This is a genomic window from Allobosea sp. Tri-44, from assembly GCF_004123845.1.
Lineage (GTDB): Bacteria > Pseudomonadota > Alphaproteobacteria > Rhizobiales > Beijerinckiaceae > Allobosea.
In genome coordinates, this window is sequence record NZ_NBDP01000015.1 from 111,076 (window position 1) to 222,700 (window position 111,625).

108 protein-coding genes, 2 tRNA genes and 1 pseudogene (2 of these 111 running past the window's edge) are annotated in these 111,625 nt (G+C 65.7%); 54 read left to right on the forward strand and 57 right to left on the reverse strand.

All coding sequences use genetic code 11. The features are described from left to right. Positions 1-141: the 5' end (the start) of an Lrp/AsnC family transcriptional regulator gene (locus B6S44_RS09990; RefSeq protein WP_057191519.1), read on the reverse strand. It extends 342 nt beyond the left edge of the window; only the first 141 of its 483 coding nucleotides appear in the window; the start codon lies at positions 139-141; the stop codon falls past the left edge of the window. A 174-nt stretch (positions 142-315) separates the two neighbouring features. On the opposite strand from B6S44_RS09990, the gene B6S44_RS09995 reads away from it, so the two are divergent. Continuing rightward, positions 316-918 carry a hypothetical protein gene (locus B6S44_RS09995; RefSeq protein WP_129156756.1) on the forward strand — a complete coding sequence of 201 codons (603 nt, stop codon included), beginning with the start codon at positions 316-318 and terminating at the stop codon, positions 916-918. A 109-nt stretch (positions 919-1,027) separates the two neighbouring features. Continuing rightward, the gene (locus B6S44_RS10000) at positions 1,028-3,421 is read left to right on the forward strand and encodes a transketolase-like TK C-terminal-containing protein (protein ID WP_129156757.1); all 2,394 of its coding nucleotides are present in this window, start codon (positions 1,028-1,030) and stop codon (positions 3,419-3,421) included. A 106-nt stretch (positions 3,422-3,527) separates the two neighbouring features. Here the strand turns inward: B6S44_RS10000 and B6S44_RS10005 are convergent, their stop codons facing one another. The 6 genes from B6S44_RS10005 to B6S44_RS10030 form a co-directional block, all read right to left on the reverse strand. Next, positions 3,528-3,989, reverse strand: a complete 462-nt coding sequence (locus B6S44_RS10005) for a hypothetical protein (protein WP_129156758.1) — start codon at positions 3,987-3,989, stop codon at positions 3,528-3,530. A 121-nt stretch (positions 3,990-4,110) separates the two neighbouring features. Continuing rightward, positions 4,111-5,508 (reverse strand): MFS transporter, encoded by a 1,398-nt coding sequence (locus tag B6S44_RS10010; RefSeq protein ID WP_129156759.1) that lies wholly within the window; start codon positions 5,506-5,508, stop codon positions 4,111-4,113. Further along, positions 5,505-6,176, reverse strand: coding sequence for an LON peptidase substrate-binding domain-containing protein (locus B6S44_RS10015; protein WP_129156760.1), 672 nt, complete (start codon positions 6,174-6,176; stop codon positions 5,505-5,507). Before B6S44_RS10015 ends, B6S44_RS10010 begins: the two co-directional genes overlap by 4 nt. A 20-nt stretch (positions 6,177-6,196) precedes the next feature. Then, the gene (gene trxA, locus B6S44_RS10020; protein ID WP_129156761.1) at positions 6,197-7,096 is read right to left on the reverse strand and encodes a thioredoxin; all 900 of its coding nucleotides are present in this window, start codon (positions 7,094-7,096) and stop codon (positions 6,197-6,199) included. 80 nt (positions 7,097-7,176) lie between these two features. Next, the gene (locus tag B6S44_RS10025; RefSeq protein WP_129156762.1) at positions 7,177-7,728 is read right to left on the reverse strand and encodes a prolyl-tRNA synthetase associated domain-containing protein; all 552 of its coding nucleotides are present in this window, start codon (positions 7,726-7,728) and stop codon (positions 7,177-7,179) included. Between the two features lie 22 nt (positions 7,729-7,750). After that, the gene (locus B6S44_RS10030; protein ID WP_129156763.1) at positions 7,751-8,470 is read right to left on the reverse strand and encodes a TIGR02117 family protein; all 720 of its coding nucleotides are present in this window, start codon (positions 8,468-8,470) and stop codon (positions 7,751-7,753) included. Between the two features lie 185 nt (positions 8,471-8,655). Between B6S44_RS10030 and B6S44_RS10035 the strand changes: the two genes are divergently transcribed. Further along, a tRNA-Gly gene (locus B6S44_RS10035) sits at positions 8,656-8,730 on the forward strand. Between the two features lie 174 nt (positions 8,731-8,904). Here the strand turns inward: B6S44_RS10035 and B6S44_RS10040 are convergent. From B6S44_RS10040 to B6S44_RS10065, 6 genes are all read right to left on the reverse strand, one after another. Then, positions 8,905-9,804, reverse strand: coding sequence for an HNH endonuclease (locus B6S44_RS10040; RefSeq protein WP_129156764.1), 900 nt, complete (start codon positions 9,802-9,804; stop codon positions 8,905-8,907). Positions 9,805-10,039: 235 nt separating this feature from the next. After that, complete coding sequence (locus tag B6S44_RS10045) at positions 10,040-11,911, reverse strand: DUF2264 domain-containing protein (protein ID WP_248309530.1); 1,872 nt, start codon at positions 11,909-11,911, stop codon at positions 10,040-10,042. Positions 11,912-11,995: 84 nt separating this feature from the next. Then, complete coding sequence (locus tag B6S44_RS10050) at positions 11,996-13,279, reverse strand: ABC transporter substrate-binding protein (RefSeq protein WP_129156765.1); 1,284 nt, start codon at positions 13,277-13,279, stop codon at positions 11,996-11,998. Between the two features lie 44 nt (positions 13,280-13,323). After that, positions 13,324-14,406 (reverse strand): ABC transporter ATP-binding protein, encoded by a 1,083-nt coding sequence (locus tag B6S44_RS10055; RefSeq protein ID WP_129156766.1) that lies wholly within the window; start codon positions 14,404-14,406, stop codon positions 13,324-13,326. A 34-nt stretch (positions 14,407-14,440) separates the two neighbouring features. Next, complete coding sequence (locus B6S44_RS10060) at positions 14,441-15,193, reverse strand: carbohydrate ABC transporter permease (RefSeq protein WP_248309543.1); 753 nt, start codon at positions 15,191-15,193, stop codon at positions 14,441-14,443. 133 nt (positions 15,194-15,326) lie between these two features. Beyond that, the gene (locus tag B6S44_RS10065; RefSeq protein ID WP_129156768.1) at positions 15,327-16,238 is read right to left on the reverse strand and encodes a carbohydrate ABC transporter permease; all 912 of its coding nucleotides are present in this window, start codon (positions 16,236-16,238) and stop codon (positions 15,327-15,329) included. A gap of 131 nt (positions 16,239-16,369) precedes the next feature. Between B6S44_RS10065 and B6S44_RS10070 the strand changes: the two genes are divergently transcribed. Then, positions 16,370-17,569 carry a YyaL domain-containing protein gene (locus tag B6S44_RS10070; protein ID WP_164985778.1) on the forward strand — a complete coding sequence of 400 codons (1,200 nt, stop codon included), beginning with the start codon at positions 16,370-16,372 and terminating at the stop codon, positions 17,567-17,569. Between the two features lie 58 nt (positions 17,570-17,627). Then, positions 17,628-18,680, forward strand: coding sequence for a LacI family DNA-binding transcriptional regulator (locus B6S44_RS10075; RefSeq protein ID WP_164985779.1), 1,053 nt, complete (start codon positions 17,628-17,630; stop codon positions 18,678-18,680). Here the strand turns inward: B6S44_RS10075 and B6S44_RS30045 are convergent. After that, positions 18,677-19,003 (reverse strand): helix-turn-helix domain-containing protein, encoded by a 327-nt coding sequence (locus tag B6S44_RS30045; RefSeq protein WP_206735123.1) that lies wholly within the window; start codon positions 19,001-19,003, stop codon positions 18,677-18,679. The two genes, B6S44_RS10075 and B6S44_RS30045, sit on opposite strands and share 4 nt — an antisense overlap. A gap of 255 nt (positions 19,004-19,258) precedes the next feature. On the opposite strand from B6S44_RS30045, the gene B6S44_RS10085 reads away from it, so the two are divergent. Further along, on the forward strand, positions 19,259-19,510 hold the full coding sequence (locus tag B6S44_RS10085; RefSeq protein ID WP_129156771.1) for a hypothetical protein: 252 nt from the start codon (positions 19,259-19,261) through the stop codon (positions 19,508-19,510). 193 nt (positions 19,511-19,703) lie between these two features. On the opposite strand, the gene B6S44_RS10090 is transcribed toward B6S44_RS10085, so the two are convergent. The 3 genes from B6S44_RS10090 to B6S44_RS10100 all read right to left on the reverse strand — a co-directional run bounded on the left by B6S44_RS10090 (position 19,704) and on the right by B6S44_RS10100 (position 23,334). Then, entirely contained in the window at positions 19,704-20,138 is a 435-nt protein-coding gene (locus tag B6S44_RS10090) for a Ros/MucR family transcriptional regulator (protein WP_129156772.1), read from the reverse strand. A 149-nt stretch (positions 20,139-20,287) separates the two neighbouring features. After that, a complete protein-coding gene (locus B6S44_RS10095; protein WP_129156773.1) occupies positions 20,288-21,607 on the reverse strand; it encodes an HlyD family type I secretion periplasmic adaptor subunit in 1,320 nt (439 codons plus the stop codon). Then, complete coding sequence (locus B6S44_RS10100) at positions 21,604-23,334, reverse strand: type I secretion system permease/ATPase (protein WP_206735124.1); 1,731 nt, start codon at positions 23,332-23,334, stop codon at positions 21,604-21,606. The genes B6S44_RS10095 and B6S44_RS10100 overlap by 4 nt, the downstream gene beginning before the upstream one ends. A gap of 107 nt (positions 23,335-23,441) precedes the next feature. On the opposite strand from B6S44_RS10100, the pseudogene B6S44_RS10105 reads away from it, so the two are divergent. Continuing rightward, positions 23,442-23,748: pseudogene (locus B6S44_RS10105) on the forward strand (transposase); the annotation flags it as partial. 64 nt (positions 23,749-23,812) lie between these two features. On the opposite strand, the gene B6S44_RS10110 reads toward B6S44_RS10105, so the two are convergent. From B6S44_RS10110 to B6S44_RS10130, 5 genes are all read right to left on the reverse strand, one after another. Next, on the reverse strand, positions 23,813-25,444 hold the full coding sequence (locus B6S44_RS10110; RefSeq protein ID WP_129156774.1) for an ABC transporter ATP-binding protein: 1,632 nt from the start codon (positions 25,442-25,444) through the stop codon (positions 23,813-23,815). Beyond that, positions 25,441-26,271: an ABC transporter permease gene (locus tag B6S44_RS10115; RefSeq protein ID WP_129156775.1), complete on the reverse strand. Its 831-nt coding sequence runs from the start codon at positions 26,269-26,271 to the stop codon at positions 25,441-25,443. The genes B6S44_RS10110 and B6S44_RS10115 overlap by 4 nt, the downstream gene beginning before the upstream one ends. Before the next feature lie 3 nt (positions 26,272-26,274). Next, positions 26,275-27,252 carry an ABC transporter permease gene (locus B6S44_RS10120; RefSeq protein WP_129156776.1) on the reverse strand — a complete coding sequence of 326 codons (978 nt, stop codon included), beginning with the start codon at positions 27,250-27,252 and terminating at the stop codon, positions 26,275-26,277. A gap of 40 nt (positions 27,253-27,292) precedes the next feature. Continuing rightward, complete coding sequence (locus tag B6S44_RS10125) at positions 27,293-28,897, reverse strand: ABC transporter substrate-binding protein (RefSeq protein ID WP_129156777.1); 1,605 nt, start codon at positions 28,895-28,897, stop codon at positions 27,293-27,295. A 98-nt stretch (positions 28,898-28,995) separates the two neighbouring features. Continuing rightward, positions 28,996-29,847, reverse strand: a complete 852-nt coding sequence (locus tag B6S44_RS10130) for a VOC family protein (protein ID WP_129156778.1) — start codon at positions 29,845-29,847, stop codon at positions 28,996-28,998. A 327-nt stretch (positions 29,848-30,174) separates the two neighbouring features. Between B6S44_RS10130 and B6S44_RS10135 the strand changes: the two genes are divergently transcribed. Then, on the forward strand, positions 30,175-31,503 hold the full coding sequence (locus tag B6S44_RS10135; protein ID WP_129156779.1) for an NAD(P)/FAD-dependent oxidoreductase: 1,329 nt from the start codon (positions 30,175-30,177) through the stop codon (positions 31,501-31,503). Positions 31,504-31,564: 61 nt separating this feature from the next. Here B6S44_RS10135 and B6S44_RS10140 read toward each other — a convergent pair whose 3' ends face one another. Both B6S44_RS10140 and B6S44_RS29315 read right to left on the reverse strand, forming a co-directional pair. After that, positions 31,565-32,407, reverse strand: coding sequence for an endonuclease/exonuclease/phosphatase family protein (locus tag B6S44_RS10140; RefSeq protein ID WP_129156780.1), 843 nt, complete (start codon positions 32,405-32,407; stop codon positions 31,565-31,567). A gap of 63 nt (positions 32,408-32,470) precedes the next feature. Further along, complete coding sequence (locus B6S44_RS29315) at positions 32,471-32,620, reverse strand: hypothetical protein (RefSeq protein ID WP_164985780.1); 150 nt, start codon at positions 32,618-32,620, stop codon at positions 32,471-32,473. Between the two features lie 214 nt (positions 32,621-32,834). Here B6S44_RS29315 and B6S44_RS10145 point away from each other — a divergent pair, with 214 nt between their 5' ends. Together B6S44_RS10145 and B6S44_RS10150 are read left to right on the forward strand one after the other, a co-directional pair. Then, positions 32,835-33,284 (forward strand): VOC family protein, encoded by a 450-nt coding sequence (locus B6S44_RS10145; protein WP_129156781.1) that lies wholly within the window; start codon positions 32,835-32,837, stop codon positions 33,282-33,284. A gap of 129 nt (positions 33,285-33,413) precedes the next feature. Continuing rightward, a complete protein-coding gene (locus tag B6S44_RS10150; RefSeq protein ID WP_129156782.1) occupies positions 33,414-34,625 on the forward strand; it encodes an MFS transporter in 1,212 nt (403 codons plus the stop codon). A gap of 18 nt (positions 34,626-34,643) precedes the next feature. Here B6S44_RS10150 and B6S44_RS10155 read toward each other — a convergent pair whose 3' ends face one another. The 4 genes from B6S44_RS10155 to mdlC all read right to left on the reverse strand — a co-directional run bounded on the left by B6S44_RS10155 (position 34,644) and on the right by mdlC (position 40,301). Next, positions 34,644-35,879 carry an MFS transporter gene (locus B6S44_RS10155; protein WP_129156783.1) on the reverse strand — a complete coding sequence of 412 codons (1,236 nt, stop codon included), beginning with the start codon at positions 35,877-35,879 and terminating at the stop codon, positions 34,644-34,646. A 235-nt stretch (positions 35,880-36,114) separates the two neighbouring features. Further along, complete coding sequence (locus B6S44_RS10160) at positions 36,115-37,158, reverse strand: tripartite tricarboxylate transporter substrate binding protein (protein ID WP_129156784.1); 1,044 nt, start codon at positions 37,156-37,158, stop codon at positions 36,115-36,117. 41 nt (positions 37,159-37,199) lie between these two features. Next, a complete protein-coding gene (locus tag B6S44_RS10165) occupies positions 37,200-38,672 on the reverse strand; it encodes an aldehyde dehydrogenase (protein WP_129156785.1) in 1,473 nt (490 codons plus the stop codon). A gap of 15 nt (positions 38,673-38,687) precedes the next feature. After that, on the reverse strand, positions 38,688-40,301 hold the full coding sequence (mdlC, locus tag B6S44_RS10170) for a benzoylformate decarboxylase (protein ID WP_129156786.1): 1,614 nt from the start codon (positions 40,299-40,301) through the stop codon (positions 38,688-38,690). A gap of 79 nt (positions 40,302-40,380) precedes the next feature. Between mdlC and B6S44_RS10175 the strand changes: the two genes are divergently transcribed. Next, on the forward strand, positions 40,381-41,319 hold the full coding sequence (locus B6S44_RS10175; RefSeq protein ID WP_206735125.1) for a LysR family transcriptional regulator: 939 nt from the start codon (positions 40,381-40,383) through the stop codon (positions 41,317-41,319). A gap of 30 nt (positions 41,320-41,349) precedes the next feature. On the opposite strand, the gene B6S44_RS10180 is transcribed toward B6S44_RS10175, so the two are convergent. The 3 genes from B6S44_RS10180 to B6S44_RS10190 form a co-directional block, all read right to left on the reverse strand. Next, positions 41,350-41,841, reverse strand: a complete 492-nt coding sequence (locus B6S44_RS10180; protein WP_129156787.1) for a DUF411 domain-containing protein — start codon at positions 41,839-41,841, stop codon at positions 41,350-41,352. 8 nt (positions 41,842-41,849) lie between these two features. After that, on the reverse strand, positions 41,850-42,134 hold the full coding sequence (locus B6S44_RS10185) for a heavy-metal-associated domain-containing protein (RefSeq protein WP_248309531.1): 285 nt from the start codon (positions 42,132-42,134) through the stop codon (positions 41,850-41,852). A 75-nt stretch (positions 42,135-42,209) separates the two neighbouring features. After that, positions 42,210-42,728 carry a thioredoxin family protein gene (locus tag B6S44_RS10190; protein WP_129156788.1) on the reverse strand — a complete coding sequence of 173 codons (519 nt, stop codon included), beginning with the start codon at positions 42,726-42,728 and terminating at the stop codon, positions 42,210-42,212. Positions 42,729-42,829: 101 nt separating this feature from the next. Between B6S44_RS10190 and B6S44_RS10195 the strand changes: the two genes are divergently transcribed. The 3 genes from B6S44_RS10195 to B6S44_RS10205 are packed head-to-tail and all read left to right on the forward strand — an operon-like array spanning position 42,830 to position 44,680. Then, positions 42,830-43,201: a thioredoxin family protein gene (locus tag B6S44_RS10195; protein WP_248309532.1), complete on the forward strand. Its 372-nt coding sequence runs from the start codon at positions 42,830-42,832 to the stop codon at positions 43,199-43,201. Next, positions 43,198-43,578 (forward strand): ArsR/SmtB family transcription factor, encoded by a 381-nt coding sequence (locus B6S44_RS10200; RefSeq protein ID WP_129156790.1) that lies wholly within the window; start codon positions 43,198-43,200, stop codon positions 43,576-43,578. The genes B6S44_RS10195 and B6S44_RS10200 overlap by 4 nt, the downstream gene beginning before the upstream one ends. 28 nt (positions 43,579-43,606) lie before the next feature. Then, positions 43,607-44,680: a YeeE/YedE family protein gene (locus tag B6S44_RS10205; RefSeq protein ID WP_129156791.1), complete on the forward strand. Its 1,074-nt coding sequence runs from the start codon at positions 43,607-43,609 to the stop codon at positions 44,678-44,680. 24 nt (positions 44,681-44,704) lie between these two features. Here the strand turns inward: B6S44_RS10205 and B6S44_RS10210 are convergent, their stop codons facing one another. The 3 genes from B6S44_RS10210 to soxA form a co-directional block, all read right to left on the reverse strand. Beyond that, positions 44,705-45,595, reverse strand: a complete 891-nt coding sequence (locus B6S44_RS10210) for an MBL fold metallo-hydrolase (RefSeq protein WP_129156792.1) — start codon at positions 45,593-45,595, stop codon at positions 44,705-44,707. Between the two features lie 213 nt (positions 45,596-45,808). After that, positions 45,809-46,417, reverse strand: a complete 609-nt coding sequence (soxX, locus tag B6S44_RS10215) for a sulfur oxidation c-type cytochrome SoxX (RefSeq protein WP_129156793.1) — start codon at positions 46,415-46,417, stop codon at positions 45,809-45,811. A gap of 11 nt (positions 46,418-46,428) precedes the next feature. Beyond that, positions 46,429-47,250 (reverse strand): sulfur oxidation c-type cytochrome SoxA, encoded by an 822-nt coding sequence (soxA, locus tag B6S44_RS10220; RefSeq protein ID WP_129156906.1) that lies wholly within the window; start codon positions 47,248-47,250, stop codon positions 46,429-46,431. Between the two features lie 243 nt (positions 47,251-47,493). On the opposite strand from soxA, the gene soxY reads away from it, so the two are divergent. The 11 genes from soxY to B6S44_RS10275 all read left to right on the forward strand — a co-directional run bounded on the left by soxY (position 47,494) and on the right by B6S44_RS10275 (position 56,644). After that, positions 47,494-47,958: a thiosulfate oxidation carrier protein SoxY gene (gene soxY / locus B6S44_RS10225; RefSeq protein ID WP_129156794.1), complete on the forward strand. Its 465-nt coding sequence runs from the start codon at positions 47,494-47,496 to the stop codon at positions 47,956-47,958. Between the two features lie 42 nt (positions 47,959-48,000). Beyond that, complete coding sequence (soxZ, locus tag B6S44_RS10230; protein ID WP_129156795.1) at positions 48,001-48,330, forward strand: thiosulfate oxidation carrier complex protein SoxZ; 330 nt, start codon at positions 48,001-48,003, stop codon at positions 48,328-48,330. 154 nt (positions 48,331-48,484) lie between these two features. Continuing rightward, positions 48,485-50,182, forward strand: a complete 1,698-nt coding sequence (soxB, locus tag B6S44_RS10235; protein ID WP_129156796.1) for a thiosulfohydrolase SoxB — start codon at positions 48,485-48,487, stop codon at positions 50,180-50,182. A gap of 44 nt (positions 50,183-50,226) precedes the next feature. After that, positions 50,227-51,501, forward strand: a complete 1,275-nt coding sequence (gene soxC / locus B6S44_RS10240; RefSeq protein ID WP_129156797.1) for a sulfite dehydrogenase — start codon at positions 50,227-50,229, stop codon at positions 51,499-51,501. Then, complete coding sequence (locus B6S44_RS10245) at positions 51,485-52,225, forward strand: c-type cytochrome (protein WP_129156798.1); 741 nt, start codon at positions 51,485-51,487, stop codon at positions 52,223-52,225. Before soxC ends, B6S44_RS10245 begins: the two co-directional genes overlap by 17 nt. After that, a complete protein-coding gene (locus B6S44_RS10250) occupies positions 52,225-52,542 on the forward strand; it encodes a c-type cytochrome (protein WP_129156799.1) in 318 nt (105 codons plus the stop codon). Before B6S44_RS10245 ends, B6S44_RS10250 begins: the two co-directional genes overlap by 1 nt. A 35-nt stretch (positions 52,543-52,577) precedes the next feature. Further along, a complete protein-coding gene (locus B6S44_RS10255) occupies positions 52,578-53,105 on the forward strand; it encodes a DsrE family protein (protein WP_129156800.1) in 528 nt (175 codons plus the stop codon). A gap of 46 nt (positions 53,106-53,151) precedes the next feature. Further along, positions 53,152-54,426 carry an NAD(P)/FAD-dependent oxidoreductase gene (locus B6S44_RS10260; protein ID WP_129156801.1) on the forward strand — a complete coding sequence of 425 codons (1,275 nt, stop codon included), beginning with the start codon at positions 53,152-53,154 and terminating at the stop codon, positions 54,424-54,426. 67 nt (positions 54,427-54,493) lie between these two features. Beyond that, a complete protein-coding gene (locus tag B6S44_RS10265; protein WP_129156802.1) occupies positions 54,494-54,883 on the forward strand; it encodes a c-type cytochrome in 390 nt (129 codons plus the stop codon). Between the two features lie 104 nt (positions 54,884-54,987). Further along, positions 54,988-55,371 carry a CopM family metallochaperone gene (gene copM / locus B6S44_RS10270; protein WP_129156803.1) on the forward strand — a complete coding sequence of 128 codons (384 nt, stop codon included), beginning with the start codon at positions 54,988-54,990 and terminating at the stop codon, positions 55,369-55,371. Positions 55,372-55,549: 178 nt separating this feature from the next. After that, the gene (locus tag B6S44_RS10275; protein ID WP_129156804.1) at positions 55,550-56,644 is read left to right on the forward strand and encodes a lysylphosphatidylglycerol synthase transmembrane domain-containing protein; all 1,095 of its coding nucleotides are present in this window, start codon (positions 55,550-55,552) and stop codon (positions 56,642-56,644) included. Positions 56,645-56,648: 4 nt separating this feature from the next. On the opposite strand, the gene B6S44_RS10280 is transcribed toward B6S44_RS10275, so the two are convergent. After that, positions 56,649-57,536, reverse strand: coding sequence for a DMT family transporter (locus B6S44_RS10280; protein WP_129156805.1), 888 nt, complete (start codon positions 57,534-57,536; stop codon positions 56,649-56,651). 138 nt (positions 57,537-57,674) lie between these two features. On the opposite strand from B6S44_RS10280, the gene B6S44_RS10285 reads away from it, so the two are divergent. Then, complete coding sequence (locus B6S44_RS10285) at positions 57,675-58,229, forward strand: helix-turn-helix domain-containing protein (RefSeq protein WP_206735130.1); 555 nt, start codon at positions 57,675-57,677, stop codon at positions 58,227-58,229. Between the two features lie 6 nt (positions 58,230-58,235). Here B6S44_RS10285 and flhA read toward each other — a convergent pair whose 3' ends face one another. Beyond that, entirely contained in the window at positions 58,236-60,359 is a 2,124-nt protein-coding gene (gene flhA / locus B6S44_RS10290; protein WP_129156806.1) for a flagellar biosynthesis protein FlhA, read from the reverse strand. Between the two features lie 246 nt (positions 60,360-60,605). Here flhA and B6S44_RS10295 point away from each other — a divergent pair, with 246 nt between their 5' ends. The 3 genes from B6S44_RS10295 (at position 60,606) to B6S44_RS10305 (ending at position 62,890) form a co-directional block, all read left to right on the forward strand. Continuing rightward, positions 60,606-60,905, forward strand: a complete 300-nt coding sequence (locus B6S44_RS10295; protein ID WP_129156807.1) for a hypothetical protein — start codon at positions 60,606-60,608, stop codon at positions 60,903-60,905. An 83-nt stretch (positions 60,906-60,988) separates the two neighbouring features. After that, positions 60,989-62,419 carry an MFS transporter gene (locus tag B6S44_RS10300; protein WP_129156808.1) on the forward strand — a complete coding sequence of 477 codons (1,431 nt, stop codon included), beginning with the start codon at positions 60,989-60,991 and terminating at the stop codon, positions 62,417-62,419. Positions 62,420-62,605: 186 nt separating this feature from the next. Next, the gene (locus tag B6S44_RS10305; RefSeq protein ID WP_129156809.1) at positions 62,606-62,890 is read left to right on the forward strand and encodes a hypothetical protein; all 285 of its coding nucleotides are present in this window, start codon (positions 62,606-62,608) and stop codon (positions 62,888-62,890) included. A 54-nt stretch (positions 62,891-62,944) separates the two neighbouring features. Here B6S44_RS10305 and flbD read toward each other — a convergent pair whose 3' ends face one another. The 8 genes from flbD to B6S44_RS10345 all read right to left on the reverse strand — a co-directional run bounded on the left by flbD (position 62,945) and on the right by B6S44_RS10345 (position 70,982). Continuing rightward, positions 62,945-64,309, reverse strand: coding sequence for a sigma-54-dependent transcriptional regulator FlbD (gene flbD, locus B6S44_RS10310; RefSeq protein ID WP_129156810.1), 1,365 nt, complete (start codon positions 64,307-64,309; stop codon positions 62,945-62,947). Positions 64,310-64,353: 44 nt separating this feature from the next. Further along, the gene (gene fliN / locus B6S44_RS10315) at positions 64,354-64,710 is read right to left on the reverse strand and encodes a flagellar motor switch protein FliN (RefSeq protein ID WP_126115402.1); all 357 of its coding nucleotides are present in this window, start codon (positions 64,708-64,710) and stop codon (positions 64,354-64,356) included. Between the two features lie 5 nt (positions 64,711-64,715). Next, on the reverse strand, positions 64,716-65,279 hold the full coding sequence (locus B6S44_RS10320) for a FliH/SctL family protein (RefSeq protein ID WP_164985781.1): 564 nt from the start codon (positions 65,277-65,279) through the stop codon (positions 64,716-64,718). A gap of 22 nt (positions 65,280-65,301) precedes the next feature. Next, positions 65,302-66,387 (reverse strand): flagellar motor switch protein FliG, encoded by a 1,086-nt coding sequence (gene fliG / locus B6S44_RS10325; protein WP_129156812.1) that lies wholly within the window; start codon positions 66,385-66,387, stop codon positions 65,302-65,304. Between the two features lie 14 nt (positions 66,388-66,401). Continuing rightward, positions 66,402-68,090, reverse strand: a complete 1,689-nt coding sequence (gene fliF / locus B6S44_RS10330; RefSeq protein WP_129156813.1) for a flagellar basal-body MS-ring/collar protein FliF — start codon at positions 68,088-68,090, stop codon at positions 66,402-66,404. 200 nt (positions 68,091-68,290) lie between these two features. Beyond that, a complete protein-coding gene (gene sciP / locus B6S44_RS10335; RefSeq protein WP_038359348.1) occupies positions 68,291-68,566 on the reverse strand; it encodes a CtrA inhibitor SciP in 276 nt (91 codons plus the stop codon). A 113-nt stretch (positions 68,567-68,679) separates the two neighbouring features. Further along, positions 68,680-69,357, reverse strand: a complete 678-nt coding sequence (locus tag B6S44_RS10340; protein ID WP_129156814.1) for a flagellar hook assembly protein FlgD — start codon at positions 69,355-69,357, stop codon at positions 68,680-68,682. 14 nt (positions 69,358-69,371) lie between these two features. Next, positions 69,372-70,982, reverse strand: a complete 1,611-nt coding sequence (locus tag B6S44_RS10345; protein ID WP_129156815.1) for a flagellar hook-length control protein FliK — start codon at positions 70,980-70,982, stop codon at positions 69,372-69,374. A 251-nt stretch (positions 70,983-71,233) separates the two neighbouring features. On the opposite strand from B6S44_RS10345, the gene mnmA reads away from it, so the two are divergent. The 5 genes from mnmA to eutC all read left to right on the forward strand — a co-directional run bounded on the left by mnmA (position 71,234) and on the right by eutC (position 75,536). Then, positions 71,234-72,418 (forward strand): tRNA 2-thiouridine(34) synthase MnmA, encoded by a 1,185-nt coding sequence (gene mnmA, locus B6S44_RS10350; protein ID WP_129156816.1) that lies wholly within the window; start codon positions 71,234-71,236, stop codon positions 72,416-72,418. Further along, positions 72,415-73,044, forward strand: coding sequence for a class I SAM-dependent methyltransferase (locus B6S44_RS10355; RefSeq protein WP_129156817.1), 630 nt, complete (start codon positions 72,415-72,417; stop codon positions 73,042-73,044). The genes mnmA and B6S44_RS10355 overlap by 4 nt, the downstream gene beginning before the upstream one ends. Positions 73,045-73,136: 92 nt before the next feature. Continuing rightward, positions 73,137-73,213: transfer RNA gene (locus B6S44_RS10360), tRNA-Met, on the forward strand. 140 nt (positions 73,214-73,353) lie between these two features. Next, positions 73,354-74,745, forward strand: coding sequence for an ethanolamine ammonia-lyase subunit EutB (locus tag B6S44_RS10365; protein WP_129156818.1), 1,392 nt, complete (start codon positions 73,354-73,356; stop codon positions 74,743-74,745). Continuing rightward, entirely contained in the window at positions 74,742-75,536 is a 795-nt protein-coding gene (eutC, locus tag B6S44_RS10370; RefSeq protein WP_129156819.1) for an ethanolamine ammonia-lyase subunit EutC, read from the forward strand. Before B6S44_RS10365 ends, eutC begins: the two co-directional genes overlap by 4 nt. A 145-nt stretch (positions 75,537-75,681) precedes the next feature. On the opposite strand, the gene B6S44_RS10375 is transcribed toward eutC, so the two are convergent. Beyond that, on the reverse strand, positions 75,682-75,894 hold the full coding sequence (locus B6S44_RS10375; protein WP_129156820.1) for a hypothetical protein: 213 nt from the start codon (positions 75,892-75,894) through the stop codon (positions 75,682-75,684). 231 nt (positions 75,895-76,125) lie between these two features. Here B6S44_RS10375 and B6S44_RS10380 point away from each other — a divergent pair, with 231 nt between their 5' ends. Continuing rightward, the gene (locus tag B6S44_RS10380; protein ID WP_129156821.1) at positions 76,126-77,163 is read left to right on the forward strand and encodes an LLM class flavin-dependent oxidoreductase; all 1,038 of its coding nucleotides are present in this window, start codon (positions 76,126-76,128) and stop codon (positions 77,161-77,163) included. A 1-nt stretch (position 77,164) separates the two neighbouring features. Here the strand turns inward: B6S44_RS10380 and B6S44_RS10385 are convergent, their stop codons facing one another. From B6S44_RS10385 to B6S44_RS10395, 3 genes are all read right to left on the reverse strand, one after another. Next, positions 77,165-78,256 (reverse strand): SMP-30/gluconolactonase/LRE family protein, encoded by a 1,092-nt coding sequence (locus B6S44_RS10385; RefSeq protein WP_129156822.1) that lies wholly within the window; start codon positions 78,254-78,256, stop codon positions 77,165-77,167. Positions 78,257-78,376: 120 nt separating this feature from the next. Then, positions 78,377-79,096, reverse strand: coding sequence for a ribonuclease activity regulator RraA (locus B6S44_RS10390; protein WP_129156823.1), 720 nt, complete (start codon positions 79,094-79,096; stop codon positions 78,377-78,379). A gap of 180 nt (positions 79,097-79,276) precedes the next feature. After that, a complete protein-coding gene (locus tag B6S44_RS10395; RefSeq protein ID WP_129156824.1) occupies positions 79,277-80,263 on the reverse strand; it encodes a Bug family tripartite tricarboxylate transporter substrate binding protein in 987 nt (328 codons plus the stop codon). 205 nt (positions 80,264-80,468) lie between these two features. Between B6S44_RS10395 and B6S44_RS10400 the strand changes: the two genes are divergently transcribed. The 12 genes from B6S44_RS10400 (at position 80,469) to B6S44_RS10455 (ending at position 95,409) form a co-directional block, all read left to right on the forward strand. Further along, positions 80,469-81,173, forward strand: coding sequence for a GntR family transcriptional regulator (locus tag B6S44_RS10400; protein WP_248309533.1), 705 nt, complete (start codon positions 80,469-80,471; stop codon positions 81,171-81,173). Beyond that, the gene (locus tag B6S44_RS10405; RefSeq protein ID WP_129156825.1) at positions 81,166-82,080 is read left to right on the forward strand and encodes a dihydrodipicolinate synthase family protein; all 915 of its coding nucleotides are present in this window, start codon (positions 81,166-81,168) and stop codon (positions 82,078-82,080) included. Before B6S44_RS10400 ends, B6S44_RS10405 begins: the two co-directional genes overlap by 8 nt. A 157-nt stretch (positions 82,081-82,237) precedes the next feature. Next, positions 82,238-83,968, forward strand: coding sequence for an L-arabinonate dehydratase (araD, locus tag B6S44_RS10410; protein ID WP_129156826.1), 1,731 nt, complete (start codon positions 82,238-82,240; stop codon positions 83,966-83,968). Between the two features lie 60 nt (positions 83,969-84,028). Next, entirely contained in the window at positions 84,029-85,579 is a 1,551-nt protein-coding gene (locus tag B6S44_RS10415; protein ID WP_129156827.1) for an ABC transporter substrate-binding protein, read from the forward strand. Further along, positions 85,576-86,427 carry a metallophosphoesterase family protein gene (locus tag B6S44_RS10420; protein ID WP_129156828.1) on the forward strand — a complete coding sequence of 284 codons (852 nt, stop codon included), beginning with the start codon at positions 85,576-85,578 and terminating at the stop codon, positions 86,425-86,427. The genes B6S44_RS10415 and B6S44_RS10420 overlap by 4 nt, the downstream gene beginning before the upstream one ends. 66 nt (positions 86,428-86,493) lie before the next feature. Beyond that, positions 86,494-87,246, forward strand: a complete 753-nt coding sequence (locus B6S44_RS10425) for an FkbM family methyltransferase (protein ID WP_129156829.1) — start codon at positions 86,494-86,496, stop codon at positions 87,244-87,246. Positions 87,247-87,402: 156 nt separating this feature from the next. Beyond that, on the forward strand, positions 87,403-88,743 hold the full coding sequence (locus B6S44_RS10430; protein WP_164985782.1) for a nucleotide sugar dehydrogenase: 1,341 nt from the start codon (positions 87,403-87,405) through the stop codon (positions 88,741-88,743). 188 nt (positions 88,744-88,931) lie between these two features. After that, positions 88,932-90,140, forward strand: coding sequence for a glycosyltransferase (locus B6S44_RS10435; protein ID WP_164985783.1), 1,209 nt, complete (start codon positions 88,932-88,934; stop codon positions 90,138-90,140). Then, positions 90,088-91,542, forward strand: a complete 1,455-nt coding sequence (locus B6S44_RS10440; protein WP_164985784.1) for a glycosyltransferase — start codon at positions 90,088-90,090, stop codon at positions 91,540-91,542. The genes B6S44_RS10435 and B6S44_RS10440 overlap by 53 nt, the downstream gene beginning before the upstream one ends. Before the next feature lie 101 nt (positions 91,543-91,643). Further along, positions 91,644-92,762 carry a glycosyltransferase gene (locus B6S44_RS10445; protein WP_248309534.1) on the forward strand — a complete coding sequence of 373 codons (1,119 nt, stop codon included), beginning with the start codon at positions 91,644-91,646 and terminating at the stop codon, positions 92,760-92,762. Further along, the gene (locus B6S44_RS10450; RefSeq protein ID WP_129156833.1) at positions 92,759-94,030 is read left to right on the forward strand and encodes a glycosyltransferase family protein; all 1,272 of its coding nucleotides are present in this window, start codon (positions 92,759-92,761) and stop codon (positions 94,028-94,030) included. Before B6S44_RS10445 ends, B6S44_RS10450 begins: the two co-directional genes overlap by 4 nt. Positions 94,031-94,317: 287 nt before the next feature. Continuing rightward, entirely contained in the window at positions 94,318-95,409 is a 1,092-nt protein-coding gene (locus tag B6S44_RS10455; protein WP_248309545.1) for a class I SAM-dependent methyltransferase, read from the forward strand. 127 nt (positions 95,410-95,536) lie between these two features. Here the strand turns inward: B6S44_RS10455 and B6S44_RS10460 are convergent, their stop codons facing one another. The 3 genes from B6S44_RS10460 to B6S44_RS10470 all read right to left on the reverse strand — a co-directional run bounded on the left by B6S44_RS10460 (position 95,537) and on the right by B6S44_RS10470 (position 99,310). After that, positions 95,537-96,643, reverse strand: a complete 1,107-nt coding sequence (locus B6S44_RS10460; protein ID WP_248309535.1) for a TylF/MycF family methyltransferase — start codon at positions 96,641-96,643, stop codon at positions 95,537-95,539. A 239-nt stretch (positions 96,644-96,882) separates the two neighbouring features. Further along, positions 96,883-98,331 (reverse strand): ABC transporter ATP-binding protein, encoded by a 1,449-nt coding sequence (locus B6S44_RS10465; RefSeq protein WP_129156835.1) that lies wholly within the window; start codon positions 98,329-98,331, stop codon positions 96,883-96,885. Then, entirely contained in the window at positions 98,321-99,310 is a 990-nt protein-coding gene (locus tag B6S44_RS10470) for an ABC transporter permease (RefSeq protein ID WP_129156836.1), read from the reverse strand. Before B6S44_RS10470 ends, B6S44_RS10465 begins: the two co-directional genes overlap by 11 nt. Positions 99,311-99,334: 24 nt before the next feature. Here B6S44_RS10470 and B6S44_RS10475 point away from each other — a divergent pair, with 24 nt between their 5' ends. Genes B6S44_RS10475 through B6S44_RS10505 form a run of 7 tightly spaced genes read left to right on the forward strand, consistent with a single transcriptional unit; the run spans position 99,335 to position 106,045 of the window. Further along, positions 99,335-100,192, forward strand: coding sequence for a dTDP-4-dehydrorhamnose reductase family protein (locus tag B6S44_RS10475; RefSeq protein ID WP_465246102.1), 858 nt, complete (start codon positions 99,335-99,337; stop codon positions 100,190-100,192). 27 nt (positions 100,193-100,219) lie between these two features. Beyond that, positions 100,220-101,233, forward strand: a complete 1,014-nt coding sequence (locus tag B6S44_RS10480) for a polysaccharide biosynthesis protein (protein WP_129156911.1) — start codon at positions 100,220-100,222, stop codon at positions 101,231-101,233. Positions 101,234-101,247: 14 nt separating this feature from the next. Further along, positions 101,248-102,360 (forward strand): non-hydrolyzing UDP-N-acetylglucosamine 2-epimerase, encoded by a 1,113-nt coding sequence (gene wecB / locus B6S44_RS10485; RefSeq protein ID WP_248309536.1) that lies wholly within the window; start codon positions 101,248-101,250, stop codon positions 102,358-102,360. Positions 102,361-102,376: 16 nt separating this feature from the next. After that, a complete protein-coding gene (locus B6S44_RS10490) occupies positions 102,377-103,510 on the forward strand; it encodes a glycosyltransferase (protein WP_129156839.1) in 1,134 nt (377 codons plus the stop codon). Continuing rightward, a complete protein-coding gene (locus B6S44_RS10495; RefSeq protein WP_129156840.1) occupies positions 103,507-104,523 on the forward strand; it encodes a glycosyltransferase in 1,017 nt (338 codons plus the stop codon). The genes B6S44_RS10490 and B6S44_RS10495 overlap by 4 nt, the downstream gene beginning before the upstream one ends. A 23-nt stretch (positions 104,524-104,546) precedes the next feature. After that, a complete protein-coding gene (locus tag B6S44_RS10500; RefSeq protein ID WP_282568178.1) occupies positions 104,547-105,428 on the forward strand; it encodes a glycosyltransferase family 2 protein in 882 nt (293 codons plus the stop codon). Further along, positions 105,428-106,045, forward strand: a complete 618-nt coding sequence (locus tag B6S44_RS10505; RefSeq protein WP_129156842.1) for a glutathione S-transferase — start codon at positions 105,428-105,430, stop codon at positions 106,043-106,045. Before B6S44_RS10500 ends, B6S44_RS10505 begins: the two co-directional genes overlap by 1 nt. Positions 106,046-106,165: 120 nt before the next feature. Here B6S44_RS10505 and B6S44_RS10510 read toward each other — a convergent pair whose 3' ends face one another. The 6 genes from B6S44_RS10510 to B6S44_RS10530 form a co-directional block, all read right to left on the reverse strand. Next, positions 106,166-106,993 carry a glycosyltransferase family 2 protein gene (locus tag B6S44_RS10510; RefSeq protein ID WP_248309537.1) on the reverse strand — a complete coding sequence of 276 codons (828 nt, stop codon included), beginning with the start codon at positions 106,991-106,993 and terminating at the stop codon, positions 106,166-106,168. A gap of 173 nt (positions 106,994-107,166) precedes the next feature. Beyond that, positions 107,167-108,570: a DUF2793 domain-containing protein gene (locus tag B6S44_RS10515; RefSeq protein WP_129156843.1), complete on the reverse strand. Its 1,404-nt coding sequence runs from the start codon at positions 108,568-108,570 to the stop codon at positions 107,167-107,169. 164 nt (positions 108,571-108,734) lie between these two features. Continuing rightward, complete coding sequence (locus B6S44_RS10520) at positions 108,735-110,567, reverse strand: carbamoyltransferase family protein (protein WP_129156844.1); 1,833 nt, start codon at positions 110,565-110,567, stop codon at positions 108,735-108,737. A gap of 14 nt (positions 110,568-110,581) precedes the next feature. After that, positions 110,582-110,731, reverse strand: a complete 150-nt coding sequence (locus B6S44_RS29325; RefSeq protein WP_164470445.1) for a DUF5989 family protein — start codon at positions 110,729-110,731, stop codon at positions 110,582-110,584. A 13-nt stretch (positions 110,732-110,744) separates the two neighbouring features. After that, positions 110,745-111,182, reverse strand: a complete 438-nt coding sequence (locus tag B6S44_RS10525; RefSeq protein WP_129156845.1) for an SxtJ family membrane protein — start codon at positions 111,180-111,182, stop codon at positions 110,745-110,747. Positions 111,183-111,384: 202 nt separating this feature from the next. Beyond that, positions 111,385-111,625 carry the final stretch of an SDR family oxidoreductase gene (locus B6S44_RS10530; protein ID WP_129156846.1) on the reverse strand. The gene runs 536 nt beyond the window's last position, so the window shows 241 of its 777 coding nt (coding positions 537-777); its start codon lies off the right edge, out of view — the gene reads right to left on this strand; it ends in the stop codon at positions 111,385-111,387.

Sequence of the window (111,625 nt, forward strand, 5' to 3'; positions counted from 1 at the left end):
TTCCAGCAGGCGCACCCGCCTGGCGCAGGGGCTCGGCGACAGCCCGACCTTGCCGGCAAGCTCCTGCACGCTGATCCGCCCATCCGCCTGCAAGGCCTGGACGATGCGGCGATCAATATCGTCGAGCTTGAACTCTGGCATTTTCCCTCGCAGGCCACCGCGAACTTAGCGGAAACCACCAAGAGCGGAAGTAGCCGGGCAATAATTGTGACATTCCCGTCACGGTTGTAATTTTGCTGCGTTTTCAGCGTTGGCGAGCGCTGGCTTGGGAGGCCGACTCAGGTCTAGTCGGGCTCCCTCCTCTCGGATCCCGACATGCTCAACCGCCTGTTTTCGCTCTGCCTTCTCGCGGCAGCTCTCGCCGGCTGCGCCACCGTCCCGAACCCGCTCACACCGCAACAGGTCGAGACACTCCGCCTGACGACGGTGACGGTCGAGATCGCCCCGGCGACGACCCTGTGGTGGGGCGATGGCGACCGCGCCTATGCCCGCAGCAAGGGCCTGCCGGAACAGGACGCGGAGGAGCTGTCGAAGACGCCGGAAGCGCGCACTTTCATCGCCAAAGCCGCGTCGGACAAGATTTCCTCCGCTCTCGAACACGAACTCAGGCCAGTGCTCGCCGGCCAGCGACCGGTCAAGGTCGTCGTGGCGCTGCGCGAGCTCCGCCTAACCTCGATCATCCAGCGCATCCTCGTCGGGGGCCCGCATGAGATGACTGCGGGTGTGATGATCATCGACGCCAAGACCGGCACGCCGATCCTGTCTCACCCTGGGCAGCGGTCGATCGCGCGCGCCGGCGAAGGCATAGGCGGCACGCTCGTCGATGCAGCCTTCCTTGCGCCCCCGATCGATCGGTTGACGGGCAATTTTGCCGAGGACTTCAGGAATTGGCTCCTGCCGCAGCAGCCGCCTCAATAGGAATTGCCGGCGATCTTGGTGGTTTCCGCCAAATCCGGCGGCGCGGGAGCTGATCTTTAGCTGCCTTCACCACGCGAACCATGCATGATGGCCTGCGCTGGAGGCCATCATGTCCGATCCCCGTCTGCCCATCCTTGCTGAGCTCGAGAAGAAGATTCTCTGGCTCGCGTCGTGGACGATCCACAACGCCAACCATCTGCGCGACAATGGCGATGGCATGAAAGTCGGCGGCCACCAGGCCTCCTCGGCCTCGCTGGCGACGATCATGACGGCGCTCTACATGGCCGCGCTGAAGCCGCAGGACCGGGTGGCGGTGAAGCCGCACGCCTCGCCGATCTTCCACGCCATCAACTATCTGATGGGTCTGCAGACGCAGGAGAAGCTCGAGAACTTCCGCGGCTACAAGGGCGCGCAGAGCTATCCCTCGCGCACCAAGGACATAGACGACGTCGATTTCTCGACCGGCTCCGTCGGTCTCGGCGTGGCGCAGACGCTCTTCTCCTCGCTGGTCCAGGACTATGTGAAGGCGCATGGCTGGGCCAAGGACGCGCCCGAAGGTCGCATGGTCGCGCTGATCGGCGATGCCGAGCTCGACGAGGGCAACATCTTCGAAGCCCTGATGGAGGGCTGGAAGCATGGCCTGCGCAACACCTGGTGGGTGATCGACTATAATCGCCAGTCGCTCGACGCGGTCATCCGCGAGGGCCTCTACGACCGTTTCGAGCAGATGTTCAAGAACTTCGGCTGGGATGTCGTCACGCTGAAATACGGCTCGCTGCAGCAGGCCGCCTTCAAGGAAAAGGGCGGCGAGCGGCTGAAAGCGTGGATCGATTCCTGCCCGAACCAGCTCTACTCGGCCCTGACCTTCCAGGGCGGCGCGGCCTGGCGCAAGCGCCTGATGGACGATCTCGGCGATCAGGGCCCGGTCACCAAGCTGATCGAGAAGCGTTCCGACGCCGACCTGTCGAAGCTGATGTGCAATCTCGGCGGCCACGATCTGCCCTCGCTGCTCGAAGCCTTCGAGGCTGTCGACCACGACCGGCCGGTCTGTTTCCTGGCCTATACGGTCAAGGGCTTCGGTCTGCCGTTGGCCGGGCACAAGGACAACCATTCCGGGCTGATGACCAAGGAGCAGATGGAAGGCTTCAAGGCCGCCAACAGGGTCCGGCCCGGCCATGAATGGGACCTGTTCGAGGGGCTGACGCTACCGGAGAAGGACGTCCGCGCCTTCCTCGACAAGGTGCCGTTCTTCGCGAGGGGACGCCGGCGCCATTCGGCCCCGACTCTGCCGGTTCCGGCCAAGCTCGAAGCCGGCGTCCAGGCGACGATGTCGACGCAGATGGGCTTCGGCAAGGTGCTCGACGAACTCGCCAAGCTCGGCGGCCCGCTCGCCGACCGCATCGTCACCACCGCGCCGGACGTTACCGTCTCGACCAATCTCGGCCCCTGGGTCAACCGGCGCGGCCTGTTCGCGCGGGCCTCGATGGCGGACACCTTCAAGGACGAGCGCATCCCCTCGATGCAGAAATGGGAGTTCTCGCCGAAGGGCCAGCATATCGAGCTGGGGATCGCCGAGATGAACCTGTTCATCAATCTCTCGGCACTCGGCCTGTCGCATTCGATCTTCGGCGAGCGGTTGATCCCGATCGGCACGCTCTACGATCCCTTCATCTCGCGCGGCCTCGATGCGCTGAACTATGCCTGTTACCAGGACGCCCGCTTCATGGTCGTCGCGACGCCGGCCGGTGTCACGCTGGCGCCCGAGGGCGGCGCGCACCAGTCGATCGCGACGCCGCTGATCGGCATGAGCCAGGACGGGCTCTGCGCCTTCGAGCCGGCCTTCGTCGACGAGCTCGCCGTGATGATGCGCTGGTCGTTCGAGTACCTGCAGAAGGATGGCGAAGGCGATCCGGACGAGCGCACCTGGCTGCGCGACGAGACCGGCGGCTCGGTCTATCTGCGCCTCTCCACCCGCCAGGTCGAGCAGCCCAAACGGGCGATGACGCCGGAGCTGGAGCGCGACATCATAGATGGCGCCTACTGGCTGCGTAAGCCCGGCCCGAACGCCTCCGTCGTGATCGCCTATACCGGCGCCGTCGCGCCCGAGGCGATCGAGGCCGTCGGCCTGCTCGGCGAGGACCGCCGCGATGTCGGACTGCTCGCCATCACCTCGGCCGACCGGCTCAACGCCGGCTGGCAGGCAGCGGAGCGGGCGCGCCAGCGCGGCAACCATGCCGCCACCAGCCATGTCGAGCGCCTGCTCGGCGAGCTCTCGCGCGATTGCGGCATCGTCTCGGTGCTGGACGGCCATCCGGCGACGCTGGCCTGGCTCGGCAGCGTCCACGGCCACAGGCAGAAGGCGCTCGGCGTCGAGCATTTCGGCCAGACCGGCACGGTCGCCGACCTCTACCGCCATTTCGGCATCGACGCGAACGCGATCGTGCACGCGGCGAACGCAGCCGCGCCGGGCCGGCCGGTCAGGTATCTGAAGGCGCTGCCTTGATACAGGTCATCATGCTCGGGCTTGACCCGAGCATCCCGGAAACCAGTTCTCTCTGGTCACGAGATTCTCGGGTCTGCGCTTCGCTCCGCCCGAGAATGACGCTCTTTCACGCCTCGCCGGTGTAGCGGCTGGTCAGATAAGCCTCGAGATCGGCCTCGCTGCGCGGCGACAGCAGGAACCTCCGCCAGGCCGCGGTCTCGTGCGAGACCGCCGTCATCTCCCAGATGCAGAACGTCCCGCGATGGGCATGCGGCGCATCGAACGGCGCGAACGCCGTCATGCCTTCGTCGATGAACTGCACGGTTTCCCAGAGCTCATTGGTGCCGCGCCAGGTACAGAGCAGCAGGAAATGGAAATGCTCGCCGCAGCGATGCAGGATGGCGAAGCCGACCTCGCCGTGCCGGCGAGCCGCAAAACCTTCGGCCGCTTCTCGTGCCAGCGCGATAGTCGCAGCCTTGATGCCTGCTTCTGCGATCTCATACCATTTCAGCACGGCCTGCGGCGCGACCAGATTGTCGCCGGTCGCCACCTGCTTCAGCTGGGCGCCCCGCCCCGCGGGCGCGTCCATTTCCACGATCCGCACTGCCATCCTCCCGCGCAGTCAGGCTTCGAAGCCGCCTGCGGGCCACGATAGCGCGCTTGCTGCCAGCTGGAGTCTGTAGCGATGCCGGGCTGCCCCGGGCGAAAGGCTAGGACCGCCTGACCTTCACCCCGGCTAGCAGCCAGCCGCCCAGCAGGAAAAAACCGATCAGCACGGCCAGGCCCGCACGCTGGCTTGCGAAGATCGTCGTCGCCAGCGCGACCAAAGTCGGCCCCAGGAACGAGGTCACCTTGCCGGCCAGCGCGAACAGGCCGAAGAACTCGCCGATCCGCGCCGGCGGCGCGATCCGGGCGAGCAGGCTGCGCGACGATGCCTGCAGGGGCCCGGCAACGAGGCCGATCAACAGGCCCAAGCCCAGATAGACCTTCTCAGGCAGCGAGGCGAAGAGGCCGTCGCCGGGTGTCGCCGGCGCCGCCTCGATCACGAAGGCGACCTGCCCCGGCCCGAGCGAGAGGATGCCGATGCAGGCAAAGAGCAGGCAGGCGACGGCGCCGAGGATCACCAGCTTGCCCCCGACGGCATCATCGAGCTTGCCGCCGAGGAAGGCGCCGAGCGTGCCGGTGACGGTCAGGAGGATACCGAACACGCCGAGCTCGATCGTCTGCCAGCCGAAGACGCCGGCACCGTAGATGCCGCCGAAGGCGAACAGCGCGACCAGCCCATCCTGATAGATCATGTTGGCCAGCAGGAAGCGACCGAGCCCCGGTAGCGACGGCAGTTCCGCCACCGTCGCCTTGAGCCGCGCCAAGCCGCCGGCGGCGGCCTCTTTCAGCGGGACACCGCTACGCGGCGTATCAGGCGTCAGCAGGAACATCGGCGTAACGAAGATCACGAACCAGAGCGCGGTGAGCGGGCCCGAGAAGCGATCGCCCTCGCGGGCGGCGGCATCGAGCCCGAACAAGGGTGACAGGCCCGCCAGGGTCTTGCCGGTCTGCGGATCGGCGGCGAGAAGCCCGAGTGTCAGCGCCAGCGAGACCAGCCCGCCGAGATAGCCGACCGCCCAGCCGGTGCCGGAGAGCCGCCCCAGCCGCTCCGGCGGCACCAGCCGCGTCATCATCGCATTGTTGAAGGTCGTCGCGAATTCGGCACCGATTGTACCGATGATAAAACCGGCAAGCGCGATCGGCACCGCCCAGGGCGAACCCGGCTTCGCATACCAGAGCATCGCGGAACCGATGACCAGCATGGCGCCGAACACGGCGATCCAGGGCTTGCGTGGCCCTGTCTTGTCGGCGATGCCGCCGAGCAGCGGCGAGAGCAGCGCGATGGTGAGCCCGGCCAGACCCGTCGCATAGCCCCACAGCGCCTGCCCTTGCGCCGGATCGCTCGCCAGCGCCGAGGCGAAGAAGGGCGCGAAGACGAAGGTGGTGACCAGCGTGAAGAAGGGCTGCGCCGCCCAGTCGAAGAAGATCCAGGCGACGATCGAGCGCCGCGGCGGATAGGTGGCCGGCTGTTCGCCGAAAATAGGCTGGGCAGCGACGCTCACTGCAGCGTCGTCTCCGGGTCGGAGCCGCCCCGCGCCAGCTCGATCTCGGTGATCGCGACCAGCACCTCGGCCCGACTCTTCAAGCTCGACGCCTCCAGCAGCGCCTGCTTCTCGCGCGGGCCGAACGGGCACATCATCGAGAGGGCGTTGACCAGCGCCTCGTTCGGCGCCTCGTTGACGCCTTTCCAGTCGATCTTCAGCTCGTTGGCTTTGGCGAAGCTGCGCAGCGCCTTGAGCAGAGCGGCGCGATCGACCTCATCCTCGCCGGCGCGCGCCTGGAAATCGATCGTGAAGCCATCATAGGCGATTCGGGCCTGGCGGTAAGGCGTGGTGACGGAGAGCTCCTCCTCCAGCCGGAAGCGCGCGACGCCAGTGAGCGTGATGACGTAGCGATCATCCCCGGTCTCGGCGAACTGGGTGATACGTCCGAGGCAGCCGACCTGGAGCAGCGCCGGCACCTGCGACTGGCGCCCGTTCTCCGGTTCGGGCTGGATCATGCCGATGACGCGGTGCGTGCGCAGCGCATCGTCGATCATGGTGAGATAGCGCGGCTCGAAGATGTTGAGCGGCATCTGGCCCCGCGGCAGCAGCAGCGCACCCGCCAGCGGAAACAACGGGATCACCGCCGGGCAGTCCTCCGGCCCGGAATAGACCGCGTTCATGCCCATCGGCTCGCGCTCCTCTCTCCTCACGAAAACAGCAGGCCCGACAGCTTGCGCCGCCCAGTGACGCTGTGCTCGTCCATCGGGCCCCAGGCCTCGAAGAACTGCAGCAGCTGCTTGCGGGCGCCATCATCGTTCCATTTGCGATCGGCCTTGATGATCGCGATCAGATGATCGACCGCCTCCTCGCGCTTGTCACGGGCGTTCAGCGCCAGCGCCAGGTCGAAACGGGCTTGATGGTCTTTCGGATTCGCCGCGAGCCTGGCCTCGAGCTCGGCCGTGTCGCCGAGCGAGGCGGCCTGCTCGGCGAGCTCGACCGCGGCCCTGACCGCCGCGACGGCCGGGTCCTGGGCCTTCGCTTCCAGGATCATGGCGAGAAAGCCTTTGGCGCCCTCGATGTCACCGCCGTCGAGATGCAGGCGGGCCAGGCCGGCGATCGCCACGACGTTCTCCGGCTCGGCTGCGAGAACCTCGGCATAGAGTTCGCTCGCACCGGCGGCGTCGCCTGCCTCCAGAGCCTCCGCCGCAGCTGCCAGCACCTCCTCGATCGGCCCGGGACCCATCGGCCCAACGAGCTTCTCGATGAAGGCCTTCACCTGGCTCTCGGGCTGCGCGCCCATGAAGCCGTCGACCGGCTGGCCGCGCTGGAAGGCGATCACCGCGGGAATCGACTGGATGCCGAGCTGGCCGGGAATCGCCGGATGCTCGTCGATGTTCATCTTGACCAGCTTGACCTTGCCGCCGGCCTCGCCCACCACCTTCTCGATCACCGGGGTGAGCTGCTTGCACGGGCCGCACCACGGCGCCCAGAAATCGACCAGCACCGGCTGGTTCATCGATTCGGCGATGACATCCTGGCGGAAGCCCTGCGTCGTCGTGTCCTTGATCATCCCCTTGGCCGGGGCCGCATCGCCATTGACCAGCATGGCTCGTCCTTCGCTTAGCAATCTGTCGACTTGAAAAACCGGAGGCCCGCCATAGCGGGTCGCCCCATAGATGGGTGGCTTCAGCCGTTCTGTCCATCGTCAGGCGGCACCGGAAGTTCAACGATCATCGGCTCGTGCCCGACGGCCCGCAGGAAGGCCAGCATATCATCGCGTTCGATGCCGAGCGTCGCCGTGTTGACCAGCGGGTGGAAGTTCATGCGCTCGCCGTCCATCAGGGCGGCATCGAGCACCATGGTGACGCGCCCGCTGCGATCGTTGATCACGGCAAAGGCGGTGACCGAGCCCGGCGTCACGCCCAGCGTCTCCATCAGGAGCTCGGCCGAGCCAAAGGAAAGCCGCCCGCTGGCGCCGAGTGTCTCGTGCAGCCGCTTCAGGTCGATCCGCGTGCTTTCCAGCGCCGAGACCAGGAAGAGCTTCCCCTTCTTGTCCTTGAGGAACAGGTTCTTGGTGTGGTGGCCGGGAACCTTGCCGCGCAATTCCTTCGATTCGGCGACGGTGAAGACCGCGACATGGTCGATACGCGTGGTCGCGAGGCCGAGCGCGTCGAGCGTGGCGATCAGGTCGGCGGGCGCCGCCGGCTTTGGGACATCGATCGGCAGGGCGAAATTCATCCGGGCGGCTCGGGCTTTCTGGTCAGCGCTCCTCGGCATCGCCGGGGCCGAGCGACCACATGAGCGATTGCGCCAGCGGCGTCCAGAGCCCGATCGGCAGGCCTGCCTTGCGCAGGCCCTCCCCGACCCAGACATTGCAGCTGCGCAACAGCCAGAAACGATGGCGCCCGCGCAGGAAGGCGTCGCCGGCGCCATGGCTGACCCCGGGCAGGATCACCGGCCCGCCCGCCTCGTCCAATTGAAGGCTGGCCTCGACATGGCCGACCAGCGCGCGATAGCCCGCCTCGCTTATCGTGAAGCTGCGCAGATCCGTCCCCGTCCGGACCGCCGCCACCGGCTGGACATGCACGACCGAGCGGTCGAAGGCGGTGGATTTCAGGATCAAGCCCAACGACAGATCGGCCAGGGTGCCGAGCTCGGTATAGGCCGTCTCGGCGCCCCAGCCGAAGGCGACAAAGGGCGCGTCGCGATAGGGCTCGGTCAGCGGCGAGACCGCCAGCAGCGGCCGCCAATCCTTATCTGCGCCCACCGTCGGCAGCACGATGTCCGTGTGGAAGCCATTGCTCGCGACATAGATCGTGACGTTTCGCTCGCCGGGCTGGGCTGATTCTGAACCGAACGGCAGGGCACCGGCAACGATCGCCAGCACGCAGACAAGGGCGAGCGCCGCCAGGCTCAATGCGACATGGCGCAAGCCGCGCCCGAATCGCCTGGCCGTGCCTCTCACCGCCGCCTTCGCCATCTCGATCCTGCTTTCCCACTTGAGCCAGAGGATCGGAAAGAGAAGCTGGGAAGTCCAGATTCCAATGGGCGGAATTGGCCCCCGGACAGCTCTGTGTGAAATTCCTGCAACAAGGCGCTTGCGCTTCCCGCCGCTTTGGGGCAATAACCCGGCCGCGCCGCCAACACGGCGCGACTGTCTCGGATGCGGGTGTAGCTCAGGGGTAGAGCACAACCTTGCCAAGGTTGGGGTCGAGGGTTCGAATCCCTTCGCCCGCTCCAGACAATCTTAAGGCTTGAGAGGCACGTAAGCGTCGGGTTTCCCGGCGCTTTTTGCTTTTCGGGCTTGGGCGGTTCGGGGCAAATTCTGAATGGCTCCGAAAGCCCGTGGTTACATCGCGGTTACAAGCACGCTTCGGGGGCACACAGCTCGCTTAGGCGCACTCCCGCTAACCCTCACTGTTTGAAGCATTTTTCTCGATGCCACTGCAGGAAATGCGGATGCGGGCGGTCGTGGGCTCGCAGCGGCAGTAGTGCTCGACCCGTCCTGTTGATGAAGCTGCGTATCCCATCCGTATCGTTGGCCTGCCGGGAGATGAGGATATCGAGATCGTCCGACAGGCTGATCAAACCCCGGTCGAACATCCAGTGAACGGTGCCTGATAAGGCGATGCCATTGTTGACGATGTCCGGCCCATTCGCCTCGACGGGGCGAATGTGAGCCGCGGCAACTTCGGCTCGGCCACCGCCGTTGATCAGCTTTAGACCTGTGATCGCGCAGCGCTCATCATAGGCGCGCAGAACGACACGGCGGAACACCCGGTCGCGCACTATACGGGACGTAAGGAACCTCGCTCGCTCGCGATCCTGCTCGAACACAAACGGCGCCTGCTCCTCCGCAAAGCCATCAGACGCCGTATTCTCACCGACACGTGGCAAGAGCGGAACTTCGTCGTCCAAGCCGAGGCTAGTGATTCGATCGAAGTCGGCAGGTGAAAGCGGGCGGACCGCCGCCTGAGCGCGACCAGAGATGCGCCCCTCCTCATTCAGAACGCCGCGCTCAATCACGCCTTGAGCATCCGCGAAAGGAACTGGGTTGGCAAAGTCGAGATAGCTGCCCGGCTCGATAACGGCGATGTACATATCCGGCGCGGCCGGATCAGCGATCACTTGCTGGACCCTGGCCATCGCAAAGTAGCCACGTGTTCCGGCAACCTTCCGCGGCTCATAGTAGATGATCCAGTCGCCGAGGCAGGCCTGTACGCGACCGAGATATTGACGTGGGAACTGATACCGCTCGGCGGGGCTATCGTCATAGATTGAATCCTGACGATGGATGAAGACGCCGAAGGCCATAATCGTTCAAACCGCTCTGCCCAACGGAGCTGAGCAAGGCCAGACGCCCAGGTCAATCCTCGGTGCGCCATTTGCAGGCGTTGGCATATCGCCGTGAGGCAGACGTTCCTGATTGGCGCACCAGAGTTTCCTTCCCAACGCGACATCGCCTGCTGAGCTGCCGCAGGCGAAGGTCGCGTCGTCGTGCCCCTCAACCTTCGATCCGCGGGCGCGCAGAGCCTGCCTCCAGGCTCGCTCAGCCCGGGCGCCGCATCAGGCTGGTCGGCCGGCCGAGCCGAGCGATCCTCTCTTCGAGCATGGCGAGGTCCGGCGGTGTCCACCGGCCTGCCTCGACGCAAGCGTCGAGCGCCGTCGAGCGCGGGCCGGCGATCACGGCGCAGGCCAGGACGGAGCTCCCCACCGGAACCTCCCCGACCAATTGCGGGAGCAGCGTCTTCGCTGCGACCAGATTGGTGTTGGGCGGGGCGATCTGGGCTTTTCCGTCGCGCCGGAAGCTCGGCGAAAGATCGAACAGTGCCGACAGGTCGGTGGGGGTCCGGATGATCGCTTCGCCGGGAGCAGCGCGGTGCCCCTCAACAGGCCCAGGCGGGCGCGGGATTGCGAAGCCGCCTTCGACCGTGATGAGCCGGCGCGGCGTCGTGACGCGATGCACCCGGACATGGTGGTCGTCCTGCCAGTACATCCAGGTCTCGACCGCGACATCGGCATAGGGGCGCCAGCGCGCGAACAGAAGGTCGCCGGCGAGCAGTGCCTCCTCATTGTACTCGCGGAAACGGTAATGCTGGCCGTCGCTGCTGAAGCCGATCATGTTGTCGAGCACGGCTTCCGACAGGCGTAAGGGATCGCTCTCGACGCTGAAGCCGTAGCGCGCCGAATAGGCGAACTTCGCGTATTTCTGCGCGCCGAGCCGGGCCCAGCGATTGGTCGGCTCGGTCTGCTGGCCGCAGCTCAGCGCGACGGCATCGCCAGGGGGATTGGCCACGACCATGCCGGCATGGGGCAGCACTGCGGGAGCGGGCCGCGGCGGGCAGGCTTCTTCCTCCGCCGCCCAGAACGGATGCTCCTCCGGCAAGGCGAGCGGCAGGAAGGCCTTGAAGGCCCAGTAGGGTGATTGCGGCGAGTTATAGCTCTCGCACATGTGCAGGTCGGGATAGCCATAGCCGACGGGCAGGATGCCGTCGCGCTCGGCCATGGGGCGCTGCCCCCACCAGCGCAGATTGCGCAGGTAGAAGCCCTTGATCTGGCCCCAGGGCAGAGCCTCCTCGCCGATCAAGGCGAGTGCCCCCCAGAAGCCGGCGATGGCGAAGCGGTAGGTCATCGAGCGCCCGAAGGCGAGCGCCGGACCTTCATCGGCGAACCAGCGCGCGATGTCAGGCGCGATCAGCCGGGCGCGCTCGCGATAGGCGCCAGCTCGCTCGCCGCCCTGCAGCGCAGCGAGCAGCGGTCCGTAGAAGTGGAAGGCGAACGGGATGTAATGGTCGGCGCGCCGGACATTGCCGTCGCTGTACCAGCCATCGCCGAAATAGAACGCCTCGATCTCCTCGGCATAGCGCTCGTCGAGCGAGCGGTCATAGTCGGCGCCGACGCTGCCCAGCGCCATGCCGATCATCAGCCGGAAGAACTTCCAGTTGTTGTCGGCGAAGTCGCAAGCGTGGCCGCGCCGGAGATAGTCGGCGACCTGCGTCCGGGCGCGGGCGTCGAGAGGTTCCCAGAGCTTGTCAGGGACCAGCCGCAGGGCGAAGCCGATCGCCGCAAGTTCGACCAATCGCTGGTCGACCTGGCCGGGCCAGCCCCAGAATTCCGGATGATCGGGATCGCAGCCATTGGCGAGGCCACGCGCGATCGGACCCCAATCGATCCAGTCGGCGCCTCCCGCCTGTGCCGGAGCCAGACCCCAGAGCAGGCGGGCATAGCCTTCCATATCCGCCGGTGCCTGGTCGAAATGAGCGGCGGTAGCTGAGAGGCGTAAGCGTGCTCCACCGGCGGAGCGATAGCGCTCGACCGGCTCCGCCAGGGCGCGCAGCGCCATTTCGACATCGGCGCGACTGCGCAGCGGATTACCGGACCAGGGGCGGAAGAGCCCTTCCGGAAACATCGTATCGGTCATGGTCACCTGTCGCCGGCCGTGATGCGGGCGCCCGTCGTCGGAGCGGAGCGCCGGCCGGGCGCTCCGCGATGGTCTTGCACCGCGCTAAGGCTTGATGATGCGCAAGGCATCGGCGAGCAGCTGCTCGCCGGCTTTCGTCGGGCTGAGCTGTCCGAACGCGACCTTGTCGGCGATCGAGCGGAAGGAGCGTTCGTCGAATTCGGAGGTGCCGAGCGGATAGGGCGGCGGATAGGGGACGACCCGCCCCTCGATCGCCTTGAGGTAGTCGAGGACCTTGCGCTCCAGCGGGTCGATCGTCGGCGCGATTGCCGCCATGACATCGAGGTTGACCGGGGCACCGCGCTCGACCCCGAGCACCTTGCCCGCTTCGACGTCGTTGATGAAGAAGTCGATGAAGCGGGCGGCCAGCTCGGGCGACTTGGCGGTGCTCGCGATCGACCAGTGCAGACCCGGCCGGTAGAACAAGCCGGACGGCGTGGATTCGCTCTGGACCGGTAGCGACGTGATGTCGAGCGGTGCTTTGGCGACCGCCTGATAGGCAGCCAGGAGATTGGAGTAAGACAGCGTCATGACGGCGTTGCCGCGCGCCATCTGGTTGCTGTCGACATTGGCCTTGTCGAGAGCCTGAACTTCAGCGTTGGCGCAGCCGCCTGCCTTGGCGAGCGCGTCCCAGTAGGCGAACCACTCGGCGCCGTCCTTGGCATCGAAGCCTGGCCGGCCTTCCGGCGTGAAGATGAGCTTGCCGCGCTGGAGGAGCCAGGACTGGAAGGTCTGCATGTAACGCGAGCAGTTGCCGACGGCCCATACGTTCTTCTTGCCCATCGCCTTGGTCAGGTCGACGCAGAGCTTGGCGAACTGGTCCCAGGTCGTCTTGGCCGTGGGCGGCGCGATGCCGGCCTCCTTGAAGACCTCGGCATGATAGAGCAGCGCGAAGGCGTTGAGCGACAGGGGCATGCCGGTGACCTTGCCGTCGAGCGTACCCAGCGCCAGCACGCCGGGCGAGAGCCGGTCGGTCCGGATGATCTTGCCGAGGTATTCGTCCAGCGGCCGGGTGGCGCCACGGCGGCTGTAGTCGGGGAAGCGGCCGGGTTCGAGCTGGTAGATGTCGGGCGCATTGCCCCCGGCGATCATGGTTGTCAGCTTCGACCAGTAGTCGGCTCCGCCGACCTCGCCATTGATCTTGACCCCGGCATTGGCCGCCTCGAACAGCCGGGCGGCGCCCAGCGTTCGCTCGGTGCGGGTGGGGGTGCCCCACCAGTAGAGCCGCATGACCGTGTCGGCGGCCAGGGCGTTAAAGCCGGCGGCTGGTGCGAGGGCGGTGGCGCCGAGTGCAAGGCCACCGCGCAGGGTGTCGCGTCTGCTGAGCATGTCTCTCTCCTCCCTGGATATTGTTGTTGTCGTTGATCCCGGTTTCAGCTGTTCAGGCGCAGTTCGTCGCTTCCAAAGAGGTGGCAGCCTCCCGCCATGGCGCCGACCGGCAGGCTGTCGCCCGCGCTGATCCGGCGCTGACCTTCGAGCACCACATTGAGTGCCTGGCCGTCGATAAGCCGGCCGTAGGCGATGGTCTGGCCGCCGAGCTGTTCGACATGGACGATGGTGAGCGTGCCGAGGTCGATCTCGGCAGTGCCTCCGGTCACCACATGTTCCGGCCGTATCCCAAGCGTCAGCCGCTCGCTGGCATCGAAACCGCGGCGGATGGACATGCTGAACCGGCTGGCGCCGAGTCCGATCGTGGCGGTGTCGCCGCCGCCGGCGGTGGCGGTGACGTCGAGAAAGTTCATCTTGGGCGAGCCGATGAAGCCCGCGACGAACCGGTTGGCCGGCTTGTTGTAGATGTCGAGCGGCGTGCCCTGCTGCTCGACGATGCCGGCCCGCAGCACCACGATCCGGTCGGCCAGCGTCATCGCCTCGACCTGGTCATGCGTGACGTAGATCATGGTCGCGCCGATATCGGCATGAAGCTTGGCGATCTCGACCCGCGTCTGGACACGCAATTCGGCATCGAGATTGGACAGCGGCTCGTCGAACAGGAAGATCTTCGGGTCGCGCACGATGGCGCGGCCGATGGCGACGCGCTGGCGCTGGCCGCCCGAGAGCTGCCGCGGCTTGCGCTCGAGCAGCGGGGTGATCTGCAGGATGTCGGCGGCCTTGCGCACGCGCCTGTCGATCTCGGCCTTTCGCATCCGCGCCGTCTCGAGGCCAAACGACATGTTCTTGTAGACGCTCATATGCGGATAGAGCGCATAGGACTGGAAGACCATGGCGATGCCGCGCTGCGAGGCTGCGGTCTCGTTCATCCGTACGCCGCCGATCGACAATTCGCCGCCCGAGATCGGCTCGAGGCCGGCGATCATCCTGAGCAGGGTCGACTTGCCGCAGCCGGATGGGCCGACGAAGACCACGAACTCGCCGCTCGTGATCGTAAGATCGACGCCGCGGATGACCTCGACGGCGCCAAAGCGCTTCTGAACCTGCGTGAGCGATAGCATGGTCATCTCGGCTGTCGTCCGGTGGGGCGAAGGGGGCGGGTCATCGCTTCATGCCAGTCGTCGCGATGCCTTCAATCAGCAGGCGCTGGAACATCAGGAACAGGATGAAGATCGGCAGGACGGTGAGCGTCGACATGGCGAAGAGCGCGCCCCAGTCCGATTGCCCGGCCGAGTCGACGAAGGTGCGCAGGCCGAGCTGGGCGGTGTATTTCTCGATGTCGTTCAGGTAGATCAGCGGCGCGAAGAAATCGTCCCAGGTCCAGATGAAGGAGAACACCGCGGCCGTCGCCAGAACCGGCGTCGACAGCGGCAGGATGACCTTCAGGAAGATGCGCAGCGGGCCGCAACCGTCCATCACCGCTGCCTCGTCGAGTTCGCGCGGGATGCCGCGGAAGAACTGCACCATCAGGAAGACGAAGAAGGCGTCGACGGCGAGGAATTTCGGGATGGTCAGCGGCAGGATCGTGTTCACCCAGCCGAGCTTCAGGAACATGATGTATTGCGGGATCAGCACGGCATGCTGCGGCAGCATCAGTGTGCCCAGCATCATGGCGAACCAGAAGCCCCGGCCCCGGAAGCGCAGCCGCGTGAAGGCATAGGCCGCCATCGCGCAGGACATCACGTTGCCGACAACGACCAGCACCGAGATCAGCAGCGAGTTGAGGAAGAGCTGGCTGAAGCCGACGCTCAGCCCGTTCCAGCCGCGGCGATAGGCGTCGAAGGTCGGAGCCTGCGGGATCAGCGAGGTCGAATGGAAGATCTCGGAGTCCGGTCTCAGCGAGCTCGCCACCATCCAGAGCAGCGGATAGAGCAGCACGAAGGTCACGGCGAGCAGCAGCGCATAGGCGAAGGCGCGCCCCCAGGGCGAAGCACTGTCGGCCCGGCTCGGCGCCGCCGGAAACGCGATGGCGGGAGCCCGGACCACCTCAGTCATCGTAGTGTACCCAGTAGCGCGCCGACAGGAACGAGAGCGCGGTGAAGGCCGCGATGATCAGCACCAGAATCCAGGCCAGCGCCGAAGCGTAGCCGAAGCGGAAATTCGTGAAGGCTTCCTGGTAGAGGTAGAGGGTGTAGAACAGCGTCGAGTCGATCGGGCCGCCGGTGCCGTCGCTGATCACGAAGGCCGAGGTGAAGGCCTTGAATGCGTCGATCGTCTGGATGACGGCGTTGAAGAAGATCACCGGCGTGAGCAGGGGCAGAGTGATCCTGAAGAACTGCCGGACGGGCTGGGCGCCGTCGATGCTGGCCGCCTCGTAGATGTCCTGCGGGATCTGGCGCAGCCCGGCGAGGAAGATGATCATCGACGAGCCGAACTGCCATACCGCCAGCAGGACGAGCGTGTAGAGCGAGGTCAACGGATTGGCGATCCAGCTCGGACCCTCGTAGCCGAACAGGGCGTGCAGGGCCTGATTGAGGAGCCCGTCTCCGGCGAAGACCTGGCGCCAGAGCACGGCGATCGCGACGCTGCCTCCGATCAGCGAGGGCAGGTAGAACACCGCCCGGAAGAACGAGAGCCCGGTCAAGCCCTTGTTCAGGGCGACCGCCACGCCGAGGGCGAAGAGCAGCTTGAGCGGCACCGACAGCAGCACGAAGGTGAACGTCACGGTCATGGCCGTGATGAAGCGCGGGTCGTCGGTGGCGATCCGCGTATAGTTCTCGATGCCCACCCAGTTCGGCGCCGACAGGCCGCTATAGTCGGTCAGTGACAGGTAGAAGGACGCGGCGACCGGCCCGAGCGTGAGCAGCATGAAGCCGAGCAGCCACGGCAGCAGGAAGCCGTAGCCGGCGAGGTCGTCCCCTTGGACGGCGCGCGCACTCGCAGCTGCGGCGTTCGGCATCGGCTCCTCCCCCAGGACCTCTCGATGTTGGCAAACGATAGGAAAGAAAAATATCGGCTTCAATAGAAATTTTCGTTGTTGACGAAATTAATTTGTTGATGCGAAAACTGCTCGTCCACGGGAGACGAGCGATGCGCATCGAGCCAAGCACCTATTTCTCGACCGTCGAGGCTGCCGCCGCCACCAGGCGCGACACCCGGCCTCACCAGGAGGCGCTGGAGCGCTGCATCGCCAAGCTGCGTCAGACCATGCCCGTGATCGGGCTGCGCAATCCCAAGATCGGCCTTCCCGACAACAGCTGGGTCTATTGCGGGCCCTATGACTGGGTGGTCAGCTTCCAGGCTGGACAGCTCTGGTTGGCGCTGCAGTTGACCGGGGATCCGGCCTTCCTCAACGCAGCGCGGGCGCGGCGGGCGGTGTTCCGCGGCATCCTCGCCTATCAGAACGCGCAGAACCACGATCTCGGCTTCCAGTTTTCGCTGAGCTGCGTGGCCGAATGGCTGATGACGGGAGACGACGAGGCGCATGAGATGGCGCTCGCCGCGGCGCGGCAGCTCGTCGCTCGCTACCGGCCCGACGGGCGCTACATCCAGGCCTGGAACGCCAGGCAGGTTCATTCCCAGCGCATGCAGGCCGAATTCGCCAATGGCCGGATTATCGCCGACACCATGCAGAATCTCGCGCTGCTCTACTGGGCCCATCGCGAGACCGGTCGGGTGGATTTCCGCGAGGCGGCCGATGCCCATGCACAGACCACGCTCGAGCACATCGTCCGGCCGGACGACACCTCCTTCCACACCTTCGTCTTCGACATCGCCAGCGGCAAGCCGCTGCGCGGCGAGACTCATCAGGGCTATGCCGACGCGTCCTGCTGGTCGCGCGGACAGGCCTGGCTGATCCATGGCTTCGCGCAATCGGCCGTGACGACGGGCAATCCGGCCTATGCCGAAGCGGCCCGGCGGCTGGCGACCAAGGCCGAAGCGCTGATGGAGGGCGATGCCGTGCCGGCCTGGGATTTCGGCGCGCCGGAACAGCGCGGGACGCATCGCGACAGTTCGGCCGCCGCAATCATGGCGGCGGGCGTCTATCTCCTGGCGGACCAGTCCGAGCCCGAGGAGGCGGCGCGCTGGCGCGCTCTGGGCGACCGGCTGCTTGCTGGGCTGCTCGATCATTGCGATCTGACCCGTGATCCGAAGGCGCTCGGGCTCCTTGCCCACGGCGCCTCGCATGTCAGGGCCGGCTATTCCGATACGATGCTTCCCTATGGTGATTATTACTTTATGGAGGCGTTGATGCGCTCGCTTGGTCACGATCGGTTCTTCTGGTCGTGACGCGGCGTTCCATTCCCTGTCTCTCCCTATGCGGGAGCGGTCTGCAGAAGTGGCCCGGATGAGCGACGACGAGACCCTGGCACCGACCCTGCGCGACATCGCCGATGCGGCGGGAGTCTCGGTCGCCTCCGTCTCCAAGGTGCTGAACAATCGCGGCGGCGTCGGCGACGAAAGCCGCCGCCGGATTCTCGGCCTGGCGGAGCAGCTGGGCTATCAGGGCAATCGCAGCGCCCGCTCGCTGCAGAAGGCCGGTGTCGATGGCGCGGTGCTCGTCATCCCGGCGGAGGCTTACTCCAACTCGCAATTCTACGAAGGGGTCGTCCAGAGTGTCATTGCGGAGGCTGCGGCGAACTCGCTGAAGCTCGATGTCCGGCTGACCTCGCATGCCGATGGCCGGGTCGTCGCCGAGCTGGACGAGTTGCTCGGTGCCCGGCCCAGAACCGTCATGGCCGTCGGCATGGACGATCCCGTCGTCATCGACAGGCTCGTCGCATCGAAACTGCCGGCGGTGCTGGTCAACGGCATGGATCGGACGATGCGGCTCGATTGCGTGCTGCCAGACAATTGGAGCGCCGGCTGGCTGGCGACACGCCGGCTGCTGGCCGCCGGCCACCGGCGCATCGTGCATGTGGCGTCGCGGCATCGCCTGTCGATGCAACGCCGTCTCGAGGGCTTCAAGATGGCGATTGAGGAAGCCGGGATCGAGTTCGATCCCGACAGGCATTTGATCGACCTGTTCCAGATGCGGGTCGAACTGCCCCAGGCGCAGCGCGCGATCAGGCAGGCCCTGCAGGACGGGCGGCTGGACGGCGTGACCGCGTTCTTCTGCGCGACCGACGTGGTTGCGCTCAGCGTCATGCAGGGACTGCAGAGCGAAGGTGTCAGGGTTCCCGAAGACGTCTCCGTCATCGGCATCGACGACATCTCGATCGCGACCCATAGCCGGCCGCCTTTGACCACGATCCGGATCGATCGCGGCGAGCTCGGGCGGCTCGGCGTGCAATCCCTGATGCGCCGTATCGCCGACCCCGAGGCCAGCATCCTGCGCGTGAATCTCGGCGTCAGGCTGATCGAGCGGGCCACCATAGGCCAGCTCCCGCCCGCCGCTTAGCGGCGCGTATCCAAACCAACCAGTCTATAAGCGCACCTTCCGGATTTCTGGAGAGGGCCAATTTCGGCCTCGCTTACCCCCCAGGCGGATCGGCTTGCTCTACCATTTGCATCAGCCCGCAAGGCTCGAAGCCCATCGCCCTCGCGATTTGCGATGTACTCGGCGACGTCAAGGCGCCGTTCCTCGGTCTCGTATTTCGACACGAAGGTCTGCCGGCGGCCTATCTGCGTAGCCAATTCAACCTGCGTGATGCCGGCGTCCTTGCGCGCCTGGATGAGCGCCTGGAGCAGGGCCGTATAGAGTTCGGGTTGGGTTGAAGCCAAAGCCGGCGCCTGAAGCGGTGAAACCGGCCGCTGAACTCAACCCGAATTTCGAATACCCCAAAAACGAAAGGCACCAGACGAATCGTCATCAGAGTGCCGCCGCAAATCGGATTTTCGTGAGACCGAAGCGCCGAAGAAGCTCCGCGGTTACCGCGCGGTCGCAATCCCGCGCATTCGAGCAGTTTCGAGAGCGCTTTCCTTTTCGCGGTTCCATCCCATCTATAGCAAAGGCAGAAATCGAAGGATGGATCACGCATGTCGTGCGATTGCGAACGGCTGGCTGAAGCGATCTATCGTGAGATTGAAAAGCAGCTTCCGGACCGCGGCGGCGACTTAGACAATCGAGATCTTCAATCGATCCTGATCGACGGCCAGCTTGATCTTCTGAAAATCGCAGCTTCTCTGACGATGCGTTTCTGCGTGCTGGCAGACAATCTTGAGACGGTTATAACTGATGGCTCGGCGGGCTCGGAGCGCGATTTCCGGCGCGTCGCAGATCGCGCCTAATCTGCATCCTGTCTGCTGCTCGGCGATGTCAAATGGCAAACGTCGGTCGGCAGCCGAGTTCGGCCGCCGTCACGACATCGAGGAGGCAAAGCGGAAGGTCCGCGTGAGCTGGCGGGATGTCAGCCAGGGAGGAAGCAGTCACGTCCGCATTAAGTCATGGCTCGGACGCGGGCGCTGCTGTCGCAGGCTTAGATCAGCTCCTCCTGTTTCGCCTCGTCGGAACACTCTGGCCCTTCTTCCGACCCAGTCCCAGGCTCTTGGCCATCTGCGAGCGCGCCTCGGCGTAGTTCGGCGCGACCATCGGATAGTCGGCGGGCAGGTCCCATTTGGCGCGGTAGTCCTCCGGCGACATGTCGTAGGCCGACCGCAGATGCCGTTTCAGCGACTTGAACGGCTTGCCGTCTTCGAGGCTGTAGATTGCGTCAGGCGTCACGGATTTCTTGATCGGGACCGCCGGAACAGGCTTTTCGGCCGGCGGGGCTGCGGACTCCTGGCCGAGGCAGCCCAGCGCCGCATGGGTCTGTTCAATGAGACCGGCAAGCTCGGCCTGGGGAAGGCGGTTATGGCGAACGAAGGCCGCGACGACTATCGCAGACAATTCGAGCAATTCCGTTGAATCTTTGGACATTATGCTTCCGACCCTAGAACAGACACTGTCTTTTGTAAGTGCGCGCCGCCATCAGAAGCAACGACGGTCGTCGGTTATACAGCTTCAAATCAAGGCAATTCACTCGCATTGCGCGAGGATAACTGCCGTATCGATTTGAACGCGCATCTTCATCGTTCCCTGAAGGCTTTTGCGATCTGGTCCTTGAGGGGTTTGACGATGTATTCGAGTGGGGTTCGGTCTTCGGTGCGCACGAAGACCTCGGCTTGCATGCCGGCAGCGATGCGGTTTTGGCCGAGGCGGTTGAACTCGGCGGCCGGCATCGAGACGCGGATGGTATAGAAGGCCGCGCCGGTCTGCTGGTCGCGGCTGGTGTCGGCGGAGATGCGCGTGACCTTGCCGGCGAGTTCGGGTGTGGTGCGCTGGTTGAAGGCGTGGATCTTGATCCGCGCCTCCTGGCCGAGCGCGATCTGGTCGATATCGGGCGGATTGATCCGTGCCTCGACCTGGAGCGCGTCCTCGGCCGGCACGACCAGCATGGCCGGTTCCGCCGGAGTGATCACGCCGCCGACCGTGTGCACGGCGAGCTGGTGCACGAAGCCTGAGCTCGGGCTGCGGATCTCGACCCGCTTCATCTGGTCCTCGGCCGCGACGCGGCGCTCGACCAGCTCGGCGCTCCGCGCTTGAATCTCGCGCAGCTCCTTCATCACCTCCTCGCGCAGGGCAGCGTCGATCTGGATGATCTGCAGCCTGGTCTCGGCGATCTTGCCTTGCGCCTGGGCCAACCCCGCGATGAGCTGGCCCCTCTGGCCGTCGAGGCTTGCCGCTTCGCGCTCGAGCGCGGTCCGGCGATTGAGCGCGACCAGGTTCCTGGCATAGAGCCAGCGGATCCCGGTCAGCTCTTCCTCGATCAGCAACGCCTGCAGATCGCGCGCCGTCTGCTGGGCCTTCAGGCCGATGATCTCGTCGCCGAGCTGGGCGATGCGCGCGGAAAGCTGAGCCTTCTGGCCATCGCGGGCGGCGCGCCTGGCCTCGAACAGGCTCATCTCGGCGCCGATCAGCTCGGCGAGCTCCGGCTCGTGTCGGCGGGCGGTGAGATCGGCCACGAAGGCGATCACGTCCTTGCCCGCACGCTCGGCCTCGACCCGGCCGCGGCGGACGCCAAGTTCGTCGAGCTGCTTGACCACGACCTGGAGGTTGGCGCGAGTCACGGTATCGTCGAGGCGGATCACCACCTGATCCTGCTCGACACGGTCGCCCTCGCGCACCTTGAGCTCGCCGACGATGCCGCCGGTCGCGTGCTGGACCTTCTTGACATTGCCATCGACGACGAACTGGCCGCTGGCGATGACCGCACCCGACAGGGTCGTCGCCACCGCCCAGACCCCGACGGTGCCGGCGAACAGGGCAAGGCCGACGCAGCCGGCGAGCGCAAGGCCGCGCAAGGAACGTCCGAAGCCCTGCTGTTCCCGGGAGGCCGCTTCGCTCATGACGCCACCGCCGGCTGGCGTTTAACATTCGGCAAACCGCCTTGCTTCAGCACCTTCTGCAGGATCTCCTCCTTCGGGCCGAAGGCCTGGATGCGGCCATCGGCCATCATCGCGAGATGGTCGACGCCGGCAATCGCGGTCTGGCGATGGGTGACGACGATGACGATGCCGCCGCGCTCACGGACCCCGCGGATCGCCCGGGTCAGCGCCTCGTCGCCATCATGGTCGAGATTGGAGTTGGGCTCGTCGAGCACGGTGAGGAAGGGCTCGCCATAGAGCGCCCGCGCCAGGCCGATGCGCTGGCGCTGGCCGCCGGACAGGGTCGCCCCGGCTTCGCCGAGCTTCGTGTCATAGCCCTGCTCGAGCCGCAGGATCAGCTCATGCGCGCCGGCGGCCTGCGCCGCCGCGACGATCGCCCCGTCCTTGGCACCTTCATCGAAGCGGCCGATGTTCTGTGCCACCGTGCCCTCGAACAGCTCGATGTCCTGCGGCAGATAGCCGATATGGCGACCGAGCTCGCTCGGCTCCCATTGGCCGAGCGCGGCACCGTCGAGCCGGACCTCGCCCTTGAGCGGGCGCCAGACCCCGACCAGCGCCCGGACCAGCGTCGACTTGCCGGACGCGCTCGGCCCGATGATGCCGAGGCCCTGGCCGGCCTTGAGTACGAGCGAGACACCTTGCAGGATCGGCGCCTGCCTGCCCGGCGCGGCGACGATCAGCCCGTCGGCGGTAAGTTCACGGCGCGGCGCCGGCAAGGCTGTGCGCTCATTCTCAGCGAAGGCGGGCGAGTCCAGCACCTGCCGCAGCCGCTTCAGGCCCTGGCGCGCGCCGACGAAGCCCTTCCAATGGGCGACGGCGATCTCGATCGGCGCCAACGCGCGCGAGGTCATGATCGAGGCGGCGATCATCGCCCCGCCCGAGATCTCGTTATGCATGGCAAGATAGGCGCCGAGCCCCAGCACCGCCGATTGCAGCACCATGCGGAAGACCTTGGCGAAGGCGCCGATGCCGCTGGTCGCGTCCGAGCCGGCGAGCCAGTCGCGGACATGGCGCAGGTTGAGCTCGCGCCATTTGCGCTGGAAGGCGGGCGCCATGCCCATCGCCGTCAGCGCCTCGGCATTGCGGCGGCTGGCCTCCGCGATCGCCTGCCGGGCCGCGCCGCTCATGAGCTGCGCCTTGGTCGCCTCGCGGCTCTTCAGCTCGGTCAGCCAAGTCAGCAGGACGATGACGAGGCCCCCAGTGACGACGAGCCAGCCGAGCCAGGGGTGGAGGAAGAAGGCGCCGGCCAGGAACAGCGGCAGCCAGGGCATGTCGAGCAGCGCGGTCGGGCCGAGCGAGGATAAAAAGCCGCGGAGCTGGTCGAGATCGCGGACCGGCTGCAACGCCTGCTCCGGCCGAAAGCCGAGCAGCGGCAGCTTCTGGGCCGCGGCGAAGGCGGATGGCGAGACCGCCTCGTCGAAGCGCGCGCCGATCCGGGCGAGCAGCCTGACGCGGATACCGTCGAGGAAGCCTTGCAGCACATAGGCGGCGAGCAGCAGCAACGACAGGCCAATCAGCGTCTGGACGCTGCGCGAGCTCAGCACCCGGTCATAGACCTGGAGCATGTAGAACGAGCCCGACAGCATCAAGAGGTTGATGACGCCAGAGAACACGCCGACGACCACGAACGAACCCCGGCACGACGCCAGCGCTGACGAGACGATCGAGGCCGAGGCAGAAGACGACACCGGTCGGCTCAAGGCGGGAACTCACTCATTAGGAGAAACGAGGTAACGCTACCCTCTGGGGTTGATCAAGTTCGAAGTTCGTTCTGGCCCATCGAGAGGACCAGGACATAAAGCACCGCCGCTTCTCGGAAAAGCAGATCATCGCGATCTCGACGGGACCGGAATCCGGGTCTCGGTCGCGGATCTGTACCGCAAGCACGATATGAGCGACGCCAGCATCTACCAATGGAAAGCGAAGTTCGGCGGGATGGACGTGTCCGAGGCCCGGCGTCTTCCAACGCCGGAGGACGAGAACGCCAAGCTCAGACGGATGCTGGCCGATGCGATGCTGGACAACGTCGCGCTGAAGGACCTGCTGGGAAAGAAATGGTGACGCCCGCTGCCGAGCGTAAAGCGGTCGCGCATCTCGTGGCGCAGTAGACGCCCGCAAGCAGCCGCTCGCTCACGATCAGCCTGCCTCGGCGACGACGATCCTGGATCAGGCCGTAGCCTCTTCCGCAAGCCTTTCGCCCTGGCCGAACTCACGGCCCGGGATCGAGGCGAGCAGCGCCTTCGTATAGGGGTGCTGCGGCTCACCGAAGACCGTGCCGATCGGCCCCGCCTCCACCACCTCCCCGCTCTTCATCACCGCGACGAGATCGCAGACCTGCGCGGCGACACGCAGGTCATGGGTGATGAAGACGATCGAGAGACCGAGGCGCTCGCGCAATTCCGCCAGCAGCTTCAGCACCTGCGCCTGCACGGAGACATCGAGCGCCGAGACCGGCTCGTCGGCGACCAGCACCGCCGGCTCGAGCGCCAGTGCCCGGGCAAGGCCGATGCGCTGGCGCTGGCCGCCCGAGAATTCATGCGGATAGCGTTCGGTCGCTGCCGGGTCGAGCCCGACCAGCCCGAACAGCTCCTTGGCGCGGATCATCGCCTGAGGCCGCGCCATGCCGTGAACGATCAGCCCCTGCGCCACAGCCTCGCCGGCTTTGCGGCGCGGGTTCAGCGAGGCGAACGGGTCCTGGAACACCATCTGGATATCGCGCGTCGCCGAACGCATCTCCTCGCGGCTGAGGCTCGCGAGGTCGATGCCGTTCAGGCGGATCTCGCCGCTCTCCGGATCAATCAGGCGCACCAGGCAGCGCGCCAGGGTCGACTTGCCCGAGCCGGACTCGCCGACGATGCCGAGCGTCGCACCCTTGGGCAGCACCAGCGAGACATCCTTGACGGCATGGGTGACGCGCTGGCCGCGCCCGAGGAAGCCGCCGGTGCGGTAGGTCTTCGAGACATGGCCGATCGTCATGATCGGCTCTGCGGACAAGGCCCGCGCCGGCGGCGCCTTGAGCGGCGGCACCGCGGCGATCAGTTGGCGGGTATAGGCATGCTGCGGGTTGCCGAGCACGGCCTCGGTCTCGCCTTGCTCGACGACCTCGCCCTTGCTCATCACCGCGACTCGGTCGGCAATCTCGGCGACGACGCCGAAATCATGGGTGATGAACAGGACGGCCGTGCCCTTGCGGCGCTGCAGGTCGCGGATCAGCTTGAGGATCTGCGCCTGGGTGGTGACGTCGAGCGCCGTGGTCGGCTCGTCGGCGATCAGCACCTTGGGATCAAGCGCCAGCGCCATCGCGATCATGGCGCGCTGGCGCTGGCCGCCGGAAAGCTCGTGCGGATAGGCCTTGAAGGCGAGTGCCGGATCGGGAATGCGCACCTCGTCGAGCAGCGCGAGCGTGCGGGCCTTGATCCCGGCTGCCGATAGCTCGGTATGCAGCTCGAACATCTCGCCGATCTGGTCGCCGATGCTGCGCAGCGGGTTGAGCGCCGTCATCGGCTCCTGGAAGATCATGGCGATGCCGGCGCCGCGCACCTTGCGCATCTCGGCTTCGCTGAGCCCGCAGAGGTCGCGCCCCTCGAACAGGATGCGGCCGCCGTCGATCGTGACGCCGCCGGGCAGGAGCCGCATGATCGCGTTGGCGGTCATCGACTTGCCGGAGCCGGATTCGCCGACGACGCAGAGGATCTCGTTCGCCGCCAGAGCGAGCGAGACCTTTTCCATGGCGTGCGAGCGGTCGCCGCCAGCCGGCAGCTTCACGCTGACATCGTCGAGGACGAGGATCGGGCTCATCGGCTCTTCAGCCTCGGATTGAGGGCATCGTTGAGCCCCTGCCCGACCAGCGAGACGGCGAGCACGGTGACGAGGATGGCGATGCCGGGGATGGCCGAGACATACCATTGCACGCGCAGCACGTCGCGGCCTGCGCCGATCAGATTGCCCCAGGAGGCGACGTTCGGATCGGAGAGCTTGAGGAAGGCGAGCGCGCTTTCGAGCAGGATCGCGATCGCCATCACGACGCTGGCATAGACGATCACCGGTGGCAGCGCGTTCGGCAGGATCTCGCCGAAGATCAGCCTGGCATCCTTGAGGCCGAGCGTTCGGCCCGCCTGCACGAATTCCCGGTTGCGCAGCGAGAGGAACTCGGCCCGCGTCAGTCGGGCCGAGGCCGGCCATGAGACGATGCCGATGGCGACAGTGACGGTGGTGATGGTCGAGCCGAAAACCGCGACCAGCACCAGCAGCAGCAGAAAGTTCGGCAGGGTCTGGAACGCCTCGGTAACGCGCATCAGCGCGGTATCAACCCAGCTGCCGTAGTAGCCGGCGAGGGCGCCGATGGTGATGCCGATCATGACCGAGATCACCGTCGCGACGCCGCCGATCAGCAGCGAGATGCGCGCGCCATGGAAGATCTGGGCGGCGATGTCGCGGCCGGAATTGTCGGTGCCGAGCAGGAAGCGCGGATTGCTGAACGGCCAGATCAGCGGCCGCCCGGCGAGCGCCAGCGGGTCGCGCGGATAGAGAAAGTCGGCGCTCGCGGCCATGGCGAGCACGAGGATGAGCAGCAAGAGGCCGATGACCGCCGGCGGGCTGCGGACATAGAGCTTCACCAGATCCATGGCTCAGCTCCCGGTCGTGATGCGCGGGTCGAGCCGGGCATAGAGCAGATCGACGATGAAGTTGACGGCGATCACCAGCAGCGCCGAGACGAAGACGATACCGAGCAGCGTGTTGAGGTCGCGCTGGATCACCGATTCATAGGCGAGGCGCCCAAGCCCCGGCAGCGAGAATACGCTCTCCACCACGACCGAGCCGCCGAGCATGGTGCCGGCCTGCAGGCCGATCAGCGTGACCATAGGCAGCAGCGCGTTGCGCAGCACATGGCGGACTACGACGCGTGTCTCGTCCATGCCCTTCGAGCGCGCCGTGCGGACGAAATCGAGGTTCAGTACCTCGAGCATCGAGCCGCGCATGATGCGGAGATAAATCGCCATATAGAACAGGCCGAGCGTCAGCGTCGGCAGGACGAGGTGCAGGGCGATGTCGAGCGACCGCCGCAAGCCCGTGTAGCTTACGGTGATGTCCTCGAAGCCGCCGGCCGGCAGCCATTGCAGGTAGATCGAGAAGACGACGATCGCCATCAGCCCGAACCAGAAGGTCGGCATCGCATAGAACATCAGGCCGAAGGTGGAGATCAGCGTATCCGGCCATTTGTTGACGCCGCGCGCCGCGACGACGCCCAGGATCAGCCCGAAGAAGAAGGCGAAGGAGAGCGAGGCGGTCATCAAAAGGATGGTCGCCGGCAGCCGCTCGGCGATCACCGTCGCCACCGGCTTGCCGTAGATCGCGGAGAAGCCGAGATCGAGCCTGACCAGCCGCCAGAGATAATTGCCGAGCTGGGCCCAGACCGAGAGGTCGAGCCCGTAGAATTCGCGCAATTGCCTGGCGGTGGTAGCGTCGCCGCCACCCATCTGCGCCATCATCGCATCGACGGTGTCGCCAGGCGCGAGCTGCAGCAGCAGGAAGACCCCGATCAGGATCAGGAAGAGCGTCGGGATCGAGGCGGCAAGACGCCGCCCAGCAAGAGTCAGGACACGCATGGGAACCGGCCGAATTCGGCTGCGGGGGTGAGCGAAGGGATCACTCCGCCAGCCACAGATCGTGCCAGGAAGAGGAGCCCCAGCGCGGCGTGTTGGAGTGGTTGCGGGCCTTGGCGCTGATCGCGGTCAGGAAGATCTGCTCGATCGGCGTCCAGATCGGCAGCTCGGTGTTGGCGCGCCGCACGAAGTCGCCATAGAGCGCCTTGCGCTTGGCCGCATCGACCTCGGTCGCCGCATCGTCGATCAGCTTGTCGATGGCCGGGTCGGTCCAGTCCCACTGATTGGTCCAGGGCGCGCCCTTCGGCTGGCCGGAACGGTACCACACCGTGGTCGAGACGGCCGGGTCGTTGCGGTACTGGTGCCAGCCGGTGGCGAGATCGAAGGCGTGGTCGTCATAGACCTGCTTCAGATAGCCGCCGCCATCGTTGCGGACGATGTCGACCTTGATGCCGACATCGGCGAGCGACTGCTGGATGAAGGTGGCAAAGAGCGTGATGTCCTCGCCCCAGGGCGCAGGCAAAAGCCGCAGCGAGAAGCGCGTACCACCGGCGCCGGGCTTGAAGCCGGCCTCGTCGAGCAGCCTGGCGGCGAGCTTCTTGTCGAATGGATATTGCGGGCCGTTGTCGGCCGGATAGAAATCGGTCGAGACCGAGGGGATCGGCCCGGTGCCGCGCTTGGCGAAATCGCCGAGGAAGTTCTCGATGAAGAACGGAATGTCGAGCGCGTGTGCAATGGCGCGCCTGACGCGAATGTCGGCGAGCTCCTTGCGGCGGAAATTGAACTCGACCGTGTTGGTGCGGGCGTTGCCCTCATTGCCCTTGGTCGAGACGATGAAGCGCGGGTCCTTGCCGAGGCGGGCCGAGTCCGAGATCGTCAGGCCCGAGAACGGGCTGTAATGGATCTGTCCCGCCTCCATCTGGGCGGCGGCCGCGGCGCGGTCGGTGACCACACGCCAGACGATCCGGTCGAGATAAGGCGCGTTGGCGCGCCAGTAGTTCTGGTTGCGCTCGGCGATGACGTGCTGGCCGCGCTCATACTGCACGAACTTGAACGGGCCGGTGCCGACCGGCGCGAGATTGACCGGGTTCTGGCGGATGTCGCCCTTGCCTTCGTAGAGATGGCGCGGCGAGACATAGCCGAGGTCCGGCAGCGCCCGCAGCAGCAGGTTGAGCGGCATCGGGCGCTCGTAGCGGAACACCGCCGTCAGCGGATCGGGCGTGTCAACCGCGGTGAGGAAGAGCTGCAGCGTGGTGCCGTAGTTCAGGATCTTCTTCCACATCTCCATCGCCGTGAACTGCACGTCGGCGGAGGTGAAGGGCTTGCCATCATGCCAGGTCACGCCGGGGCGGAGCTTGAAGGTGATGGTCTTGCCGTCGGGCGCGGCTTCCCAGCTCTCGGCGAGCACGCCGACCGGCTGGCCCTTGGCGTCGAGGTCGACCAGCTGCTCCTGGATCTTGCCGCCGATGATGTAGACGCCGGTCGAGGCCTGCAGGCTCGGGTTCAGCTGGCGCTGCTCAGCGCCGTAGTGGACGGTGAAGACACCGCGCTTGCGTGGCGTTTCCTGGCCGAAGGAGCGCATCGGGAACAGCACGCTGGAGGCGATGGCAGCGCTGGTCTTCAGCGCGGCGCGGCGGGTCATATCCATGGATGGTCTCCTGGGGCCGGCGTGCAGGCTCGGCACGATGCGGTCGTGGCCAGGCCCCGTCAATGCGACGGGGCCGTTCTCGAAAGGGTGAAGCCAGCCTATTGCGGCAAGAAGCTCACGATCAGGCCATTGGCGGAGGCTGCGGGAACGCTGAGCGCCGCGCCATGGCGGACGCCGACAGGGCCGAGCGCCTTGGCAGCGCCATCAAGATCAGAGCTCGCCAGCACGATCGCCGCGGCGCCGGCAGGCGCCGCTCCGACCCGCATCGCATCCGGATAGCGCCGGGCGAGGCTGTCGGCGTCATAGAACAGGAGGTCGGCGCGCTTGCCGCCCGACGGCACCAGCCAGGCATCGTCCTGCTGCTTCACCGGCTCGTCGATCAGCCGGCTCAGATGCTCGGCCGCGGCCTTGGCATCGTTGGCGAGCACCTCGACGCGGATGATGCGGTTCGCGCCATTGGCGTGGCTCTGCAGTTCCGGGATCCAGACCGTCTCGCGGGTCAGATGCTGGCAGGCGAAGATGCGCAGGCTGCCGGGGGTCTCGTCGAGCGGCCAGCGGAAGACGTTGAACTTGGCCTCACCCTTGCCGCCATTGGGCAGGTCGACCGGACGGCCGAAATGGACAGGACCGAGCGCCTCCAACCCTCGGCTCTTGAGTTCGGCGGCGCCGGCGGCGGCATCATCCGTGGTGAAGGCGGCCCGCTCGATGCCCTCGCGCTCCCTTAGAAAGTCGCGGGTGGGCTTGTTGTGCTCGGTCTCGGCCAGGATGCCGAGCAGCTCGACATAGTCCTCGCCGAACATGATCGTGTAGTTGCCGCTGCCGAGAATGGGCGAATGCGTGCCGCGCGGCGAGACGGTGAAGCCGAGGCTCTGCCATTGCCGGGCCGACGCGTCGAGATCGCGAACCGTCACCACGACATGATCGAGACCGAGAATGTGCTTGAGCGGCATGACGCCCCCTAGTGACCAGAACCCAACGGAAGGGAGAGTTCATCCGAACGGAGGTTAGGGCGCAACCGCTCCGGGATGACGATTCCAGCAACCCCCGCTGCGTGGGAGACATAGCGTCGGGAGAATAGTCTTTTCAAGAACCCGAGAGACGAAGCCAAAATTTGGTAGAATTTGTTCGCCTCCGGCAAGCTAAGTAGTAAATTATTCTACGGCAGGTGAAGCGCTAGGAACAGCCTACTTGCGGCCTCGCGGGCATGGCGGCAAGGATACGGGTAAGCCCGCAGCGCGGGCCCTCGCTCGCCTCCTCCCAGCCGAAAGACGCCGCCGATGACTGCCCACGCCTCCGTCGCCTGGCCGCCCTCGCTCTGGGCCGCGACGGCCCAGCCCGGCCCCGTGCTCGGGACGCTCGAAGGCGCGATCGAGAGCGATGTCGTGGTGATCGGCGCCGGCTTCACCGGTCTCTCGACCGCGATCCATCTGCGCGAGAGTGGTGTCGGCGTCACCATCCTGGAAGCGGCCGAACCCGGCTGGGGCGCCTCCGGGCGCAATAACGGTCAGGTCATTCCGACGCTGGCCGGGCACGATCCCTCCGCGATGACTGCCCGGCACGGCGAGGCCGGCGAACGCTTCAACGCCGTGCTGCGCGACAGCGCGCAATACCTCTTCGATCTCGTGCGCAAATACGGGATCCCGGCCGAAGCCGAGCAGGCAGGCTGGGTCCAGCCCGTGCATTCACCTGGCCGCTTCAAGCTTGCCGAGAAGCGCGTCAGGGAGTGGTCGGCGATCGGCGCCCCGGTCGAGCTGCTCGATCGGGCGGCGACGGCAGAGATGCTCGGCTCGGATGCCTGGTTCGGCGGCTTCTGGAACCCAACCGGCGGTCATATCAACCCGCTCGCCCTGACCCGCGGCCTCGCCGAGGTCGCACTCAGGCTCGGCGCGACCCTCCATGCGCGTTCGCCCGCCGTGAGCATGACGCACCAGAACGGCCGCTGGGTGGTGACGACGGCAAAGGGATCAGTGACCGCGCGCGCGCTCGTGCTGGCGACCAACGCCTATACGGGCGAATTCGCGCGCGAGCTCGCCCCGGAGATCGCAAATGAGGTCATCCCGGTCCTGTCCTGGCAGATGGCGACCAAGCCGGTCAGCGACAACATCGCCAAGACGGTGATCCCCGGCCGGCAGGCGATGTCGGACACGCATCGCGAACTTTATTTCGCCCGCTGGGACGCCCGCAACCGCCTGGTGACCGGCGGCGCCGCGATCCTGCCCGGTGCTGGCGGGGCCAATCTGCGCCCGACGGTCGCGGCGCGGTTGAAGCGGCTCTGGCCGCAGCTCGGCGAGGTCGAGTTCGACTATGTCTGGTCCGGCTATGTCGGGATGACCCCGGACAACCTGCTGCAGCCACAGGTGCCGGGCTATCCGCGTATCCACCAGCTCGGGCCGAACGGTTTTGGCTGGGTCGGCTGCAATGGCCGCGCCGTCGCGCTGTCGATCTCGCTCGGCCGCGAACTGGCCAAGGCGACGCAGGGCACGGCACTGGAGACGCTGGGCCTCCCGTTCTCAGCGCCAAGGGTGCAGCCCTTCCAGGGCTTGATCCGCCGCATCGCGCCGCTGGCCCTGCCGCTCTACCGCAGGCTGGACGCGCAGGAGATCTAGGGGCCGCGCCGCCTCGGTTGCGCGTCAACTGGTGACCCACTCTGCAAGGGGGGCTTGGCGGTCAGTCGAGGGCGAACTCGACGAGGATCGGCTGGTGGTCAGAGACCTTGGTCTCGACATCGCAGATGATGGTGCGGGCCCGCGCCGCGAGATCGGGCGTCGCCAGCACATAGTCGAGGCAGCTGATCTGGCCATGGGTCTGGTCGAACAGGTTCGCGGTCATGGGGTGCGGCGCCTCGTCCATCACCGAAGCCCAGAGGTCGACCAGCGGCGGCTCGCCGCCGTCGAAGGGCGCCAGCAGCCGCGCCAGCACCGGATCGTCCGGCCGCATGTTGAAGTCGCCGGTCAGCACCGCGCTCGCCGAGCTCGGCGTCATCCGGTAGGTGTGCGGCCCGGCCGAACGTGGTTTGGCATGGCGAGCGAGTGCCATCCGGTGAGCGTCGCGGATGCCGTCGACCTGCGCCGCGCGCAGCTCCGAGGACGAGTATTCGAGATGCGTCGTCATCAGCCTGACCGGGCCGAGCGGCGTCAGCGCCATCGCCTCGATCAGCATGCGCGGCATGTTGCGGGTCTCGGCCGCTTCCCAGGGCAGGAGATGGCGCAGCGCCTGGGCGACGGGATAGCGCGTGAGCAACAAGTTGCCGAAGCGGCTGCGGCCACCCTTGCCGTCGTCGAGATCGACGCCGATGCCCTCGATCGCGGTGAAGCCCGGCAGCAATTCGGCAAAGCGGGCGAACTGGTTGGTCTCGTCGTTGAAGTCGAGCTCGGGGAAGTTATCCGCGACCTCCTGCAGGCAGAGCACGTCGAAATCCGCCATCTGCCGGGCATGGGCGACGACGCGCGCCGGGTCGACGCGGTTGTCCATGCCGCGAGCCCACTGAATATTCCAGGTGATCAGCCGCATCTCACTCGATTCCCGCACGCATGAAGCTCTGCACGACCTGGTACTGAAACAGCGGGACGCCGATCAGTGAGAGGTCGCGATGGTCGCATCGAACTCGACGCGAGCACGCAACCACCCGGCGTGGAAGACCGAGACGCTGAGCACGCACTTGCCGCTCGGCCTGAGCATCTCGACCTGATGGGCGTATTTGGCCGGGCGATGGCGCGTTCGCAACTGAAATGTCGGCGGCCGATGCCCAGCCACAATGCAGCGGTAGACGTTTAACAGGCAGGCGCTCGCCGCACTCCAGCATGCTGCCAGAGATTGACACTCGCTATCCATAAACGTTGATATCAACATTCATCGAGCCGATGCTGACTGCTTTTGGGAGCCGCGAGGCTATCTTGCCTGGCGCCTATCGAAGCCCTTCTAGGAAAAGGAGATCACCATGAAGATCGTGACCAGTTTGAGCTTCCGCGGCCAATGCCGCGAGGCGTTCGAGTTCTACGCCAAGGTTCTCGGCGGAAAGATCACGGCGGCGATGCCTTACGGAGATGCGCCGCCCGGCATGGGCATGCCGGCCGACGACACGTACAAGAGCTGGCTGATGCATTGCTGGCTCGATGTCGGTGATCAAGCGCTGATGGGCGCCGACATGGACACCGCCTGGGCACCCAATGTCGACAAGCCGAAGAACGGCTTCGACGTCACCTTGCACACCAACGACAAGGCTGAAGGCCAGCGCTGGTTCGAGCAACTCGCCGAAGGCGGCAAGGCCGTGATGCCGTTCAGCGAGACCTTCTGGTCGCCCGGCTTCGGCTCGCTGGTCGACAAGTTCGGCATCCCGTGGATGGTCAACACCATCCCGTCCGGCGATTGGAAGCCGCCGCAGGGCTGATCCCACACCACGCGAAAAAATCCGCAGCGGCATGTCGGCTCCGCCGATGCCGCTGCGTCCTTGGGGTATCGACCGCGCGCGATGTCCCAAGACAGCTCGGGCGGTGCACGGAGCGCCCCGGAGAATCCCATGAATCAATCCTATCGCTGGGTGATCGTCGCGGCAGGCGGCCTTTTGGGCTGCGTTGCGATCGGCGCCATGTTTTCGCTGCCCGTCTTCCTGCGGCCGATGTCGCAGGACACCGGCTGGTCCGTCACCGGCATCTCGACGGCGATGACGTTCGGCTTTCTCGCCATGGCGGCCGCCAGCATGGTCTGGGGCGGCCTTTCCGACCGCTACGGGCCGCGCCCGGTGGTGCTGACGGGATCAATCGTGCTGGCCGCGAGCCTGACGCTCGCCAGCCGCGCCGACTCGCTGATCGAGTTCCAGCTCCTCTTCGGCCTCCTGGTCGGCGCGGCGACGGCCGCCGTCTTCGCGCCGATGATGGCCTGCGTCACCGGCTGGTTCGACACCCAGCGCGGCCTCGCCGTCTCGCTCGTCTCTGCCGGCATGGGCATGGCGCCGATGACGATGGCACCGCTCGCGGCCTGGCTCGTCACCGGCCATGACTGGCGCACCGCCATGCAGATCATCGCCGGCATCGCCGCCGTGCTGATGATCCCCGCTGCGCTGCTCGTGCGCCGGCCGCCGGCCCTGGAGGCTGCGGCGCAGAGCGAGGCGATTGCCGATGAGCCGCAGTCGGGGATGAGCGTCGGCCAGGCGGTGCGCTCGCCGCAGTTCATCACGCTGATGCTGGCGAACTTCTTCTGTTGCGCCACCCATTCCGGCCCGATCTTCCATACGGTGAGCTACGCCGTGACCTGCGGCATCCCGATGCTCGCGGCCGTGTCGATCTACAGCGTCGAGGGACTGGCCGGCATGTTCGGCCGCCTCGGCTTCGGCCTGGCCGGCGACCGGTTCGGCGCGCAGCGCGTTCTGGTGATCGGGCTGCTGACGCAGGCCTTCGGCGTGCTCGCCTACGCCTTCGTCGGAGAGCTCGGCGGCTTCTATGCCGTAGCGGTGCTGGTCGGCTTCATCTACGCCGGCACGATGCCGCTCTACGCCGTGATCATCCGCGAGAATTTCCCGCTCAAGATGATGGGCACGATCATCGGCGGCACGGCGATGGCCGGGAGCCTCGGCATGTCGACCGGCCCGCTGCTCGGCGGCCTGATCTATGACCGCTTCGGCACCTATGCGCCGATGTATGTCGGCTCCTGGGTCATGGGCCTGGGGGCGATGCTGATCCTGCTGACCTTCCGGCCATTCCCCAAGAGACAGCCGGAACTGGCGATGGCGTAGAGCCACCGCCGCGCTTTGCTAGCGCTTGGTCATCTCGATGTCCGGGATCGTCGGCCCGCTCGTGCCCCGCTCGCCATCGACCATCGGTGGCGACGGGTTTCGCGAGATCCGCAGCGCGATATAGATCGCGACGGCCACCGACAGCCCGGTGAGATAGATCAGCATGCCCTGTGGGCCCATGAACTGCATCAGCAGGGTCGCGGCGAGCGGCCCGATGGCGGAACCTGTGCCCCAGAGGAACAGCAGCTGCGCCGAGAGCCCGACTGCATGGTCGCGCCCCATGCGGAAATAGGCGTGGGTGACCGCAACCGTATAGAGCGGGATGCCGCAGCCGCCGATCAGCGCGAACAGGCCGAAGAGCCAGATCCGGCCATGGGCCGGGTCGGCTTGAAGGAGTACCGCGAGCCCGGCCGCCGCGACCGCGACGATGCTCGTGGCGACGAGCATGATAAGGCGGCTCGCGACCCGGTCCGCCAGCAGGCTCATCGGCCATTGCAGCAGGAGCGCGCCGATCTGGATGCCGGCCGTGAGCAGGATGGTCGCGCGCTGATCGAGCCCGGACAGGATACCGTAAGCGGGGGTCACGCTCGTCAGCGGGCCGCCCACCAGCCCGACATAGAGGCAGCCGACGACCGCGGCCGGCGCCTGCTGCCATAGCGTCCCCAATCCGACCGAAACGATCTCGCTCGATTCAGGGCCCCGGGCACGCGTCAGCGCAACGGGGATCAGCGCCAGAGAGAAGGCCATGCTGGCGAAGAGGAAGACGTCCTGCGACTGGATCGCGACATAGCCGACGCCGATCTGCGAGCCGATCAGCGCTACGCGGTTGAGGATCTGGTAGATGCCGAAGATGCGGCCGCGCTGGGCCCGATTGGCCTGTCCGCTGATCCAGCTCTCGATGCAGATGCCGTGGCCTGCCGCCGCCAGGCCCATGACCAGCCGCGCCAGCCCCCACCATGCTTCCGGCAGCAGCGGAAAGCTCAGCGTCGAGACCGCCTGGAGCGCGGCGAACACCGCAAAGCCGCGGATATGCCCGACCCGGCGCACGAGCGAGGGATTGACGAAGCAGCCGATCAGGAAGCCGAGCGAATAGGCCGAAGCGACGAGGCCGATCAGCAGCGGCGGCTGGCCTGCGATCGCCATCTGCAACGGCACGACCGTGTTCACGATCGTGCCGGCGACCTGCAGGATCAAAGCACCTGCGACGATGGCGCCGAGCGCGGCGACAGAACCGCCTGGGGCCTTTGCAGTCACGGCGTCATCACATCCCGAGTGCCTGTTTCGGCGAAGCTAGAGCATTTTCGAGCGAAGTGAAGGCCGTTTCGCGTGAAGAAAGTGCGATAAAACAAAGAGCTGGAGCATTTCCGTGCCTCAGAGAGCCGCGGAAATGTTCCAGATGCGGGCTCTCAACAGGTTTTCCGTCCGATGCGGGCCGGCACGCGTGAGCGGATCATCGCTCTGCGCTGACGGCGGCTAAGCGGCAAGGCCATCAGCCATCCTGGGCCTTGATTCCGGCCTCGCGGATCAACTTGCCCCAGCGGTCCATTTCCTCGCGCATATATCGGGCCAGCACCTCCGGCGTCGATGCGGCGACACGGCCGCCGAGCTCTTCGATCCGGGTCTTCACCTTCTCCTGCCGCAGTGCGGCCTGAACATCGGCCGAGACTTGCGCGACGATCTCGGGCGGCGCCTTGCCGGGCATGAAGAGCGCGAACCAGGAGCCGACATCGAAGCCCGGCAGCGTGTCGCGGATCGGCGGCACATCTGGCAGCGCCGGGACACGCTCCTGCGTCGAGACGCCGATAGCGCGGATCGTGCCGCCGCGAATCTGGCTGATCGAGACCGTCACCGTATCGAACATGACGTCGATGCGCCCGCCCACCAGGTCCTGCATGGCTGGCGCCGCGCCGCGATAGGGGACATGGGTCATCTCGATGCCCGCCGCGCGCTTGAACAGCTCGCCGATCAGATGCAGCGAGGAACCGACACCCGCCGAGCCGAAATTCAGCGCGCCGGGCTTCGCCTTCGCCAAGGCGATGAAGTCGCCGACCGTGCGCGCACTGGAGCCCGGAGGCACCACCATGACATTGGGAATGACGACCGCGAGCGACAGCGGCGCGAAGTCTGCGAGCGGATCGAAGGGCAGCTTCTCGAAGAGAAAGCGGTTCACCGCGATTGCACTCGATGTGATCAGGAGATGATGCCCGTCAGGCTCGGAGCGCGCCACATCGGCCGAGCCGATATTGGAACTCGCCCCCGGCTTGTTGTCGATATAGACCTGCTGCTGCCACATCACGCTCAACTGCTCGCCGAGCACGCGGGCGATGATGTCGTTGGCCCCGCCTGCGGCGAAGGGCACCACCAGCCGCACGCTCTTGCTCGGACGCCAGTTCGCAGCGCGAACCTGGGCACCGGCGGACGCCGGAAAAAGCAGCGCCGCGCCGGCCAGCGCCAGTGTCTGCCGACGCGTCGGCAACGCGCTCGCCGGGATTGAGCCGTGCGGTGTGTTCATCGAGCCTTGTCCAGACGTCATGACTTGTCCTCCCTCGGCTTGGATCGCGCTATTCCGCGCGTTTAGAACGGGTAGTGCCGCGGCGTGGTCTGCAGCGTCAGCCAGCGCAGCTCGGTGAAGGCCTCGATGCCGGCGCGCCCGCCGAAGCGGCCATAGCCACTGTTCTTGACGCCGCCGAACGGCATCTGCGCCTCGTCATGCACGGTCGGGCCGTTGACGTGGCAGATGCCGGATTCGATCCGCGAGGCCACGCGCCAGCCACGCGCCGTGTCGCCCGTGAACACCGCGGCCGAGAGCCCATAGGGATTGTCGTTGGCGCAGGCGATCGCCGCCTCCTCGCCATCGACCCGAACGATCGCCTTGACCGGGCCGAAGCTCTCCTCGCCATAGATCCGCATCGCCGGCGTGACGTGATCGAGCAGCGTCGCGGGAAACAGCGTCGTCTCCGCCTTGCCGCCGCAGACCAGCGTCGCGCCCTTGACCAGCGCATCGTCGATCAGGCCGTTGCAGCGCTCGACCGCCTTCATGTCGACGACCGAGCCGAGCACGACCGGGCCCTTGCGCGGATCGCCGAGCGGCAGGCTGGTTGCCTTGGCGGCAAGCCGCGCGACGAAATCGTCGGCGATGCTCTGGTCGACCACAATGCGTTCGGTCGACATGCAGATCTGGCCGGAGTTGGCGAAGGCGCCGAAGGCGATGCCGGCGACAGCCGCGTCGAGATCGGCATCGTCGAGGACGAGCGCCGGCGCCTTGCCGCCTAGCTCCAGCACGACCGGCTTCAGATGCTCGGCGCAGAGCTTCGCGATGATGCGGCCGACATGGGTCGAGCCGGTGAAGTTGACGCGCCTGACGGCCGGGTGCGCGACCATCGCCGCGACGACCTCGGCGGCGTCCTCAGGCGCATTGGTGACGAAGTTGACGACGCCTTCCGGCAGCCCCGCCTCCTGCAGCGCCGCAATGATCAGCCCATGCGTGCGCGGGCAAAGCTCCGAGCCCTTCAGCACGACGGTGTTGCCGCAGGCGAGCGGCACCGCGATGGCACGCGTGGCGAGGATGACGGGCGCATTCCACGGCGCCATGCCGAGCACGACGCCAGCCGGCTGGCGCACCGCCAAAGCGAGGCTGCCCGGCACATTGGACGGAATGACCTCGCCGCTGATCTGCGTCGTCAGCGCGGCGGCCTCGATCAGCATGTCGGCGGCGAGATGGACGTTGAAGCCGGCCCAGATGGCGGAGGCGCCGGTCTCGGCCGACATCGCCGCCGTGAAATCGGCAGCGCGGGCTTCGAGCGCATGCGCGCCCTTGACCAGCAAATCGCGCCGCTTGGCCGGCGACGTCTGGGACCAGGCTGGGAAAGCGCGAGCGGCGGCATCGACGGCCGCGCGCGCATCATCAGGCGTCGCCGCGGCAGCACGACTCGCGACGGAGCCGTCGAGCGGGTTGCGCCGCTCGAAGACGCGCCCGCCTGTCGCTGCGACCACCTTGCCGTCGATCAGGAGATTGATGGCCTCAGGGCTATCACCGGCGTTTGTCATCTCGGTCCTCACAGGTCAGGCAATCACGATGTCGATCAGGTTCGGGCCCGAAGCTCCGAATGCGGCACGCAGGCGCTCGGCGAGGTCCTCAGGGCGCTCGACCCGCTCGCCAGGCACGCCCTGTCCACCAGCCAATTGCGCGAAGTCGATGCCAGGCAGCTCGGTCCCGGCCGGCTTGTCGTTCGGCGCGTAGCCGAAGACCGGGGCGAATTCCTGCAACGCCGCATAGCGGCGATTGTTGAGGATCAGGAAGGTGATCGGCAGGTCGAGCTGCGCCGCGCTGTAGAGCGCCTGAATCGAATAGAGGCTGGAGCCGTCGCCGATCAGCGCGATCACCCGCCCCGGCTGCTTCATGCGCCGGCGCGCCAGCGCGACACCGACCGCCGCTGGCATGCTGTGTCCGAGCCCGCCGCTTGCCATGGTGTAGAAGCTGTCGGCGCCGCTCATCGGCAGATAGGTCTGGATCGTCGCGCGCGTGCTCGGCGCCTCCTCGACCACGACGTCGTCGGGATGGCGTTCCCGGTCTATCACCGAGAGCACATAGGCGGCCGACATCGGCACGCCGGGAGACGCGGCCTGCGGAGCGGGACGGGACAGCGATATCTCACGTTCGGCGCGCGGAGCGCTTGCGACAAGCAGCGCCCGTGCCGCCAGATCGAGACTGGCGACGACGCTGTCGCCGACCGGGGCCCAGGCGGCCTGCTGCGGGTCGTCGACGATCTGTGCGAGCGTAGCGCCATCTGGAATGTGCGGCCCGTTGCCTTCGACATGATAGGTGAAGACGGGCGCGCCGAGCACGAGGATAAAGTCGTGCGGCGCCAAGCGCTCGACGATCCGCTCGCGCATCGCCGGCAGGAAGCCGCTGAACTGCGGGTGGCGCTCCGGGAAACCGCAGCGCGCGCACATCGGCGCGACATAGATCGAGGCCTGATGGCGCTCGGCGAGCGCGACGACATCGGCGACGGCCTGTTCGCGCGCGACGCCGGCGCCGACGACGAAGGCCGGCCGCCTGCTGGCGTTGAGCCGTTCGGCGATCGCCGCGATCGCGTCGGGCGCCGGCGCCAAGGCCTGGCTGACACGGCGCGGCAGGACGAGCTCGCTCGGCTGATCCCAGTCATCGGCCGGAATCGAGATGAAGACCGGCCCGCGCGGCGGCTGCATCGCGATGTGATAGGCCCGCGCCAGGGCGAGTGGCAGGTCGGCGCCGCGCGCCGGCTCAATCGCCCATTTGACATAAGGCTTCGGCAACTCGGTCGCCTGCACCGAGGCGAGGAAAGGATCGAAAGGCAGGATCGAGCGCGCCTGCTGGCCGGCGGTGATCAAGAGCGGCGTCTGGTTCTTGAACGCCGTGAAGATATTGCCCATGGCATGGCCGACGCCGGCAGCCGAGTGCAGGTTAACCAGTGCCGCATTGCGTGTCGCCTGCGCATAGCCGTCGGCCATGCCGACCACGACCGCTTCCTGCAGGCCGAGCACATAGCGGAAATCCTCGGGATACTCCCGGAACATTGGCAGCTCGGTCGAGCCGGGATTGCCGAAGACCGTATCGATCCGCAGCTGGCGCAAAAGGTCGAGCACGGCTTCCCGCACGGTCGGGCGGGCGGAGGATGATGTGTTGTCGGCTGGCATGCGCGTCCCTCGGATCGGGGACACTGTGGCGCCGTGCTTGCCATTGCTCAATTAGATGAAGCGACTAAGTCTTATTCGCATGGCGAATATCGATTCAATCGACCTCAACCTGCTGAGGCTGTTCGATGCGGTCTACCGCACCCGCAATGTCAGCCGTGCGGCCGAGCAACTCGGCCTCTCGCAGCCCGCGACGAGCCAGGCCCTGACCCGCCTGCGCCTGCTGTTGCGCGACCCGCTGTTCGAGCGCGTCGCCGGCGGCGTCAGGCCGACCGCGCGCTCCGAGCGTCTCGCACACTCGGTGCAGGCCGGCCTGGCACTTCTGGAAGCCGGCCTCAATGAGGGCGAGAGCTTCGATCCAGCCACCACTGACGCGGAACTGCGCCTGCATCTCAGCGATATCGGCGAGGGCCGCTTCCTGCCGCCGCTGATGACGACGCTTCGCAAGATCGCACCGAACCTGCGCATCATCGCACGCGCTTGGCCGCACGAGGCGATTTCCGAGGCCCTCGACAATGGCCAGCTGCACTTCGCTTTGGGTTTTCTCCCGACGGTGAGCGGTACCGCCCATGCCGAAATGCTGAGCGACCGCTATCAGATCTTCGTTCGCACCGAACATCCGGTCATACGGCACGCCCGCGATGGCGCCTTGAGCGTCGAGGATATCGCGAAGCTGGATTTCGTCGCCGTCAGATCGCACGCCCAGACGCAGCGCATGCTGGAAATGCTGCATCTCGATCCGCGCATCCGCCTGATCGTCTCCAGCTTCACGGCGCTGCCGCCGATCATCCGTGCCACCGATCTCGCCGTGCTGATGCCGCGCCAGATCGGCCTTGGCCTCGAGCCGGTCGGTGCCTTCGCTTTGCTCGAACCTGCGCTGCCGCAGCGCGATTTCAGCGTCGCGCTGCACTGGAGCCGGCGTCACGCCCAGAACGCCATGCTGCGCTGGGCGCGGGGGGTCATCCTGGAGCTGTTCCGCAGCACCCGGCGATCCGGGTCCGCAGAGACGGCCGGCGACTAGGACCGCCGGTCACTCCAGAGAAGCGGCCCGTCAGATCGGCTGCGCTCCGCGATAGCGCGCGAAGACGTTCTGACGGCCAGCCGAGAAGACGACGACGTCATAAGTGTCGGGCGCCTGGCCCGGCACTTCCATGCCGGGCGAGCCGACCGGCATGCCGGCGACGGCAAGGCCGGTCACCTTCGGCTTCTCGGCGAGCAGACGCTTGATCGCATCGGCCGGGACATGGCCTTCCAGTACATAGCCGCCGATCTCGGCGGTGTGGCACGAGGCGAGCGCGTCGGGCACGCCGAGCTTGAGCTTCAGTGGCGTGACATCCGCGACCTCGACCACCTCGACCGGGAAGCCGGCCGCCTTCACATGCTCGACCCAGTTCCCGCAGCAGCCGCAGTTCGGGTCGCGTGTGACGGTCATCTTCGGCAGCGTCTCGGCGGCGATCGACGGTCGCCATAGCTCGAACGCAGCGGCCAGCTGCGCAGCACCAATCAGCAGGCCACGGCGGGATGGAGAAAGCTCGCTTGTCATGTCCTGCCTCAGCCGACCTGTTCCACGCTAGGCGTATATCCCGCCGCGACCACGGCCGACTTGATCGCCGCGAAGTCGGCGCTGCCCTGCACCCTGACCAGCTTCGAGGCCGGGTCCGCCGTCACCGCGGTGCCCGGTATCCCGCCTTCGATCGCCTGCTTGATCGTGCCGGCGCAGTGGCCGCAGGTCATGTCCTCAACGCGAAAGCTGATCGCCCCGTCCGGGGCCGGTGTCGCGACCGAGGCCGCGGTTGAGTGCTGCTGGCAGGAGCACATGGCTGCAATGTCCTTCATTGACGATTGCAGCAGCCTGCACCTTCCCACCATGGGAAGGTCAAGCGCCTTTTCGATCTTGCCGGCCGAGGTCCGTCACACGCCGTTCCTGACAGCGCGGAACTGGGCGATGAAGGCTGGCGGCTCGGGCAACGAGGCCATCCGGGCGACCTCTCGCTCCTTCGGCGCCTTCGCGGCGAGGCCAGTCGTGCTGGCCGGGAAGAACTGGATCGCCGGCGTCCCCTCGATGCCGTAGCGCGCCGCAAACGCCTTCTCGGTGAGCTTGCTCCCGTCGAAATCGGTGACCTCGCGGGCGCCGAGAATGTTGAGATGCAGCACCGCGAAGTTGTCGCGGATATAGGCTTCGATCGCCGGATCGGCGAGATGGACCTCGTGCAGGCGCCGGCAAGCCGGGCAATTGCGCAGGCCCCAGAGGATCACGAAGCGCTTGCCGCCCTGGCTCGCAGTAGTGAGGTCCTCGGCGAGATCGAGGAAGCTCTCGAGATACCAGCCCTCCTGGTAGAGCCCGTCCTCACCGAGCCGCGCCTTGGCCAGGGCCGGCGTGAACCCCGCCACGACCATCGTGCTCGCCAACAGGCTGCGTCGTGTGATCATGGCGTCGCCTCCGCACAGAGCCTCGGCGGGCTCTGGTATAAACATATGAATACGACTATGTTCCGGGGATGATTGCAAGCGGGCGATATCGCGCGGGGCTGGTGGCAGCGTTCACGTTGTCGATATTCCTGTCGGCGCCAGCCTTCGCCGCCGAGCTCGTCATGTACACCCGCACTGGCTGCCCTTTCTGCGTGCGCTTCGAGCGCGAGGTCGCGCCGGTCTACGACAAAACCCCGGAAGGCAAGGCCGCGCCGCTGCGGCGAGTCGAACTGCCGGCCGGTGGTGTCCGCGGCGGCGAATTGCGCGAACCGGTCATCGCGACGCCCACCTTCGTGCTGGTGGACGATGGCCGGGAGGTCGGCCGCATCACCGGCTATCTCGACGACGACATGTTCTGGGGTTTGCTCGGGCGGCTCGTTGCTGTCATTGAGAATCCTGACCAGGTTCAACGATCAGGCGCACAGACCCAATGACCGCGATCGTCTCAAAAGCGCTCGAAACCGAACTGCGCGACGGCGCCGAGTTCTCGCCGGAGCTCGACCAGCTGATGCGCAAGGCCCGCAAGGCCAGCGATTTCCTCAAAGCCCTCTCGCATGAGAACCGGCTGCTGCTGCTCTGCCTGCTGGCCGAGCGCGAGCGGACGGTGACAGAGCTCGAAAACCTGCTCTCGCTGCGCCAGCCCATGGTCTCGCAGCAGCTCGCCCGCTTGCGCCTCGACCAGCTCGTCACCACCCGCCGCGACGGCAAGGCGATCTATTACAGCCTCGCCAGCGACGATGTCCGGCGCGTCATCGCCGTGATCTACGACATCTTCTGCGGCCCGCCCGGGATCGAAGCCGGAAAATCGTGAGTAATCGTCGCCGCCATCGGCGCTTGCCGTGATCGCGCTATCTGCCTGGGGCGCGACGCTCGCAGGCGTGGCGGTGGGCGCCGCCTGCGGCTTCACCGTTCGCAGAGCCCGCCTGTGCTCGTTCGGCGCGGTCGAGGATGCCTGGATGGGTGGCGACACCCGCCGGCTGCGGATCTTCGGCCTCGCCCTCGCGATCGCGCTGATCGGTACACAGACGCTGATCGGCCTTGGCCTGCTTGACCCCGCGAATTCGACCTATGTCCAGTCGGCCCTGCCCTGGCTGTCGATCGTGGTCGGCAGCATCTTGTTCGGGCTCGGCATGGCGCTGGTCGGCACCTGTGGCTTCGGCTCGCTCGTGCGGCTCGGCTCCGGCGATCTGCGCAGCCTGATCGTGATGATGGTCTTCGGCGCGGTCGCCTATGCGACGCTGCGCGGCATGTTCGCCCCGATCCGGATCGAGGTGCTGGAAAAGGTCTATTGGCCGCTTCCCGGCGGCCTCAAGGGCGATCTCGCCGGCATCCTGACCTATCTCGGCGCGCCGGCTGCGCGGACGCTGATCACGGCCATCGGCGCCCTCGTCCTGATCGCGATCGTCGCCGTCGACCCACGACTACGGCGCTCGCCGCGTCTGTTGCTGGCGGGTGCAACGCTCGGCCTTGCCGTCGTCGCCGGCTGGTGGGTGACGGGCGTTGCCGTCGATGCCTTCGAGACCGTGCCGCGGGCGCAGAGCCTGACCTTCGTCTCGCCGGTCGGCCGGGCGCTCTATGGCGTGCTGAGCGCGCCCTCCGCCCTGCTCGAATTCGGGATCGGCACGCTCGCCGGCGTGACGCTCGGCTCGTTCCTCTCGGCGCTTTACGATCGCGAGTTCCGCTGGGAAGCTTTCGACGACGATCGCGAGATGCGCCGCCATCTCCTCGGCGCGGTGCTGATGGGCGGCGGCGGCGTGCTCGCCGGCGGCTGCACCATCGGTCAGGGCATCTCGGCCGGCTCGATGCTGGCCTTGTCCTGGCCCTTGGCGATTGCCGGCATGATGATCGGCGCCCGGATCGGCATCGCCTTCCTGATGGAAGGCTCGCTCAGGGGACTCTGGCAGCGCGGCTGAGGAGCGACACCGATCCGACTTGCGTCACGACGCCGCGACGAAGCGATAGGCCGTGCCCTGCCGCTCGACGCGTCCGACCGCGCCAGGCAGGTGGTAGCCGATCACCTGGGCCTTGTCCTGGCTGAGCCGGTCGAGCAGCTTGCGCCGCGTCGCGACGGCAAGATCGGCATCATGGTCCGACGCCGGGCGCCACTCCGGCCGGGCGAACGAGATCTGAGGATGCGTCAGCGCGTCGCCCAGCACCATGACCGGCCCGCCCGCGCCCTGAAGCGCGAACGAGACGTGGCCGGGCGTGTGGCCGGGCGTCGCCACTGCCTCGATGCCCGGCAGCCATTCGCGGCCGGGCTCCAGCCGTTCGAGCTTGTCGCCCAGTTGCTTGGCGATGCGCTGTGCCCCGGCCGCGAAGGCGTGCCGGTCCTCGGCCAGGCGCTCATAGACCTTGGGGTCGGTCCAGAACCCGATCTCGGGTGCGGCCACCAGCCAGCGCGCATTCGGAAAGAGCGGGCTGTCGAAATCGTCGAGCGCGCCCCAGAAATGGTCGGGGTGGAGATGGGTGAACAGCACATGCGTCACCGCATCGGGTTCGATCCCGGCGGCCGTCAGGCTCTCGGCCAGCTTGCCCGAGCCGGCCAGGAAATTCGCGCCCGAGCCGCAATCGAACAGGATGACGTCCTTGCCGCGCTTCAGGCAGGTGACGTTCAGCACCGATCGCGTCGGCCCCGCCTGCTTTGCCTCGGCCGCAAGTTCCGCCGGCGCGATATCGCGCGCCAGCATCGACAGCGGCAATTCGAAGCTACCATCGCTGAGGACGGTCAACGTCTCCTCGCCGCTGCCGAGCGTTGCGACGACCTGCGCCAGAGCCGGAGTGGCCAGGGCACAGGCGCCGGTGGTGACGAACAGGCGGCGCGTCAGCATGGACTGCTCCGATAATCGAGGTCAGGTAGCAATGTCAGGGCGCCTTAATATGTCCCCTCAACCCACGCCGTCATTCCGGCCGCAGCGAAGCGGAGCGCCGGAATCCATCGTAGGGCGATGCGCTCTACGATGGATTCCGGATCTGCGCCGCTACGCGGCTTGTCCGGAATGACGTCTCAACTTGAAAAGGACACCAGGGCAGAGCGGAATCGCCTATTTGTTCACCGGCGATTCCGGATCGAACAGATAGGCCATCACGTCCTTGATCTGCTGCTCGTCCAGAACCTTGTTGACGCCGAAGCGCGGCATGTTCGAGCAGGGCACCACCGCCATCGAATTGTAGATCTTGGTGTAGGCGTCCTTGATCGTCTCGGGATCGTATTTGCGATCCTTGCCATAGGCGGCCAGGCTCGGGCCGAGCGTGCCGTAGCTGACCTCCTTCGGATCGAGCTGATGGCAGGCAAAGCAGTTGCCGCCGGCAACCGTGCCGGCCGGGTCGGAGAACTGGCCGCCGCGGCCGTTATTGGCGACCTGATAGCCGTTCTTCCAGTTGCCGAGGAACTTGCCGTCGGCGGGATAGACGACGCGTACGGATTCCCGCTTCAGCATTTCGTCGGACTGCGCCGAAGACGGGTTGTTCCGCGTCACATTGCAGACCGAAAGCGAGTCGTCCGGCTTGATCCTGGACTGCCATTCGGCCGAAGCCTTGCCGAAGGTCGACTTCAGATAGGCGTCGATCACCGCCTGCGCTGGCCGCTCCTGAGCATTGGCCGAATCCGCGGTAACCAGCAGGCCCGCCAGGGGAATGAGAACCTTGATCATCACGTTTCCCCTCAGCGCTTGATCGACGGAACTTTGATCTCGCCGCCTTCGGCCTGCTTCTGCAGGAAGACGGTGAGCGCGGTCAGGGCTTCCGAGCCGTATTCCGGCACCGGCCAGCGCTGCTGGCGATAGCAGTCCCAGAGCCGGTGCTGCATCGTCCGGAGCGCGCTCTGCGAAACACGATAGGTCGGCCAGGAGCCCATCGTCTCCTGCGCGGTCTTGCCCTTGACCGAGAGGTTGGGCAGGCCCTGCAGGCGGATGCGCTTGCCTTCCTCGGCATGGCAGGTGGCGCAGGAGAAATCGTTGACGCCGCCGCGCGTGTAGAACAGCGCCTCGCCGACCGCCGCCATCTCCTTCTCCTTGGGATGGGAGAGCTGCGGCTCGATCCTCATCTCGCTCGACTTGTTGGCGATGAAGGCGACGAGGTCCTCCATATCCGACGCCCGGGCCGGCCCGGAGAAGCGCCGCAGCACCACGTCCTTGGTGTCGAGCCCCTGCAGCTTGTCCATGCACCAGAGCAGGCGCTGCTCGGTGTCCATCACCTTGTCGGCGTCGGCGAAATAGCGCGGCAGCTTGGCAAAGGCGCCCTCGAGCTTGCCCGCCCCTTCGCCAAGGTCGCAGCCCTCCAGGGAGACGTTCTTGGTGCCGCGCTTCTCCGCCCACAGCACCTCGCCGCGATCGACCGCGAGGAAACCCGGATTCGAGAACGGATCGGAGAGCATCTGGCGATAGCGCTCGATCTCCTTCTCACTGTCGTCCTGCGGCGGCGATTGCGCGGTCAATGGCCCCGCCGCCAGTGTCACGACGGCCGCCAATGCGGCCGCTCCGATCATCGGAAGCTTCATCCCTCGCCCTTTCGTTTCCCGGAGCCCGTTCCGATCGCTTGCAACGCAAGCAGATCGATAAAACGGTCTCCATTTTTGAAGCTGGACCGCTTATCCTGCGATCTCGTCGCCGGCCCTCTCGGGGGCTTTACATTCACAAAAAACAATATCACGATACGTGCAAATGATTGGCGTCCCGCTGTCGCGCCGTCAAGAGTTAAAACAAGACGAATTCGAAGGAGGAGCCCTCGTATGCTGACCCACCTGCCGACGCTGTCGCGCCGTGATGCGGTGAAGGCCGCCGCCTGGGCCCTTGCCGCCGCCGCGATCGCGCCGAAGCTCGCTTTCGCCGACGAGAAGACCGTCGCCGCCGAGATCAAGAAGCTCTACGGCGACAAGCCGATGGCCTCCGGCAAGATAAAGCTGGACGTGCCTGAGATCGCCGAGAACGGCCTGGTCGTGCCGATCAACATCGAGATCGAGAGCCCGATGACGGATGCCGACTACGTCAAGGCGGTGCACGTCTTCGCCGAGGGCAACCCCCAGCCGGGCGTCATCAGCTACCAGTTTACCCCGGCCTGCGGAAAGGCCTCGGCCGCGACGCGCATGCGGCTCGCGCAGACGCAGGACATCATCTGCGTCGCCGAGATGTCGAACGGCGCGCTGCACACGGCCAAGGCCAACATCAAGGTCACGATCGGCGGCTGCGGCGGCTGACGCCGCGCATCGTCATCGACCAGAACAAGGCGAGGAAATCCCATGACCACCAAACCCACGCCGCGGGTGCGCGTCCCCTCCAAGGCGACGGCCGGCGAGATGATCGAGATCAAGACGCTGATCTCGCACGAGATGGAATCCGGCCAGCGCAAGGACGCCAAGGGCGAGACCATCCCGCGCCAGATCATCAACAAGTTCACGGCGAGCTTCAACGGCAAGCCGGTGTTCGCAGCCGACTGGTTCCCGGCGATCTCGGCCAATCCCTACCAGTCCTTCTTCTTCAAGGCGACGGAATCGGGCGAGTTCACCTTCACCTGGAAGGACGACAACGGCTCCGAATACGTCTCGAAGAACAAGCTGACGGTCGGCTGAGCCCTCTCGTCATTGCGAGCGTAAGCGAAGCAATCCAGTCTCGTAGAGCTCTGCCGCTTCTGGATTGCTTCGTCGCTTCGCTCCTCGCAATGACGGCCAAAGCTCCACTTGAGCAGCCCTGGATCGCGATGTGCGCGCATCCAAAGGATGAGTCATGATCTCAAGACGTGAATTCCTGCAGGCGACGGCGGTCGCCGCAGCGTTGACGACAGGCTCCGGCCTCGGCCCGCTCGGGCGCGCCGCCGCCCAGCAGAAGCTGTCCCAGGCCGACATCCTGCGCTTCGAGCCGCAGGGGCAGGTCACCCTCCTGCATGTCGCCGACATCCACGCCCAGCTCATGCCGCTGCAATTCCGCGAACCGGCGGTCAATCTCGGCGTCGGCGAGGTCAAGGGCCTGCCGCCGCACCTGACCGACGCGGCCTTTCGCGAGCATTTCAGGATCGCGGCAGGTTCGGCCGACGCCTTCGCGCTGACCTCTGACGACTTCGTCTCCCTCGCCCGCAACTATGGCCGGATGGGCGGGCTCGACCGGATCGCGACCCTGGTCAAGGCTATCAGGGCCGAGCGCGGCAACGACAAGGTCCTGCTGCTCGATGGCGGCGACACCTGGCAGGGCAGCTGGAGCGCGCTCCAGACCAAGGGCCAGGACATGGTCGACGTCATGTCGGCCCTGAAGCTCGACGCGATGACCTCGCATTGGGAGTTCACGCTCGGCGCCGAGCGGGTCAAGGAGATCGTCGAAGCCGCGCCCTTCGCCTTCCTCGCCCAGAACATCCGCGACAAGGAATGGAACGAGCCGGTCTTTCCGCCGCGCAAGGTCTTCGAGAAGGGCGGCGTCAAGGTCGCGGTGATTGGCCAGGCGCTGCCGCGCACCGCCGTCGCCAACCCGCGCTGGATGTTCCCCGAATGGGAATTCGGCATCCGCGAGGACGAATTGCAGAAGCAGGTCGAGGAAGCCCGTGCCGAAGGCGCCGCGATCGTCGTGCTGCTCTCGCATGATGGCTTCGACGTCGACCGCAAGCTGGCGAGCCGGGTCAAGGGCATCGACGTCATCCTGACCGCCCATACCCATGACGCCATGCCCGGGCTGATCCGGGTCGGCAACACCGTGCTGGTCGCCTCTGGTTCGCACGGCAAGTTCGTCTCGCGCCTCGACATCGCCGTGAAGGACGGCAAGGTCGCCGATCTCCGCTTCAAGCTGATGCCGGTCTTCGCCGACGCCATCGCGCCCGACGCGGAGATGGCGGCGCTGGTGACCAAGCTGCGCGCGCCCTTCGCCGCCGACCTCGTCAAGGAGATCGGCCGCACCGACTCGCTGCTCTACCGGCGCGGCAATTTCAACGGCAGCTTCGACGACCTGATCTGCGACGCCATGCTTTCGCAGCGCGACGCCGAGATCGCGCTCTCGCCCGGCTTCCGCTGGGGCGGCTCGCTCCTGCCGGGTGAGCCGATCACCTGGGAAGCGATCACCAACGCGACCGCGATCACCTATCCGAACTGCTACCGGATGGAGATGACCGGCGCGCAGCTCAAGGAGATCCTTGAGGACGTCGCCGACAACATCTTCCACCCCGACCCCTATTTCCAGGGCGGCGGCGACATGGTCCGCATCGGCGGCATGGGCTACGCCATCGATGTCGGCAAGCCGATGGGCAGCCGCATCTCCGGCCTCACCCATCTGAAATCGGGCCAGCCGATCGACGCCTCCCGCAAATACGTCGTCGCCGGCTGGGCCAGCGTCAACGAGGGCACGCAGGGGCCTCCGATCTGGGATGTGGTGCGCGACCACGTCGCCGCGACCAAGACCATCACCATCAAGCCGAACGACGCCGTGAAGGTGAGCGGGGCATGAGCGCCTCCGCCGCCACGGCCGTGAAAAGACAAAGGAGACGAGGCATGACCTCTCCCGCAAAACCCGATGCGCTCAGCCGCCGGCGCTTCCTCGGCGGAGCGGCGATTGCCGGAGCCGGCCTTGCCGGCACCGGTCTCGCCCATGCCGAAACGGCCAAGCCCGATCCCTTGATCACCGAGGTCCAGGACTGGAGCCGCTATCTCGGCGAGGGCGTCGACAAGCGGCCCTATGGCACGCCGTCGCGCTTCGAGAAGCATGTGATGCGCCGCGACGTCTCCTGGCTGACAGCCTCGCCCGAATCCTCGGTCAACTTTACGCCGCTGCACGAGCTCGACGGCATCATCACCCCGTCCGGCCTCTGCTTCGAGCGCCATCATGGCGGCATCGCCGACATCGAGCCGGCCAATCACCGATTGATGATCCATGGCCTCGTCGACAAGCCGCTGGTCTTCACCATGGAAGACCTCAAGCGGATGCCGCGGCAGAACCGCATCTACTTCCTCGAATGCGCTGCGAATTCCGGCATGGAGTGGCGCGGCGCGCAGCTCAATGGCTGCCAGTTCACCCACGGCATGGTCCACAACGTCATGTACACCGGCGTGCCGCTGAAGCTGCTGCTGGCCGAGGCGGGCGTGAAGACCTCAGCCAAATGGTTGCTGCTGGAAGGCGCCGATTCCTCCGGCATGAACCGCTCGCTGCCGCTCGAGAAGGCGCTCGACGACGTGCTGATCGCCTTCGCCATGAACGGCGAGGCGCTGCGGCCCGAGCAGGGCTATCCCTTACGCGCCGTGATCCCCGGCTGGGAAGGCAATCTCTGGGTCAAATGGCTCAGGCGCATCGAGGTCGGCGACCAGCCCTGGCAGGCGCGCGAGGAGACCTCGAAATACACCGATCTCCTGGCCGATGGCCGCTCGCGCCGCTTCACCTTCTTCATGGACGCCAAGTCGGTGGTGACCAATCCCTCGCCGCAGGCGCCGCTCAAGCACAAGGGCCGCAACGTGCTTTCCGGCCTCGCCTGGTCGGGCCGCGGCACGATCAAGCGCGTCGACGTCACCCTCGATGGCGGCAAGAACTGGCAGCACGCGCGGATCGACGGGCCGGTGCTCGATAAGTCGCTGACCCGCTTCTATGTCGATTTCGACTGGGCCGGGCAGGACCTCCTGATCCAGTCGCGCGCCATGGATTCAACCGGCTATGTCCAGCCGACCAAGGACGAGCTGCGCAAGGTCCGCGGTACCAACTCGATCTATCACAACAACGGCATCCAGACCTGGCATGTGAAGGCGAATGGGGAGACCGAGAATGTCGAGATCGGTTAATCCCGTCCTGCTCGCCAGCCTCGCTGCGGCGATCGTGCTCGCGGCTGCGCCGCTGATCGCGCAGACCAAGCCGGCGCCGGCCAAGCAGGCTCAGACGCATCCGCCGGCAAAAGCCGCTCCGGCCCCCGCCCCTGCGGCGAAGCTCGGCCTCGGCCGCGAGGCACTGCCCGAGGAGATCAAGGCCTGGGACATCGCGGTTCGTCCGGACGGCAAGGGCCTGCCGCCCGGCAAGGGCACGGTCAAGCAAGGCGACGAGATCTTCCAGGCGCAATGCGCCAGCTGCCATGGCGAGTTCGGCCAGGGCAATGGCCGCTGGCCGGTGCTGGCCGGTGGCATGGGCTCGCTGAAAGCCGACCGACCGGAGAAGACGATCGGCTCGTTCTGGCCGGATCTCTCGACCGTTTTCGACTATGTCCGCCGGGCCATGCCCTATGGCAATGCCCAGTCGCTCTCGCCGGACGAGCTCTACGCGGTCACCGCCTATTTGCTCTATCTGAACGACATCGTGAAGGACGAGGACTTCGAACTGTCCGATAAGAACTTTACCAGTGTGAAGCTGCCGAACGCGGCCGCCTTCTATGACGACGACCGCGAGACCACGGAGAAGGCCTTCTGGGGCAAGGAGCCGTGCATGACCAACTGCAAGCCGGAGGTGAAGATCACCGGACGGGCGGTGATCCTCGATGTGACGCCGGATTCCAAGACGGCGCCGAAGGTCGATTGATGCGGGGAGCCGGCGCCGTCCGTCTTTCGGTGCTCGGTTTCGTATTGGCCTGCGCGCCGGCAGACGCGGCCGGCGATCGGGCCTTGGGGGAATATCTCTCGTCGGAATGCACGACCTGCCACCAGACCAGCGGGAGGCAGGTCGGCGGCATCCCGGCGATCGTCGGCCACCCGGCCGAGCAGTTCGTCGCGCTGATGAACGCCTATCGCGAGCGGCAGCGCGACAACCAGGTGATGCAGGCGGTCGCCGCCCGGCTCTCGAGCGAGGAGATCGCCGCGCTCGCCGCCTATTACGAGAGCCTGAAACCCAATCCTTAGCCGGGCATATGGCCTGAGCAGCGGAGGAAGACACGATGTCGGAGGACACCCAGCAGGCTTCGCGCCGGGCACTGATGCTGGCGGCGGCCAGCGGGGTCGTCGTAGCGGCGGCACCGGCCCTCGCTGCGCCCCGGCAGACCGCGCTCGCCGACCTCAAGAAGGAAGCCGACATCGCCTGCCTCTACCATTGCGATTTCGGCGAGCCGCAGCGCTTTCTCCAGATGCTGCAGAACATCGCCAATCACTATTCGGCCTATGGCGCCGATCCGTTCGCGCTCCAACTCGCCATCGTCGCGCATGGCCCAGGCGTAAAGTTCTTCCTGGAAAGCCTCGACGGCACGAGCTGGAGCGAGGAGGCCGCCACGGTCCCGAAGATCTTCGAGCGCGTCGAGGACGTCGCCAGGAACGGGTTGAAGGTCCATCTCTGCGAGATCACCTTCTCTCGGCTTAAGATCGACAAGAGCAAGGCCCGCAAGGCCGAGTTCGTCGGCTTCGTGCCCTCGGGCGTCGCCGCCGTTGTCGCGCTGCAGGCCAAGGGCTTCGCTTATTTGAAGGTCGGATAGGGCCCGCGAGAGGTCCGACGTCAACCATGGAAGGGGAGAGAAAACCATGTCGACCAGTCGCCGCTCATTTCTGTCCGGCCTCGCCGCCGCCGGAAGCTTCGCCATCGCCTCGCCCGCCGTATTCGGCCAAAGCAAGCCGCGCGTCGTCGTCATCGGCGGTGGAGCCGGCGGCGCGACCGCGGCGAAATACCTGGCCAAGGAGTCGAACGGCGCCATCGCCGTGACGCTGGTCGAGGAGAACGAGGTCTATCAGACCTGCTTCCACTCCAACCTCTTCATCGGCGGCTTCAAGTCCTATGAGGAGATCAGCCACCGCTACGACGCGCTGGCGAAGAACCATGGCATCACGCTCGCCCGCGCCCGCGCCACCCAGATAGACCGCGACAAGAAAGAGGTCGTGCTCTCGACCGGCGCCCGCCTGCCCTATGACCGGCTCGTCGTCTCGCCCGGCATCGACCTGAAATACGATTCCGTTCCCGGCTGGTCGAAGGAGGCCGAGGAGGCGATGCCGCATGGCTGGAAGCCCGGCCGGCAGACGCAGCTGATCAGGCAGAAGCTCGACGCGGTGCAAAATGGCGGCACGATCCTGATGATCGCCCCGCCCAATCCCTATCGCTGCCCGCCTGGCCCCTATGAGCGCGCCTCGATGTTCGCCCATGTGCTCAAGACGAGCGGCAAGCGCGACTGCAAGATCCTGATCCTCGACCCGAAGGACAGCTTCTCCAAGCAGGGCGTTTTCCAGGAGGGCTGGGAGAAGCATTACGGCGCGATGATCGAATGGCTCGGGCCGAAGGTGCATGACGGCATCAAATCGGTCGATCCGAAGACGGGCACCGTCGTCACCGGCTTCGAGACCTACAAGGACTGCGCCTTCGTCAACGTCATACCCGCCCAGATGGCCGGCGAGATCGCCCGTTCCGCCGGGCTGGCGCCAGCCGGTGGCTACTGCACCATCGACCCCGCTTCGATGAAATCGGTCGTCGATCCCAACATCTTCGTGCTCGGCGACGCTTGCATCGCCGGCGACATGCCGAAATCGGCGTTCGCCGCCAACAGCCAGGCCAAGGTCGCGGCGATGGTGATCCGCGGCGAGCTCACCAATGCCCGCACCTTCCCGGCGCGCTACATCAACACCTGCTGGTCGCTGATCGAGACCGACGACACCGTCAAGGTCGGTGGCCGCTACGAGGCCAAGGACGGCAAGATCGCCGCGACCGAGACTTTCGTCTCCCAGCCCCGCGAAAGCGCCGAACTGCGCAAGGAAAACCAGGCCGAGAACGTTGGCTGGTATGCCGGCATCACCGCCGACATGTTCAGCTGAAGGCCATCCAGCGCCGTCGCCCTCCCACGGCGGCGGCGCCCTCCTCTCTCCTCATCAGGATCTACGTATGAAACTGCCGATCATTGCCGCTATGCTCACCGCCACCACCCTCGTCACGACCAGCGCCTCGGCACAGGACGTCGCCGCCGGCGAGCGCTCGTGGAACAAGTGCCGGGCCTGTCACCAGCTCGGCGAGGGCGCCAAGAACCTGGTCGGCCCGCAGCTCAACGGCCTGTTCGGGCGCCATACCGGCGAGGTCGAGGGCTACAGCTATTCGACCGCCAACAAGGGCGCCAACATCACCTGGGACGAGGCCGTCTTCGCCGAATACATCAAGGATCCCAAGGCGAAGATCCCCGGCACCAAGATGATCTTCGCCGGCATCAAGAACGAGAAGGAGATCGCCGACCTCACCGCCTATCTCAAGCAGTTCGGCAAGGACGGCAAGAAGATGTGACGGGAGGCTTCTTGCCTCGGCGCGTCCCGCCCGCCGCGCTCATGACATGATCGGCCCGGAGGTTCGACGGCACGCCGAATCCGGCACCCGAAAGGACCTTCCGAATGACCACCAGCCGCAACGCCCTCGCGGGCATCGCCCTGATCGGCACGCTCGCCCTTGGCGGACTAGCCTTGGCCCAGGGCCATCAGGGGCATGGCGGTCACAGCACAGCGACACCGGCCGCTTCCGATACGCCGGCGACGCAGGCCTACAAGGCGGCCAACGACAAGATGCACAAGGAGATGGGCGTCGCCTTCAGCGGCGATCCGGATGTCGACTTCGTCCGCGGCATGATCCCGCACCATCGGGGCGCGGTCGACATGGCCAAGGTCGTGCTCGCCCATGGCAAGGACCCCGAGCTGCGCAAGCTCGCCGAAGCCGTGATCACCGAGCAGGAAAAGGAGATCGCCTTCATGCGCGAGTGGCGGAAAAAGCGCGGCAAGTGATCGCCTCGCCCGGCCCGCTCCGGATCGACGGATTCGGGGGTGACGTAACGCGAGCGCTTGCCCTGCAAGGCCGGCGCTGGCAGAGAGGCGGCGCGACTTGCGCCCACGCATACCTGCATGCACAGGCCGCGAAACTCACATAGGCTTCCCTCTCGCCGTTCGGCCGCTCGCGGGTTCTATGAAGAAGTATCTGGACTATCTCTGGCCGCTCATCGGCCTCGTCGCGGTCATCTGGTCGATCGACCTGCTCTGGGACAAGCTCAAGTCCGAGGCCTTGACCAATGAGGCGCTCGCAACCCAGCTCGAACAGGCCGGCCTCTGGGACTCGGTCAGGATCGTCGCCACCGGCATCGGCCAGAAGATCGCGGTCATTCCGCCCGCCGCCTTCTTCCACGCCGGGCTCGCGACGCTCGTCGCCTATGCCGCACTCGCCTGGTACGACCGGATCGCGCTGCTGCATTTGCACCGCGAGAAGGGCATTTCCTGGGCCTATATCTCGCTCTGCTCCTTCGTCACCTATGCGCTCTCGCATAATATCGGCGCCTCGGTCTTTTCGGGCGGCATGGTGCGCTATCGCGCCTATCACGCGAAGGGCCTGAGCGGGCCTGAGATCGCGGTGCTGGTGGCGCTCTGCTCCTTCACCTTCGCCTTCGGCACCATCCTGCTGATGGGGCTCGTTCTGATCGGCGAACCTCAGATCCTGCGACCGCTGCACCGGCTTTCCGACTGGTTCGGCATCGGCGACAAGCAGGCGCGCCTGATCGGCTTTGGCCTGCTCGCCTTCTGCGTGCTCTATACGATCGGCTCCTGGCTGCGCTTCAAGCCGCTGAAGATCGGCTCGTTCGAGCTGGTCTATCCGCGCCTGCCGATCGTCGCCCGGCAATATCTCGCCGCTCCGCTTGAACTGATGGGCGCCGCCGGCATCATCTATTTCGCGCTACCGGAGCAGGGCAATCCCGGCTTCTTCATCGTGCTCGGCGCCTTCCTGATCTCGTTCTCAGCCGGACTGCTCAGCCAGGTGCCGGGCGGGGTCGGCGTGATGGAAGCGGTCTTCCTCGCGGTAATGCCCGGCGTGCCGGCCCCGGCCGTCTTCGCGGCGCTGCTAATCTGGCGGTTGTTCTACCTGATCATTCCGCTGGTCATCTCGCTGCCGATCGTGCTCGCCTTCGAGCGGGCGCAGTTGCGCAAGGCGCTGGCGCACGAAACCCAGGTGAAGGCGCAGGAGCAGGCAGCAGCCAAGGCGGCGGCCCTGCACATCGACAAGCCGGAGTGACGCTTCAGCGCTTCAGCGCGATCGCCGCCGCCCCGAACATCAGGAGGCTGCCGATCGCCTCGGCCGGGCCGAACGGCTCGCCGAGCGCGAACACGCCGGCTCCGACTGCGACTGCCGGGCTGATGAAGGCGTAGAGCCCGGCCCGGAAGGCGCCCCAGTCGCGCACCAGCCGCAGATAGATCGTGAAGCCGATCAGCGAGCCGCCGACGACCAGCACCGCCAGCGCAGGCAGCGTCGGCCAGGAGAGCAGCGCACTGAAATGCGCCGGCGTCACGTTCTCCAGCAGGCCGGACATCAGGCAGAGCCCGAAGCCGCCGATCAGCGTCTGCCAGCCGGCCAGCGTCAGCGTCGGGATGCGGCCCATCACCGGCCGCGACCAGACCGCGCCGAAGCAGTAGAGCAGCGTGCCGGCGGCGACCGCCGCCAGCCCCCAGAGTTCGAGCGGTCCGCCCTTGGCCGCTGCAAATCCGCCGAGCGCGCGTGTCGAGAACAGGAAGCCGAGGCCGATCGCGCCGAGACCGATCGCCGCGAGCTTGCGCCCGCCGATCGCATGCCCCTCGATGAGATAGCTGGCGATGATGGTGAAGATCGGGATGGTAGCGAAGTTGACGATCGCCGCGAGCCCGGTCGGCGCCTGGGCCGTGCCCCAGAACAGCAGGGTGTAGTTGCCGGTGTTGAGCAGCAGCGCGGTCATGATCACGCGCGGCCAGGCCTCGCTTGGCACCCGCAGTACGTCGCGGCCGGCCCAGGCCAGCATCAGCGCTCCGGCGATGACGAAACGCGACGCCGCGAGGAAGACCGGCGGCACATGCTGCGCGCCGACCTTGATCGGCAGCCAGGTCAGCCCCCAGACGAGGCACATCAGCGCGAAGAAGGCGGCATTGCGGGACATGGCTGCGCTTAGCGAGAGTGGCGGGAAGGACCAATGCCGGCCCAGCATGCGGCCATGGCGTTGATGGAGGAGCGCCTACCCCGTCCTCTGGCCAACGTCCTTGCCGCGCTCTATTATAAGAGAATCAAGGGTATGATGATGGACGATCTCGCGTCAAGATTGGCGGAACGCCTGCGCAGCGAGCGCGAGATGCGCGGCTGGAGCCTGAACGACCTCGCCGAGCGCTCCGGCGTCTCGCGCGCGATGATCAGCCGGATCGAGCGCGGCGAGGCGAGCCCGACCGCGGTGTTGCTCGGCCGGCTCTCCGGAGCCTTTGGCCTGACCCTGTCGAACCTGCTCGCGCGGATCGAGAATGCCGGCGAGCGCGTCCGCCGCGCCACGGAGCAGCCGCTCTGGCGCGATCCGGAGACCGGCTTCGTCCGCCGCGCGATCTCGCCAGCCGGCAATGGCGATCTCGAGCTCGTCGCCGGCGAATTGCCGCCCGGCGCCGCGATCGCTTATCCCGCGAGTTCCTACGCCTTCATCCGCCAGCAGATCTGGATGCAGTCAGGCCTGCTCGACTTCGACGAAGGCGGCATCGTCACGCGGCTTGAGGCCGGTGACTGCATGGAGCTCGGCCCGCCCAGCGATTGCCGCTTCAGCAATCCCGGCACCGAGCCGGCGCGCTATCTCGTCGTCGTAAGCAGGCGCTGAGTTCCGTCAGACGCTCCCCACCGTCCTGAGCTTGGCCCGCGGATGGATCTCGCTCTGCGAGAGCACCGGGGTCTCGCGGCGGAAGCGCTCGATGATCTGGCGCACGAAGGGCCGCGCCATGCCGGAGGTGACCAGCGACGGCATCTCGCCGAGGCGCGCCGCCTCCTCGAACTTGTCGCGCACCTGATGGACGAAGTCCTGAAGCCGCGAGGGCTGCATGGCGAGGTGACGGTCCTCGCCCTGGCCGACGATCGATTCGGCAAAGACGCTCTCCCAGGCCGGCGACATGGTGATGATCGGCAATTGTCCATGCTGGTTGGAGAACTGCGCGCAGATCTGGCGGGCGAGGCGGACGCGGACATGCTCGGCGATGTCGCGCGGATTCTTGATGGCGCCCGCGACCTCGGCGATGCCCTCGACGATCGTGCCGAGATCGCGGATCGAGATGCGCTCGGAGAGCAGCAATTGTAGCACGCGCTGGATGCCGGTGGTCGAGATCTGGTTCGGCACGATCTCCTTGACCAGGTCGGCATGATCCTTGGGCAATTCGCGCAGGAGCTTCTGCACCTCGCCATGGGAGAGCAGCTCCGGCATGTGCGACTTCAGCACCTCAGTGAGATGGGTCGAGATCACGGTCGCGGCGTCGACCACGGTGTAGCCGCGCAATTGCGCCTCGTCCTGCAGTGCCCCGTCGATCCAGGTCGCCGGAAGACCGAAGGTCGGCTCCAGCACGTTGTGGCCAGGCAGCGTGACGCTTCCCCCCATCGGGTCCATCGCCATGTATTGGCCGGGATAGACCATGCCGTGCCCGGCATCGATCTCCTTGATCTTGATGAAGTAGTGGTTGGCCTCGAGCTGGACGTTGTCGACGATGCGCACGGCCGGCATGACGAAGCCGAGCTCGGCGGCGAGTTGGCGCCGCAGCGCCCTGACCTGATCCGTCAGCCGGTCGGCGCCGCCGGGCGCATTCACCAGCGGCAGCAGGCCGTAGCCGATCTCGATCTTGAGTTCGTCGAGCTTGAGCAGATCGTTGAGGGTCTCTTCCTTCGGCGTGCCGTCGGGCGCAAGCGGCGAGGCCGCCTGCGCCTGCACGGCGGCTTCCGTCTCACGCGCCTTGGCGAGGCGGCCGAAATGGCGCGCCAGCCAGCCCGAGCCGGCGGCAAGGACGAGGAAGGGCAGCATCGGAATGCCGGGGAGGACCGCGATCAGCAGCATCACCGCCGCCGACATGCCGAGCGCCTTGGGATAGCCCGAGAGCTGCTTGCCGAGCGCCTTGTCGGCGGCGCCGCGCACGCCCGATTTCGAGACCAGCAGGCCCGCCGCCGTCGAGACGATCAGCGCCGGGATCTGGCTGACGAGGCCGTCGCCGACGGTCAGCAGCGTGTAGCTGTGCGCCGCCGCGCCGAAGCTCATGCCCTGCTGCGCCACGCCGATGATGATGCCGCCGATCACGTTGATGAAGGTGATCAGCAGGCCCGCGATCGCGTCGCCGCGCACGAACTTCGAGGCGCCGTCCATCGAGCCGAAGAAGTTGGCCTCGTCCTCCAGCGCCTTGCGCCTGGCCTTGGCGACGTCCTGATCGATCAGACCGGCTGAAAGGTCGGCGTCGATCGCCATCTGCTTGCCGGGCAAGGCATCGAGGGCAAAGCGTGCAGCGACCTCGGCGATGCGGCCCGAGCCTTTGGTGATGACGACGAAGTTGACGATGATCAGGATGGTGAAGACGATCACCCCGATCACGAAATTGCCGCTCATCACGAAATTGCCGAAGGCTTCGATGACGTGGCCGGCGGCCGCCGTGCCCTCATGGCCATGGGCGAGGATCAGGCGTGTCGAGGCGAGGTTCAGCGCCAGCCGCAGCATCGTCACGATCAGCAGCACGGTCGGGAAGGCCGAGAACTCCAGCGGCTCCTCGATGAACAGCGCCGTCATCAGGACGAGCACCGAGAGGATGATCGAAAGCGCCAGCAGCATGTCGAGCAGCATCGCCGGCAGCGGGAAGATCAGCACCACGAGGATGCCCATCACGCCGATGGCGAGGAACAGGTCCGGCCGGTTGAGCAGCGCGCCCATCTGGCCGCGCGTCGGCATCTGCATGCCCCCGCCGCTGCCTGCCGTCACATCGCTCATCGACCAGAAGCTCCCACGCGTCGCCCGTGGCCGGGCGGCTGTCGTACCCGGCAATTCTTGCCGAGCGCATGGTGAACGAGTGGTTAAGAAGCCTCAAAAAAATCCCGTCTGGAACCTTTCCCTGAACGGGCTGTTATCGAATGGCCGCGTTGTGGCCGCATTCGGCCAGCCAACTCGCACGGGGTCGACGACATCGGCCGTAAAGGCCGAAGCCTTCTGGAGGATATCTTGGATAGACGTTCATTTATGGTCAGCCTTTTCGGCGGTCTCGCCGCCGCCAGCGTCGGCGGCATGGGCATTGTCCAGGCTGCAACTGCAGCTCCCGCTGCTCCGCTGCCGAGCCCGGAAGAGCTCGCTCCGGCGCTGAAAGCAGGCCTCGACAAGACCGATGCCGATTTCAGCCAGGTCGTGGTCCGTGACCGCGTCGTCGTTCGTCGGCCCAGGCCTTATCGCCGCCCCGTCGTCGTACGCCGCACCGTCGTGGTGCGCCGGCCGAGGCCTTATCGTCGCCCGGTCGTCGTGCGCCGGCGCGTGATCTACCGCTGAGAACCAAGCCTATCGACGGGCGGCCCTGGCCGCCCGTCGCCTTTGAAGCGGCGCCAAGACCGTCTGTCGGAGGGACGAGCCTTTTGAACGAGGGACGCGAGAGCTCAGGCGAGATCGTCACCGACATCCCGGCGAGGCTCGACCGCTTGCCCTGGTCACGCTTCCACACGCTTGTGGTCGTCGCACTCGGCATCACCTGGATCCTCGACGGGCTCGAGGTCACCCTCGCCGGCGCCGTATCGGGCGCCCTCAAGGAAAGCCCGGTGCTGCGCTTCACCAACACCGAGGTCGGGATGGCGGGCGCCGCCTATCTCGCCGGCGCGGTCCTCGGCGCGGTTTTCTTCGGTTGGCTGACTGATCGGCTTGGCCGCAAGAAGCTCTTCACCATCACCGTTCTCGTCTATCTGAGCGCGACCGCCGCGACCGCCTTCTCCTGGAACCTGTGGAGTTTCCTGCTCTTCCGCTTCGTGACCGGGATGGGCATCGGCGGCGAATACACCGCAATCAATTCGGCGATCCAGGAGCTCGTGCCGGCGCGCGTGCGCGGCTGGACCGATCTCGTGATCAACGGCTCCTTCTGGGTCGGCGCGGCGATCGGTGGCGTTGCCGCCATCATCCTGCTCGATCCCTCCTTTGTTTCGCCGGACATGGGCTGGCGGCTCGCCTTCTTCATCGGCGCCGTGCTCGGCCTGATCATCATGTTCCTGCGGCAATGGATCCCGGAGAGTCCGCGCTGGCTGATGAGCCATGGCCGCATCGCCGAGGCCGAGCGCATTGTCGCCCATATCGAATCGTTCTCGCCACCGCAGCCTGCGGCAAAGCTGCCGACGCTCACCCTGCGCCCGCGCTCGCGCACGCCGATGGGTGAAGTGGCCCACACGCTCTTCGTCACGCACCGGCCGCGCACGTTGGTCGCGCTGGCGCTGATGACGTCGCAGGCCTTCTTCTACAATGCAATCTTCTTCACCTATGCGCTGATCCTGACCGACTTCTACGGCGTTCCATCGCAGGCGATCGGCTGGTTCATCCTGCCCTTCGCCGCCGGCAACTTCCTCGGACCGCTCCTGCTCGGCCGGCTCTTCGATACGCTCGGACGGCGTCCCATGATCGCCGGGACTTATATCCTGTCCGGTGTTCTCCTGGCCGGGACCGGCTTCCTGTTCGCACGCGAGATGGTCAGCGCAAGCCAGCTCACCATCTGCTGGAGCATCGTCTTCTTCTTCGCATCCGCGGCGGCGAGTTCGGCGTATCTGACCGTGAGCGAGACCTATCCGCTTGAGATCAGGGCGCTGGCCATCGCGGTGTTCTATTCGCTCGGCACCGGGCTCGGCGGCGTCGCCGGTCCCTGGCTCTTCGGCGCGCTGATCGACACCGGCTCGCGGATGAGCGTGCTCGGCGGCTATCTGTTCGGCGCCGTGCTGATGATCGCTGCCGGGCTGATCGCTTGGCGCTTTGCGGTCAAGGCGGAGCGCCGCTCGCTCGAAGACATCAGCAAGCCGCTGGGAGCGGTCTGAGGATGAGGCGGACATCGACGAGGCGATTGCGCCTCAGACCGGCACAACAAGCTAACGGCCGGTATCCCGCGCCGTCGGCCCTTTGTGAACCATTGTCACAACGCCAACGTGACGATCGGTCAAAAAGGGGAATAGAGTGGCCTCGTGGGAACGCGGCGCCCGGATCGAACCAACTGGAGGCATGACATGGATCGACGTTCATTCGTAATGGCGCTGTTCGGCGGTCTCGCCGTTGCCAGCGTCGGCGGCATCGCCGCCTCAGAAGCTGCGCAGCCGAAGCTCGCCCCGCTCCCGGCCAAGAAGCCGGAAGAGCTGCCGGAGGAACTGAAGGAGGGCCTCGACAAGACCGATGCCGACTTCAGCCAGTACTATTATTATCGCCGGCCGCGCTATTATCGGCGCCATTATTATCGCCCGCGCTACTATTACCGTCCGCGGCGCTCCTATTATCGTCGCCGCTACTACTACTGAGCGGCAGGGATCGGGCCGGGGCTCAAGCCCCGGCCCGTTTCAGTTTCGGAGCCGTCAAAGAGAGTTTGCCCGCGCCTGCCCCGGCTCGGCGACGGGAACGCCGTCAGCGACGTATTCGCTGAGCTTGTTGCGCAGCGTCCGGATCGAGATGCCCAGGATCTTGGCAGCATGGGTCCGGTTGCCGAGGCAATGATCCAGCGTGTCGAGGATGAGATCGCGCTCAACATCGGCAACCGTGCGCCCGACGAGACCGCGCGTCACCGCTTCGGCCGTCTGTGCCGCTCGCGTCGCGACATCGCGCCCGCTGGCCGGGCCCAGCGTCTCGCCTTCCGGCGTCAGCATCGCCTCCGTCCCGATCTCGACGCCCTGCGCCAGCAGGACGGCGCGGTGCACCGTGTTCTCGAGTTCGCGGACATTGCCGCGCCAGCCATTGCCAAGCAGGAGCTTGCGCGCCTCGGCCGCGATCGGGCGCAGCGGCAGCCCGTTCAGCTCGGCATATTTCCTGGCGAAATGATCGGCCAGCACCAGGATGTCGCCGGGGCGTTCGCGCAGCGCCGGCAAGCGCAGGTGCACGACGTTCAGCCGGTAGAACAGGTCCTCGCGGAAAGAGCCTTCGCGCACGGCATCGCCGAGATTGCGGTTCGAGGTCGCGATGATGCGCAGGTCGACCTTGACTGGCTGCGTACCGCCGACCCGATCGATCATCCGCTCCTGCAGCGCACGCAGGAGCTTGGCCTGCAGGCGCACATCCATCTCCGAGATTTCGTCGAGCAGCAGCGTGCCGCCATTCGCCTCCTCGAACTTGCCGATGCGCCTTGCGATCGCACCGGTAAAGGCACCCTTCTCATGACCGAACAGCTCCGATTCGAGCAGGTTGTCGGGGATTGCCGCGCAGTTCACCGCGACGAAGGGCTTGTCCTTGCGCAGTGACTTCTGGTGCAAATGCTGCGCGATCATCTCCTTGCCGGTGCCGCTCTCGCCGGTAACCAGCACGGGTGCGTCCGAGCGGGCGATCTGGTTGGCGAGTTGGACGACGCGCTCCATCGCCGGGTCGCGCCAGATCAGGCTCGCCTTGTCGCCTGCGACCGCGGCGAGCACGGCTGCGATCAGCTCCGGATCGGGCGGCAGCGGCACATATTCGCGCGCGCCGGCCTGGATCGCAGCGACCGCGGCGCGGGCATCGGTCGAGGTACCGCAGGCGACGAGCGGGGTGCGGATGCGCTCGGCCTCGAGCGCCGCGACCAGTCTGGCGATCGGCTGCTCGACATCGACCATCAGGAGGTCGCCGCCCTTGGCGCGCAGCACGGCCAGCGCCTGCTCGATGCTCTCGGCATGAGTGACGGCGGCGCCCTGCGAGACCGCGATCTTCGCCGCGGTGATGAGCTGGCCCTTGAGGCTGCCGACGATGATGAGGCGCATGGCTCAGGCCTTCCTTGAAAGATGCAGTCGCTCCGACCGGTTCGTCACCGGTCGGTCTTGATGATTTCCGTCATGGTGACGCCGAGGCGTTCCTCCACCACCACGACCTCGCCGCGCGCCACCAGGCGCTCGTTGACGAAGATGTCGATCGCCTCGCCGACGCGCCGGTCGAGTTCCAGCACCGTGCCGGGCGTCACGCGCAGGAGATCGCCGACCGCGATCCGTGACGAGCCCAGCACGGCGGAGACCGTGACCGGCACGTCGAAGACCTGCTCGAGATCCTCCGCCGTCTTGACCGGGACCGGTCCCGACCGCGCCACCGAGTCGCCCCCGCCGCTATGGTCGAAGGACAGGTCGGCCGGATTGAGCGGCGGCAGGTTGAGATCGTTTTCGTTCGGCATCTTGCTTACCCCGCTTCCGGCCCGAAGACGGCCCTGACCGCCTTGTCGACCGCTTCGTCGAGTTCCGCGCGCTCGATCGCGATACCGCCATCGGCCCATTCGAGCCGGCCGTCACCGATGGCGATGTCCGGCTCGCCGAGCACGACGATCCGGCCGGCAAAGCCGGTCTCGCGGGCGAGCCCGGAGAGTTTTTCCTCGACGGTCTCGACCAAGCTTTCATGGACCCGGATCGCCAGATGCGGCGCATGCCGGGCATGGGCCAGGCATTCGCGCGCCGCTGCGAGCAGTTGCACCAGCGGCTTGTCGGCCAGGGCCGCCCCGGCGAGGCTGCGCGCGGTCGCAATCGCAAGCTGCGCCGCCTGGGCTTCGATTTCCGCCAGGCGTTCGTCCTGCTGCGCCAGCAGCCGCTCGCTTTGGCGCACAAGCTGCGACAGCAGGCTCCCCAGCTGCTGCTCGGCCTCGCGCCGCGCCTGGTCGAGGCCGCTGTGGAAGCCCACTGCCCTGGCAGCCTCAAGCGCTGCCTCGTCGACCGCCTTGCGGCCATTGCCGCGGAAGTCTGTGTCGAACATGAATTTCTTGGCAGCTGCCATGTCAGTAGACCAATTCGTCTTCGGAATTGCCCTTGGCGATGACGATCTCGCCCTTTTCGGCAAGATCCTTGGCCAGGGTCACCATCTTCATCTGCGCCTCGTCGACCTCCTTGAGCCGCAGCGGGCCAAGGCCCTGCATGTCGTCCTGCAGGTTCTTGGCGGCGCGCTGCGACATCGCCCCGAGGAAGAAGGCGCGCATCTCCTCGTTGGCGCCCTTGAGAGCGCGGGCGAGCATGTCCTTGTCGACCTGGCGCATCAGCGTCTGCAGCCCGGCGGAATCGAGTTTGCCGAGGTCCTCGAAGGTGAACATCAGGGCGCGGATGCGCTCGGCCGAGTCCTGGTTGGTCACGTCGAGCGCAGCGAGGAAGCGCATCTCGGTCTGGCGATCGAAGCCGTTGAAGATCTCGGCCATCATCTCGTGCGGATCGCGTCGGCGCGTCTGCGTCAGCGTCGAGACGAACTCGGTGCGCAACGTGTTCTCGATATGGTCGAGCGCCTCCTTCTGCACCGATTCCATGCGCAGCATCCGACCGACCACCTCAATCGAGAGCTCGTTCGGCAGGTTGCGCAGCACATTCGCCGAATGCTCGGGCCGGATGCGCGAAAGGATCACAGCGATCGTCTGCGGGTATTCGTTCTTGAGGAAGTTCGCGAGCACGACGGCGTCAATGTTGCCGAGCTTCTGCCACATGTTGCGGCCGGCGGGACCACGGATTTCCTCCATGATCAGCGCGACCTGATCGGTCGGCAGGATCTTCTCGAGCAGCGAGATCGTGCGATCGAAGGAGCCGGTGACCGCGCCGGCGCTGGAGAGCCTGCCGACGAAATCGAGCATCAATTTCTCGACCTGATCGGAATCGACCGTGCCGAGCTCCGCCATGGCGCGCGTGATGATGCGGATTTCCTCGTCGTCGAACTCTTCCCAGATCGCCCGACCATGGTCCTCGCCGAGCACGAGCAGGATGACGGCCGCCCGCTGCGGGCCGGTCATGCCCTCTAGCGTCATCGGTCCGTCGTTATAGCTCGCGGACTCGCTGTCAGAACCGGAGGTCCCGCTGCGGGTTGCGATAGAGCGTGTCGCGGCCATGGTTCAGGCTCCCGTCACGCTGGTGCTTTCTCGTGGATCCAGCCGCGCAGCACCGCGACGGAATCCGCCGGATTCTGCGAGACCATGGCGCCGATCTTCTCGACCGACTGCGCCTTGAGCTGGCCCTTGATCTGCGCGATCGCGAGCATCCGCTCCGATGGTGCCTCGACATTGACCTGGCTGGCATCTGCACCGCCGGCCGAGCCCGCTCCGCCGGAGACCGAGGAGAAGGTCGACGGATCGCCGGTACCCGGGTCAACCACCAGCGTGCCGTTGCGCATGAAGCTCGGAAGGGCCCTGACCTCGCGATCGGGCGCGAGCACCTGCTTGAGCAGCGGGCGCACCACCACCATCAGGACGATCAGGATGAGCAGCGCGATCACGCCCATCTCCGCGAAGCGGACGAGATCCTCCCTGGTGAAGGAGGTGAGCTGCTGCATCAACGTCTGCTCGGTCAGGTCCGTCGCGGTCTGGGGCGCCTCGGCGAAGCGCAGATTGACGACCTCGATCTGGTCGCCGCGCTGGCGGTCGAAGCCGATCGCGGTCCGCACCAGCTGGCCGATCCGCTCCAGCTCCTCCGGCGACCGCGGCTGGTAGTTCGTCTCGTTGCCTTGCCGACTATAGACGCCATCGACCAGCACGGCGACGGAGAGCTTGCGGATCCGCCCGCCATCCTGCACCTCGGTGCGGGTCGTTCGCGAGATCTCATAATTGACGACCTCCTCGTTCTTCGAGTTGGTATCGCGCTGCTGGCCTTGCTGCTGGCCCTGGTTCTGCTGGGCGCCGGGCAGTTCGTTGCCGACCGTGACGCCCTCGCGCTGCTCGCTGGTAGCGGAGGCCTCTGTCCGGTTCTGGCTCGAGCGGATGACCTTGCTCTCGGGATCGAATGTCTCGGAACGGCTCTCGATCCGGTTCGTATCGAGCGTCGCCGAGACCTGGACGCGGGCGCGGCCCGGCCCGACGATGCTGGCGACGATATCGTCGACCTGCGCCTTGATCCGCCGCTCCATCGCACTCTGGCGCTCGTCCAGCGCCACGCCGACCATGCCCTGCTCACCTTGCGCGCCGTCAGCGAGGAGTCGACCGCGCTCGTCGACGATCGAGACCCGTTCCGGCTTCAGCCCGTCGACGGCCGAGGAGACGAGATGGCGGATCGCCCGGACCTGGGCGTTGTCGAGATCACCGGCGAGCTTGAGCGCGATCGAGGCGCGCGGCGGCTCGCGGTCGCGCTCGAACAGGCGCCGCTCGGGAATGACGAGATGGACGCGCGCCGCCTGGACCCGGCTGATCGAACGAATGGTGCGCGAGAGCTCGCCTTCCAGCGCACGCAGATGGTTGATGTTCTGGACGAAGCTCGTCGAGGAAAAGGCGTCGCCCTTGTCGAATATCTCGTAGCCGACGCCACCGCCGGACGGGATACCCTTGCCTGCCAATTCGAGCCTGAGCTTCGGCACGTCCGCGCGCGGCGCGAGGATCGTCTGCCCGTCGCCGCGCAGCTCGTATTTCACCCCGCGCGTGTCGAGATCCTTGACGATGGCGCCGACGTCCTGGCTGGACAGGTCGGCGAAGAGCACGCCCATCGCCGGTTGCGACATGCGCAGCATGACGAAGGCGAAGAAGCCGATCAGCGCCAGCGTCACCGCCAGCATCGCCGCCAGCCGTGCCGCGCCGAATCTCCGGAACTGATCGACTAGCCCGTTCACGCCACGTTTCCGTTGCCCGGTGCCTGCGAAACCAACGCGCAGACACACCACTAGGCAAGTTTTTCCCAGTGCATGGTTAGCGCCCGGTTAACGACGGTTAGGAAACAGGCAATTCAACTGAAAAGACACACAGCTGCGAACGCGAAAAGGCGCCGGCCGCTCGGCCGACGCCCGATAAATCTGGTGGATCGCCCGCTGTATTACTGGCGGTAGTGCTGAATGCGGGTGGTGCGCAGGCCAGCGAGGCCATGCTGGTCGATCGACATCTGCCAGCTCAGGAATTCGTCGACCGTCAGCGTGTAGCGCTGGCAGGCCTCTTCCAGGCTGAGCAGGCCGCCGCGCACGGCGGCAACGACCTCAGCCTTGCGCCGGATCACCCAGCGACGCGTGTTCATCGGCGGCAGGTCAGCAATGGTGAGCGGGCTGCCATCAGGCCCGATCACATATTTGACGCGCGGTCGCAGCGGCTCGGTCATGGTAACTCTCACACAACTCAACAGACCTACTGCCCAGGAGCCTAGCCCCGACGGGCTTAAATTTTGCCTAAAGCAATCACACAGGCTTTCGGCATGGGTCATGACCGTGTCCGTCAGCTCGTGGCCTTCACCGATTTGACCTTGTCGAGCGACACCTTGATCGCGCCGATCAGGAGGGTCGGTACGGTGGTCGAGAAGTCGATGCCGTCGACCTTGCCGGTGATCTCAGTCTTGACCGTGATCGCCGCGCCGGAAACATCCCTGCCGTCGATCGTGATCGTGTACTCGCCCTCGGGCGCCGTCGAACCGGTCGAGGTCTTGCCATCCCAGCTATAAGTCTGGTCGCCGGCCGTCAGCGTTTTCGTGCCGCTGAAGACGACCTTGCCGCTGGCATCCTTGATCGTGACCGTGCCGGTGCCGCCCTTGGAAGCATTGAGCTTCCACTCGGCCTTGCCCTCCTTGAGCTGCGTAGCCGCACCATCGGCCGTGACGGTCTGGCCGACGAAGCCGATCGCGCTCGCACCCGTCGTCGCCTTGCTGACGCCGAGCAGCGCCGTCAGCGTCTCGTTCTGCTTGAGCTGCTGCTCGACGCCGGCGAACTGCACCAGCTGCTGGGTGAACTGGTTGGTGTCGAGCGGGTCGAGCGGGTTCTGGTTCTTGAGCTGCGTCGTCAGCAGGGTGAGGAACTGGTCGAAATTATTGGCGATCGAGGTGCCACTGCCGGTCGCGGTGTTGTTCTGCGCGGCCGCGATCTGGGAATTGGAGAGGTTACCCGTATTGGAGACGGTCATCGTCCGTTCCTCCTTCAGATGCTGAGATCGACGCCGCCGAGGCGGCCGCCGGTCCGCGGCAATGTCGCCGCTTCCGTAATGAGTGCGCTGTCGTCTGTGGCCTGGACCCAGGCGCGGCGGCCGCGCGGCGTCTCGTCATCCTGCCGCTGCTGGCGCGCGCCAGCCTGCTGGTCGCTGGAATCGCGCAGGCTCATGTCGATGCCGCCCTCCGACGGTTTCAGGCCGGCCTGCTCGAAGGCGCGCTCGAGCGTGCGCGCATCGCGTTGCAGCATATGCAGCGTCTCGACGCGATCGACCGTCAGCTTGGCGCTGACCTCGCCCTTGTCGGAGATTTCGAGGCTGACATCGATGCGGCCGAGCTCGGCCGGGTCGAGCCGGATGTCGAAACGCTTATTGCCGGCGAGCGCCCGGGCGCCGATCTCGACCGGGACGACGTGCAGCGGCGTTGCCCGGCCCGTCTCGCCCGAGATCATCCTGTGGGCGGCCTCGGCCTGGGCTTGCGCCGTCGCCTGGGCGGCAGCGTCGAGCTCGGTCAAGGGCGGCTGCGGCGTGGTCAGGCTCTGCGGCCCGGCGGCGAGAAGGGCTTGCGGACTCACGGGCGCGGCTGCTTGCTGCGTACCAGTGGCCAGAGCAGGATTGTCCGAGGTGGCCGGTTGCGCGGGTTGACCCGCAGTGGTCGCTTCGGCCGCCTTGACCTCGGCGCCGGTGGTGGCTGTCGTCGCCTTGCCGGCCTCGGTCGCTTCCTTCGGCACCACCTGGCCATCGGCCGGCTTCGCCTCGCCCTGCTGCACTTCGCCAGGCTTCGTTCCCGCCTTGGTCGCGACGCCGGCTGCTGGAAGTTGCGCCGTCGCGCCGGCTTTGACGCCGATCGCCGCGGCATCGCCACCCGCACTGACCTGACCGTCAACCTTCAGCAACGCTGCCGGCACCGGCAAGACGGCGCCGGTCGCCGCCGGCTGTCCGGCAGGGCCCGCCTCGCTGGTCGCCGCGACCGCCTGCCCTTCCGGCTTGCTCTCCGGCGTGGCAGCGCCGTCCGGCTTGGCCTGCTCGCCGCCCTGGAGCGTCAGCGCCGCCAGCGCCAGGAACTCGGCAGGGACGCCGGGAACCGGCACGGGCTGCGGAGCGGCGACCGGAACGATCTGGTCCTCGGGTGCACCTTTGCTGATCACAGGCGCGCCATCGAGCGCAACCGCCAGCGCAGCCGTGCTCTCCTCGACTGTCTTGCCCTTCGCCGGTTTGTCGCCAGCGGCCGTCTCGGCTTTCTTGCCATCGGCAGCCGTGGCGTCCTTCGCCGACGTCTCGTCTTGTCCTGGCTCCGTCTTCGCTTTGTCGGACGGTTCGGTCGCGCCTGCCGACTTCCGGTCCTTGCCGGCTTCATCGGTGCGACTGGATGATTTGGTGTCGGTCGCTGCCGCTCTGCGGGCGCCGTCATCGGATTTCGAGGGCTCGCGTGTCTCCGCGCTGTCGCGCGAGCTGCGGTCGTCCTCGACGCGCGGACGCGGCCGCTCCACCGGCTCTGGCGGCAGGGCGAAGGCCTGCTCCGGCTCGTTCCGCTCCGGGCTGCGGCGGGTCGGCGGTAGAATCTCGGGCAGCGCGGACGAACGCGAGACCGGCGCGGCGGACATGGGGTACTCTCCGAAACAGAACCGTGACGACGTGGCCGCTGCTCCCGGAGCAAGAGCCACGCCAACCAGGAAACCATTCAGATTCAGCAGCTTGAGCTAATGCACCTCGTCACTCACCCGGCAGGAAACGCGTCTCGCCGCTGTCGGGCCCGGCAGGAATTGCCGGCCTTGCGCTGGCCCGCATCTGTCAAAACCGCTATAGAGCGCCCACATCCTCGGACGCTTCGCGCCCGAACCCGCCCGGAACCTCGATGACCGCTTCGCTCAACTCGCTCGACATCGCCAAGCCGCCCGCGGCGACGCGCGTCGTCGCGGCCATGTCGGGCGGTGTCGATTCCTCTGTGGTGGCGGCGCTGCTGAAGCGCCAGGGCTACGACGTCGTCGGCGTCACGCTGCAACTCTACGACCATGGCGAGGCCGTGCACCGCGCCGGCGCCTGCTGCGCCGGCCAGGACATCCACGACGCCCGCCGAGTCGCCGAGGCGATCGGCATCCCGCATTACGTGCTCGACTATGAGAGCCGATTCCGCGACGCGGTGATCGAGCGCTTCGCCGAGAGCTATCTCGCCGGCGAGACGCCGATCCCCTGCGTCGAGTGCAATCGCACCGTGAAGTTCCGCGACCTGCTCGGCCTTGCCCGCGAGCTCGGGGCCGATGCGCTCGCCACCGGCCATTATGTCGCCAGCCGCGACCTCGGCACCGGCCATCGTGGCCTCTTCCGCGCCGCCGATGAGAGCCGCGACCAGAGCTATTTCCTCTATGCGACGACGCAGGAGCAGCTCGACCTGCTGCGCTTCCCGCTCGGCGGCCTCGACAAGGCCCAGACCCGCGCGCTCGCCGCCGAATTCGGTCTCGCCATTGCAGACAAGCCCGACAGCCAGGACATCTGCTTCGTGCCGAACGGCCGCTATGCCGAGGTGATCGAGCGGCTGAAGCCGGGCGCCGCCCGCCCCGGCGCCATTGTCCATCTCGACGGCCGTGTGCTCGGCGAGCATGAGGGCGTGCTCCGCTACACGGTCGGCCAGCGCAAGGGCCTCGGCATCAGCGGCGCCGAGCCGCTCTATGTCGTCGCGCTCGATGCCGAGAATGCGCGCGTCATCGTCGGCCCGCGCGAGGCGCTGAGCGTCAGCCGCGTCGACCTGCGCGACTTGAATTGGCTCAGCGATGTTCCACTCACCGAGCTGCCGCCTGACGGCATCGAGGTCGCGGTTCGCGTCCGTTCGACCCGCGCGCCGCGCGAGGCGCGCCTGCTCGCCGACAACAAGGGCGTCCATGTCCTGCTCGCGCAGGGCGAGGAGGGCGTCTCGCCCGGCCAGGCCTGCGTGATCTACGACCATGCCGGCAGCGGAGCCCGCGTGCTCGGCGGCGGCGTCATCATGGCCAACCGGGTCCCGCGCCCGGCGCCGCAGCCCGAGCCTGCCTACGCCATCACATGACGACGACGAACGGTCTCGACGCGCAAAGGCGCGTCTACGCGGTCTGGGCGAAGTTCTACGACCGGATCTATCAGGGCCTGCTCGCCCGCGCCCAGCGCGAGGCGGTGGCGGCGGCCTGCGCCAGCGGTCGCGATATCCTCGAGATCGGCGTCGGCACCGGTTTGACCCTGCCCTATTTCGAGCGCGACCGGCGCATCGTCGGCGCCGATCTCTCGCTCGACATGCTGCGCGTCGCCCGGGCCAAGGTGCTGAGCCAGGGCCTCACCCATGTCCGCGGCCTGATGGTGATGGACGCCTGCCGGCTCGGCTTCGCCGACAACTCCTTCGACGCGGTCACCGCCCAGTTCGTCATCACTCTGGTGCCCGATCCCGAGCAGGCGCTGGCCGAGATGGACCGGGTGCTGCGCCCGGGCGGCGAGATCGTCATCTCCAGCCGCCTCGTCGACGATGGCGGCTTTGCCGCGCCGTTCTGGAAGCTGGTCGCGCCATTGGCGAAGGCGATCGGCTGGAGCAGTGATTTCAAGGTCTCGCGCCTGACCGACTGGGCCGCCGCGACCGGCCGCTACGAGACCGTCCATGTCGGCCAGGGCTATTTCAAGGTGGTCAGGCTGCGGAAGCTCAGCTGACCCTCGCCATCAAGGCTTGACGCCGACGCCCGCCGCCCCCTATATCCGCGCCGTCGCGATTGACCGCCGTTCTTGAGGCGCGTCGCCATCGGGGCGGGGTAGCTCAGCTGGTTAGAGCAGCGGAATCATAATCCGCGTGTCGGGGGTTCGAGTCCCTCTCCCGCTACCAACCTTGCGAATTCAGGCAGATTTGACGGCCAGCCATAGGCGCGCGACTCTCGAAGTCTCCGCCAGCCGAAAGCTCCGCGTGACCGCACCGCGGCAGCATGCTTGCATGCCGTGGCATCGCTGCGGCTTGGAGAGCGTTTGATGGCCTATCGGCATGTCATCGGCCAGACGACCTACCGGTTCGGCGATCTGCGCGAGCTGATGGCCAAGGCGACGCCGCCGCGCTCCGGCGACGAACTCGCCGGGCTTGCCGCCACTACCGCCGAGGAGGCGGTCGCGGCGCGCTTCGCCCTCGCCGACCTGCCGCTTGCGACCTTCCTCACCGAAGCGCTCGTCCCCTACGAGGACGACGAGGTCACGCGGCTCATCATCGATGGACATGACCGCGCCGCCTTCGCCCCGGTCGCGAGCCTGACCGTCGGCGCGTTCCGCGACTGGTTGCTCTCCGACGCGGCGACGAGCGATGTCCTGGCGCGGCTGGCGCCGGGTGTCACGCCTGAGATGGCGGCCGCGGTCTCGAAGATCATGCGCCTTCAGGACCTCATCTCGGTCGCCCGCAAATGCCAGGTCACCACGCGCTTTCGCAACACGATCGGCCTGCCGGGCACAATGGCCGTGCGGCTGCAGCCGAACCATCCGGCCGACGATCCGCGCGGCATCGCCGCCTCCATCCTCGACGGGCTCAGCTATGGCTGCGGCGATGCGACGATCGGCATCAACCCGGTCTCCGACAACCTGTCGGTGCTGGGCGATCTGCTCCAGCTCCTCGACGAGGTCATCCAGCGCTTCGCCATCCCGACGCAGGCTTGTGTCCTGACCCACGTCACCTCGACCATCGCCTTGATCGGACGCGGCGCTCCGGTCGACCTGGTCTTTCAGTCCGTCGCCGGGACGGAAGCCGCCAACCGCTCCTTCGGCGTCGATCTCGCCATTTTGCGCGAAGCCCACCAGGCGGGCCTGTCGCTGCAGCGCGGCACGCTCGGCCGCAATGTCATGTATTTCGAAACGGGCCAGGGCTCGGCCTTGTCGGCCGAGGCGCATCACGCCGTCGACCAGCAGACGCTCGAGGCGCGTGCCTATGCCGTTTGTCGGGCCTTCGATCCGCTGCTGGTCAACACTGTGGTCGGCTTCATCGGCCCGGAATACCTGTACAACGGCAAGCAGATCATCCGCGCCGGGCTGGAGGACCATTTCTGCGGCAAGCTGATGGGTGTCCCGCTCGGCTGCGACGTCTGCTACACCAATCATGCCGAGGCAGATCAGGACGACATGGACGCGCTGCTGACGCTGCTCGCCGCCGCCGGAGTCACCTATGTCATGGGCGTGCCCGGCGCCGACGACGTGATGCTGAACTACCAGTCGACCTCCTTTCACGACCAGCTCTATATCCGCGACCTGCTGGGGCTGAAGCGGGCGCCGGAATTCGAGGCCTGGCTGCAGGACCAGGGCATCACCGGTGGCGACGGCCGGCTGCTGCCGCAGGCGGCCGCGGCCCGCCTGCTCTCCTCCTTCGCCGCGCTGGAAGCGCGATGAGCGAGATCGAGAGCTGGAAGCGGCTCGCCGCGCTCACACCGGCCCGGATCGCGCTCGGGCGTGCCGGCTCCGGGCTGCCGACCAGCGAAACCCTGCGCTTCGCGCTCGCACATGCCCGCGCCAGGGACGCGGTCCATGCCGCCCTCGATACCGACATGCTGGGGCGCGAGATCGGCAGGCTCGGCCTGCAGGTCCTGCGCGTGCAGAGCCGCGCGCCCACCCGGGACTCCTATCTCCTGCGTCCCGATCTCGGCCGCAGGCTGCAGCCGGCAGACCGGGAGGCGATAGCAGCAGCCGCGACGAATCCGGTCGATCTCTCGATCACCATCGCCGACGGTCTCTCGGCGAGCGCGATCCAGGCCCATGCGCTTCCTGTCCTGCGCTCGCTTCTCGATCATGTGCGGAGCGCCGGCTGGCGCCTTGGCCCGATCGTCCTAGCCACACAGGGCAGGGTCGCACTCGCCGACGAGATCGGCGAATTGCAGCGGGCGCGGCTCGCACTGATCCTCCTGGGCGAACGTCCGGGATTGTCGACGCCCGACAGCCTCGGCCTTTATCTGACCTACGCGCCACGCCCCGGACGGCAGGACGGCGAGCGCAACTGCATCTCGAACGTGCATGACGCCGGATTGCCCGCTGTCGAGGCCGCGGCGCGCGCCGCCTGGCTGATCCGCGAAGCCTTTGCACGGAGCCTTACCGGCGTTGCGCTCAAGGATGAGAGCAGTGCGCGCTCGGCTGGGGCGATCCGATCAGGCTCCGGTTGCGGAGATGGCGAGCAGCCGCCTGGCTGATCGTGTGATGGTCGTCGGCCGCGCCCGGCGCGAGCCGGCGGCGTGATTGCCTATCGGCGGCCAGCTCAGAGCCGCCATCGTTTCGTCGCCCACCATGCCGCCGCCACGATGGCGACCATGCCGAGCGTGACAAGAAGCGCCTCGCCTATCGAGCCGGTTCCTTCCGTGCGCCCATGAAACTCGCGAACCATGCGCCGTCGACGACCTCCTGGGAATCGCCGCGCCACTGCGCCGTCACCCGGCAGAGCAGCTCGATCTCATCGAAGGAGAGATCGAAGAACGGCAACAGCATCGGGTTGCCGACGATCGAGCGATCGCTCTCGGCTACAGCCTCGCCGTCCATGAACCGTCCCCCCATGCGTCGCCCTCGCATCGGCTCCTTTCCGGAGCGCGCCGAGGCAACATCAATCTTATCCGTGCCGCCACACCCAAATGGGGGGCATGGCAGGCATATTGTTCCCTATGGTACCGATTTCGGCGAATTCGCATAGACCCTTCGGCGCCGGCGCATCTTGAACGATGGGGATCACGGCGCCAGATGGCGCGGGCGCCGGTGTTGCGGCGCGCCGCACCAGTCCGGATATCGCTTATGCCCGCCAATCTCGAACTCGGCCTCGACACTTTCGGCGACGTCACCGCCGGGCCGGACGGCGCTTTGCTCCCGCATGCGCAGGTGATCCGCGATCTCGTCGACCAGGCCGTGCTCGCCGACCAGCTCGGCATCGATTTCTTCGGCATCGGCGAGCATCACCGTGCCGACTTCGCGGTGTCCTCGCCCGAGACCGTGCTCGCCGGCATCGCCACCCGCACCAGCCGCATCCGCCTCGGCTCGGCCGTCACCGTACTCAGCTCGGATGATCCGATCCGCGTCTTCCAGCGCTTCTCGACGGTCAATGCGCTCTCGAACGGCCGCGCCGAGGTCATCCTCGGCCGCGGTTCCTTTACCGAATCCTTCCCGCTCTTCGGCTTCGACCTGCGTCAATACGAAGTGCTGTTCGAGGAGAAGCTCGACCTCTTCGCCCAGCTGATCCGCAAGAAGAGCGTGACCTGGGAAGGCAACTTGCGCCCGCCGCTGAGGGATCAGCCCGTCTTCCCGCCACTGGAGAAGGGCGAGCTGACGACGTGGATCGGCGTCGGCGGCAGCCCGGAATCGGTCGTGCGCGCGGCCCGCTACGACCTGCCGCTGATGCTCGCCATCATCGGCGGCCCGGCCCAGCGCTTCGCGCCCTATGCCCAGCTCTACCGCGACGCGATGGGACGTCTTGGCCATGCCGAGCGTCCGATCGGCGTGCATTCGCCCGGCTATGTCGCGGCGAGCGATGCTGAGGCGGCCGAGGAATTCTTCCCCGCCTTCAAGGCGATGCGCGACCGCATCGGCGCCGAGCGCGGCTGGGGTCCGCTGTCGCGCGAGGAGTTCGAGCGCGAGGTTTCGGGCGGCGCGCTTTATCTCGGCTCACCCGAGACCGTCGCACGCAAGATCGCCGCGACGGTCAGGGCGCTCGGTCTCCAGCGCTTCCAGCTCAAGATCAGCGCCGGCCCCCTGTCGCAGGACAAGCTGCTGCGCTGCATCGAGCTTTATGGCCGCAAGGTCGTCCCGATGGTGCGCGAGCTCTTGGCCGCGAGCTAAGTCACACCGCTCCGTGCGCCTCGACATAGAAGGCGTAGAGCGAGTGGCAGCTCGCCATGTAGAGCCGATTGCCCTTCGGTCCGCCGAAGCAGAGATTGGCGCAGCGCTCGGGTAGACGGATGAAGGCGAGCGGCTTGCCGGCCGGGCTGAACACCATGACGCCGTCAAGGTCCTCCGACTTGCCGCGCAAACCATAGACCTTGCGCCCGCCGAGATCGGCAGGCTCGGCGTTGAGCGCGCCATTGCTGCCATAGCCGCACCAGAGATTGCCGTCGCGGTCGACCCGGAAGCCGTCGAGCGCGCCGAAATCGGCGGCGTCGACCAGCTTCACCTTGTTCGAGACCTTGCCGTCGGTGTCGACGTCATAGCTCCAGATGCTGCGGTTCGGTGTGCCCCGCCATTCGACGACATAGAGCTTCTTCTCGTCCGGCGAGAAGGCGAGCCCGTTTGGGTTGACCAGATCGGTGATCACCGCGCTGAGCTTCCCATCGGGCGCCAGCCGGTAGACGTTGGTCGTTGCCTGCTCCGGCTTGGCGCGTGAGCCCTCCCATTCGCCGTTGATGCCGAAGAGCGGGTCGGTGAACCAGATCGTATCGTCTGACCTGACGACGATGTCGTTCGGCGCGTTCAGCCGCTTGCCCTCGAACTTGTCAGCCAGCACCGTGATCCGGCCGTTCTTCTCGGTCCGGGTGATGCGCCGCGTCACCGAATGCTCGCAGGTGATCAGCCGGCCCTGGCGGTCGCGGGCATTGCCGTTGGCGTAATTGGCGTTCTCACGGAACACGGTGAAGCTGTTCTTCACCTCATCGTACTTCATGATCCGGTTGTTCGGGATGTCGCTGACGAGGAGGTAGCGCCCTTCCGGGAAGTAGACCGGCCCCTCGGCCCAGCGCATCCCGGTGCCGACCTGCTCGACCGTGCTCGAATAGATCCGGTACTTGGCGAAGCTCGGATCGAGGATGTCGACCGCGGGATCGGGATAGCGCTGGTTCGGTTTGAACGGGAAGGATTGCGCCAGCGCTGGAGCGGCCAGCGCCGAGCCGGCTGCCGCGAGCCCACCCTTCAGCAGGCGACGGCGAGATGTATCGACCATATTGTGTTTCCCCCTTGCTCTTGTTGTTGCTGTGTCTCCGGACACCGCTTGGCGGCGTCCGGCCATGACGAGCCTTTGGCTGGGTTTTGCCGTCTCCTCAGCGGCAAGAAGGACCGGCGGTCACTTCCAGTCGGGGCGCCATTTCGCGAATTCGGCCTTGGTCTCGGCATTGGCCGGGTAGAGCCCGAAGATGCCGCGGCCTTCCCTGACCTTGGCCTCGACGAAGTCCTCGTAGGCCGTCTGCTCATAGGCCTCGGCTGCGACCTCGTTGGCGATGTCAGTCGGGATCACGCAGACACCTTCGCCATCGCCGACGACGATGTCGCCGGGATAGACCGGCACGTCGCCGCAGCCGATCGGCGCGTTGAGGTCGAGCGCATGGTGCCGGATCAGGTTGGTCGGCGCGCTCGGGCGGTTGTGATAGGCCGGGAAGCCGAGGGCGGCGATCTCGGGACTGTCGCGGAAGCCGCCATCGCTGACGATGCCGGCGGCGCCCCGCTGCATCAATCGCGTCACCAGGATGCAGCCGGCGGAAGCCGCCCGCGCATCCTTGCGGCTGTCGATCACCATGACGTGGCCAGGCGGGCAGGTCTCGACCGCGACGCGCTGCGGATGCTGCGTGCCCTCGAACACGCCGAGATGGTCGAGATCCTCGCGCGCCGGGATATAGCGCAGCGTGAAGGCCTCGCCGACCATGCGTGGCGCGTTCGGCGAGAGCGGCCGCACATCCTGGATGAACTGGTTGCGCAGGCCACGCTTGAACAGCGCCGTGGTCAGGGTCGCGGTCGAGACGCGCTTCAGCTTCTCGCGGTTTTCAGGGGTCAGGGTAGTCGATGTCATAGCTCTTGAAAATCCTGGCTGTCGGGGAAAGGGAAACTCAGCCCTCATCCTGAGGAGCGATCGCTGATCGCGTCTCGAAGATGCCCCAGTTGTTTACGGAACCAGCTGGAACATCCTTCGAGACGCCGCTTCGCGGTTCCTCAGGATGAGGGCTCGCGAAGCGGCGGGCGAGCGCAGCGCTCACTCGATCTTCACGTTCGCCTTCTGCGCCACTTCGGCCCAGCGCTTGGTCTCGCTGGCGATATGGGCGGTGAACTCGGCCTGGGTCGAGCCGACCGGATCGACGCCGAGCTTCTTGAGCTGCTCGATCACTGCCGGCTCGCGCATGATCGCCTGCGTCTCCGCGGAGAGCTTGGCGACGATCTCCGGCGGGACCTTCGACGGGGCGAAGAAGCCGTGCCAGGAGCTGGCGTCGTAGCCCGGAATGAACTCGGAGAGCGCCGGCAAATCGGGCGCGACCGCAAGGCGCTTTGGCGTCGCCGTCGCCAGCGCCCGGATCTTGCCGGCTTCGACATGCGGCCAGGCGATGGTGATGTTGTCGAAGGTGAGCTGAATCTGGCCGGAGAGCAGGTCCTGCGTCACCTGCGCACTCGACCGGTAGGGCACATGGACCATGTCGGTGCCGGTCGAGACCTTGAACAGTTCGGCCGCCATATGGGTCGAGGTGCCGGCGCCCGAGGAGCCGAAAGAGTACTTGCCGGGGTTCTTTTTCAGCAACTCGATCAGCTCCGGCACCGTCTTGGCCGGCAGGTCGAGATTGACCATCAGCAGGTTCGGCACGCTCGCCACCTGCGAGATCGGCGCGAAGTCCTTGATGTGGTCATAGGGCATCTTGGTATAGACGCCGGGATTGATCGCATGGCTCGATACCGTGCCCATGGTCAGCATGTAGCCGTCTGGATCGGCCTTCGCGACCGCCGCCGCACCGGTATTGCCGCCCGCCCCGACGCGATTCTCGACGATGAACTTGCCGCCGAGGCGCGCGCCCAGCCGGTCGGCCAGGATGCGGCCGAGCAAGTCGGTCGTTCCGCCGGCAGCGAATGGTACGACGATGGTGACGACCCTGCCTCCGGGATAGCCGCTCTGCGCCAAAGCAGGTGTAAGGCCCGATGCGGTCAGCATGGCACCGGCTCCGGCGAGCAGTCCGCGGCGTGTGATCGATGTCATCCAATCCTCCCTCGTCATTATCCATCCGGCCCATGCCGTTCCGGCGTCTTGCGGCCGTCTTGCTCATTCAATAGCACGCAATTCCAGATTTGAAATCTGAAATTTCAGACTTGATGTCGCTTGCGCTTTGTGGTGTCTGGTGCGGCAATGGCGACAGGCGGACCGCGAGCAGAATCGCGGGCAGCGCCGCGCCAGGGGAACCCGAATGCCGGAAGTGCTCGCGATCGAACCCGTCTCGCCGCATTTGCTGCGCTCGCTACGCGAGCACGTGCATGAGCGCCTGCGGCGGGCGATCGTCTCCGGCCGCTTCCGCGACGGTGAACGGCTGAACGAACGCCAGCTCGCCGACATGCTCGGCGTCTCGACGACGCCGGTGAAGGACGCGATCCGCATGCTGGAGAGCGAGGGGCTCGTCCGGACCGAGGCGCGCCGCGGCGTCTTCGTCGAATTCTCCGCCCGCCAGGCGCTGGAGATGGCGCTTGGCCGCGCCGCGCTCGAAAGCGTCATGACGCATATCGCCGCCAACCGGATCAGCTCCGGCGAGATCGCCGAGATGGCCCGGCTGATCGACGAGATGGCGCATGCGACCGCGCATGGCGACCTTGAGGACCTCGTCAATCTGAACGAGGCTTATCACGGCATGATCCACCGCATTTCGGGCTGCGGCTATCTCGAGCGCCGACTCGATGGCCAGCGCATGTACGACCACGCCCAGCGTATCGCCCTGCTGGGCGAAGCCAGCGAGCGCGCCAGGGGCTTCGAGGAGCATCGCGGCATCTTCGAGGCGCTGCGCGCGCACGAGCCGGCAAGGGCCGAGCAGCGCATGCGCAGCCATATCGTGCGCTCCGCCAAGAGCCATGTGCGCCAGGTCTTCGGCGCCGACGCGGAAGGACTGGACTACGATGAGTGACAGGGTTCGCAGCGCACTGCGCGGCATCTCGGGTGTGCACGTCACCGCCTGGAAGGGCGATGGCGAGGCCGACTGGGCGCTGACCGGCAAGATCGTCCGGCGCATCGCGCAGGCCGGCATCCACAACATCGTCTCGGCCGGAAATACCGGCGAGTTCTACCCGATGACCACAGACGAGGTGGTGCGCAGCCACGCCGTCGCGGCCGAGGCCGCCGCCGGCAAGGCGCTGGTCACCGCCGGTATCGGCCGCTCGCTGCGCGAGGCGATTGCGACCGGCAAGCTCGCCGCCAAAGCCGGCTGCGATGCGGTGATGGTGCATCACCCGCTCGATCCCTTCGCCGCCCCGCATTCCCAGGCCGACTACATCCTCGCCATCGCCGAGTCGCTGACGATCCCGCTCGTCGCCTATATCCGCTCGGATGCGATCGGCGTGAAGGACCTCGCCCGCGTCGCGACCCATCCGAACGTCGCCGGCGTCAAGTTCGCCTCGTCGAACGTAATGCTGCTGGCCGAATGCGTCCGCGCCACGCAAGGCTCGAGCGCCAACTGGATCTGCGGCCTCGCCGAGGGCTGGGCCGCGCCCTTCCATGCGCTCGGCGCGCGCGGCTTCACCTCGGGCCTGGTCAATGTCGCGCCCGAACGCTCGCTCGCGATCTGGCGAGCGCTCGAGGGCAATGACTACACCCTCGCCCGCCAGCTGGTCGACGAGATTGCCGGGTTCGAGACCTTGCGGACCAAACACGGCAACGGCGCCAACGTCACCGTGGTCAAGGAGGCGCTCGGCCTGCTCGGCACCAATGTCGGCCCCGTGCGCCTGCCCGGCCTGCCGGAGCTGAACGAGAGCGAGCGCGCCGAATTGCGCAAGATCGTCGGAGGCTGGGGCGCGCAGCGCGCGGCGGCGGAATAAGGCGCACTTCCCGTCATGGTCGGGCTTGTCCCGACCATCCACGTCTTCCTTCACCAAGTGCGGTGTTCAAGACGTGGATGCTCGCCACAAGGGCGAGCATGACGGCGAGGCCTGTCACGATCACTGATTAGAACACCAAGAATTCGAGGAAACGCCGATGTCCCATCCCCGCAAGACGCCCGACACGCTGCGCTCCAAGCGCTGGTTCGGCGCCAGCGATCTGCGCTCCTTCGGGCATCGCTCGCGGGCGCTTCAGATGGGCCTCAACCATGACGAGTTCATGGGCAAGCCGGTGATCGGCATCCTCAACACCTGGTCCGAGATCAACCCCTGCCACACCCATCTGCGCGACCGCGCCGAGGCGGTGAAGCGCGCGGTCTGGGCGGCCGGGGGCTTCCCGGTCGAGATCCCCGTGATGTCGGCGTCCGAGCAGTATCAGAAACCGACGACCATGCTCTATCGCAACTTCCTGGCGATGGAGGCGGAGGAATCGATCAGGTCCCATCCGCTGGACGGCGCGGTCCTGCTCGGCGGCTGCGACAAGTCCACCCCCGCTTTGATCATGGGCGCCTGCAGCGCCGGCCTGCCCTTCATCTTCGTCCCGGCGGGGCCGATGCTGCGCGGCAACTGGGCCGGCAAGACGCTCGGCTCGGGCGCCGATGTCTGGAAATATTGGGCCGAGAAGGAGGCCGGCAACATCTCCGATGCCGACTGGCGCGACATGGAGAGCGGCATCGCCCGCTCGCACGGCACCTGCATGACGATGGGCACCGCCGCGACCATGATGAGCCATGCCGAGGTGCTCGGCCTGACTCTGCCCGGCGCCTCCGCCATCCCCGCCGCCGATGCCGCCCATCCGCGCATGGCCGCGGCCTCCGGCAAGCGCATCGTCGAGATGGTCTGGGAGGACCTGACTCCCGACCGCATCCTGACCCGCGAGAGCTTCGAGAACGCTCTCACCGTCCATATGGCGGTCGCCGGCTCGACCAACGCCATCATCCATCTCGTCGCGATGGCCGGCCGCGCCGGCGTGCCACTGACCCCCGACGATTTCGACGCCTTCTCGCGCAAGGTCCCGGTGATCGCGAACCTTCGCCCCTCTGGCGACTTCCTGATGGAGGACTTCTTCTATGCAGGCGGCCTGCCGGCCCTGCTGAAGCAGCTCGAGAGCAAGCTCCACACCGGCGCCATGACGGTGACTGGCAAGCCGCTCGCGGAGACGATCGCGCTCGCCAAGGTCTACGACGACAACGTCATCCGCCCGCTCGACAAGGCCGTCTCGACCGCCAACGGCCTCGCCGTGCTGAAGGGCAACCTTGCGCCCGACGGCTGTGTCATTAAGCCCTCGGCCGCCGAGCCGCGCCTGCTCAAGCATAGCGGCCCGGCGCTCGTCTTCGAGGACTACGACGCGATGATGAAGGCGGTGAATGACGAGAATCTCGACGTCACCGCCGACCACGTCATGGTGCTGAAGAACTGCGGCCCGGTGGGCGGGCCCGGCATGCCGGAATGGGGCATGCTGCCGATCCCCAAGAAGCTCCTCAAGCAGGGCGTGCGCGACATGCTCAGGCTGTCCGACGCCCGGATGTCCGGCACCAGCTACGGCGCCTGCGTGCTCCACATCGCGCCGGAGGCCTATATCAAGGGCCCGCTCGCGGCGGTGAGGACCGGCGACATCATCAGCGTCGATGTCGAGGAACGCAGCATCTCGGTCGATCTCACCGACGCTGAGATCACCGAACGCCTGAAGAGCTGGTCGCCGCCCGATCGCGATTACCCGCGCGGCTGGGGCAAGATGTCGGCCGCCCATATCCAGCAGGCCGACAAGGGCTGCGATTTCGACTACCTCACCGGCACGGCGAAGGTGGCGGAACCGGAGATCCATTAGACCGTCGTCACATCGCTGTAACCGCGGGCGACCAGCGTCGCGGCTCCCAAAGGAGCCGCCATGGTCACCCGCCGCAACGTTCTCGCCGCCGGCCTCGCCGCGCCCGCATTCCTGCCCGGATTGGCGCGGGCGCAGGCCGATACGCGCCCGGTGCTGCGCGTCGCCGTTCAGGCGCTGCCGCCGACGCTGGAGCCGTTCGAGGCGATCTCGAATGTCGGATTGCGGCCCACCTGCAACGTCTTCGACACGCTCTGGCGCCGCGACTTCAACCGCGAGGCCGCCGAAGGCGGCCAGCACCTGCTGCCGCATCTTGCGACCTCGCTGCGGCAGCGCGATCCGCTGACCTGGGAGGCCAAGCTGCGCGACGGCGTGCGCATGCATGACGGCAGCGTGCTCTCGGCCGAGGACGTCCTCTCGACCTTCTCGCCCGAGCGCATGTACGGCAAGGAGGTCCAGCACCATGAGGGCCGCGTCAATTTCGGCCATCTCACCGCGGTGGAGGCGGAAGGGCGCGATACGGTCATATTCAGGACCGCGACTCCCGACGTGGCGATGCCGCAGCGGCTGGCCTCCTATGGCGGCTGGATCCATTCGGCGAAGTTCTACAAGGAGCAGGGCCTTGCCGGCATGCGCCAGAAGCCGGTCGGCAGCGGCCCCTATCGCATCGCCTCGTTCCAGCGCAACCAGCGCCTCGTGCTCGAAAGCCATGACGAATACTGGATGGGCCGCCCAGCTGCGCGCCAGATCATCCTCATCGCCGTGCCCGAAGCCTCGACCCGCCTCGCCGGCCTGCATGCGGGCGATTTCGATCTCGTCACCAACCTGCTCCCCGAGCAGGCCGAGACCTTCAGGGGCAGCCCGACGCTCGAGGGCGTCGAGATCGTGCTCGATCTCGCCCATATCCTCTATTACGACACCCGCAATCCGGTGGTGAAGGATGCGCGCGTCCGGCGCGGGCTCAACCACGCCGTCGACATGGAGACGCTCGGCAGGTCGCTCTGGGGGCCGAAGTTCCAGCGCATGGCGGCACTGCAGACGCCGGCCTTCGGCGAGTACTACGACGCCGGCCGCCGCGGCCATGTCTACGACCCGGACCTTGCCCGCAAGCTCCTGAAGGAAGGCGGCTACAAGGGCGAGGAGGTCGTGATCCGGATCGCGCCGGGCTACTACCTGCAAATGGACCTCGCCGTGCAGGTGGTCCAGCAGATGTGGGAAGCGGTCGGCGTCAGGAGCCGTCTCGAAGCCGCGGAAAACGTCGCCCAGGTCATTCGCCCGGGCGCCGATGTGCGGCCGATCTCGGTCTCGTTCCGCTTTCCCGATCCGCTTGGCGGCGGGCTGATGGTCAACCTGTCGAAGGACTATTCGACCCAAAAGGCCGGCTTCTGGCAGCCGGTGAAATTCAACGCGATCAGCGACGAACTGAAGCTCGCGACCGATCCGGCCGAGCGCAAGCGGCTCTGGCTGGCGTTGATGGATGAATTCGAGGCGGAGGCCCCGGCGCTGACCCTCTATCAGGTGCGCGAATATTTCGCGAAGCGCCGCGATGTGAAGTGGAGCCACTACCCGCTCTACTACATGGATTTTCGCCCCTTCAACCTGAGTTTCGCATGACCCGCGTCATTGTCCTCTCCGACCCGCATCTGTCCCCCACGCATGGCTTCTTCTGGCCGAACTGGCAGCTCGCCTGCGATGCCGCCAGCCGGATCGAGGCGGCCTGCACCATCGTCAACGGCGACCTCTGCATCGACGGGCCGGACAGCGACGCCGAAATGGAATTCGCCGCCAGGGCGCTGGCCGCGCTGCCGGGCACCGTGCTGCCATTGCCCGGCAATCACGACATCGGCGACGAGCCCCCGGGCCAGGATCCGAACCAGATCGTCGACGAGCCTCGCCTCACCCGCTGGGACAACGCCATCGGAGCCGATCGCTGGCGCTTCCAGCTCGACGGCTGGACCCTGCTCGGCGTCAACGCGCAGCTCTTCGGCTCCGGGCTTGCCCGCGAAACCGAGCAGAACGACTGGCTCGATGCGATGCTCACAGACAGCAAGGGCGACCGCGTCGCGCTCGTCCTGCATAAGCCGCTCTTCGTCGAGAGCCCGGACGAGGCCTTGCCCAGCCCCGCCTGCCTCTGCCCGGCCCCGCGCGGCGAGCTGATACAGCGCCTCTGCAAGGCCGATATCCGGCTGGTCGTCAGCGGCCATTTGCACGCGCATCGCGACCGCAGCATCGACGGCCTGCGCCATCTCTGGGTGCCCTCGCTCGCCTTCTCCGGCAGCCACGGGTTCGACGGCGACGGGCGCTGCGGCTTCGCCGTGCTGGACTTCGATGGCGATCATGTCGGCGTCGAGATCGTCCGGCCGGAAGGCCTCGTGTCGCATGACCTCGCCGCCATCAAGCAGCATGGCCGCTACCGCTTCCTGCGCGAGATTCCGCCTTCGCCGCCGCGGATCGCGGCCTGAGTGTCAACTGGCGCTTCTGACGATGCCCGACTAGCCTTGTTCCGGGCAGCGGGCACAAGGGCGGCAATGACGAAATCCGAATTGGACGACGAGCGCCGCTTCGATCCTGCCATCGCTTATGAGATGGTGACCAACTCGCAGATCGAGCAGGAGCGCTGGGTCTTCGCCATGTGCAATGGCCGCCGTGACGGCCGTTTCGCCGAGATCGGTGCCTTCGACGGCGTCCTGCACAGCAACAGCTATTTCCTCGAAAGCGAGCACGGTTGGAAGGGCGTCTGCGTCGAGCCGAACCCGGCCCTCTTCGCCCGATTGAAAGAGAGCCGCAGCGCCCTGTGCCTGGAGCGGGCGGTCTATCGCGAGTCCGGGCAGACCCTGTCTTTCATCCCCTCCCAGGAAATCGGGACCCTGGCGGAATTCGCCGCCCATGACCGCTATGCCGACGACCGCGCCCAGGCCGCGGCGACGCATGGGCTGATCGAGGTCAAGACCATCAGCTTCGCCGAGATCGCGGCGATGGGCGACTTCGCCGAAACCGGCTTCGACTATGTCTCGCTCGACACGGAAGGGTCGGAGCTCGACATCCTGCGCACCATAGACCTTGCGCTTCATCGCATCGCGCTCCTCACCATCGAGCACAATTTCGTCGAGCCGCGGCGCGAAGAGATGTGCACCCTGCTGGCGGAGGCCGGTTACGATCGGCTCAATGTCGGCTTCGACGACTGGTACTGGCACCCCGCCATCCTGACCGAGCGGAATCGCGGCGTCGTTGTCGACCACAGCGAGGTCAACCGATATTTCAAGAGCATTTTCAAAGATTAAAGCCGGCCACGGCGCGCGCCGGCGAAACGGGCGGATGCAGAGCGGGCTCGTGCTGCGAATGCCCCCCGGCGGACGTTGACGTGGTTTGGCAACTCTGGAAGAAGCACGCCCGAAGGCCGGCCAGTGGCCGATCTTGCCGCAATTTCGGGATGTACTGTGACTTCGCCAGCCGCGCAGCGATTCATCGAACGCGTCAATGACCGCTCCATCGTGGTCGGCATCGTCGGCCTCGGCTATGTCGGCATCCCTCTGGCGCTCGCGGCGCTGCGCCAGGGCATCAAGGTCGTCGGCTTCGACATCGACCAGAGGCGCGTCGACGATCTCAATGCCGGTCGCAGCGCGATCAAGCACATCCCGATGGATCTGATCGTCGAGCGCGCCAAGACCGGCCATTTCGTCGCGACCGCCGACTTCGACCGCATGGCTGAGCCCGACGCGCTGCTGATCGCCGTGCCGACGCCGCTGACCAAATACCGCGAGCCCGACCTCTCCTATGTCGTGAAGACCACCGAGGCGATCGCCAAACGCCTGCGTGAGGGCCAACTCGTCGTGCTGGAATCGACGACCTATCCCGGCACCACAGACGAGGTGATGCGGCCGATCCTGGAGAATGCGACGGGCTTGCAGAGTGGCAAGGAATTCTTCCTTGCCTTCTCACCGGAGCGCGAGGACCCGGGCAATCCCGACTTCGGCACCTCGACCATTCCGAAGATCGTCGGCGGCCACGGGGCGGATGCGCTCGCCATGGCGCTGGCGCTCTACGACGCGCTGGTCGTCAAGGCCGTGCCGGTCTCCTCGACCGCGACGGCCGAAGCGGTCAAGCTGACCGAGAACATCTTCCGCGCCGTCAATATCGCCCTCGTCAACGAGCTCAAGACTGTCTACGCGGCGATGGGCATCGATGTCTGGGAGGTGATCGACGCCGCCAAGACCAAGCCCTTCGGCTTCATGCCGTTCTATCCGGGTCCGGGACTCGGCGGCCACTGCATCCCGATCGATCCGTTCTACCTGACCTGGAAGGCGCGCGAGTTCGACATCACCACCCGTTTCATCGAACTCGCTGGCCAGATCAATACGGCGATGCCGCATTGGGTGGTCGACCGCGTCGCCGAGGCGCTGGACCGGCAGCAACGCCGTGGCCTCAGCGGCGCGCGCATTCTTGTGCTAGGTATCGCCTACAAAAAGAATATCGACGACACGCGCGAAAGCCCTTCGTTGAAGCTCATTGAGCTCTTGGAAAAGCGAGGCGCGCAAGCCGACTATCATGACCCGCATGTTCCGGAACTACCTCCAACCCGTAAGCACGGCAATCTTGCTGGACGCAGCTCGGTCCCTCTGAAAGCCGACGTTATCGCGAGTTATGACGCCGTCCTGATTGCAACAGATCACGACGCGGTCGACTATCCAGCTCTGGTGGAAAGCGCTCAACTTATCATCGACACTCGCAACGCCTGCGCCAGAGCAGGATTGACTGGCAAGACCATCATAAAAGCCTAGTTCAGAGCGAAACTATGCTCACCGTGAACTAGGGAGCTCCTGGTTTGCAAGAGCATTATTTCGAAGGGCATCCTTAGAAACCCCTCCTCGGCTGGGCAGGAATCATTGACGGCGCAGGCGGGCTGATGCTATGCGCTCGGCTAATCGGAGTTGGTTACTTTGCCTTCTCAGCACGTATTAGGCAGTATATGAATCGCCTGGCCATCGTCACAACTGCCGCGCCGCCGTCCGCTAGCGGTCAAGCAAGAGTATTGGGCCTGCTTTTGGCGCAAGAACGTGACGATCCCTGCCACGTTTTTCTATCTGATCAATTGCAAGCGCTTGATTCAAGCGAAGGCAAATTTGGCCTTTACGTTCCACTGTCTGCGCCACGATTCCAGATGATGCGAACGCTCAGGAATAAACATTTCCAGCGCTTAAACAACTATGCCGGGCTGGTGCGGGACGTCCTGACGCGCGCGAACGAAATCGTGGGTGCCGTGAAGGAACATCCGGTACAGGTGATTGTGGGATGCAGCGGCAACCCTTTCGATCTTCCGGCCGCGGCTATCGCCGCAAAGCGCCTACAGTTACCGTTCGTCGCTTATCTGTTCGATGATCCTGTCTACCAGTGGGAGAAAGGTGCCTACCGCTCACTGGCGCGTTTCTGGGAGAAGCGGTGGGCTGCACGCGCCGCGAAGGTGATTGTCCCCAATGAGGTGCTGGCCGAAGACGTACGCGCCCGCGTTCCCTCCGCTTCCATCGCCATCGTTCGCAATCCCGCCGATTTGGCACAGATCGCGCCCCGCGACCTGGCTGCTGGCCAGACGCTTCGGCCACGCCCACCACCAACCGCGCAAGCTCCCTGGACAGTGCTTTACACGGGTTCGGTGTACAGCGCACAGGCCAGTGCCTTTCAAAATCTGATCGCCGCGCTGGACCGGACCGGAGGACGGTTCCATCTTCATGTCCATACGGCTCAGAGCGAAACGCAGGTTCGCGACAACGGTCTTGTCGGTCCCTTCGTTCGCCGTTTTGATCACCTGCCACAGGCGCAGGCGCTGACACGCCAGCGCGAGGCCGACATTTTGTTCTTGCCTCTTGCTTTTGAATCCCCGATCCCCGAGGTCGTGCGCTCATCCGCTCCCGCGAAGATTGCGGAATACCTCGCCTCGGGGCGGCCCATCATCGTTCACGCACCGCGCGGGTCGTTTGTCTCATCGTTTTTTACGGCACGTGAGGCGGGACTAGTGGTCGATCAGCCGGATGTCGATGCGCTCGCACAGGCCCTGACCCGGTTGAGCGAGAATGCGACGCTGCAAGCCAATCTCGTCGCCAACGCACGGGCCGCCGCGAAGGAATTCGGTGTCGATCGCGCCCGCGCGGCTTTCTCGGCTGTGCTCGCAGAGGTCGGGTAAGGTGAAGTCCGTGTCGGAGGGAAGACGTCCCCGCATCCTGTTCGTCGCGATGCATCATTCCGTCCATACAGCGCGTTGGATCGAGGCTCTCGTCGACGTCGGCTTCGACCTGCATTTGTATCCGGTCGACCCTGCCCCTCCACACGCTTACATCCGCGGTCTGACATTCCACGTGCCGACGCCGGCATCGCCCGTTGTCCCTGCGCCACGGGTTTCGACCGGCAGGCGGGCGGCGCGCTTTCTGCGGCATGCGCTCAAGGATCCGTCGGACGCGATCCGCCTGCTGCGGGAGAAACTCGCTCGCCGTGTCGCGACGCCGCCCGCGCCGGAGTCGCCGCCGCGCGCTGGAGACCCTGTTCGCATTCGTCCGGTTCCGTTCGATGGCGACGATCCGCAGGCAAGGGTGCGACTCGGCCGCCCCGACGAAAGCGAAGAAACCATCACGGCGCTTCACGGCCCGAGCATGCTGGCCAAGGTGATAGCCGACGTGCAGCCAGACCTCATCCACTCCCTGGAATTCCAGCATAATGCCTATCTTGTGCTGGCAGCGCGCGATTTGATGCTCGCGGACAATCCGTCCCGGAGCTTCCCGCGCTGGCTGGCGACGAATTGGGGCAGTGACATCTATTACTTCGGCCGCGACGAAGCACATGCGCGTCAGATTCGGCGGGTGTGCGAGGCGATCGACCTCTATTCCTGCGAATGTCGCCGCGATCTCGCGCTCGGACGGAGCTTTGGTTATCGAGGCCCCGAATTGCCGGTTCTGGCCAATTCAGGCGGCATCGACGTCGATGCTGCCCAACGCTTGCGCGGCGAAGCTCCGCCATCACGGCGCAAGCTCATCATGGTCAAGGGTTACGATCACTTTGCCGGCCGTGCCATGGTCTCCCTTGCCGTGCTTGAGCGTTTCGCTGACCGCTTGAAAGACTATGAGATCGTCATGTTTTCAGTCGGTGCCCGTCCCCGAGCCCGTGCGCTCGAATTGAAGGCCGCTGGTGTCCTCGACATCCGCGTCATCGATCTCGCCACCCATGGCGAAATTCTCGAGTGTTTCGGACGCGCCCGCGCCTATTTGGCCGTCAGCATTTCCGATGGGATCTCGACCTCGGTGCTCGAGGCGATGCTGATGGGCGCCTTTCCGATTCAGACCAACACCTCCTGCTGCGAGGAATGGTTCGTGCAAGGAGAGACCGGCTTCGCCGTCTCTCCTGACGATTTCGAGGAGATCTGCGCGCGGTTCGAACGCGCGCTAACGGACGACACCCTGGTTGACGACGCAGCGCCGCGTAATCTCGAGATCATCCGGTCCCGCCTCGATCAGTCGATCATGACACCAGCCATTGGTGACTTCTATCGTCAAGCGCTTGGCGTGCCATTCCGCGATGGGAGTGAACGACGCTGAAAGTTCTTCAGATCAACGCAAGCGACATCATCGGTAGTCGTTTCAATAATTTCGACATTCGCCATCTGCTCGCCGCGGATGGCATCGAGTCCACGCATCTCGTGTGGAGCAAGCTCAGCGACAGCCCCGACTCCCAGCTGTTCTTCGACCTGCCTGGCGCCCGCTTGGCCAACAGGGTCATCAATCGGATCGAAGCGAAGCTCTCGATCCATTCGCGGCTGCAATGGCAGGCCTACGCGCTGGCATTGTCGGAAGCCTATCGCATGGCCGATCTGGTCCATTTCCACATCATCCATGACGGCTATTTCAGTTTGGACGCCTTGCCTTGGCTGACGCGCGGCAAGCCGAGCGTATGGACCTGGCACGATCCCTGGCCCATGACGGGGCATTGCATCTATTCCCTGGAATGCGAGCGGTGGCAGGAGGGGTGCGGATCGTGCCCGTCGCTCGACCTGGCCTTCCCGATGCGCAAGGACCGCACGGCCGAGCAGTTCGCCTGGAAGAAGCGCATCGTCGCCAAAAGCCGCGCGCAGATCGTGGTCGCCTCCCGCCACATGCGCGAGATGGCTGCACGGTCGCCTATCGCCGCGGGCCAAAATATCGAGGTCATTCCCTTCGGCATCGATCTGACGCGGTTCCGCCCCGTCGATCCGCAGCCGGCGCGGTCCCGTCTGGGAGTGCTGCCAGGTAGGGTGGTGCTCGGCGTCCGTGCTTTTGCCGACAGCCCGTTCAAGGGGTTCGAATATGTCGTCGAGGCGCTGCGCCAGCTACCCGACACGGGCGTCCCGCTGACCATTCTGACGACCCATGGAAAAGGGCACCTGAACGAGTTCATCGGGCGTCATCAGATCATCGATCTCGGCTGGGTCAATGACGGCGCGACCATCATGGATACCTTCGCGGCCACGGATATTTTCCTGATGCCTTCGACGGCCGAGGCCTTCGGCATGATGGCGATCGAGGCGCTCGCCTTCGCCAAGCCGATCATCGTTTTCGAAGGCACTGCGCTGCCCGAGGTTGCCGGGGCGCCGGATATTGCTGTTGCCACCCCCATGCGGGATGCGACCGCCTTGTCAGCGGCGATCGAACGCCTCGTCCGGTCTCCCGAAGAGCGCCAGCAGCGCGGTGCGGCGGGCAGGCTCTGGGCGGAGGCTCGGTACAGCGACGTCGATTTTGCGCGCAGGATGGCGGCTCTTTATCGAAAGGTAGCCCAGAGATGACGCGCGAGGCGCCAAGGAGGCGCATCCTTCTCCTGACCGACATCCCCCCGTGCAGCAATCTGACCGCGGGGATCGTGACAGCGCAGATGTGCCGGTTCCTGCCGCAGGACGAGCTGGCGATCTTCTGCGTCATGAATCCGCATCTTCAGCCCAAGCTCTATGACGACCTCGCCGGCATCGAGATGAAGGTGGTTCGCAAGCCCACCGAATTGCAGCACCGCGTCGTGTACGGCGTCAGGGTGGGGAGAGCCGGTGCGGCGGCGATCGAGGCGGTGAAGCGTATAGCCCTACCCCGCGGGCTCATCCGCCAGGCAATAGCCTATGGCCGGGCGGTCGGCGCGACCGATCTGTGGGCGATTCTGCAGGGGCAGACGATGGTGCGCATCGCCGCGCCGGTGGCACGCGGGCTCGGCGTGCCGCTGCGCGTTCATGTCTGGGACCCGCTCCGCTGGTGGCTCGACGCCCACAAGGTCGATCCCGTCAATCGCCGGCTCGATCTCGCCCTATTCGATCGCACGCTGCGTCAGGCGGTGAGCTGCGCGGCGGCGTCGGTTCCGATGGCGCGGCATTATGAGAAGAGATACGGCGTTCCCTCGACGGCGGTCATCGCTTCGATCGATCCCGCGCTCGCGCAAGCGCCGCCGCCGAAGCTCATCAGCGACGACAGCGTCATCATCGGCATGGTCGGCCAGTTCTACGCCAGCGAGGAATGGGAACAGCTTGTGGCGGCCCTCAATCTCGCAAAATGGCGGGTGGGGCAACGCAAGGTCGTCCTGATGACGTTTGGCCATGAGCGGCCGCCAACAGACATTCCCGACGGGCATCTCAGGTTCATGGGCTGGATGGATCAACCCGACGTGATCCGAACGATCGCCCGGCATTGCGACATCGCCTATTGTCCGTACCCTTTCGCGGAAAGGATGGCAGAGGTCTCGCGCCTCAGCTTCCCGTCCAAGGTGCCCACCTATCTGGCGGCGGGGCGGCCGATCCTGTTTCACGGCCCATCCTACTCAGCACCGTATATCTATCTGCGGGAGCGCGGTGCAGCCTATCTGTGCCGCGATCTCCATCCGGCTGCGGTCTATAACGGCCTTGCCCACCTGGTCGAAGATAGCGAGCTATACGAGACGACGGCGCTGGCCGCGCGGCGGGCGTTTCTTGCCGATTTCACACTGCCGCAGATGAAACACGCGGTACGCCAGTTTCTGGGCTACGACGTCGGCCTGTCAGGAGGCGCCGCGCCCCCGGGGGTGTCGCGATATTTATGAGCGGGATTAAACGGCGATAGCGGCGAACTTTGCAGACTTATGCGTTTGACTGGCAAATTGTCATATCTGGCTGCGAATGATCTGAGCTGTTTGGGCTTGTTGGCGACATCCTAGGCTCAACATCCGCGCCAGGCCCAGATCAACCCGCATCTGAGCAGAGTGGCAACGTCCTTGCGTTTCGATCCACCCTTGTGGAACTCTCGCCCTTCAAACAGCCGAAACTCAAATTTCTCCCGCATATTGCAGACGCGCTTCAGCCCTCGATAAACAGGATCCGAGTAATCGTGATGGTATTGCGTCAAATTGCTCGCGGGACCGCCCGCCTTTTCCCGCCACTTCGTCGCCTGCATGATTTTGCCCTGCAGGCCGAGACCGAGAGGACAGCCGCGAGGCAAGAAGCGGACAAATTAGCTGCACAGCTTAACGCATTGCGTGCGCAGCTGGGCCCAGAACAGCTGGCGGCTGCGGGTATTGATAACGAGTCGCGCTCAGAGCTGGGCGCATTGACGTCAACACCTGGACTCTCGGCAGAAGAGATCAATCGCAACGCGCATTGGCTATATCTCAAGAATCGTCGTCAGCTGATCGAGCTGGACTTTCCTGTTACTCCCAAGGTGCGACATGGCCATGGCCAGCCACCTGAGCCACTTATGCTGGCCCGGCTGACAGCTTGCTCGGATCATTTTGCCTCGCAGATGCGCATGATACTGCCTTTGCTGGAGCCGATGCTGACCATTCCCAGCGATCCCATCGCAGATGCAAGCGAGCCGAATTGGGTCAATCCAGCTTTCCCCGCCCTGGACGCGATGGCGCTTTACGGAATGATAGCGCTTCACAAGCCGCAACGCCTGATCGAGATCGGTTCAGGCTTTTCTACGAAGTTTGCCAGGCGCGCGATCCGCGACCATCGCCTCGATACGAAACTAATATCGATTGATCCGGAACCGCGAGCCGAAATCGATGATATCTGCGACGAAGTCATTCGGGCGCCGCTGGAAGAAGTCCCGATATCATTTTTTGAGAACCTTACTTCAAAAGACATGGTATTTTTTGATGGAAGTCACCGTTCGTTTCAAAATAGCGACGTGACTGTCTTTTTCAATGAAATACTACCTCGCTTGAAAAGCGGATCTGTATTTGGAATACACGATATATTCTTGCCCGACGACTACCCTCCCGCATGGCTGGAGTGGTATTTCAATGAGCAGTATCTCTTGGCATCTTGGTTGCTTGCTGGCGACAGGCTAAAGCCTGATTTCGCCGCTTATTTTATCGGCGAAACCCCAGACCTGCACGCGATCTTCGCATCCATGTGGAGCCATCCGAACCTTGTCGGGGCAAACCACAAAGGGGGCGCCTTTTTCGCGACGATTTCCTGACAGGCGCTCGAACTCACGAAAAGGCGCAAACAAGAGGCGGTTCAGATTGGGCGCTCACAACAGCCAGAATAGCTAAGACGCGGTCAGCGTCCAATCCTCGCCTTAAGCTCTGAAACCGCCTCGTGCTTCACAGGGGAACACGCCACCACACCGCTGCGCCGTCCACGGGCTCCATCGGGGCTTCGATGCCGTGCTGTCCACGAAAATCGTGGATAGCCTTGGCACAGGGCTCGAGCACGTAGTCGTCCACGATGACGAAGCCGCCTGGCGATACTTTGTGATAGAGCGCATTGAGCGCATCCACCGTGCTCTCGTACATGTCACCGTCGAGGCGCAGTACGGCCAGCCGGTCGATCGGCGCGACGGGCAGCGTGTCCTTGAACCAGCCCTCGAGAAAGACGACCTGTTCGTCGAGCAGCCCGTAACGGCGAAAATTGGCGGAGACAGCCTCGCGGGAAATGGCGAGTTGGCCATAGGTGTGGTGGGTGTCGCCAGCATCGGCCGGATTGTGTGCTGCGTCGGGCTCGGGCAGGCCGCGGAAGCTGTCAGCGACGAAGACCTTGCGGTCCTTGGCACCATAAGCCTGGAAGATTCCCTTGGCGTAGATGCAAGCGCCGCCACGCCATACGCCGGTTTCGATGAAATCGCCTGGAACACCTTCTTCCAACGCCCGCGTCGTCAGCATCCGCAAATTGCGCATGCGCGCGGTTCCGATCATCGTGATCGCCTGTTCAGGCCAGTCGCGGCCGATGGCACGAAGCGACGGGTCGAACTTGCGTTCTGTCCAGGGCGCCTGCGAGGCATCCTCGATCAGCAGGCCCGTCAGTGATGCCTCCAGCAGGTCAAGATAGAGCTCCGCGGCACGCCCATCACCTCCAAGGTTGGGGCTGTTGCCCTGCAATCGGCGCCCGAGACGGGCGACAGCCTCCTCCTGACGGGCGCCTACGCCCAGGATCTGGGCCGAGACATTGTCCAGCTTCAGATATGTGGAATCGTGATAAGCGCCAATCCGTTGGAGCATATGGTTGACTTGGTTTTCCAACGTCACCGCCGCCGCCAGCCGCTCGGCCAACACGTCACGTTCCTCGGCGGACTTTCTGGCTGCCTCGCGCCAAGTGTCACGCTCCTCGATCGCGTGGCGAGCTGCCTCGCGCAAGGCGTCGCGCTTACGCGCTTCCTCTCGCAAAATCGGAAGACGGCGAACAAGGCGGCTGGCGAAAGAAGATTGCGTCACTGGACTACCCATCGCTGTGCACCCGATTCGTGCAGAAAATCGGGCGCGCGCATCATCAACTCGGCGGGGAAAGCCCAAACTTTCGACGCCACTCGTGAACTACGAATTATGGTCAGTTTTATACAGCCCATCGTCGAGATGGCGAATCCAGACGGAGCATTGGAGGCAGTTGGGAAGCCAACGACCTTCGTGGCGGCCTGCGTCAATCGGTGGAGGCGCTGGCGAGACATTCGTACGCGTCACGCATCGCTCGATTCTTTCGACTGCTGCGGCTCGACAGGAGTGATCTCGACGCGGTCCATCTCGATCGCGAACATGACGCCGTTCCGGAAGGGCGAATGGACGTCGAACATCAACGCATCGTGCATCCATTGATGCTGCACATGATTCTCGAGCGTTCCGGAAGCGCAGGCGGCGGTCACCGAATAGCGTCCGGAGGCGAGCGCTGGCAATCGGAACGCGAAGGTCGTCTCGAGTGTCTGGCCGGCACGTACCGTGATCGGCTTGTCGAGGGTCTTCAGGAAGGTGTTGTCGCCGAGGATCGGCTGGCCGAGGCGGTCCTTGACGTGGAAGCCCACGATCGGTGCCTCCAGATCCTCGATCACGGCGACGTCGATGAGAACCTGCACATTCTCGCCGCCTTCTATCCAATGCAGCGGGGAGCCGTCGGCATGGGTGAGGACGACGCGCTCGATACGCGCCTTGCCGCTGCCGAAATCGGCACTATCCGCCATGGTATCGAAGATGGCCGGGCGGTCCGGTCTGGGCGGCTCGGGGAGCGAAGCGCGTTTCGGCTTCCCCTCGGGCGGGCTCTCCTCGCCCGTCGCCGGCGGCACATCGGCTGGGCGCACATTAGCCTTGGCACGCGACCGTGGGACCGGCTGATCCGACAATCCTTGCGTCTGGCTCATGATGGACGCTGAATAGGCTTCGCAGACATCCTTGGCGGAACCCTGCATCACCAGATCGCCCTTGTCGATCCAGATCGCGCTGTTGCACAGGCTCATCACCGCGCCGGTGTCGTGGCCGCAGAACAGCACCGTTCCGCGTTCCCGGAACTGCCGGAGCCAGCGCAGGCATTTCTGCTGGAAATAGGCGTCGCCGACCGCCAGCGCCTCGTCGATGATCAGTACGTCCGCATCGACATGGGCGATCACCGCAAATGCCAGGCGCATCGCCATGCCGGTCGAATAGGTCTTCACCGGCCTTTCGATGAATTCGCCGATATCGGCGAAGGCGAGGATGTCGTCGAAGCGGGCCTGCGTTTCCTCGCGGCTCATGCCGAGGATCGAGGCGTTGAGATAGACGTTCTCGCGACCGGTGAATTCAGGATTGAAGCCCGACCCCAGTTCGAGCAGCGCCGCGACGCGCCCGTTGACGCGCGCCTCGCCCTCGGTGGGGGTCAGGGTCCCGCATACGAGCTGCAGGAGGGTGGATTTGCCCGATCCGTTGCGGCCGATGATGGCCAGGCTGTCACCGCGCGGAACCTCGAAACTGAGGGATCTGAGCGCCCAGTGATCGGTGTAGTGATTTCTTTCGGGCCATTTTATCCCTACCGCGCGCAGGACCGGCGCCGTCGCCCGCCGCAGCCGCGGCATCACCGCCTGGGCGAGCCGGTCGGATGGGCTCTTGTAGATGTGGTAGGATTTCGAGAGGCGCTTGGCCTCGATCGCGATCTCAGAGGACATCGGCGAAACCTACGCGCAGACGGTTGAAGACCCAGAACGCTGCGGGCAGGCTCACCAATGCTGCCAGCCACAAAAACGCCAGGGTCTGCCAGTCCGGAGCCCGGCCGAACAACAGCACATTGCGGGACTCCTCGACCACGATAGTCAGCGGATTGAGCAGCATCACGGTGCGGAAGCCGGGAGGAACCGAGGAGATCGGGTAGAAGATCGGCGTCAGGAACATCGAGGCCGTGACGATGAAAGTCACGATCTGTCCGATATCGCGGAGATAGACGCCCAAGGCCGAAAGTACATAAGCCGTCGCGAGCAGCAACAGCAGATAGGGAATGATGATCAGGATGAAGAGCGGCGCGGTCGCCTCGACCTGGCCGCTGTGCAGGAGGTGCCCCAGCACGACGATGAGCAGACCGAAACCTGCTGTGATCAGGGCGCCCAAGACGACAACTATGGGCAGGATGCCGAGCGGGAAGACGACCTTCTTTACATAGCTGCTATGGGCGAGGATCAATCCCGCAGCCCGGTTCAAAGTCTCCGCAAGCATGGAATGCAACAGGACGCCGACGAGCAAGATCAAGGTGAAATTGGCATCGGTGCCATCCTGTCCGGTTCCCCATCGAGTCTGGAATACGGCGGAGAAGACGAAGGTGAAGATCAGAGCAGTCAGGAGCGGGGTCAGGAACGCCCAGCCGACTCCCAGGACGCTGCCGCGGTAGCGCGCCTCGAAATCACGCATTGTGAGGCGCAAAGTCAGTTCCGTCGTCTGGCGCAGATGATCGCCCCAACTCGTCAACGCTTCAATCCTTGGATCCCAGCCGCATATGATCGTCGGCCGCGGCGCCCCTTTAGCACCTCGTATCCGCGTCCCGCAAACGCGTTCTGCTGCACTGCAAGCCGACCGGCTCGACAATCCCGGACCGGTTGAGTAAATCCTGCTCGCTTTGGCGGACCGGCCGATGCGTCGATGACGGAACGACGCCATTTCACCGTTTGAGCGGAGATGCTCTTGACCAAGATTCTCATTCTCGGCGCGGCGGGCATGCTCGGCAACGCCGCCTACCGGCTCTTTGCCGCCTCGCCGGGTTTCGAGGTCGTCGGCACGATCCGCGGCGGGGCGCCGGCCGGGCTTATACAGAGTTCAACCGCCCGCTTGCTGGGTGGAATCAATGCGACCGATCAGGACGGCCTTGTCCGGGTGATCGGCGAGACGCGGCCCGACCTGGTGATCAACTGCATCGGTGTCGTCAAGCAGCTCTCCACGGCCAAGGATCCGCTGGTATCCATCACGTTGAATTCGCTGCTGCCGCACCGTCTCGCCGAACTCTGCGCGGCCGCAGGCGCGCGTCTCGTGCACGTCTCGACGGACTGCGTTTTCGACGGCCGCAAGGGAGACTACAAGGAAACGGACCTGTCGAACGCCGAAGACCTCTACGGCAAGAGCAAGTTCCTCGGCGAGGTCGACTACCCCAACGCGATCACGCTACGCACCTCCATCATCGGACATGAGCTCAACTCCGCCCATTCGCTGGTCGACTGGTTCTTGAGCCAGCCCGGCCCTACGGTGAAGGGCTATCGCAAGGCGATCTACACCGGCCTGCCGACGGTCGAGCTGGCGCGTGTCATTCGCGACGTGGTCGTTCCGCGCCCGGAGATGCGTGGCCTCTGGCATGTCGCGGCCGACAAGATCAATAAATTCGAGCTGCTGAAGCTGGTAGCGCAGGAATATGGAAAGGCGATCGAGATCGTCCCCGACGACGCGGTGGCGATCGACCGCTCGATGGACGGCTCACGCTTCCAGGCAGCGACGGGATACGTGGCTCCGGCCTGGCCGGAGCTGATCGCACGCATGCGCGCCGCACGTTGAGCGCGCCAGGAGAGAGTGACCTATCCCATGGATATCAAGGGCAAGACCCTGCTCATCACGGGCGGAACCGGATCCTTCGGCAACGTCGTTCTGCGCCGCTTCCTGCGCGAGGGCATCGGCGAGGTCCGTGTCTTCAGCCGCGACGAGAAGAAGCAGGAGGATATGCGCCTCGAGCTGAAGAATGATCGCGTCAAATTCTATATCGGCGACGTGCGCGAGCCCGACAGCCTGCGCGCTCCGATGCGTGGCGTCGATTTCATCTTCCACGCCGCGGCGCTGAAGCAGGTGCCCTCTTGCGAGTTCTACCCGATGGAGGCGGTGCGCACGAACGTCCTCGGCGCGAGCAACGTGCTCGAAGCCGCCATCGACGCCGGTGCACAGCGTGTCGTCGTGCTTTCCACCGACAAGGCGGTCTATCCGATCAACGCCATGGGTATCAGCAAGGCGATGATGGAGAAGATCACGGTCGCCCGCGCCCGCCTGCTCGCCAAGAGCGATACCACGCTGTGCGCCACCCGCTACGGCAACGTCATGGCCTCGCGCGGCTCGGTGATCCCGCTCTTCGTTTCGCAGGTGAAGGCGGGCCAACCGATCACCATCACCGACCCGAACATGACGCGCTTCCTGATGTCGCTCGAGGAATCGGTCGATCTGGTCATCTATGCCTATCGCAACGCCGAGCAGGGCGACATCTTCATCAAGAAAGCGCCTGCCTCGACCATCGGCCACCTCGCCGAGGCGGTGATGCAGCTCCTCGGCAAGCGCGTCCCGATCAAGGTGATCGGCACTCGCCATGGCGAGAAGCGCTATGAGTCGCTGGTTTCGCGTGAGGAGATGGCGCGCGCCATCGATCACGGCGGCTATTACCGCGTTCCGCAGGACGACCGCGATCTCAACTATGCCAAATATTTCGTCGAGGGCGAAAGCGCGATCTCGATGGCGGAGGACTATACCTCCGACAACACCGAGATTCTCGACGTCGAGGGGGTGAAGAAGCTGCTTCTCGGCCTCGACTACATCCAGGCTGAGCTGCAAGGCTAGACATGCGCAAAGTGATGTCGATCGTGGGCACCCGCCCCGAGCTGATCAAGATGTGCCGCGTCATCGCTCTGCTTGACGAGCAGACGCAGCATGTCCTCGTCCATACCGGCCAGAATTACGACTATGGCCTCAATCAGGTGTTTTTCGAGGATCTCGACATCCGCAAGCCCGATCATTTCCTCGAGGCGGCGGGCGGCTCGGCGATCGACACCATTGCCGAGGTGCTCAAGCGCTCCGATGCGGTGATGGAGCAGGAGAAGCCCGACGCGGTGCTGATCTACGGCGACACCAATTCGGGCTTGGCTGTGATCGCCGCCAAGCGGCGCAAGATTCCGGTCTTCCATATGGAGGCCGGCAATCGCTGCTTCGACCAGCGTGTTCCGGAGGAGCTTAACCGCAAGGTCATCGACCATCTCTCGGACATCAACATGACGCTGACGGAGCACGCCCGGCGCTATCTGGTTGCCGAGGGCCTGCCTCCCGAGCTGACCTTCAATGTCGGTTCGCATATGCATGAGGTGCTCGAGCATTTCCGTCCCCGCTACGAGGCTTCCGACATCCTCGCGCGGCTCGACCTGACCGAGCGCCGGTTCTTCGTGGTCTCCAGCCATCGCGAAGAGAATGTCGACAGCGAGCGTAACCTCGCCGACCTGCTCGATTCGCTGAAAGGACTGGCCGAAACCTATGATTGGCCGGTGATCGTCTCGACCCATCCGCGCACTCGCAAGCGGCTCGAGGCGCTCGGCGAGATCGGGCTCGATCCGCGCATTCGCTTCCTGCCGCCCTTCGGCTTCCACGACTACATCAAGCTGCAGATGACGGCGGCCTGCGTCGTTTCCGACAGCGGCACCATCACCGAGGAAAGCTCGCTGCTCGCCTTCCCCGCCGTGACCATCCGTCAGGCCCATGAGCGCCCCGAGGGCATGGACGAGGGCACGCTCGTGATGTGCGGGCTTACGCGCGATTCGGTGCTCGACTCGGTGCGCTTCGTCATGCGCGCCGACGCAAGCGGGCTGACGCCGCGGCCGGTCGCCGACTATGTCGCCGGGCCCGTGTCGCGCAAGGTCGTCGCCATCGTTCTGAGCTATATCGACTACGTCAACCGTACGGTCTGGCGCAAACCGTGAGGCGGGAGGGCGCGGCATGGCCGGGCTGAAAATCCTGCATGTTGCGCCCCATTTGCGCCAGGGCGGTGCCGAGCGGTTGCTGTTCGAACTCGCGACGCATCCTTCGGACGGAACGACCCACCATGTCGCGCTCATGCAGGACGAGGTGTTTTTCGATCGCTCCGGCCTGCAGATCGAGGAGCTCGGCTTCGACCTGAAGCGCCGCTTCGGGGCCTTGACCCATCTGCCGGCGTCGCGTCGAAGGCTGCGCGCCTTGATCGAGAGGCTCAAACCCGACGTCGTTCAGGGCTGGCTTTATTACGGCGCCTTCCTCAGCCTTTCCCTGAGCAATCGCACGCCGGTCGTCTGGTCGATCCACAACACCACCTTCCCGCGGCTTCTTGCCAATCCTCTGCTGCATCTGGTCGACCGCGTGCTCGCCGCGCGCTCGCGCCAAGCGCCAGACGCGGTCGTCTATTGCGCGGCGTCCGCGCGAGCCTTCCACGAGGCGCGCGGCTATGCCCCGGAACGCGGCCTCGTCATCGATAATGGTGTCGATCTCGCGCTCTTCCGCCCCGACCCGGCCCGACGCGCGGTGCGCCGCGCTGGTCTGGGCCTTCCCGACGATGCTTTCATCGTCCTACTGAGCGCCCGCAACGACCCGCAGAAGGACCTGCCCAATTGCCTCGACGCTTTCGCGCTGTTCCGGCGCGAGGTGCCGGAGGCGCGATTGTTGCTGGCGGGGCGCGGCATGGACGATTCGGATGCAGCGCTGCGTGCCATGATCGCTGCGCGCGATCTCGGACCCGCCGTCCTCTCGCTCGGGGCGGTCGCTGACATGCCGGGCCTGCTCGACGCCGCCGACGCCGTTCTGCTCGGCTCACGCTATGGCGAGGCCATGCCGATGGCACTGCTCGAGGCCCTGGCGATGGGCAAGCCAATCGCCGCGACCCGCGTCGGCGATATCGGGCGGCTGCCCTGTCCGGGCGAGGCGTTGGCCCCGCCCGGAGACCCGCGATCCCTGGCTTCCGCCTTGAGCTTTGCGCGCGCCGGAGATCCGCGCTGGGCGGCATCCTTTGCCGAAGCCCGCGCGCATTACGGGCTCGACAGGATGACACGTACCTATGACGCGCTCTATCGCCGCCTCGCCGCGCGGGAGCCCGCGCCATGACCTCGGCGCTCCGGCTCGCCGTCGTCACGCCGGTCTTCAACGGCGCCGACTATATCGTCGAGACGGCGCGTTCCGTCGCAAACCAGCTGCGTCCCGGCGATCGCTACGTCGTGGTCGACGACGGCTCGACCGACGACACGCGGGCTCGTCTCGTTGCCGCCGATCTGCCGATCGATCTCGTCGCGCAGGTTAATGCCGGTGAGGCACAGGCCGTCAATGCCGGAATTGCCCGGGCGGCATGCGATATCGTCGGGATCGTGAATGCCGACGATCCGATCCTGCCAGGCCTCCTCGACGCCGTTCGGACCGCCTTCCGCGACGATCCGACCCTCGATGCCGTGTACCCCGACTGGCTCAAGATCGATGCGGCTGGGCAGCAGCTCGCGAGAATTGCGGTACGCGACTACGACTATGACGTGCTGCTCGGCCAGCATTTCTGTTTCCCGGGCCCCGGCGCTTTCTTTCGAGTCGGAACTCTCGCCGGCGAGCCTGTACGCGACGCTCGCTCCTCGCTGATCTCCGATTACGATTTCTGGCTGCGCTTCGGCTTGCGCGGGGCGAAGGTGAGGCGGCTGCCATTCGTGCTCGCGACCTGGCGGTTGCATGCCGGCGGCACGACCAGACGCGGCCAGGGGCCACGTCTTGCACGCCAGAGGATCGAGGTCATCGAGCGTCTGTTATCGCGCCCTGATGTTCCTGCCCATGTTCGTGAACTCGGCCCTCAAGCGCTTAGTGCCGCCTATTATCATGCTGCGCTTGTTGGCCTTCGCGCGCCGGACACACCGGCACTGCGCTATGCCTTGAAATCATACTTGCTGAAACCGCGCTGGGCCGAACCCGTCGTCGCCACTCAGCGCCGCGCTGTTGGACACCTTGCCTACGCGGCAATGCAACCTCTGTCAGGCTGGCTGCACGCATTTGCATCGCCCCTTCTGCCTGCCCGTTTCGGCAGGCAGGCGGTTCTCGACCAGACTTTTGGCCTTGATCCCTCAGCGCGGAAGGAGGAGCCGTGACAGCATCGACACCACATGTCAGCGTGGTGATCCCGATGTTCAATCGCGTCGCCACCATCCGGCGCGCGGTGGACAGCGCCTTGGCACAGAGCTTTCGCGATATCGAAGTGATCGTCGTCGACGATGCTTCGAGCGATGAATCCGTTGCGACTGTCGCGGCGATCGACGATCCGCGCCTGCGGCTGCTGCGCCGCGAACAAAATGGCGGCGCCTCGGCGGCACGCAACACCGGCGTTGCAGCGTCGCACGGGTCGTTGGTCGCCTTTCTCGACTCCGACGACGAATGGTTTCCGCGCAAGCTCGAAATTCAGGTTGCGGCGCTGGAGACTGCGCCGGCTCACGCCGGAGTGTCCTGCACCGGCGTGGAAATGCACCTGCTTGATCACGCAATCACGCGTCTGCAGCCGCTCGAGGACAGTTCCGATTGGGCGCGGCGGCTCGCAATGGATTGCGACCTTAGCCCCGGTACGACGCAGCTCACGCGCCGTGCCGTCTTCGATGCCATCGGTCCACTCGACGAAACCTTGCCGCGTTTCGAGGATTGGGACTGGCTGATCCGGTACACGCGCACCGGCCCGATCGTTGCGGTTCGCGAACCGCTGGCGCGCGTCTATAATCGCCGCGCGCGGCTCGGGGAGGTTGTCGAGCGTTCCGCCGAGCTCTTGCTTGCAAAGCATCGCGCTGTCTTCGACGCGCTCGCGCCGGCCGACCGGCGGAAGGCGGTGGGCGACATCTGGTTGCAGGCTGTCGGCACCTATGCTTTCGAGGGCAAACTCGGCGCTCTCTTGCGCCCCGCTGCCGCTGCCTTCGCGCAGCGGCCTCTGCATACGCTCGGCCGCCTCGCTAGCGGAGCCGCAGCGGTGGCCCGCGGGCGGCTGGCGCGCGCAGTGAAAGATCGCAGCTGATGATCCTGTACTGCGCCCCGATCTCCCCTTTCGCCCGCAAGGTGCGCATGCTGACGCGCCATCTTGGCTTCGAGAGAGATGTTGAGGAGCGCTTTGTCGATACGGGTGCGCCGGACGCCACCTTCCTCGCCGCCAACCCACTGGCGAAAATTCCGACACTGGTCACGCCGCAAGGTGAGGCGCTTTTTGATTCTGCCGTGATTGCCGCCTATCTCGACGCGCGCGCCGGCCACCCTCTGAGCCCGCCCGGTGAAGCCTGCTTCGCCGCGAAGGCCTATGAGGCGTTGGTCGATGGCGTGATGGAGGCGATCGTCCTCATCGTTTACGAACGGCGCTGGCGCGACGAAACAAAGCGCGAACTGCGCTGGGTCGCGCATCAGGAAGCCAAGATCGCGCGAGGCTTGGCGCGCGCAAGCGAAATCGCAGCCCGCCCGGGCCATCAGCTTCAAATAGGTGACTTTTCTTTAGCTGCAGCGCTCGGCTATCTCGATCTTCGCTTTGAAGGGACCTGGCGGGCGACCTTTCCCGACCTGGAGCGCTGGCTCACCGACTTCGCCGCGCAGGTCCCGGCCTTCGAGGCGACCCGCTATCACGATTCCTCCCAGAGGCGCGCATAAAACATCAGCTCTGGACCTGCTCCGGTTGAATGGCCCTGTTCCAATCTATTGCATGGCCGATTTGGGGGGCCGCGCTCTCCCATAGAGATCTAAACAATTGAAAATTGTAGATAAATCGCCTTAGACATCACTCGGCTTGCCATTACCGGCCGCCCCTTTGGACGATAGTCCAGCGTCTCGCTGCAAGCGCCGTTCCCAGTGCTTGGCAACCCGCAGATAGCGATAAAAGGCGTAATTCATCGCGGTCATGAAACCATAGATGCCGCGTAGTGCATGACGGCGCCCAATATAAGCCTTCAGAAAATTGGCCGGAAACTCGAGGATCAGGCGGAACGCCGACAATGTCTCGCCGCGTGCATCGAGGTCGTTGGCCTGCGCCTCGCTATAGGCGTTGAGCTTGTCCATTTGCTCGCCGAGCGAGCGCACCGAAAAATGATGGATCGTGCCCTTCAACCGGCCGACTCGAGCGTCTGGCAGAAGATCGACCCGATCATGCACCGGGGAGGAAGAGTACCTCCCCTTCGATTTGCGGTAGAGTCTGACGGGGACGAGCGCATAGGCGAAAGGATGCGGCGCCTTCTCGCCGGGGAAAATTTCGGCGATGCGCATCTTGTAAGCGTCCGCGACCGGCTCGCCGTTGCGAAAGAGAGCCACGATTTCTGCGCAGAGGTCGGGAGGCAGCACTTCGTCTGCGTCAAGATTGAGAAGCCAGTCATGGCGGCACTGATCCTCGGCAAAGCGCTTTTGCTGACCGTAGCCAGGCCAGGGATTAAAGATGACTCGGGCGCCGAGTGCCTCGGCGACCGCTTGCGTGCCGTCCGTGGACCCCGAATCGACAACGACGATGTCGTTGCTGAAGCTCCGTGCAGCCGCGATGGTACGACCGATCCGATCTGCTTCGTTCCGCGCGATGATGAAGATGGAAACTGGTAGCACAGCCGCGTCCAACCCTTGTTATTTCAGGGCTTAAGCATGGAAATCCATGAGCGACAAGCTGGACGGGTGGAAGGCCCCATCAACCGTCCAGGCACGCCCCCGCTCGCTCAGAGCCTGCCGGAACGACGCTGACAGCCCATAGCCGACACCGGCCAGCGCGCAGCCGAAGCGCACACCTATAGCCATCAGAGCTCCGCATCGAAGGCGATGTTCTCGAAGGTCGCAAAGACGCGTCCCTGTGCGCTGGCGCGTATCCTCGCATATCCCATCGCCGGCGAGGCTGCTGCAATAAGGCGCTCGCCATTCATGACATTCAATTCCTGCGTGACCGAGTAGCCCGGAGTCGGCGTGGTCCGCATATGGGTGGGAAACGGCAGGAAACTCGTGAAATAGCTGGCGGCAGCTTGGAAGGTGTCGATCAGCATCGAAAGGCCGGGCCGCCAGTGATAACGCTCGCAGAGCTGGCGCTCCTGTGTCTGGCTGCGCACCAGCCACGAGCTCGCCGCTACGCCGTACTCGAGTTTGATCGCGCGGAAGCTCACCGCGCCAGCAGCCGGCGCGAGTTGGACGGTCAGATTTCCGGTATCGCCCGCGACTGGAGTCAACGCGACGAAACGACGGCCGCTCCCGGCAGTGATCGTTCCGGAAGCGCTGCCGATCGTCACGTCGAGATTGCCGCCACTCAGATTTTCGACCGAGAGGCATAGCGGCGTCGACGCGAAGGATGGCACGCCCCAGAGCGCCGGCTCGACGATCTGCCGGATTGCGCCGGAGGTCAGCGTCAGGTCGAAGCCGCTGCGGCTGAGGCTGGCGCCGCCGGTATGCGCCTTCCAGCGATCGTAGCCATAAGCGCCCGCCGCCAGCACGCCGCCGGCAAAGGCGCGCTGGTTGATCTGGAAGTCGCCGTTGACCAGCAGGTTCGGCTGCGATGCCTCGCGCGCCCACCCGCTCGCCGGCAAGGTGACGAGTCCGCTCGTCCGATCGACGACCAGCGCCTCGGTCCAGTTCGCCCCATCGGCGCTGACCTTGATCCGGAACTGGTCGTCCCCGGCGAGCCCGATCTCGGCCCGGCCGGAATAATCGTCCTGGAACAGCAGACTCGCTGTTTGCGCCGCACTCGCCTTGTTGAGCTTGAGCCGATGATCGCTGCCGGCGTGGTTGAACAGGCTGGCATCGGCGGCGACGGCAAGGCGCGTCGTCGTGTCGGCCGTCGCGTTGACGCCCCAGAGCTCCGCCCCGAGACTGCTCACCGGCTGCGAGCGGCGCCATTGCGTGCCGGTCCAGACATGATGCTCGGTCTCGTCGCTCACCCAGGCCTGCCAGCCGGCGCGCGGCGGAAGGAAGCTCCAGGCGCCGTCCTCGAAGATGGCGAGATCGTCCGCATGCCCGGCGAAGACGCCGGAGCCACTAGCCGGCACGATATAGGCTGCGGTCTCGCCGGGCGAAGTCGGCGGCGCGGTCTGCGTCCGGCTGGCGACGACGAGATGCACCAGCGCGTCGAGCCGCATCAGCGCATCATTATGGGTGACGTGTTTCTGCGCCTGCCCGGCGGCGAGCAGGGGCAGGCCAAGACGCGGCGTTTCGCTCATGGGGCCTCGCAAGGTCGAAGCGGTACGCGGGAGGCGCACCGTGCGGGCCGATTATGCGGGCTCCGAAAGCAGCGGGGATTGATTGCGATTCAATCCCCGCATCGAAAGCATTTTCGAGCGAAGTGGGCACCGGTTCGCGTGAGGAAAATGCGAAAAACAATGACTCAGTCGAGCTCGAACGCGTCCTTGTAGTCGAGCTTAAGCGCCGGATCCTGATCCTCTTTCCGCAGCAGGCAATTGCCGACGACGAGGAGCTCGATCTCCGACCCCATGAAGCAGCGGAAGGCATCGCCCGGCGTGCAGACAATCGGCTCGCCACGGACATTGAACGAGGTATTGACCACCACCGGGCAGCCGGTCAGCGCCTTGAAGCGCGAGATCAGCTGATGGTAGCGCGGGTTGGTCTCTTCATGCACCGTCTGGATACGGGCTGAATAGTCGACATGGGTGACGGCGGGGATCGTCGAGCGCGGCACGTTCAGCTTGTCGATGCCGAAGAGGGCCTTTTCCTTGTCCGTCATCTCGCGCCGCAGCCCCTCGCGCACATCGGCGACGAGCAGCATGTAAGGCGAGTCGCCGTCGAGCTCGAACCAGTCGGCGACATCCTCGCGCAGCACCGAGGGCGCGAAGGGCCGGAAGCTCTCGCGGTACTTCACCTTGAGATTGAGCGTCTTCTGCATCGCAGGGGAGCGCGGGTCGCCGAGGATCGAGCGGCCACCGAGCGCGCGCGGCCCGAACTCCATCCGCCCCTGCATCCAGCCGACCGCCTTGCCGTCAGCGAGGCCCTGCGCAGTCGCCTCGATCAGGGTGGCATCGTCCATCGCCGTGAACTTCGCCCCGGCGGCTGTCAGCTCAGCCTCGATCTCGGCCTGTGAGAACTCCGGCCCGAGATAGCTGCCGCGCATCGCATCGCCCGCGGCGGGGACTTGGCGCGGCTTGCCGTGGAAGAGGTGGTAGCCCGCGAGCGCTGCCCCCAACGCCCCGCCTGCATCGCCGGCCGCCGGCTGGATCCAGAGACCCTCGAAGAGGCCCTCTCGCAGGAGCTTGCCATTGGCGACGCAGTTCAGCGCGACGCCACCGGCGAGGCAGAGGTTCTTCTGCCCGGTCTCGGCGCGGATCGAGCGGGCGAGCCTGAGCACGATCTCCTCGGTCACCGCCTGGATCGAGGCCGCCATGTCCATGTGGAACTGGGTGAGCAATTGCTCGGGACCACGCACCGGCTCGCCGAACAAGGCGGCGAACTTGTCGTTGGTCATGGTCAGGCCGACGCCATAGTTGAAATAGCTCTGGTCGAGCTGGAAGGAGCCGTCCTCCTTCAGGTCGACCAGCTTCTCCAGCATCAGCTGGGCGAAGCGCGGCTCGCCATAGGGCGCGAGCCCCATGACCTTGTACTCGCCGGAATTGACCTTGAAGCCGATATAATAAGTCACCGCCGAATAAAGCAGCCCGAGCGAATGCGGGAAATGCAGCTCCTTATGGACCTTGAGATCGTTCCCCTTGCCGATGGCGAGCGTCATCGTCGCCCATTCGCCGACCCCGTCCATGGTCAGCACCGCCGCTTCCTCGAAGGGCGAGGGATAGAAGGCGGAGGCGGCGTGCGAGAGATGGTGCTCGGTGAAGAGCAGCTTCTCGACGTCGAAGCTGGCCGAGAACGTCTTCAGCTCCTTGGCGATGATCTGCTTCTGGAACAGCTTGTCGCGCAGCCAGAGCGGCATCGCCATTTTGAAGGACTGGAAACCGCGCGGCGCGAAGGAAAGATAGGTTTCGAGCAGGCGCTCGAACTTGATGAAGGGCTTGTCGTAGAAGACGACCGCGTCGAGTTCGTCAAGCCCGCAGCCGGCGACCGAGAGGCAGTACTCGACCGCGTGCTTCGGGAAATCGGCATCGTGCTTCCTGCGGGTGAAGCGCTCCTCCTGCGCCGCCGCCTCGATGCGCCCGTCGACGACCAGCGCTGCCGCGCTGTCATGGTAGAGGCCCGATATCCCGAGAATGCGCATCGCGGCCGGCGCGTTCAGAACAGCGTGTAGATGAAGGGCGCGATCGCGCTGCCCTTGGTCAGGAACAGCAGGCCGCCGAGCAGTACGCACATCAGCAGAATCGGCACCAGCCAGAACTTCTTTCGCGCCGCCATGAAGCGGAAGAACTCGCGCAGGAACGACATTGATCTATCCAGGTCAGAATTGATCTTTCATCGAGACCGGCTCCGGTCCCGGCGGATCACGGACGATCCAGTAGCTTTTCGCCTCCGGCTGCTTCTCCAGCCTGAGAAAGTCCTTGCCGACGAGCCGAGCAATGAGCGCCATCGGCGTGAAGAGGAGGAAGAACAGGATGCCGAGCACGATCGGGTTGACGATCATGGCCAGGAGCAGGCCGAACTTCATCCAGAGCCGGTTCAACGGCGCGAGCACCGCCGGCCGGATCAACGCGACCGCGAGGAAGCCGGCGGCGACCAGCGCGAGCCAAGGCCAAGCCTTGCCCGCATGCCAGGCGCTATAGAGGCCGATCAGCGCGAAGACGGCCGCGAAGACGAAGCCGAAGGAGCGATCGCTCGATCCTTCATGCGCGTCATGGCCGGCCCCGGCCTGGAATTCGTGATGGACGCCCTTCGACAAGCCACCGCTCCTGTTCAGGCGGCATGCTCTAGGCGATTAAGGGAGGAAGGTACAGGGCGAGGGGCACTCGGCGCAACCGTCAGCACGTCATGCTCGGGCTTGCCCCGAGCATCTCAGGACAGGTGAGGCTCCAATTCTGCCCTTCCGTCCTGAGATTCTCGGGTCTGCGCTTCGCTTCGCCCGAGAATGACGCCGCGATCCCTCAGCTCAGCATCCGCGTATCGCCGCAGACCGAGATCTCCTGGCCGGAGATCGTCCTGGCGAAGGGCGAGGCCAGGAAGACGATCTGCCTGGCGATGTCGTTGGGATCGACGAACTGCTTGATCGAGACGCCGGCGAAGAGACGGTTGGTCATCTCCTCATGCGAGACATTGAGCGAGCGCGCCTTGTTGGCGATGACGCTCTGGATGCGCGGCCCGTCGACGAGGCCGGGGCAGATCGCG

Coding starts and splice junctions, on each gene's coding strand:
- B6S44_RS09995 (WP_129156756.1), top strand. CDS start 316: ATGCTCAACCGCCTGTTTTCGCTCTGCCTTCTCGCGGCAGCTCTCGCC.
- B6S44_RS10000 (WP_129156757.1), top strand. CDS start 1,028: ATGTCCGATCCCCGTCTGCCCATCCTTGCTGAGCTCGAGAAGAAGATT.
- B6S44_RS10005 (WP_129156758.1), bottom strand. CDS start 3,989: ATGGACGCGCCCGCGGGGCGGGGCGCCCAGCTGAAGCAGGTGGCGACC.
- B6S44_RS10015 (WP_129156760.1), bottom strand. CDS start 6,176: ATGGGCATGAACGCGGTCTATTCCGGGCCGGAGGACTGCCCGGCGGTG.
- trxA (WP_129156761.1), bottom strand. CDS start 7,096: ATGCTGGTCAATGGCGATGCGGCCCCGGCCAAGGGGATGATCAAGGAC.
- B6S44_RS10025 (WP_129156762.1), bottom strand. CDS start 7,728: ATGAATTTCGCCCTGCCGATCGATGTCCCAAAGCCGGCGGCGCCCGCC.
- B6S44_RS10030 (WP_129156763.1), bottom strand. CDS start 8,470: ATGGCGAAGGCGGCGGTGAGAGGCACGGCCAGGCGATTCGGGCGCGGC.
- B6S44_RS10040 (WP_129156764.1), bottom strand. CDS start 9,804: ATGGCCTTCGGCGTCTTCATCCATCGTCAGGATTCAATCTATGACGAT.
- B6S44_RS10045 (WP_248309530.1), bottom strand. CDS start 11,911: ATGACCGATACGATGTTTCCGGAAGGGCTCTTCCGCCCCTGGTCCGGT.
- B6S44_RS10050 (WP_129156765.1), bottom strand. CDS start 13,279: ATGCTCAGCAGACGCGACACCCTGCGCGGTGGCCTTGCACTCGGCGCC.
- B6S44_RS10055 (WP_129156766.1), bottom strand. CDS start 14,406: ATGACCATGCTATCGCTCACGCAGGTTCAGAAGCGCTTTGGCGCCGTC.
- B6S44_RS10060 (WP_248309543.1), bottom strand. CDS start 15,193: ATGGTGGCGAGCTCGCTGAGACCGGACTCCGAGATCTTCCATTCGACC.
- B6S44_RS10065 (WP_129156768.1), bottom strand. CDS start 16,238: ATGCCGAACGCCGCAGCTGCGAGTGCGCGCGCCGTCCAAGGGGACGAC.
- B6S44_RS10070 (WP_164985778.1), top strand. CDS start 16,370: ATGCGCATCGAGCCAAGCACCTATTTCTCGACCGTCGAGGCTGCCGCC.
- B6S44_RS10075 (WP_164985779.1), top strand. CDS start 17,628: ATGAGCGACGACGAGACCCTGGCACCGACCCTGCGCGACATCGCCGAT.
- B6S44_RS10085 (WP_129156771.1), top strand. CDS start 19,259: ATGTCGTGCGATTGCGAACGGCTGGCTGAAGCGATCTATCGTGAGATT.
- B6S44_RS10090 (WP_129156772.1), bottom strand. CDS start 20,138: ATGTCCAAAGATTCAACGGAATTGCTCGAATTGTCTGCGATAGTCGTC.
- B6S44_RS10095 (WP_129156773.1), bottom strand. CDS start 21,607: ATGAGCGAAGCGGCCTCCCGGGAACAGCAGGGCTTCGGACGTTCCTTG.
- B6S44_RS10110 (WP_129156774.1), bottom strand. CDS start 25,444: ATGAGCCCGATCCTCGTCCTCGACGATGTCAGCGTGAAGCTGCCGGCT.
- B6S44_RS10115 (WP_129156775.1), bottom strand. CDS start 26,271: ATGGATCTGGTGAAGCTCTATGTCCGCAGCCCGCCGGCGGTCATCGGC.
- B6S44_RS10120 (WP_129156776.1), bottom strand. CDS start 27,252: ATGCGTGTCCTGACTCTTGCTGGGCGGCGTCTTGCCGCCTCGATCCCG.
- B6S44_RS10125 (WP_129156777.1), bottom strand. CDS start 28,897: ATGGATATGACCCGCCGCGCCGCGCTGAAGACCAGCGCTGCCATCGCC.
- B6S44_RS10130 (WP_129156778.1), bottom strand. CDS start 29,847: ATGCCGCTCAAGCACATTCTCGGTCTCGATCATGTCGTGGTGACGGTT.
- B6S44_RS10135 (WP_129156779.1), top strand. CDS start 30,175: ATGACTGCCCACGCCTCCGTCGCCTGGCCGCCCTCGCTCTGGGCCGCG.
- B6S44_RS10140 (WP_129156780.1), bottom strand. CDS start 32,407: ATGCGGCTGATCACCTGGAATATTCAGTGGGCTCGCGGCATGGACAAC.
- B6S44_RS10145 (WP_129156781.1), top strand. CDS start 32,835: ATGAAGATCGTGACCAGTTTGAGCTTCCGCGGCCAATGCCGCGAGGCG.
- B6S44_RS10150 (WP_129156782.1), top strand. CDS start 33,414: ATGAATCAATCCTATCGCTGGGTGATCGTCGCGGCAGGCGGCCTTTTG.
- B6S44_RS10160 (WP_129156784.1), bottom strand. CDS start 37,158: ATGACGTCTGGACAAGGCTCGATGAACACACCGCACGGCTCAATCCCG.
- B6S44_RS10165 (WP_129156785.1), bottom strand. CDS start 38,672: ATGACAAACGCCGGTGATAGCCCTGAGGCCATCAATCTCCTGATCGAC.
- mdlC (WP_129156786.1), bottom strand. CDS start 40,301: ATGCCAGCCGACAACACATCATCCTCCGCCCGCCCGACCGTGCGGGAA.
- B6S44_RS10175 (WP_206735125.1), top strand. CDS start 40,381: ATGGCGAATATCGATTCAATCGACCTCAACCTGCTGAGGCTGTTCGAT.
- B6S44_RS10180 (WP_129156787.1), bottom strand. CDS start 41,841: ATGACAAGCGAGCTTTCTCCATCCCGCCGTGGCCTGCTGATTGGTGCT.
- B6S44_RS10185 (WP_248309531.1), bottom strand. CDS start 42,134: ATGAAGGACATTGCAGCCATGTGCTCCTGCCAGCAGCACTCAACCGCG.
- B6S44_RS10190 (WP_129156788.1), bottom strand. CDS start 42,728: ATGATCACACGACGCAGCCTGTTGGCGAGCACGATGGTCGTGGCGGGG.
- B6S44_RS10200 (WP_129156790.1), top strand. CDS start 43,198: ATGACCGCGATCGTCTCAAAAGCGCTCGAAACCGAACTGCGCGACGGC.
- B6S44_RS10210 (WP_129156792.1), bottom strand. CDS start 45,595: ATGCTGACGCGCCGCCTGTTCGTCACCACCGGCGCCTGTGCCCTGGCC.
- soxX (WP_129156793.1), bottom strand. CDS start 46,417: ATGATCAAGGTTCTCATTCCCCTGGCGGGCCTGCTGGTTACCGCGGAT.
- soxA (WP_129156906.1), bottom strand. CDS start 47,250: ATGATCGGAGCGGCCGCATTGGCGGCCGTCGTGACACTGGCGGCGGGG.
- soxY (WP_129156794.1), top strand. CDS start 47,494: ATGCTGACCCACCTGCCGACGCTGTCGCGCCGTGATGCGGTGAAGGCC.
- soxZ (WP_129156795.1), top strand. CDS start 48,001: ATGACCACCAAACCCACGCCGCGGGTGCGCGTCCCCTCCAAGGCGACG.
- soxB (WP_129156796.1), top strand. CDS start 48,485: ATGATCTCAAGACGTGAATTCCTGCAGGCGACGGCGGTCGCCGCAGCG.
- soxC (WP_129156797.1), top strand. CDS start 50,227: ATGACCTCTCCCGCAAAACCCGATGCGCTCAGCCGCCGGCGCTTCCTC.
- B6S44_RS10245 (WP_129156798.1), top strand. CDS start 51,485: ATGTCGAGATCGGTTAATCCCGTCCTGCTCGCCAGCCTCGCTGCGGCG.
- B6S44_RS10250 (WP_129156799.1), top strand. CDS start 52,225: ATGCGGGGAGCCGGCGCCGTCCGTCTTTCGGTGCTCGGTTTCGTATTG.
- B6S44_RS10255 (WP_129156800.1), top strand. CDS start 52,578: ATGTCGGAGGACACCCAGCAGGCTTCGCGCCGGGCACTGATGCTGGCG.
- B6S44_RS10260 (WP_129156801.1), top strand. CDS start 53,152: ATGTCGACCAGTCGCCGCTCATTTCTGTCCGGCCTCGCCGCCGCCGGA.
- B6S44_RS10265 (WP_129156802.1), top strand. CDS start 54,494: ATGAAACTGCCGATCATTGCCGCTATGCTCACCGCCACCACCCTCGTC.
- copM (WP_129156803.1), top strand. CDS start 54,988: ATGACCACCAGCCGCAACGCCCTCGCGGGCATCGCCCTGATCGGCACG.
- B6S44_RS10275 (WP_129156804.1), top strand. CDS start 55,550: ATGAAGAAGTATCTGGACTATCTCTGGCCGCTCATCGGCCTCGTCGCG.
- B6S44_RS10280 (WP_129156805.1), bottom strand. CDS start 57,536: ATGTCCCGCAATGCCGCCTTCTTCGCGCTGATGTGCCTCGTCTGGGGG.
- B6S44_RS10285 (WP_206735130.1), top strand. CDS start 57,675: ATGGACGATCTCGCGTCAAGATTGGCGGAACGCCTGCGCAGCGAGCGC.
- flhA (WP_129156806.1), bottom strand. CDS start 60,359: ATGAGCGATGTGACGGCAGGCAGCGGCGGGGGCATGCAGATGCCGACG.
- B6S44_RS10295 (WP_129156807.1), top strand. CDS start 60,606: ATGGTCAGCCTTTTCGGCGGTCTCGCCGCCGCCAGCGTCGGCGGCATG.
- B6S44_RS10305 (WP_129156809.1), top strand. CDS start 62,606: ATGGATCGACGTTCATTCGTAATGGCGCTGTTCGGCGGTCTCGCCGTT.
- flbD (WP_129156810.1), bottom strand. CDS start 64,309: ATGCGCCTCATCATCGTCGGCAGCCTCAAGGGCCAGCTCATCACCGCG.
- fliN (WP_126115402.1), bottom strand. CDS start 64,710: ATGCCGAACGAAAACGATCTCAACCTGCCGCCGCTCAATCCGGCCGAC.
- B6S44_RS10320 (WP_164985781.1), bottom strand. CDS start 65,279: ATGTTCGACACAGACTTCCGCGGCAATGGCCGCAAGGCGGTCGACGAG.
- fliG (WP_129156812.1), bottom strand. CDS start 66,387: ATGGCCGCGACACGCTCTATCGCAACCCGCAGCGGGACCTCCGGTTCT.
- sciP (WP_038359348.1), bottom strand. CDS start 68,566: ATGACCGAGCCGCTGCGACCGCGCGTCAAATATGTGATCGGGCCTGAT.
- B6S44_RS10340 (WP_129156814.1), bottom strand. CDS start 69,357: ATGACCGTCTCCAATACGGGTAACCTCTCCAATTCCCAGATCGCGGCC.
- B6S44_RS10345 (WP_129156815.1), bottom strand. CDS start 70,982: ATGTCCGCCGCGCCGGTCTCGCGTTCGTCCGCGCTGCCCGAGATTCTA.
- mnmA (WP_129156816.1), top strand. CDS start 71,234: ATGACCGCTTCGCTCAACTCGCTCGACATCGCCAAGCCGCCCGCGGCG.
- B6S44_RS10355 (WP_129156817.1), top strand. CDS start 72,415: ATGACGACGACGAACGGTCTCGACGCGCAAAGGCGCGTCTACGCGGTC.
- B6S44_RS10365 (WP_129156818.1), top strand. CDS start 73,354: ATGGCCTATCGGCATGTCATCGGCCAGACGACCTACCGGTTCGGCGAT.
- eutC (WP_129156819.1), top strand. CDS start 74,742: ATGAGCGAGATCGAGAGCTGGAAGCGGCTCGCCGCGCTCACACCGGCC.
- B6S44_RS10375 (WP_129156820.1), bottom strand. CDS start 75,894: ATGGGGGGACGGTTCATGGACGGCGAGGCTGTAGCCGAGAGCGATCGC.
- B6S44_RS10380 (WP_129156821.1), top strand. CDS start 76,126: ATGCCCGCCAATCTCGAACTCGGCCTCGACACTTTCGGCGACGTCACC.
- B6S44_RS10385 (WP_129156822.1), bottom strand. CDS start 78,256: ATGGTCGATACATCTCGCCGTCGCCTGCTGAAGGGTGGGCTCGCGGCA.
- B6S44_RS10390 (WP_129156823.1), bottom strand. CDS start 79,096: ATGACATCGACTACCCTGACCCCTGAAAACCGCGAGAAGCTGAAGCGC.
- B6S44_RS10395 (WP_129156824.1), bottom strand. CDS start 80,263: ATGACATCGATCACACGCCGCGGACTGCTCGCCGGAGCCGGTGCCATG.
- B6S44_RS10400 (WP_248309533.1), top strand. CDS start 80,469: ATGCCGGAAGTGCTCGCGATCGAACCCGTCTCGCCGCATTTGCTGCGC.
- B6S44_RS10405 (WP_129156825.1), top strand. CDS start 81,166: ATGAGTGACAGGGTTCGCAGCGCACTGCGCGGCATCTCGGGTGTGCAC.
- araD (WP_129156826.1), top strand. CDS start 82,238: ATGTCCCATCCCCGCAAGACGCCCGACACGCTGCGCTCCAAGCGCTGG.
- B6S44_RS10415 (WP_129156827.1), top strand. CDS start 84,029: ATGGTCACCCGCCGCAACGTTCTCGCCGCCGGCCTCGCCGCGCCCGCA.
- B6S44_RS10420 (WP_129156828.1), top strand. CDS start 85,576: ATGACCCGCGTCATTGTCCTCTCCGACCCGCATCTGTCCCCCACGCAT.
- B6S44_RS10425 (WP_129156829.1), top strand. CDS start 86,494: ATGACGAAATCCGAATTGGACGACGAGCGCCGCTTCGATCCTGCCATC.
- B6S44_RS10435 (WP_164985783.1), top strand. CDS start 88,932: ATGAATCGCCTGGCCATCGTCACAACTGCCGCGCCGCCGTCCGCTAGC.
- B6S44_RS10450 (WP_129156833.1), top strand. CDS start 92,759: ATGACGCGCGAGGCGCCAAGGAGGCGCATCCTTCTCCTGACCGACATC.
- B6S44_RS10455 (WP_248309545.1), top strand. CDS start 94,318: ATGGTATTGCGTCAAATTGCTCGCGGGACCGCCCGCCTTTTCCCGCCA.
- B6S44_RS10465 (WP_129156835.1), bottom strand. CDS start 98,331: ATGTCCTCTGAGATCGCGATCGAGGCCAAGCGCCTCTCGAAATCCTAC.
- B6S44_RS10470 (WP_129156836.1), bottom strand. CDS start 99,310: ATGGCGTCGTTCCGTCATCGACGCATCGGCCGGTCCGCCAAAGCGAGC.
- B6S44_RS10480 (WP_129156911.1), top strand. CDS start 100,220: ATGGATATCAAGGGCAAGACCCTGCTCATCACGGGCGGAACCGGATCC.
- wecB (WP_248309536.1), top strand. CDS start 101,248: ATGTCGATCGTGGGCACCCGCCCCGAGCTGATCAAGATGTGCCGCGTC.
- B6S44_RS10490 (WP_129156839.1), top strand. CDS start 102,377: ATGGCCGGGCTGAAAATCCTGCATGTTGCGCCCCATTTGCGCCAGGGC.
- B6S44_RS10495 (WP_129156840.1), top strand. CDS start 103,507: ATGACCTCGGCGCTCCGGCTCGCCGTCGTCACGCCGGTCTTCAACGGC.
- B6S44_RS10505 (WP_129156842.1), top strand. CDS start 105,428: ATGATCCTGTACTGCGCCCCGATCTCCCCTTTCGCCCGCAAGGTGCGC.
- B6S44_RS10515 (WP_129156843.1), bottom strand. CDS start 108,570: ATGAGCGAAACGCCGCGTCTTGGCCTGCCCCTGCTCGCCGCCGGGCAG.
- B6S44_RS10520 (WP_129156844.1), bottom strand. CDS start 110,567: ATGCGCATTCTCGGGATATCGGGCCTCTACCATGACAGCGCGGCAGCG.
- B6S44_RS29325 (WP_164470445.1), bottom strand. CDS start 110,731: ATGTCGTTCCTGCGCGAGTTCTTCCGCTTCATGGCGGCGCGAAAGAAG.